The organism is Pseudomonas sp. TSO6 (assembly GCF_056098905.1).
In genome coordinates this window covers 171,110-283,631 of sequence record NZ_JBLZWV010000033.1, presented here as the reverse complement: position 1 = coordinate 283,631, position 112,522 = coordinate 171,110, and the positions used below count along the sequence as shown (strand labels likewise).

Below are 112,522 nucleotides of genomic sequence, written 5' to 3'. Positions count from 1 at the left end.
TCCGGCAGCACGGCATACAGCGTTGACGGCGCGAAGCCTATGCCAAGCCATTGGCGTTGACCTTGGCCTATGCGCCGAGTGTTTTCGCATAGCTGCTCAAGCTGTTTGAGCAAGGTGTCGCTCTGCTCATAGAAAAAGCGGCCGGCTTCGGTCAACTGCAGCGGTCGACTGCGTTCCAGCAATGTTGCGCCCAAATGCTCTTCCAACTGTTGAATCTGCCGACTCAGGGGTGGCTGGGCGATGTTCAGGCGCTCTGCAGCACGCGTGAAATTCAGTGTCTGCGCAACGGCCTGAAAATAGCGAATATGCCTGAGCTCCACAATACCTCCTGAGCATGGTTCGAGATGGAAAGGATATTGGACTCAATGAATACAACGGGTCGATCCTACGCTACACGAAACAAGATTCGATGAGTATTGATCCCTTTATGGCGAACCTTACCGCGAGTGTTTCCGCGACGTGCGCCGCAGGCATAAAGCAGGGCAAGTGAATGGCGGTACAGCCCTCATGGCTGGATACCCTGCCTCCCCCTTGGCCGATGCGAAGGATTACGCAGGTGTCGGCGTAGAAAGGATTCAGCTCCTTAATCAAAAAACAAAAATAAAAAGGCTGCACATGAAAAGCGTATCCAAGCCCTTGCTGTATTCATGCTTGCTCAGCTCAGCATCCCTGGCGTTCGCGCAGGGTAAAAACGAGCTCAAATTACCGCCTGCTGCAACGATTGCATGGGCGGACAACCCGATATACCTGGCGGACGAGGCTATCCGCAGCAAGGATTTTCTCGGTTCAATCCGATACATCCCCCTGTCCGGCGATGCCCGTGACTACCTCTCCATTGGTGGTGAAATTCGCTACCAGTACCAGGACTATCAGCACGCGCTGCTTGGGGTTGGTGGCCGTTCAAACCCGAACAGCATGCTGCAACAGCGCCTCAGGCTCAGTGCAGATCTGAATCTGAGCAATGGCTTGCGTGTGTTCACCGAGCTGGGCGACAACCGCGAATTCTTTTCCGAGCGTGTAAGCCGTTTCAATCGAGACAAGACCGATATCCAGCAGATGTTCGTCGAGTACACCGCAGGTGATGACGCCTATGGCATAGCTTCGCTGCGTGGCGGTCGGTTCGTCATGCCGATGGGCAGCGTACGCCTTGCCGGGCTGCGCGAAGGCGCCAACGTGCGCTACACCTACGACGGTATCAAACTGTCCTGGCTAACGCCGGCCAAGACCCGATGGGAGCTATTCTCGGTCAGCCCGACCCAGATCGACCCTTTGAAATTCGATGACCAGCGCGACAAGGCGCAAGATTTCTCGGGGATTTATGGCACTGGGGTATGGCATCCGCTGGACAGCAATGTCGATGTGTTCGCATACACCTACGGCCGAGATAACGCGGTGTACACCAGTGTTTCCGGCAATGAGCGGCGCAACAGCTACGGGGTTCGCCTGTACCGCCAGTCATCCTCCTGGGATTACGACATCGAGGCCGTGGCCCAGGGTGGGACCAGCGGCGGTCAAAGCATCCGCGCCTGGGGGCTGATGACGCAAGGCGGGTATACCTTCAATGATGTTGCACTGACGCCCCGCCTGGGGTTTCGAGCCAACGCATTCAGTGGCGACGATGATCCGAACGACAACACCCTCGGCGACTTCGTGGCCCCCGCATTGGCATCAGGCCTGGTTTATACGGATGCCAACTGGTTCACCGCGACCAACATGATCAACATCGCGCCGGTGGCATCGGTCAAGTTTTCCCAGGACCTCAAGCTTGAAATGAACGTCGACTACCTCATGCGTCAAAGTACGGATGATGGCATCTACTACCTCCCCACCAGTGCGCCATACGCGGCTAACCAAGGCAACGCGCGGCACGTCGCGACCAATACCAACATCATGCTCGACTGGCGTATCAACCGTTTCACCACGGTTCACGCGATGTACACGCATGTGCAGGCGGGGGAGGCCCTGGAAGATATCGGCGGCAAGGACAGCGATTACTTCGGCGTCTACACCCAATTCGTTTTCTGATCCGCCAGCTGGCGTCGTCAAACAATAACAATGGAGTTCGCGATGTTTGATATGCGTAAACCGAACCTGATCTGTGCTGCTGCCTTGGCTGCTGGCTTGAGCTGGCTGTCGCAACCTGGTGCCCACGCCGCTTCGATAGACAAGACCAGCCGCCCCAACATCGTGCTGATCGTCGCGGACGATATGGGCTACTCGGATTTGAGTGCTTTTGGCAGCGAGATTCAGACACCCAACCTCGACGCCATTGCACGGCAAGGGGTGACGTTGAGCAATTACCATACCGCCCCCACGTGTTCGCCCACCCGATCCATGCTCATGAGTGGCACTGACAATCATATCGCCGGGGTTGGAACCATGGCTGAGCTGGTGTTACCTGAGCAGGTCGGCAAGCGTGGTTACGAAGGGTATCTGACTGATCGGGTGGTCGCCTTCCCCAAGCTGCTTCAGGCCAATGGCTACCGCACCCTGATGGTTGGCAAGTGGCATCTGGGCAAAACGCCGGAGCTCAGCCCCAAGGCCCGTGGCTTCGACCAATCATTTGCCTTGATCGAAGGATCCGCTGATCACTTCACGCAAGGTGGCACCACTGACCGCAACCCCAAGGCAACCTATCGCCTCAATGGCGAAAACATTGATCTTCCGAAAGACTTCGGTTTCTCGTCAGACTATTTCACCCATACGGCTATCGAGCAGATTGGCGCCTCCACCGGCAAACCTTTCTTCGCCTATCTGGCGTATACCGCGCCTCACTGGCCGTTGCAGGTACCCACAGCCTATCTGGAGCGCTATCGCGGGTTCTACGATAAAGGCTATGTAAATGTTGCCGAGGCGCGCCTCAAGCGGATGAAAGCAATGGGGCTGGTGGCCGCGGATGTACAAATCAACCCAGGCCCTGGTGTATGGCCAACCTGGGAGCAATTGTCGCCCCGCGAGCGAGCGCTCGAGGCGCGCAGGATGGAAATATACGCGGCCATGATCACCAACCTTGACGACAATGTCGGTAAGTTGGTCAAGCATCTGAAGGCAACGGGGCAATATGACAATACCGTGTTCGTATTCTTCTCGGACAACGGCGCGGAGGGCAGCAACCCTGAGGATGTCACACCCAATAACGCCAAGTGGATCGCCGATAACTTTGACAACTCGCTCGAGAACATTGGCAAGCCAGGGTCGTTCGCCGGTTATGGACCCAACTGGGCTCGCGTGAGCTCCACACCCTTCAGGATGTATAAAGCCTTCACATACGAAGGCGGCATTCGCACTGCCGCGTTCATTGCCGGACCGGGCATGCGCCACGGTGAAATCTCTGATGCTTACGTCAGCGTGAAGGACCTGGCACCCACCTTCCTGGAGCTGGCCAAGGTGGAGCATCCCGCCGTTCGTGACAGTGCCATCGAGAAGATGCAAGGCACCTCGGCGGTGGCATTCCTCAAGGGCGCGCACCCGGCTGTCCACCCGGCCGATCAATTGCAGTGCACCGAGTTGTTCGGTCGCGTATCGCTGCTGCAAGGCGACTGGAAGATGACGTTCAGCAACACGCCTTGGGGGCCTGGTAAATGGGAGTTGTTCGATATCCGCAAGGACCCGACCGAAAGACTCGACCTGGCCGTTCAACATCCGCAGGTCACTCAAAAGATGCTGAGCCAGTGGCAGGAATGCCAAGCCCGCAACGGCATCAACTGGGATGAGCAGTTGGCCAAGAAAATCCGTTTCGGGAACGAGATAAAGCACTATGAAACTGCCGACAAACAGCCGCTTTGAACCTGAGCAGCAAGAGGCTGACTGGGTGTGGATCGAGCCTGGTCGCTTCCTCATGGGCTCGGACAGCCATTACCCCGAGGAAGCACCGGCGCATTGGGAGGAGGTGGCAGGCTTCTGGATCCAGAGTACGCCCGTCACCAATGCAATGTTCGCCAGGTTCGTCGCCCGAACAGGCTACGTCACGCAGGCCGAGCGCCCCCTTGATCCACGGGACTATCCTGGAGTGGCCCAGGCGCACCTGCGGCCCGCGTCGCTGGTATTCACACCGCCATCGGGGGCTGTGTCACTGGATGATGTGAGCCGATGGTGGGCGCTGGTGCCGGGTGCCGACTGGCGCCATCCGCTTGGGCCAGGGTCGGATCTGCAGGGGATGGCTCAGCATCCTGTCGTGCATGTGGGCCTGGAGGATGCTTTGGCCTATGCGCAATGGGCAGGTTGTGACCTGCCTGGGGAGCCTGAATGGGAGTACGCCGCCTGGGGCGGCACTCAGCAAGGCGAGTTTGTCTGGGGGCACCATCTGGCGCCAGAGGGCAAGCACATGGCCAACACCTGGCAGGGCAGTTTCCCGGCCGAAAACCTGCAAACCGATGGCTACAGCCGTACCTCACCCGTGGGCGCGTTCCCAGCGAACGGGTATGGGCTGTACGACATGATTGGCAACGTGTGGGAGTGGACCACCACCGTATTCCAGCCATCGCATGCGAGCCCGCGCAAATCTTGTTGCGCGAATGCAAGGAGCGCGGCGCAGATGAAAGTGCTTAAGGGCGGTTCGCACCTCTGCGCCCCCAATTACTGTCAGCGCTACCGACCCCCGGCACGCTCACCCCAGGCGACGGATACCACCAGTTCCCATATCGGCTTCCGCTGTGTGAAGCGGTAACCAATATTCAGGATGGAAATACTCGGTATTCGTTTTGCGGCATGTGAGACCTCTGCCGGCTTGGTCATGATGACCCCAAGCGCCTCACAGGCTGTTGGCATGCACGCCAACGGTTGAGGGGCGCAAAAAGGGTGTGCAACCCACCATAACAATTACAAGAATGAGCAATGCCATGCGAACAATCGACGTTTCGGCCCTGATCGACGGGGCACGTTTCAATGCCTTTCATGCGCGAGTTCTGGTCTGGTGCGCGCTGATCATCATCTTCGACGGCTACGACCTGGTTATCTACGGTGTAGTGTTGCCGTCACTCATGACCGAATGGGGACTCAGCTCGCTGCAGGCTGGCGCATTGGGAAGCTGTGCACTGGTCGGGATGATGCTGGGCGCCTTGTTCTTCGGGTCGATCTCGGACCGGATCGGCCGTCGCAAGACCATCATGATCTGTGTGCTGCTGTTTAGCGGCGTCACCGCGTTGAACGGTTTTGCCTCCAGCCCTGAAATCTTTGCGCTGTGCCGCTTCATCGCGGGCCTGGGAATCGGCGGCGTGATGCCGAATGTCGTCGCCCTGATGAATGAATACGCCCCGAAGAAATCACGCAGCATCCTGGTTGCAATCATGTTCAGCGGGTATTCGCTGGGCGGGATGTTATCTGCCGGGCTGGGGATGCTGTTCATTCCCCAGTGGGGCTGGCAAGCGGTGTTCTATGTGGCCTTGATCCCGCTGCTGATGCTCCCGCTGCTGCTTCGCCAGTTGCCAGAGTCGATGGACTTCCTGCTGCGCAGCGGCCAGATCGAGCAGGCCAAATCCGTATTGGCCCTAACCACGCCAAGCTATCTGCCAGAAGCTGATGATCAACTGGTCCATGCGGTTTCGCGGGGGGCCACGGCTTCGATCGGTGAGCTTTTTCGCGATGGCCGCTTGATCAGCACCTTGGCCCTGTGGGTGGCGTTCTTCTGTTGCCTGTTGATGGTTTATGCGCTGAGCTCATGGTTGCCCAAGATCATGAGCAGTGCAGGGTATGGGCTCAATTCCAGTCTGGCGTTTCTGCTGGTGCTCAATGGTGGTGCCATTTTAGGCGCCATCGCGGGTGGCTGGCTCGGCGACCGGGTGGGCATCGCCAGGGTGTTGCTGTTGTTCTTCGCCTGCGGAGCGTTGTCATTGAGCCTGCTGGCAATCAAAGCGCCATTGGCCGTGCTCTATCTGCTGATAGCTATTGCCGGCGCTTGCACCATCGGCACGCAGATCCTCGCCAATGCTTGCGCTGTGCAGTATTACCCGCCCCACGTGCGGTCCACAGGGCTGGGCTGGGCAATGGGAATAGGGCGCACTGGCGCAATTATCGGGCCGGTACTGGGCGGTGTATTGCATGGCTCCAGCTTGCCGCTACAAGCCAGCTTCCTGTTTTTTGCCATCCCCGGCGTCATAGGTGCCGCCGCGATACTGGTATTCCTGAAGCGTCGCAAGGAAATCCCGCCCGTACAGATCAGTCCACAAACTGTGTCCTGACGGCTGACGACCAATATTCATGGCTGTGATGTTGTTTATGGGTTTGACGGTATTTATCAATGGCGGTGCAACGGTAATGATCCGGTAACACCAATAACAATCAGCCCCAAGGGTACTTTGCTATGCAAAATTCTACTTCTGCTCTGAACGTTTCGATTATCGGTGGTGGTATCGCTGGCGTGGCTCTGGCACTGGACTTGTGCCGTCATGCCCATCTGAATGTGCAGCTGTTCGAAGCCGCTCCCGCTTTCGGTGAGGTAGGCGCCGGCGTGTCCTTTGGCGCCAACGCCGTGCGTGCCATCGCGGGTCTCGGCATCGCCGAACCTTACGGCAAGATCGCCGACAGCAACCCTGCCCCTTGGCAGGACATCTGGTTCGAATGGCGCAATGGGCGTGATGCAAAATACCTCGGTTGCAGCGTTGCCGAAGGTGTAGGGCAGTCGTCGGTGCACCGTGCCGACTTTCTCGACGCCCTCGCTAGCCAGTTGCCCGAAGGTATTGCCCAGTTCGGGAAACGAGCACAGCGCGTCGAGCAGGATGGCGAACAGGTTCGAGTCACCTTCACCGATGGTAGCGAGCATCGTTGCGATTTGCTGATCGGTGCCGATGGCATCAAGTCATCGATCCGCGACCATGTACTGCAAGGCTTGAACCAGCCCCTGGCTTCGCCACGATTCAGCGGCACCTGTGCCTACCGCGGGCTGATCGACAGCCAGCAGTTGCGCGAAGCCTACCGCGCACGTGGCGTCGACGAGCACCTGATCGACGTTCCTCAGATGTATCTGGGGCTCGATGGCCACATCCTGACGTTCCCCGTTAAGCAGGGCCGCTTGATCAACGTCGTTGCGTTCATCTCCGATCGTAGTCAACCCAACCCGGTATGGCCGAGCGACACCCCATGGGTGCGCAATGCTACGCAGGCCGAGATGCTGGCCGCGTTCGAAGGCTGGGACGATGCTGCTCAGGTACTCCTTGAATGCATTCCGACTCCGTCGTTGTGGGCGCTGCATGATCTTGCAGAGCTTCCGGGTTACGTTCACGGGCGTGTTGGCCTGATCGGCGATGCTGCACATGCCATGTTGCCGCACCAGGGTGCCGGTGCCGGGCAAGGGCTGGAGGATGCCTGGCTGCTGGCCCGTTTGCTGGAAGACCCGAAAGTGCTGGATAAGCGCCCACAGGCTGTACTTGACGCATACGACGCGGTCCGCCGCCCACGTGCCTGCCGTGTTCAGCGCACGTCGTTTGAAGCGGGCGAACTCTACGAATTCCGTGATCCGGCCGTACTGGCGGACGAGGAGCGGCTTGGCAAAGTGCTGGCTGAACGCTTCGACTGGTTGTGGAACCACGATATGCAGGAAGACCTGCTGCAGGCTCGCGAATTGTTGGGCCTGCGCGCGCAAGCGGCCTGATTCGACTTTATAGATTGAGCAGGGCGCCTGGCGCCTTGCCTCGCTCAGAACACATATAAGAAGGTGGCATCACCATGGCGATCACTATTTCCAACCTGCCTGAGATCCAAGCTTTTTTCCGCGAGGCCGCAGGCTTCGGTCAAGACAAAGGCGACGCTCGCTGTAAGCAGATCATCCTGCGCGTATTGCAGGACGCCGCGCGACTGATCGAAGATCTTGAAATCACTGAAAACGAATTCTGGAACGCGGTCGACTACCTGAACCGCCTGGGTGCCAAGAATGAAGCTGGCTTGCTCGTCGCCGGCCTGGGCATCGAACACTTCCTCGATCTGCTGGCCGACGCTAAAGATGAGGCCGTGGGGCGCACTGGCGGTACGCCGCGCACCATTGAGGGCCCGCTCTACGTGGCGGGAGCCCCTCTGTGCGAGGGATTCGCGCGCATGGATGATGGCACCGAGGATGACCGCGCGACTGTCATGTTCCTGGAGGGGCAGGTGGTGGACTTGCAGGGCAAGCCGATCGCAGGGGCAATCGTCGATCTTTGGCAAGCCAACACAGAAGGGAACTACTCCTACTTCGACAAGAGTCAGTCCGAATACAACCTGCGCCGCCGGATCATTACCGATGATCAAGGGCGCTATCGGGCGCGCAGCATCGTACCGTCCGGGTACGGCTGCAACCCAGCCGGCCCTACTCAGGAATGCCTGAATGCGCTTGGCCGCCACGGGCAGCGCCCGGCGCACGTGCATTTCTTCATCTCGGCGCCCGGGCACGAGCACCTGACGACTCAGATCAATCTGTCCAACGACAAGTACCTGTGGGATGACTTCGCCTACGCAACGCGTGACGGCCTGATTGGCGATATCCAGTTCGTCGACGACGCTGACCGCTCGAAAGCACGAGGGGTGGAAGGGCGCTTCGCCGAAATGACCTTCGATTTTTGCCTGCGCCCGGCCGTGAGCCAGAAAGCGACCGAGCGCAGCCAGCGACCACGTGCCCTGCAATCCGCATGATGCGCGCCGCCGGCTATTGAGAGATTCGAGGAGAAGCAAATGTCACACGATAATGTGCAGAAGATGCGTATACAGGCAGCAGTCCTGCGTGAGTCGGGTGCTGCGCTGAAGGTCGAAGATGTGTTGCTTGAAGCCCCACGCCCCACGGAAGTACGTGTGCGTGTTGTGGCATCGGGGGTCTGTCACACCGACATGGTTGTACGCGATCAATTGTTCCCCACGCCCATGCCGATCATTCTCGGCCACGAGGGGGCAGGGGTAGTGGATGCGGTGGGTTCTGCAGTAACCACCGTCAAACCGGGTGATCATGTGGTGATGACCTACATGTCATGCGGCCTGTGCCTGCCGTGCGAGACAGGGCACCCGGCGCACTGCACTCACATGCACCCACTGAACTTTGGTGGCGGTCGCCTGGATGGCAGTGCGTCAAGCTGCAGTTGCGAGTCGCACGCGCCGATACACGATCATTTCTTTGGCCAGTCATCCTTCTCGACCTATGCCATCGCCAACGAACGCAATGTGGTCAAAGTCGCTAAAGAAGCTCCTTTGGAGTTGCTGGGGCCGCTGGGGTGCGGCATCCAGACCGGTGCAGGTTCGGTACTGAACGCTCTGAAGGTCGAGGCCGGCTCCAGCTTTGTCGCCTTCGGTGCCGGCGCTGTAGGGCTGGCCGCAGTCATGGCAGCGCGGGTTGCCGGTGCAACCACCATCATCGCGGTAGATGTCACCCCAAGCCGGCTAGAGCTGGCGCTGGAGCTCGGCGCGACCCACGTGATCAACAGCCGCGATGAGAATCCCGTCAAGCGGATTCAGCAAATTACCGCAGGCGGTGCCAATTACAGCCTGGAGTGCTCCGGGCGCGCGGAGGTACTGCGCCAGGCCATCGATGCCTTGGCCACGCTAGGTACCTGCGGCATCGTGGGTGCGACCAAATTCGGCACGGAAGTCGCGTTCAACATCAACGACGTGATGATCCCTGGCAAACGCATCATGGGTATCGTCCAAGGTGATGTGGTAGCCAACGCTTTCATTCCCAAGCTCGTGGATCTCTACCTGCAAGGTCGGTTCCCGTTCGACAAGCTTTGCAAGTTCTACGAATTCGACCAGGTAAACGAAGCCATGGCTGATAGCGAGCGCGGCGTGACCATCAAGCCAATCCTGCGTATGCCGCAATAACGCCAGGCTGATTTTTATTTTTGCAACTTAGAGGTACCCATCATGACCGTACAACTGGTGATTGATAACCAGAAGCAATCGGCTTCCGACGGTAAAACGTTCGAGCGCATTGATCCCCTCAGCTCGCATGCCGTCAGCGTTGGTGCCGCGTGCAGTGTGGAAGACGCATTGCGTGCAGCCCAGTCGTCAGAGCGCGCGTTCCAGACCTGGTCTGGTACAGGGCCGACCGAGCGTCGTCGTATTCTGTTAGCAGCCGCCGATGCGCTGGAGGCCAAGATGGCAGACTTCTGCACTGCGATGGCTGAAGAAATCGGCGCTTCGCAACTGTGGGCGCAGTTCAATGTCGGCGCATCGGCAAACCTGCTGCGTGAAGCTGCGGCCATGACCACGCAGATCAAGGGTGAAACCATACCCACCGACAAGCCGGGCGCGCTGTCCATGACACTGCGCCAACCGGTCGGTACGGTGCTGTCCATCGTGCCTTGGAACGGCCCTGTGATTCTGGGCGCGCGGGCAATCGCGTATCCGCTGGCATGCGGTAACACCGTGATCTTCAAGGGGTCCGAGAGCAGTCCGCGCACTCACGCGTTGTTGGCCGAAGCATTTTACGAAGCGGGTTTGCCGGCGGGTGTTCTGAACTTCCTGATCAGTGCTCCTGAAGATGCTGCGGCGGTCACCGAAGCCCTGGTTGCCCATGGCACTGTACGGCGCGTCAATTTCACCGGCTCAACCAAGGTTGGCCGCATGATCGCGCAAACGTGCGCGAGCCATCTGAAGCGCTGCCTGCTTGAATTGGGAGGCAAGGCGCCATTCATCGTGTTGGACGACGCTGATATCGAGGGCGCTGTAAACGCAGCAGTGTTCGGTGCATTTTTGTATCAAGGGCAGATTTGCATGTCCACCGAGCGTTTCGTGGTGGACGAGGCGGTTGCCGATGCGTTCGTCGCTCGCTTTGCCGAGCGCGTCAACGCACTCGAGTCCGGGTTGCCTGCGAAATCTCCGGGTTGTGTGATCGGCCCCATGATCGGCCAAGGTTCTGTGCAGCGGATCAATCATCTGCTGGACGATGCTGTTAACAAGGGGGCAAAAATTGTCACCGGTGGGCTCGCAGAGACTGCATTGATGGGCCCGACTTTGGTCGACTGCGTGACCCGAGAGATGGCCATTTACGATGAAGAAACCTTTGGCCCGGTGACTACCATCGTCAGGGTGAAAGGCGCGGAGCAGGCTTTGGCGGTGGCCAATGACACAGCCTACGGCCTTTCCTCTTCGATCTTCAGTCGTGACGTTACCAAGGCCCTCGGCCTTGCCAGCCGACTCGATGCTGGCTGTGTTCATATCAATGGTGCGACCGTGCAAAACGAGCCGCAGGCGCCTTACGGCGGCATGAAGAAAAGCGGTTACGGCCGCTTCGATGGCAGTGCAGTGATCGAAGAGTTCACTGAAGTGAAATGGGTCACAGTGGAGCCATCCGGCCAGCCTTATCCCTTCTAAGTTTTTCTCTGACACCGTTGCTTTGGTTGTTTGAGTCGTCCATATCGTGCGGGTATGGACGGCTCTTTTTTTTGCCGGTACAAAACTTCACCGGCATGCTAGTGGCGATTTTCGCCATCCACTCGCCCTAATAGCGAAGTCTGTCCTCTGTATTGTTTAGGCGTCATCGAAAGCTTCTCTTTGAACAACCTGGTCATATGGCTTTGGTCTGAAAATCCGCACTCCATTGCGACGGCCTTGAGCGGGATGTCGGCCCATTGGCTGAGCAACCGTTCGGCCTTCTTCAGCCTTCTGGCCTGAACGAACCGATGTGGCGGTGTTCCGAATTCCGTGGTGAAAACCCGAATGAACTGCGATGCACTGAAGCCGGCCACCTTTGCCAGGTCCTTGATGGTCAGCGCAGAGGATAGATTGGCGTCGATGTAGTCTTGTAGCTGGTGACGTGTGTGGGCAGGAAGTCGTGCTCCCTGCTCACTGCGCTTTATGGCGGCGCCGCCATAGCGCCTGAGCAGGTGAATGCAAATCTGGATTTCCAGGGTTTGCGTGTAGAGTGCGTGTCCTGGCTGGTCGGACAGGCACTCGCGTTCATAGGCTTCGATCAATCCGGACAGTTCAGTATCCCGCACCACCGGGCAATGATCGATGAAGATGCCGTCTATCTCTCGCTGAAACAGTTCCTGGGCCACTTTGGCCATGACCGATTGGGAAATGTAGACATGACTCACTTCGATGTCATTTGCCCAGAACCACCGTGAAGGCTCTGCGCGGGCCAACAGCGTAATGTCCCCGGGCGCGGCCTGAGCTACTTGCCAGCAGTGCCCATCGCAGAATCCAAGGCGCGGGGTTCCCTGTTTCCAGCGCACCAATTGGTAATCGCGCATGGAGGGGATGAACACTTCGGTTTCCAGAAAGCGATAGCCACGCAGTGACATGCAATGATCGGGTACCAGGTCAACGGTGCCTTCGACCGTCACCTCGCCAGGTATGACTTCAAGCATGCGCTTGGGGGTAAGCAGGACAGGGTTCATCACAACTCCTTTTCTTATATGAATGTGGAGCGTGGGGCAGGCAGCCTCGAGTAATTGGGCAGTCCGTGGAACAAAGACTGGATCTATCATAAACGTTTCATGGCAGAAGGGCAGGGCCAAGGCAGGGGAAATGCGCTCGAAGTCATCGCCAGCTCGGCTGAGGGATTCGAGCGCAGGGGTTGGCTTATGACGTCTGAACGTCGTTATCGCCTGGCAGCGTGGGAGAGGGGCGCCAGCGACGAAGACCAGTGCGGTCTTCGTAGCGCTGGTGGGACGGGTAAGTGACTAGTTCGATCGTGCTGCCCCAGGGGGTGCGGGTATACACATAGCGATTACCTTCACCTGCGTCTCCACCTGGAAGGTTGCCAGGCTGGCTGAGTAATTTACCGCCTGCCTGCAGCAGCCGATCAGCTGCTGCATCGATATCATCCACGTAAATACAGAAGTGCTGGATGCCGAAGTCACTTGGCCGCACCGGCGGTGCTTGTTCAACACCTGCGTAAGTGAACAATTCAAGATTAGGGCCGTTGCCAAGGCGCAGCATGCGTATCGCCTGTATCACAGAGCCAGCGGGCACGCCGAGCCCTGCTTCGACCTCCGGGCCGCCCAGAGGCTGGTCCAGCATGTCGTAGATCACCTGGGCACCGAATGCCTCGCAGAAAAAGCGTGTGGCCTGCTCCATGTCGGGTACCGTGATTCCCACATGCTCGATTGCACGTACTGTCATTGCAGTTCTCCCAGTTTGGCTGCGGCCCAGAAGCCTGATTGTGTCGCCTCATACATACGGCCCCCCCGTAAACGTGTACCAATGGGCTGAACGTTCAAGTAACGTTCCAACGCAGCATGGGCCGTTGACGGTTGACGCGCAGTTGCCATTACCACAGTACCTGCTTCAGGTGGCTTGCCATTGAGCGCGATCGAAACACCGAGTTGCTTGAGCACCGACTCCAGGTGATCTCGCTGCATGTCGTTGGAATCCACCCCGACTTTATCGGAGGGTGAAACCAGCGTGACCTTCTTCTGATTCTCGGCGAGCCAGATAGCTGCATACATTGCCGTCTCAGTCTCACCGTAAACGATCAGCTCAAGGGCGGCTGGCACAGCGTTATCAGCGAGCATGTCGACCACGTCTATCGGCCCCGTTGCAGGTGCAGTGCCAGTGGCCAGTAATACATGGTCCCATTCAGCGGGCACGACCTCATCGGCAACAGCATTGAGGCGAACTTCGACACCGGCCTTGCCCAGCTCGGTTTCATAGAAGGTGATCATGTTCAGGATTTCTTGCCTGAAGGGGCTTGCCGCGGCCCATGCATGGAGTTGCCCGCCCACTCGGTTGCGGCGTTCGAGCAAGACCACCTGATGCCCGCGTTGTGCGGCCAATATTGCAGCCTCGCAGCCAGCTGGGCCAGCGCCGACCACGAGTACGCGCTGCGTGACGGCTGCCGGTCGTCGGGCCAGTTGAGCACGACGCTCCTCGCCGAGCGTGGGGTTGATCACACACTGCGTGCCCTTGCCGTTGAACATCCAGCGTGAGATGCACTCGTTGACGGCGATGCAGCGGCGCACGCTTTCGGGTTCACCACGCCTGGTCTTGATGACCGTATCAGGGTCTGCAAGGCCAGCACGGCCGAGCGCGACGAAATCGAGCTCATTGTTGTCGATGGCCGCTGCCATGTCTTCCAGCAGCCAAGTGAGACGGCCAACTCCGATTACCGGCAACGACACGCGTTGCTTCACGGCCTTGGCGTAGTTGACCAATGAACCGGGTGCACCCATCGGGAGCAGAACCATTGCGGTGTCGTAGTTGCCGGCACTGACATCCAAGGCGTCGACATACGGCTCGAGCATCTTGCAGAAGGCAAGCCCATCCTCCAGGGACAAACCGCCCTCGTAGGGTTCGGTGACACTCAGGCGATAGAGCAGGGGAAAGTCAGGCCCCACCTGTGCTCGCACTGCGCGCACGACCTCCAAGGCGAAACGCGCACGATTCTCCAGGGAACCCCCCCATTGATCGGTCCGTTTGTTGGTGAAGGGTGAAAGAAATTGGCCCAGCAGGTAACCATGTGCGCCATGAAATTCGATGGCATCGAAGCCTGCCGCCACCGCGCGCCGGGCTCCCTGCACATACTTGTCGATGAGGCCAGGTATTTCATGCGCTTCGATGGCCCGCGGAGGTGAGCCAAAGGCACTGGTTATGCCCGCAGTCGGCGCGATGGGCGGTTCATTATGTTCGGTGTTGCCCTGAGAGTTTTGCCGGCCTGTATGGTGGAGCTGGACGGCAATCTTTGCGCCTTCACCATGGACAGCATCGACCAGGTTGCTTAACCCGCCGATGAACCGATCATGATCGATGCGAATCGGATGCCCTACCGTACGCCCGACGTCCCAGTCGATGGACGTGTTCTCGGTGATTATCAACCCGACGCCACCACGAGCCCGGGCGCGGTGGTATTCGATCAGTTTGTCGTCCACTTCGCCAAATGTGCTCGCGAACTGGGTGAAAATTGGCGCTTGAACGACGCGGTTTCGCAAGTGCATCCGTCCAATACGCCCCGGCTGAAACAGCGCGGCGGCAGGTCCATCAGTTGCCAATAGGGATTGCTCGGCATTCACCACGGCTTGTCACCTCGTTATTGTTGTAATGAGGCTTGATGATGGTGCGCACACGCTCCGTACGTATTGAAAAAACATTCCACTGTGTTGAAGAAAATTCCGGTCTGCAGAGGGACCTCAAGCGCCTTGAAGCGTTATTTGAGGTAGGTGCGTACCAGCGTCACAACCTCTTCGATCGCCCCATCGTGCGCTGCGCTGCCATCTTCGCTACCACTGATGAATTGTTCACGTAGATGGCTTTCCAGCACCCCGGCCATCAAACCGTTAACCGCACCACGGATCGCCGCGATCTGCTGTAGGACGGGTCCACAATCGGCACCCTCGGTCAACGCTGTTTCCAGCGCATCCAGTTGTCCACGGACCCTTCGCACTCTGGCGAGCACGCGTTTTTTTTCGGTAGGTGAATGGGGCATATGCGCTCCTCAAAAAATGAACATCACGTCAGGCGGATAGTGGGGAGGAGTATAACGCTGCTCGAGCATGCGGCGTTAAGGCAACGCGACAAGAATGCCGCCTTGGGGGACTCGAAACAAAACGGTTCGACTGTAAAAACGTTTCCTGCATTCTGGTGCTTTCGGCCTCATCTATGCTTAACGGGTTGTGCATGAAATTGCAGCATTTTTCGTGAAATCCAATGATTTAGCTGAGATCGACGGGAAAGCGTCTGAATGAAAGGCGCGTGAGTGCCACGGCTTCGAACCCTTTATCGCTGGTACTCGGAAATATACTCCCTGGGGGTACCTGTATATACTCCCCCCTAGTAACCAGGCTCCCGCTGATGTCTGGCCCAATACCTCAAACCCAATAGGGAGATATTATGAAATCTCGCGCTGCAGTAGCATTCGCACCCGGTAAACCGCTTGAGATCGTCGAAATCGATGTTGCGCCACCTCGTGCAGGCGAGGTGCTCATCAGGATCACCGATACCGGCGTATGTCACACCGATGCCTTCACGCTGTCCGGTGATGACCCTGAAGGTCTTTTTCCAGTCGTGCTCGGGCACGAAGGTGCAGGCGTCGTTGTAGAAGTGGGTGAAGGGGTTACAAGCCTGAAGCCAGGCGACCATGTCATCCCTTTGTACACGGCCGAGTGCGGCGAGTGCCTGTTCTGCAAATCGGGTAAGACCAATCTGTGTGTCGCAGTGCGCGCCACCCAAGGCAAGGGGGTGATGCCCGATGGCACCACGCGTTTTTCCTATCGGGGGCAGCCGCTGTACCACTACATGGGATGCTCAACCTTCAGTGAATACACGGTGGTGGCCGAAGTCTCAGTAGCCAAGATCAACCCTGAAGCCAATCACGAGCATGTCTGCCTGTTGGGATGCGGCGTAACCACTGGCATTGGTGCGGTGCATAACACCGCGAAGGTTCAGCCTGGGGACACGGTTGCAGTATTTGGCCTTGGCGGAATCGGCCTGGCCGTTATCCAGGGCGCTCGTCAGGCGAAAGCCGGTCGCATCATTGCCATCGATACCAACCCCTCCAAATTCGACCTTGCGCGCTCCTTTGGTGCCACCGATTGCGTCAATCCGAAAGACCATGAGCAACCCATTCAGCAGGTCATCATCGATATGACGGGGTGGGGTGTTGATCATTCCTTCGAATGTATCGGCAATGTCAACGTCATGAGATCTGCCCTTGAATGCGCTCACCGCGGTTGGGGCCAGTCGATTGTGATTGGCGTCGCCGGTGCCGGCCAGGAAATCTCGACGCGTCCGTTCCAGCTGGTAACCGGGCGAACCTGGAAGGGCTCGGCATTCGGTGGCGTCAAGGGCCGCAGCCAATTGCCCAAGATGGTCGAAGATGCGATGAACGGAGAAATTGAGCTGGCACCCTTCGTCACCCACACGATGCCACTGGACCGCATCAATGAAGCGTTTGACCTGATGCACGAAGGCAAATCCATCCGGACCGTCATCAAATACTGATAGGGCTCGATTGCCCTGAATATACGGACAAGAGGGTCATGCTGTGAGCAATGTAAAACTTCATCCATCACTGGATAACGGTATACAGCCCGCCCTGCAAGGCTTCACTGGCGGGGTGTTGCGGTGTCACTGCGCTACTGACGCCGTCGAGGTGCGGGTCGACTCACCCACGCTGCATAACCATGCCTGTGGCTGTAGCAAATGCTGGAAGCCGGCGGGCGCAAAGTTTGCCGTCATAGCGGTCGCGCCACGTGATGCGGTAACCGTTCTGAGCAATGGTCAGAAGCTGAAAATTGTCGATGAGGCTGCGACCATTCGCCGTCATGCCTGCACCGAGTGCGGTGTTCACATGTACGGTCGAATCGAGAACAAGGGCCACCCTTTTTATGGCCTGGACTTTGTGCATACGGAGCTCTCTGAAGAACCAGGTTGGTCGGCCCCGGCATTTGCGGCGTTCGTTTCCTCGGTCATCGAGACGGGGACGCCTCCCCAGCAGATGGCAGGCATTCGCCAGCAACTGCGAGGCATAGGCCTGGAGCCCTATGACTGCTTATCCCCCGAACTGATGGATGCCATCTCGACCCATGTGGCCAAGCAGAATGGGACCTATCGCGAGGCTTGAGTTACAGCTTCAGATGCCCTCACAACGCCGCCCCAGTCCTTGGGGCGGTTTCATTTTATCCTCGTAGTCAGCTTCTACTCTGGTCAACATCACCGCTTTACGCGGTGAGAAGGGTGCACTGCTGCTTATGCAGCGGCGGGCGGGGCTCTATAATCACCGGCGTCACCACGCCAACGCATTCGTTACTATCAGTAAGGTCTTCAGTATGGACCGTTTCACGAGTATGCAGGCCTTCGTAAAGGCAGTTGAAACAGGGTCGTTCAGCGCCGCGGGGAAGGTGCTGCACATGTCTGCGCAATTGGTGGGTAAACATGTCAACGCCCTGGAGGAGCGGCTCGGCGTGCGGTTGCTCACCAGAACCACCAGGACCCACAGCCTGACGGATTTTGGCCAGTCGTTCTATGCCCGTGCCAAGTTGATTCTTCATGATGTGGAAGAGGCGGAAAACCTGGCGGCGGTCGCGCTTGCTTCGCCAAACGGGCGACTCAAGATCAATGCGCCGGTGAGTTTTGGCATGCATGCGCTGGCACCGGTCTTGCCCGAGTTCATGAAGGCTTATCCTCAAGTCAATATTGAACTCAACCTTTCAAACCGTGCAGTCGACCTTATCGACGAGGGCTACGACGTGATTTTTCGTGTCGGTCGGTTGGCCGATTCTGGGCTGATTGCGAGAGTATTGGCGCCTTACCAGTTGGTCATGTGCGCCTCACCCGACTATCTGCAAGCACACGGCGCTCCGTCCACTCCCGATGATCTTCGCCATCATGAGTGTCTTGGTTTTTCCCATACAGAGCTGCGTACTCATTGGGTTCTGGAAGGAGATGAGGGCAGGGTAGAGGTGCCCGTGCAAAGCCGATTCGTGTCTGATCATGGAGAGCCGCTGCTATGTGCCGCTTTGGCTGGGCTTGGCGTGATGCTGCAGCCTGTCGAACTGGTGAGTGACTACCTCGAATCAGGGCGCCTGGTCGAGTTGCTACCGGATTACCGTGCCCCTACGCGGCCGTTGCACGCGCTGTATGCTCCCGACAAGCATATGCCCCCGAAGCTGCGTAGCTTCCTGGATTTTGCAATATCAAAATTTGGCAGCGTGTAGCGGGTGCTTGTCTGACTGGGGCAGGCAAGCACCCGCAATGGTCAAGGCTCAATAGCCGCAGAGGTAGCCCAACCGCCGCCTAGCGCGGTGATTAGCCTGACGGTGGCGATGGTCTGCTCGCCCTGCAGTGCCGCCAATGCTTGCTTGGTTTGCAACGTCGTTCGATCTGCGTCAATCACATTCAAATAGTCGCTTGCACCTTCCTGATATTGAGCCTGGGCTATACGGCTTGTGCCTTGAGCCGCTTCGATTGCCTGGGTCTGAGCTTGGACTTGTTGATGCAGCAACCTGATGTTGGCGAGGTTATCCTCTACCTCCCGCAAGGCGTCGAGGACGGTTTGCTGATAAGTGGCTGCTTGCTCGTCGTAAGCGGCCCGCGCGTTGGCAAGGTCTGCGTCACGCTTGCCTCCATCGAACAGCGGCAGGTTCAGCACGGTCCCGGTCAACGGCCCCAACAGAAATGCTTTGCTGGACCCTTGGAACAACTCTCCCAAGGTGTTGCTTTCGTATCCTGCCGTACCAGTCAGCGTCAATGAAGGAAAATACGCAGCCTTGGCGACGCCGATCCGTGCATTGGCAGCAGCCATGGCACGTTCTGCCGCCGCGACGTCTGGGCGCCGCTCCAGCAGTGCTGATGGCACGCCGACGGGTATTTCCACCGTTAAGGGCTGCACGGGCATGAATGGGAAGTCAAAGGCTGATGGCGCCTGCCCCAGGAGCACCGCGAGGTTGTGTTCTCGTGCGGCGCGGGCTCTGACCAGCGCCAATTCGCCGGCCCGCGTGGAGGCGAGCTCGGTTTGCGCACGCATCCAGTCCATTTCGCTGACCTGCCCTGAGTCCTTGCGCTTGGTTGCAAACGCCAAGGCGTCTTCCCGTAGCTTCAAGGTATCGCGGTAGATGCTTATCTGGGCATCCAGGGTTCGAAGCTGATAGTAGTTCGCTGCTACATCGGCCTGCAGGGCTAGCAAAACAGAATGATAGAGCGCCGCACTTTGCTGTTCATCGGCGGTGGAAGCTTTGATCGCGTCACTGACGCGGCCAAACAAGTCTGCCTCGTAGGCAATGTTCAACTGTGCGCGCCAGTAGGTGTTAGCCGACTGGGCAACGTCATTCGAGGACTGCGAGGTGAGCTCACGTGACGGTCCGATGCCTGTACTCACGCTTGGCAAACGCCGCGCTTCGGTACCTTGATGATAGGCCCGGGCTTCCTGAAGCCTGGCGAATGCCTGCTTCAAACCCTGGTTGGCCGCCATCGCTCGGGCTTGCAGGTCATCCAAGGTAGAATCCGCAAAAACCTTCCACCATTGACCCCGTGGGTACTGGTCTGCGGGCTGTGCGGTTTTCCACCCAGCTTGATCGTCGACGTTCGACTCTTTGTAATGTGCCTGTGTGGGCGTGGCAGGCACCACGTATTCGGGCGCCAGCGAATGACAGGCGCTCACCATGGCAACTGCAAGGGCACCCATGGACAGCTGAGGCCACCGAATGGAAACGGCAAGATTCATGGTGTATCAAACCTCGATATGAGCGGGACGGTGATGCTCGGTCACCAGCGATTTATTGCCCGACAGTTTGCGCAGCAAGACGTAGAACAGCGGTGTGAGCAACAGGGCGAACACGGTTACGCCGAGCATGCCGAAGAACACGCTGACGCCGATGGCATGGCGCATTTCTGAACCTGGACCGGTAGCAACCACCATCGGCACGACGCCCATGATGAATGCCATCGATGTCATCAGAATCGGCCGTAGACGTAATCTGCTCGCTTGCACCGCAGCATCCACCACGCTGTGGCCCTGCATTTCGAGCTCGCGGGCGAACTCGACGATAAGGATGGCGTTTTTGGCTGACAGCCCAACCAGCACGACCAGACCTATCTGGGTGAAAATGTTGTTGTCGCCTTGCGTCAGCCAGACGCCTAACAGCGCAGACAAGATGCTCATCGGTACGATCATGATCACCGCCATCGGCAAGGCCAGGCTCTCGTATTGAGCGGCAAGCACCAGAAAAACCAACAGCACGCAGATCGGGAATACCAACAGGGCGGAGTTACCGGCCAACTGCTGCTGGTAAGCGAGATCTGTCCATTCGAACTTGATGCCTGCTGGTAAGGTTTGCTTGGCGATGCGTTCGATCGCCGCTTGAGCCTGGTTGTTGGAATACCCCGGTGCCGGTCCACCATTGAGGTCTGCGGCAGTGAAGCCGTTGTAGCGCACGACCATTTCAGGCCCATAGGTTTGCTTGACTCGAAGCAAAGCGTCGAGCGGAACCATTTCGCCAGTAGTGCTGCGGGCTTTCAACTGACCGATATCGTGGGCGAATGCTCGGAAACGCGCGTCTGCTTGCACGCGTACCTGGTAGACGCGGCCAAACAGGTTGATGTCATTCACGTAAAGCGAGCCCAGGTAGATTTGCAGAGTGTCGAACACTTCGTTGACCGGCACGCCCAACTGCTGCGCCTTGACGCGATCCACCTCAAGGTCCAGCTGCGGGATGTTGATGTCATAACTGCTGAACAGGGGGCCCAGCTCAGGTGCCTTCGCTGCTTCTGCGATGAACGCTTCCGTCGCGTCATGCAACGCCTGGTAGCCCAGCGCCCCGCGATCTTCGAGTTGCAACTTGAAGCCGCCGAGGGTGCCCAGGCCTAATACCGGCGGGGGGGTGAAGACCGATATCTTGGCTTCCTTGATATGGGCAAACTTCTCATTCAGTGACTTGGCAATTGCGCTGTCGCTTAAATGCACGCCATGACCGTAGCGGTCTTCGAAGGCGGTCAGCGGCAGGAACATCACCACCGAACTGGACGATGAGGTAAAGCCGTTGATCGATAGCCCAGCATGGGCAACGGTGAAGCCTACTCCCGGCTCCGTCAGGGCAATACGCCCCATCTCCTGAGAGACTGCATCCGAGCGCTCAAGCGTAGCGCCACTAGGCAGTTGCGCCACTGCGATCAGGTACTGCTTGTCCTGTGCGGGTACAAAACCACCCGGTACGACGTCTCCCATGAGCACGGCCAGCGTCAACAACAAAACGTAGCAACCCATCATTACGCCCTTGTGCTTGAGCGTGCTGCGTACGCCAGCGCCGTAAGCATTGGAGCCACGCTTGAAGAGCCGGTTGAATGCGTTGAAGAACGTGCCCAAGGCCCGGTCCATGATCCGCGTCAAACGGTCCTTGGGTGCATGCGGGCTTCTAAGCAGCAAAGCGGACAATGCCGGAGACAGCGTAAGAGAGTTGAATGCCGAAATGACGGTCGAAATCGCAATGGTCATCGCGAACTGCTGATAGAACTGCCCGGTCAAGCCAGACATGAATGCCAGCGGCACGAATACCGCAACCAGGGTCAGGCCAATCGCGATAATCGGGCCACTGACCTCATCCATGGCTTTGTAGGTGGCTTCTCTGGGGCTCAGTCCATGCTCCAGGTTGCGCTCGACGTTTTCCACGACGACGATGGCATCGTCCACGACAATGCCAATTGCCAAGACCATTCCGAAGAGTGAGAGCGCATTGATCGAGAAGCCAAAAGCCAGCATCAGGGAGAACGTGCCTACGATGGCAACCGGTACTGCCAGCAGAGGTATCAACGACGCTCGCCAGTTCTGAAGGAACAGAATGACGACCAGTACGACCAACGCAATGGCTTCCAGCAAGGTATGCACAACGGCTTCGATGCTGGCGGCGACGAACCGTGTAGGGTCGTAGTTGAAGCCATAGCTGACACCTTTGGGCATTTCCTTGCCGACTTCCGCCATTTCACGGCGCACATCGTCGGCAATCTGTAGCGCATTGGCACCGGGCTGCTGGAATACCCAGATCGTCATCGAAACCTTGGTATTGAGGTGCGTGCTCTGGGTGTAATCCGAAGCGCCAAGTGTTACCCGCGCCACATCGCGAAGATAGGTCACCCCACCATCGGCATTGGTTTTCAAAACAATGGCTTCAAACTCCTGGGGCGTCTGCAAGCGGCCCTTGACGTTGAGATCAAGCTGCAACGTCACGCCTGGCGCACTGGGCGTGGCACCCACCATGCCTGCCGATACTTGAGCGTTCTGCGCTTGGATCGCACTCACTACGTCGCTTGCAGACAGATTGCGCTCGGCCAGCTTTCGCGGGTCCAGCCAAACGCGCATGGAGTAATCCCCGCCGCCTTTGAGCTGAACGTCGCCTACACCCTTGATCCGGGCCAGGCGGTCACGGATATGAATGAGGCCATAATTGTGCAAGTAGTCGACGTCGTACTGATCGTTGGGTGAGAAGAGGGTCACGGCCAAGGTCATCGTGCTAGATGCCTTGATCGTAGTGACCCCCAGTTTCTGCACGGCTTCCGGTAGTCTTGGTATTGCCTGGGAGACGCGATTCTGTACTAACTGCTGGGCAAGGTTGGGGTCCATCCCCAACTCAAAGGTGACCGTGGTAGTCATCTGCCCATCACTGTTGGCCTGGGACTGCATATACAGCATCTTTTCCACGCCATTGATTTTTTCCTCAATAGGCGCAGCCACCGTTTCAGCAATGACCTTGGGGTTGGCGCCGGGGAACTCGGCGTGTACCAGCACCTGCGGAGGCACCACCTCAGGGTACTCGGCAATGGGTAATTTGAAGAGCGAGATCACACCCAGCAGCAAGATCACCACTGACAGGACAGCGGCAAAGATGGGACGATCAATGAAGAATCGAGAGAATTTCATCGCAAGGTTTTCTTAGGCAATAGGAACCCGGCAACGCGCACTTTGCGGCGCATCGCTTTGGGTTGGTGTGCGGTTGAGGTGCTTCAGCGCTGAGCCGAGACTGCTTTGGCGGTGCTGGACATTGCGACTTGACGCGGCTTGACGGTGTCATCCGCCTGCACACGTTGCAGGCCATTGACAATGATATGGTCCTGCCCAGAGAGACCGCTTTCGACAATCCGTAAGCCGTCATAAAGCCCGCCCAGGCGCACTTCGCGGTAGTGCACTTGATCCTGCTGATCTACGACCATGACAAATTTGCGATCCTGGTCGGTGCCCACCGCGTCTTCGTTGATCAGCAGGGCTTGTCGACGTTGGCCTGCGCTGACTTTGACATGTGCGTACATGCCCGGCACCAACTGGCTACGTGGATTATCAAAGCGCGCTCTCACTCGAATGGTGCCTGAGCTGCTATTGAGCTGGTTGTCGACGGAGTCCACCACGCCTCGGCGGGAAAAACCCGGTTCGTTGGCCAGGCCCATTTCTACCTTGATGGCTTGATCATGGGGCTGGGCCAGAAAACGCAGATAGGTTTGTTCATCCACTTCGAAGCTAGCGTAGATGGGCGAGATCGATACGATGCGAGTCAATACCGGTGCAGATGCTCCGTTAGCGACTACGTTACCTACCGTGAGTTCTGCGCGAGACACTTTGCCACTGACCGGTGCTTTGACTGAGCAATAGTCCAGGTTGACACGCGCGGTTTGCAGCCTTGCTTTCGCGGCTTCGACTTCGGCTGCACTGGTCTGTTGCAAGCGCAAGGCGGCGTCCGCATCGCGTTGCGCAATCGCATTCTGGCCAAGCAGGCGCTTGGCACGCTCGGCATCAGCGTGAGCGTAGGCGTAACGGGCGCTGGCGCCGGCGACTTCTGCCAAGGCTTGATCGACAGCGGCTTGGTACAGGCGCGTATCAATGGTGAACAGCAGGTCGCCCCGATTGACTTGAGCGCCATCTTTGAAGTGCACGGCAGTAATAGCACCGGGCACCAATGGGCGGACATCGACGGTTTCCACGGCTTCGAGTTTCCCCGAGTAAGTCTGGTATTCGTTGAGTTGTTCGGCAATGGGCGTGGCGATGTCGACCTCTGCATGCACGGCGTCCGGCGCTTGTTCGCTGGCTTGCGCCAGGGTGTCGTTGCCCTTGCTGAGCAACTGGTAACCGGTTCCCGCAGCGGCGGTTAGAACGAAGGCCAGGGCGAGGGGGACTTTCTTGAATGGGAGGTTCATGAGCACGGCAAATAGAGGCGATGGCTGAAAGACGCGCAATGCTAAGGTAGATCTAATGATCGATAAATACGCTTTAAATCCTTACACTGTAGCCAAAATGTCCTCAATGAGCGTTACCTATGTCTTCCAGTGATAGTTTTGCCGGCATTCATACATTCGTCACCACTGCCAAATGCGCGAGTTTCACAGAGGCGGCAGACCGCTTGGATATTTCCAAATCAGCGGTAGGCAAGGCGATTGCCCGCCTGGAGCAACGGCTGGGTGTGATGCTGTTTCACCGCACCACCAGGAGGTTGTCGTTAACGGCTGATGGGGAGGCTTATCTGGCTGCCTGCAGCGGCGCGCTGGACGAAATCCGTGATGTTGAAAATTGCCTGACTTCCAAGGCACATGAACCTTCTGGGCAACTGCGTGTGGACATGCCGGTAGCGCTGGGGCGCAAAATGATCTTGCCGATCACCTTGGAGATTGGGCAGCGCTATCCGGGGCTTACATTCACACTGACGTTCAATGACCATCTCATCGACCCTGTGGAAGAAGGGGTGGATCTGGTTATCCGCTTTGGCGACCCAGGCGACCAACAAGGCTTGATCGCCCGTCCATTGACGCGTCAACGCCTGATTATCTGCGCAGCCCCCGCTTATTTGCAGGCGCGGGGCACACCGCACTCACTGGAAGAAATTGACCAGCACGCCTGTATCGTTACATACCGTCGGGGGCAGCCCTTGGGCTGGCGGGTAATGAGGGATGGTCAGGCTGCGCGTATCGTGCCACCTGCTACACACCAGATTGGCGATGGTGCGGCAATGATCGACGTTGCCCTCGCGGGCCTGGGTTTATGCCAGATGCCGTTGTGCGTTGTGCAGGAGCACCTACAGGCGGGTAGGCTGGTGAGTGTGCTGGAAGCCTTCGAACCCGCTCCGGTGACGGTCTACGCATTGTGGCCAAAAACCGCGCACCTGCGGCCCAAGGTGCGTTGCCTGATCGATACGCTGCTTGAAATGGGGGAGAGCGGCAAACTTGAATGAGCCGTTGCAGAAGCGTTATCGGGGGCAATGTTGCAACATCTCAGTGTGCTAGCACCGAGCTGCGCACCTTGCGCACTAGCCATAGATTTGTCACCAGGCACAGTGCCAGCGCAGCCACGCACAAGAGCATTGATGTCGACATACCTTGCGTGAAGGCGGGACGCTCGGCATGAGCAATCAAAAGGCCGAAGATGGCCACACCCAATACCCCTCCCACTTGTCTTGCAGATGACATCAGGCCAGAGGCGATCCCGGCGTCTTGCTGGGTTACCGCCGCAAGCAGGGTGTTGTTCATCGAGGGTACAGTAGCTGCGCTGCCAATCCCGACGATAATCAGCGCTGAATCCAGCATCCAGCTAGCGCTGTCAGGGCTGATCCGCGACAGTATCAGGAAGCCGCATACCTGCAAGCAGGTCCCTAGGGTCATGATCCGCAACGCGCTGAAGTGGCGCCCAAGCCGGGCCGAAGCCAGCGAGGAGAGGGTCATGACAGCCGTGAGAGGGATGAACGCAAGGCCTGTTCGGACAGCGTCATAGCCCACTATCGTCTGGAAATAAATGCTCAGGACGAAGACGACCCCGTAAAACGTGAAGTTGATCACCGACCCCGTGAGCATCATCGCTATAAGCACGGTGTTGCGTGCAAGGCGAACGGGAATCATGGGGGCAGCCACTCGCTGTTCGATCAGCACAAATGCCAACAGCACCAGGCAAGAAAGGGCGAGCACCGACAGTGGTATCAGCGACCAGCCTCGTTCACTTGCCTCGGTCAGGCCGTAGGTCAGCAGCGCCAATGCCAGCGCGATGGTCACTTGACCATACACGTCTATGCGTTTTTCTACCTTGGGTGAAGCCGGCGTGTAGCGCAACGTCAATGCGATGGCCAACAGGCCCAATGGGATGTTGATCAAGAACACGCTGCGCCAGCCCAGATGCTCGATCATCAGTCCGCCCAGCACCGGCCCGGCCGCTAGGGCAATACCTCCGCTGGCTCCCCATAATGCCACTGCCGCTTTGCGCTGTTCGGGGTTGGTAAAGTTGAGTCGTAGAAGGGTGAGTGAAGTGGGAATCATCAATGCCGCACCTAACCCCTGTACGCAACGAAAGCTGATCAGCTGAACCATGCTGCCAGCGAGACCGCAACCCAGGGAGCTCAAGGTGAAAACGATGAACCCGCCGACGAACACCGGTTTGGCGCCCAGCTTGTCGCCGCAACTGCCGCCAAAAATCAGCAAGGCCGAGAAGGTCAGTGCATAGCTGTTGATTACCCACTGCAAACAAGTGAGGTTGGTGTCAAATGCTGCCTTCAAGGCGCCCAAACCCACATTGACCACGCTCACATCCAGTTGCACGACGAAGAAGCCCAGGCATGCAGCCATCTGGATGGCGGAGAGTTTTGTTGCTTTGTACATGGCAAACCAGAAGGGGGATGGAGATGGATCGAGATTAAAGCTTGCCATGCCATGCGTAAATACTAGAATCTGCGTACTTGCCATGCAGGTTTGCATAGATGATGAACTGGGAAGATTTGCGCTTTTTTTTGGCCATAGGTCAGTCCGGCACACTGTCGGGCGCAGCACGCGCCCTTCAGGTAGACCAGGCAACGGTGAGCCGACGTTTGATAGCCCTGGAAGCCAGTCTGGGGGTGCGCTTGGTCAACCGCCTGCCACGGGAAGCACAATTGACGGCTGCGGGACAGCAAGTACTCAAGCAAGCCATGGAGATAGAAAAGTATGCCTATAGCGTGAAGCGCATCACGGCTGGCTTGGGGGAGCAAGAACGTACGACCGTATCCATCTCTGCTCCACCTATACTCGCTCGCCACTTTCTGGCCCCGCATCTGCTGTCGCTGTCACAAAAACTTGAGCAGGCCAAGTTGTCCATTTTGAGCGAATCCCATTTTGCTTCATTGGCTCGTATGGAGGCCGACCTGGCTGTTCGACTCGCTACCGGCTCAACAGACACGGACATCATCAAGAAAGTGGGTCGTGTTGATTTCGCACTGTATGCAGCACGCACGTACCCATATCCGTCAGAGCCCGAACGCTGGGAGTTTGTGGGGTATACAGAGCGCCAGAAGGATTTCGATCATAAGCGTTGGTTGTACCACGTGATTGGCGAGCGGCGGGTAAGCTGTGAGGTATCTGACCTGAGCAACCAGTACGAAGCCGCCTGTTCGGGCATCGGTGTGGCGGGACTGCCATGTTTTTTAGCGGATAGAGATGAGCGCCTGGTGCGCTTGGACGCCCATGAGACACTGCTCTCACTCAATATATGGATGGCCATTCACCCGGATCGCCGGAATGATGCGCTTATTCGCCGAACGATGGTGGCCATCATCGAGTTAGTTGAAGCGGTGGGATTATCCCACTGAAAATCTAAACAGGCATGGAAGGGGTGAGGCGACAACCACTGCATACCTCCCATGTCCATCGAGGAAACCACCGCTTACCGCCTGAGCACAGCGGTCACTCAATGTGTTCGAATTCTGGCTTTTCGTTTTTGTCTGGCACTGACAGTGGCGTACCTTCAACCCCTGCGTAAGCCACTATGACAACGGCCTCCTCATCACCGGTTACGCCGCGGTGACTTGCGCCAACCGACTCCGGAAAGGCCTCGCCAGCTTTGACAACAAGCGACTTTTTGCTAAGTCTATCTTCAATGGTCAGTTGACCTGATATCACGTAGGCAATGTTGGCAACAGGGTGGTGATGCCACGGCAGCGCCGTGTGAGGCGGTATTGTAATTTTGAGTAAGGACAATTGAGGCTGGCCGGATGGGTAGGGTGCATATTTGACACCTTCCCAGGATGTTGTGCTGTTCACTACAACTTTCGCCTTTGGCGCAAGTGCCTCACTGGCCTTTACGCTGCTGAGCAGGGTAAGGCTGATCAGGGCAGCGGCGATAACTGACTTGAGCGCGATCAAAGGGGTCGACCTGTCAGGGGTAACGCAACGCGATATTTCAGTCATGGCTTGGGGACCTATCTTGTTGTTTTGAGCCTTCATCGTGTATGGAAAGTGGAAGGCGGTATTGAACTGGGCATGTTTTTCATAGAACAAAAATTGCAACGCCATAGCCGGACGCCGGTATCGAGCCCTACAGCATGCTTGTTCAGAAGTGGTAATACATGCCCACAGCCAGGTTGCGGGGATCATCACCGGATTCCTCCACTGGAATTCCGGCGTAACTCGATGACGATTTCATCTTGTTGGCAATCATGGCTACACGGCCATAAATCGCCCAATTGGGTTTGAGAAAATGATCGTAGCCAATCATCACGCCCGTGGCATTCTTGCCCCCGGTCTCCACGTCACGCTGCACCACCATCAGGCGCGCGACATCGGTTTTGCCAACCGGTGCCATGAAGCCCAGCGTCCAGGCCGTCATGCTCGGGGTGTCATGTTGATCCACATCTTGTCGTTGCCACGTCAGGCTGGAAGAGAACGGGCCGAAGTCGTAGAACGCAGAAGCGCTTTTGAAGTAGTTGTGTGTCTGGCGCTCGTGACCATTGTCATTCCAGGGATCACTGAGGTAGTCGTTGAACGAACCCAGCAGCATCATGCGGGCGTTGGCGTACTGAACCTTCACGCCTTTACCGCGTACGGTTTTGCCAGCACTTGCAGTGTCATCGAAGCCAAAGGTTACTGCCGTACCCACGCTGAAACCGGCCACCGTGGGCGTGGTATACGCCAGGGTGTGCTTGGGACGCATATCCAGGTAGTAGGCGCCTTTGCCTGACGGCGGCAGGGTCAGGAATGTGTATGGCGAACCGTACACGGCCAGGAAAGGGTCGGCGTAGCTGGGGGTGCTCATGTTGTAGGTTTTACCGAACTCTAGCTTGCCATACCGCTTCGAACGCAGCGCTGCTACCGCAAGGCGAAGCGTGCCGATTTGCTTCCAGTGTTGCTCCAAGGCCTCCCCATTGAGGTTGAAACCCTCTTCGACATCGAGTTCCAGCACCGTGTCTTCAGCAAGTGCTTTGCGCATGTAGAGGCCCAGTTTGTTGGTCCACGCGCCACCACCCTCGACACGCAGGCCTTCATGGTGCTGCGAATCATGGTATGAGGCAAAAGCGTCCACGGTCCCGTACAGTTTGAGTTTATCGTCGTAACCTTTGTCGACGTTGTAGTACCCGAATCCCGATGCAACTCTTCCCAGCGCCGGGAAACCCTCTGCGTTGGCACCCTGTGCAAGACCAAGGCCGACCATCATAAGCGCAAGTAACGGGCGTCGCTCGTGTAGACAAGTGCACATGCCTGAGACTCCTCCTGTCTCAATGAACCTGTGTGCAGCCTCCCTAAGATTTCAGTGCGCGAACATTAACTATTTGGGCGCTTCATGTTATTTGGGCAATGAGGGGGTCTAGATGAGCTGAATAGACCGGTAGCGCGTTGTTGGCTGAGCGTCGAGATGCGTTTGGAAGGCAGTGGGCAACCTGCAATGAGCAACGATTTACGCTGAAAACTGATGCACACGGCTATGGCACGCATGCCAGATGCACTTGAATCGAGCATTTTTATCGCTGACATCTGAGGGTCTTACGAAAATGGTTAAGCCCTTGCGTAAAGGGCAAGACTCGACGGCATGATTCTTACCATGCGCAGCAGCAACTGGCGGCCCACTGAGCAATCCGTGCGTTGCTGCCCACAACCGGGGCAGCCTGCGCGAACGCTTGATCCTCTATTGCCTCTGAGGGTCGAATTGTTTGTCCTTGATGAACAGTGCCGGAATGACGCCACAAATGAAGTAGGCAGCCCCCATCACCAGGAAGCCCACACCTATCGAACCTTGCGACGCCAGGAAACCAATTGCAGCGGGCGCGATCGCAGCGCCCAGGCGGCCCACATTATAGGCACCGCCCACTGCAGACCCACGCACCTTCGCCTCGAAGCTTTCAGTCATGTACGTAGCATTCACGCCATAGGGGATGCCATACAAGAAGCCAAAGACCACCAGCATCCAGAGGATATTGTCCTGACTCTGAAACAATACGATCACTGGCAGAAACACTGCGGTACCCAGTGCGCCGAAGGTAAACACCGTTCTGCGCCCTATACGATCGGCCGCCATGCCGGCGAGCACCTTGCCCAGGATCATGGCTGTGTATGTACCCACCATGTAACCGGCCATTGATTTGAGATTCAGGCCCAGCTCGCTTTCCAGGTAAGACGGCATCCAGTTATTCACGCCGTAATAGCCGAACTGCAGAAAACCGGCGGTAAGCGTCCAACAGATGAACATGCGGCAAGCCTGCGGGTCAGCGAAGATCTGTTTATACATGCTGCCTGGCTTTTGCACCGGCCCGCTCTGATGCCCTGCAATTCTTTGCCGCGCGCGCTCGGCCTGTGCTTTGATCCAGGCTTGCGGCTCGGGTACAAAGTACTGCATCAGCACCGCCAGCCCTACCGGAACGATCGCGATATAGAACAGCATCCGCCAGCCATGGCTGGGTAGAATCCAGCCAGCCAGCAATGTCGCGACAATGTAGCCCACTGACCATCCGGCCTGCAGTGTACCCAATACGGTGGTGCGGTAACGGGTGGGGACGTATTCGGACATCAACGTGTTGCAAGCAACGTACAGAGCGCCGATCCCCAGCGAGGCCAGGAACCGGACGACCGCGAATTGCCAGTAACTCTGGGTCAAGCCCAAGGCAGCGGTACCGACGGAGAACAACAGGATGCTCCAAACCACCGTTTTGACCCGGCCGAAACGGTCACAAGCCCAGCCGCCGTAAATTCCGCCGATTGCCATTCCGGCCAGGGTAAAGCTTCCCAGGCTGCCGGCTTCCACGTTTGTAAGGCCAAACTCGGCCTTCAGGCTGTTTAGGCTGTACGACAGCAGCATCAAGTCAGCGCCGTCGATCAATAATCCCAGAAAACAAAAAATGAAAACCAGGATCCAGGTACCAGACTTGGCACGCGCAACAGCGCCTGCCTGAGAAACAGCGTCCATAGCGTCAACCTTATTGTATTTATGGTGGGTTCAGCGCTGAAGCTAAACAGGCGCGACGTCAGCCTTGAGCGTCACGGATCATGTTCCGAGCAATCACGATCTGCTGGATCTGAGTGGTGCCTTCATAGATACGGAACAGCCTGACATCCCGGTAGAAACGTTCGATCGCGTATTCACTGACATAGCCGGCACCGCCATGTATCTGTACGCAGCGGTCTGCAACGCGGCCGCACATTTCTGTCGAGAACATTTTGGCGCAGGAGGCTTCGGTACTGACGTTCTGGCCATTGTCGCGTTTACGAGCCGCATCGACCACCATGCAGCGGCTGGCATAAATTTCTGCCTTGCTGTCGGCAAGCATCGCCTGGATCAACTGAAATTCGGCGATAGGTTTACCGAACTGTTTACGCTCCAACGCATAGCGCAAGGCATCATCGAGCATCCTTTCAGCCGCACCGATGCTCAACGCAGCGATATGCAGACGTCCTTTGTCGAGCACTTTCATGGCGGTCTTGAAGCCCACGCCCTCGACTCCCCCGATCAGTTGGCTCGCGGGTACTCGTGCGTTTTCGAAGATCACGTCGCAGGTGTGGGCGCCTTTATGACCCATTTTGTGATCAGGCTTACCCAAGGAAACACCCGGCGTACCGCGCTCGACGATGAATGCGCTGATCCCACCTGCACCTTTGATATCGGAGCTGGTCCGCGCCATCACGGTGTAGATTCCGGCGTGAGGGGCATTGGTGATGAACCGCTTGGTGCCGTTGAGCACATAGCTGTCGCCATCACGGACAGCGGTGGTCTTGAGTGATGCGGCATCCGAACCCGCGTCGGGCTCGGTCAGGCAGAAGGAACTGAGCAGTTCACCACTGGCCAGTGGGGGCAGGTAACGCTGTTTCTGTTCTGCAGTACCGTCAAGCAGGATGCCGATCGAGCCGATCCCGTTGTTGGTACCAATGTAGGAGCGAAAGGCTGGGGATGTGCGCCCCAGCTCGAAGGCGATGTTGACCTCTTCTTCCATCGTGACACCCAATCCGCCAAATTCTTCCGGCAGTGTCAGGCCGAACAACCCCATGGCTTGCATCTGCTCGACGATGTCCTGTGGAATCGTGTCGGTGTCAGCAACCTCATTTTCACGGGGGATGAGGACTTCGTTGACGAACTGACGAAGCGAATCCAAGAGGATGTCCAGGGTTTCGTTATCACGGATCATGTGCGCTCCTAACGCTCGCAGGCGAGCGGGTCTTTATCAGGGCGCCGTTACTCCGTTGTGTCAGCGAGCAGCGGCACCAATGTTGTTAACCATGTTGATCAGGCGAGGCCCGATATCGTCCATCAGTCGTTCACGGGGCAGCTGAAAGCTCGGCCCACCGCAGTTGAAGGTCAGCAACCCGTACTGCGGGTGTAGCAACGGCACCGCTACCGAGTTGACGTCGCGATGCCATTCACCGATCGAGAGGCAGAAGCCATAGTCGGTGTAATCCCTGAATGCCCGGTCCAGGCCTTTGCGAATCGACGGCCACTGGTCCGACTCGCGCTGGCGTATGTGATCGAGCAGAAACTCCCGTTCGGTTTCCGGCATTGCCGCCAGGCAGGCACGGCCTACCGAACTCTGTGCCAGTGGCAAGTAGCTGCCGATCTGGCGGCGCATCGTCGTGTTGCCTTGGCCCTGCACCACGTCCAGATAGACCATCTGCAGGCGATCGCGGGAAGCCATGGCGACTGCTGCCTGGGCATGGTTGGCCAATGCCTCCATCAATGGATGAGCCACCGCACGAATCGACAGGTTCGACAGCATGGCGTAGCCAAAGCCCAGTACACCGACATCCAGTTGATACTTGCCTGAATGCACTTCTCGCTTGAGGCAGCCCAGACGCATCAGCGTATTGGTGAGCCGCGTCACAGTCGGTTTGGGCAGGCCGGTCATGCGCGCCAGGTCCTGATTGCCCAGCACGTTGTCGCGCGGTGTGAAACAGCGCATCAACTCCAGACCACGCGCCAGTGCCGTCACGAACTGACCGCTGCTGTCGTCTTCGCCCATGGAGCTTGCGGGGTCGACCATGCCCATCCTGAGTAACCCGATTTCGTCTGCTCCCGTTGTGCTTTCTGTGGTCGGCTGACCTGCCTTGTTGCGAGCCATGGTAGAACCTCATTTCAGAAGAATGCAAGAAAATAAAATCCGGTTTCGCCTGACGAAATTATAGAGTGTGCGCCTTCAAATACCAAGTGCTTCCTAGCTGACTGGTAACTATCTGTAAGTAAAGGCTTTTATAACTTTAAGCGCATTTCCTGTTTACAGCCTTTTGCGCTCGTCCCTATGATTGATAGCAAATACGGTATCCAGTTCCGCCTAGCGAAACTAAAACAAGAGGTCGCTATGAACTCCCCACCAGAAGCTGTTGTACGCCTGAACATTCAGGAAAATGCCGTTGCAGTCGTCCGTATCGATCGGCCCGAAGTCAAGAACGCGCTCAATGGTGCGGTGCGTGAGCAGTTGGCAGAGATTTTTCGGGCATTGGCCGCCGATAACCGCGTTCGCTCCATTGTCCTGACTGGCGATGAGCAGTGCTTTGTGGCTGGCGCCGATATCCGCGAGTTCGCCCAGGCCAGCCCCGTGCAGATGTACCTTCGCCACACCGAATACCTTTGGGACGCCATCGCTCGCTGCCCCAAGCCAGTCATTGCGGCCGTCAACGGGTTTGCCCTGGGTGGTGGCTGTGAACTGGCGATGCACTGCGACATCATCGTCGCGGGTCAATCAGCACGCTTCGGTCAACCAGAGGTCAAGCTAGGGCTGATGCCGGGCGCTGGTGGTACTCAACGTTTGATCCGTGCTGTCGGAAAATTCCAGGCAATGCGCATCGCGCTGACCGGTTGCCTGGTGCCAGCGCCCGAGGCGCTCGCCATGGGCATGGTCAGCGAAGTCGTGAGCGACGATCGCACGCTGCCCCGTGCACTTGAACTCGCCGCGCAAATCGCCGAGCTGCCGCCCTTGGCTGTCGCCCAGATCAAGGAGGTGATGCTGCTAGGTGCGGATTTACCCCTAGACAGTGCTTTGGCCTTGGAGCGCAAGGCATTTCAATTACTGTTCGACTCCAGGGATCAGAAAGAGGGCGCCTGCGCCTTTCTTGAAAAACGCAAAGCCAGCTTTTCGGGAGAGTGACGCATGACACACGAGATCAGGCGAATGGCAGTGGTGGGGGCGGGGATCATGGGCACTGGCATCGCCCAGATTGCCGCCCAGGCCGGCATCGAGGTTGTACTGTTCGACAACCGCGAAGGCGCGGCCCAGGCTGCTCGCGACACCTTGAGCCAAACGATGGACAGGCTGGTAACGAAAGGCAAGCTGACTACCAACGATGCCCAGGCGACGCTTGAGCGTTTGAGAGTAGCAACAGCCTTGCCCGAGCTCAGTGACGTCGACCTGGTAATCGAAGCGATCATTGAGCGGCTCGATGCCAAGCAAGCGCTGCTGGCACAGCTGGAGGCCGTTGTAAGGGATGACTGCATTCTGGCAACCAATACGTCATCGCTGTCGGTGACCAGCATCGCACGGGAATGCAGGCATCCCGAGCGGGTCGCGGGCTTCCACTTCTTCAACCCGGTGCCGCTGATGAAAGTGGTCGAGGTCATCGATGGTTTGGCCAGTGATCCGAGCGTCGGGGACCGTCTGCAGGCACTGGCCGCGCGCATGGGCCATCGGGGCATCCGCGCCAAAGACACCCCAGGCTTCATCATCAATCATGCGGGGCGTGCATACAGCACCGAAGCCTTGCAAATTCTCAAGGAAGGCGTTGCGCCGCCGGCGGAAATCGACCGAATTCTGCGTGAGGGTCTCGGCTTTCGCATGGGGCCACTGGAGTTGTTCGATCTGACGGCGCTTGACGTGTCCCACCCAGTAATCGAGTCGATCTATAACCAGTTCTACCAAGAGCCCCGTTACCGTCCCGCCGCGCTGACCCGGCAAATGCTCGACGCCGGTTATGTCGGGCGCAAGGTCGGCCGTGGATTCTACCGTTATGCAAACGGCCAGATGATCGATGCGCCCCAGGCGCAAGCTGTCCCCGCAGTAGAGGCAATGCCTGCGGTGTGGCTGGGGACGGAGAACGAAACTGACCGCAACAGGCTCAGCGCACTCCTCAGGCAACTGGGCGCACAGATAGGGGAGGGCGCCGAGCCCTCAGATGCGGCACTGTGCCTGCTGGCGCCCTACGGTATTGATGCCAGTTGCGCTGCGCAGCGCTTCGGCGTCGATCCGGCGCGAACGGTGTGCATCGATCCGCTGCTCGATCAGGCGCGGTATCGCACGCTGATGCTGACGCCTGCTACTCGTGTGGATATGCGCAATGCGGCACATGCGCTGCTGGCGCGTGATGGCGTAGGTGTCAGTGTGATCAATGACAGCGTCGGCTTCGTCGCCCAGCGGGTGCTGGCAATGATCGTCAACCTGGCGGGCGATATCGTTCAGCAGGGCATCGCCAGCGTTGAAGACCTGGATGAAGGCGTGCGACGCGGGCTGGGTTACCCGCAGGGGCCGTTGGCCTGGGGTGACAGCATTGGCGCCCAACGCTTGCTCACCATCCTTGAGCGCATGACGCAATTGACCGGCGACCCGCGCTATCGCGCCGGCCCCTGGTTGCGCCGTCGCGCAACCCTGGGCCTGTCCTTGTGTCATCCAGAACCCACACTGATCTGACTTTCTACGTTTAGGATACTGCCATGCTCGATGCTTATATCTTTGCGGGGTTGCGTACGCCCTTCGGCCGCCACGGTGGTGCACTGGCTGCGGTGCGACCAGACGATCTCGCTGCCCATGTGATCCGGGAATTGCTGGCACGGCACGCCATCCCTGGTGACGCCATCGAGGACGTGATCCTCGGCAACACCAACCAGGCGGGTGAGGACAGCCGCAATATCGCGCGCCACGCAGCGCTGCTTGCCGGATTACCGGTAACGGTTCCGGGCCAGACGGTCAATCGGTTGTGCGCCAGTGGTTTGGCAGCGGTCATCGATGCCGCCCGTGCGGTCACCTGCCAGGAAGGTGAACTGTTCGTGGCCGGCGGGGTGGAAAGCATGTCGCGTGCGCCTTTCGTCATGGCAAAAGCAGAGGCGGCTTATAGCCGAGACTTTTCGGTGTATGACAGTACGATCGGCGCGCGCTTTCCGAATCCGAAGATCGTTTCGGAGTTTGGCAATGACAGCATGCCGCAGACTGGCGACAACGTAGCTCAGGAGTACGGTATTGGGCGGGAGCACGCTGACCTCTTCGCGGCCCGCTCGCAGGCCAACTACGAAGCCGCGCGCGCTAGCGGTTTCTTCGACGACGAGTTATTGAGTGTCAGCGTGCCGACTGGCCGCAAGACGCCCCCAAACCTTGTGGATCATGACGAACACCCGCGGCCACAATCTGACATTGCGGCCTTGAGTCGCCTGCGGCGTTTGCACGAAGGGGGTGTAGTCACCGCTGGCAATGCCTCAGGTGTCAACGATGGTGCCGCCGCTCTACTGATCGGCACGTCGGCTGCAGGAGAACGTCACGGTTTGGTGCCCATGGCACGCGTTCTCTCTAGCGCGGCTGCGGGCGTGGCGCCGCGCATCATGGGTGTTGGTCCGGTTGAGGCAATCAACAAAGCCTTGGCGCGTGCCGGCCTGACACTGGCGGACATGGATATCATCGAAATCAATGAAGCATTTGCCAGCCAGGTGCTGGGTTGCCTGAAAGGTTTGGGGCTCGCCTTCGATGATCCGCGGGTCAACCCCAACGGTGGCGCGATTGCGGTGGGGCATCCCTTGGGCGCTTCCGGTGCGCGCCTGGCGCTGAGCACGGCGCGGGCACTGCAGCACAGTGGCAAGCGTTACGCCGTGGTGAGCCTGTGTATCGGGGTCGGCCAAGGGCTGGCAATGGTTATCGAACGCGTGTAAAGCCGCTTCTGCAAAGGTGAAATGACATGGGTGCTTTGACTGGATACCGCGTGCTCGACTTGAGCCGTGTACTTGCCGGGCCGTGGTGTGGGCAAACGCTGGCCGACCTTGGGGCAGAAGTGATCAAGGTGGAACGACCGGGGGCAGGTGACGATACCCGTGGTTGGGGGCCACCCTGGATGAAAGGTCAGCATGACCAACTGACCTCGGAGGCCTCTTATTATCAATCGACCAACCGCGGCAAGTTATCGGTTGCGCTGAACCTGGCCAGCCCCGAAGGGCAGGCATTGGTGCGCGCCCTGGCGACCGACTGCGATGTGCTGATCGAGAACTACAAGGCCGGTTCTCTGGCCAAATATGGCCTGGACTACGCCTCGCTGTCGCAATTGAACCCCCGGTTGGTCTACTGCTCCGTCACAGGCTTCGGCCAGACGGGGCCACGTGCCGCAGAACCTGGCTACGACTTCATCGTACAGGGCATTGGTGGCCTGATGAGCATCACCGGGGAGCGCGATGACCTGCCCGGCGGTGGGCCGCAAAAGGTCGGAGTAGCCTTTTCCGACCTGATGACCGGGCTGTATTCGACGGTGGCCATTCAGGCTGCGCTGCTCAGCAGGGAAAAGACCGGTGTGGGGCAGCACATCGACATGGCGCTGCTGGACGTTCAGGTAGCGACCTTATGTAACCAGAGTCAGAACTACCTTGCCTCGGGGAAACCTCCTGGGCGCTATGGCAACGCTCACGCCAACATCGTGCCCTACCAGGTGTTCCGTGCAAGTGATCAGGACTTCATCATTGCCTGCGGCAACGACTCGCAGTTCGTTGCGCTGTGTGAGGCAATTGGGCTGCCGCTCCTACCTGAAGACCCGCGTTTCACACGCAACGCTGACCGTGTGGCGAATCGGGAGGTGATCATCGGGATCCTCTCGCGGCATTTCCTCGAGGGGCGTGCAGAGGATTGGATCAGCCGTGTGCACCCCCGCGGTGTGCCGATCGGCGCGATCAACAGTATCGCCCAAGCCCTGGACGAGCCTCAGGTCAAGGCGCGCAACATGCTGGTCACTATCCCTCATCCACTGCAGCCAGATTTCGTGACGGTTGGCAGCCCGATCAAGTTGTCGGGCACGCCGGTGGAATACCTGCGTCCTGCGCCGATGCTCGGTGAGCATACGGACGAAGTTCTCAAGCGTCAGCTAGGGCTGGATGACGAGCGCCTTGCGCAACTGAAAGCGCTAGGTGTGATCGAGCAACTGGGTGAGCGCTGATCTCTATTTTGCTGTGGAGCTATACATGAAAGTCCTTGTAGCCATCAAACGAGTGGTCGACTACAACGTCAAGGTTCGCGTCAAGGCGGACAACTCCGGCGTCGACCTTGCTAACGTCAAGATGTCCATGAACCCCTTCTGCGAAATCGCCGTGGAAGAAGCCGTACGCCTGAAAGAGAAGGGCGTGGCGAGCGAGATCGTCGTCGTCTCCGTCGGCCCGACCACTGCCCAGGAGCAGCTGCGTACTGCGCTGGCACTGGGTGCTGATCGTGCCATCCTGGTCGAAGCCGCCGATGAGCTGAATTCGCTGGCCGTGGCCAAGGCGCTGAAAGCCGTTGTCGACAAAGAGCAGCCGCAGCTGGTCATTCTCGGCAAGCAGGCCATCGACAGTGACAACAACCAGACCGGCCAGATGCTGGCCGCGCTGACCGGCTACGCCCAGGGCACCTTCGCCTCCAAGGTCGAAGTGGCTGGCGACAAGCTGAACGTCACCCGTGAAATCGATGGCGGCCTGCAGACCGTATCGCTGAACCTGCCAGCGATCGTCACCACCGACCTGCGCCTGAACGAGCCGCGCTACGCGTCGCTGCCGAACATCATGAAGGCCAAGAAGAAGCCGCTGGAGACCGTCAAGCCTGACGATCTGGGCGTTTCCCTCGCCTCCACCAACAAGACCCTGAAAGTCGAAGCGCCGGCTGCACGCAGCGCAGGCATCAAGGTTAAATCGGTGGCCGAACTGGTCGAGAAGCTGAAGAACGAAGCGAAGGTAATCTGATATGACTATCCTGGTTGTCGCTGACCTTCTAGAAGGTCCGGAAGCCGGCGCCGTAGCCCCGGCCACCCTGAACACTGTCGCTGCAGCCGCCAAGATCGGTGGTGATGTGCACGTCCTGGTCGCTGGCCAGAACGTCGGTGGCGTTGCCGAATCCGCTGCCAAGATCGCCGGCGTTGCCAAGGTGCTGGTGGCTGATAACGCCGCCTACGCCCACGTCCTGCCGGAAAACGTCGCGCCGCTGATCGTTGCTCTTGTTGAACAAGGCGGGGCCAAGGGTTACAGCCACGTGCTGGCCCCGGCCACCACCAATGGCAAGAACATCCTGCCGCGCGTTGCCGCGCTGCTGGACGTGGACCAGATCTCCGAGATCCTCTCGGTCGAGTCCGCCGACACCTTCAAGCGCCCGATCTATGCCGGTAACGCCATTGCCACCGTGCAATCGAGCGCTTCGATCAAGGTCATCACCGTGCGTACCACCGGCTTCGACCCGGTTGCTGCCGAAGGTGGCTCGGCTGCTGTTGAAGCGGTGAGTGCCGCGCACAACGCCGGTATCTCGGCCTTTGTCGGTGAAGAGCTGGCCAAGTCCGACCGCCCAGAGCTGACCGCTGCCAAGATCGTCGTTTCCGGCGGCCGCGGCATGGGCAACGGTGACAACTTCAAGCACCTGTACAGCCTGGCCGACAAGCTCGGCGCGGCCGTCGGCGCTTCGCGCGCTGCGGTCGACGCAGGCTTCGTGCCGAACGACATGCAGGTCGGCCAGACCGGCAAGATCGTTGCGCCACAGCTGTACATCGCCGTCGGTATCTCCGGCGCGATCCAGCACCTGGCCGGCATGAAAGACTCCAAAGTGATCGTTGCGATCAACAAGGACGAGGAAGCGCCGATCTTCCAGGTGGCTGACTACGGCCTGGTCGCTGACCTGTTCGAAGCCGTGCCTGCGCTACAACAGGCCCTCTAGGCCCAAAAGAACACCAGGCGTCAGTGGCAGTGACGCCGGGTGAGCGTTAGTCGTAGGAGCCCTTGCCCGGCATTTTGATGCCGTGCATATTCACCTTGCGATACAGTGTCGCGCGAGAAATCCCGAGTTCCTGTGCGGCCAGCAGCGGCTTCCAGCGGTTGCGCACCAACGTGTCGATCAGGGCCTGGCGTTCAGGGCTGCCAGAGGCGGTCTGTGCACCTTTGGCGGGGGCCGCGACACTCAGCGAGGTGGGAAGATCCTCAACACAGATGACGTGGCTTTTGCACACGGCGCAGGCGTATCGCAGCACGTGGTGCAACTGCCGCATGTTGCCTGGCCAGCTGTAATTCAGCAGCAACTCAAGTGCCGCTTCGCTCAGTTCCAGGCGCTCTCCAGAACGTTCGCATTCTTCATCCAGCAACTTGGTGATCAGCGCCAGCTTGTCTTTGCGCTCGCGCAGCGGCGGTATATCAAAACGCGCGCCACTCAAGCGGAAGAACAGGTCTTCACGAAAGGCGCCCGTTTCCACCAGCGTAGCGATATCGCGATGGCTGGCGCAGATGATTTCAATATCAATCGCCTGCGGCCGTGCGCCGCCCAGTGGCGCGACTTCGCCCTCGCTCAAGACCCTAAGCAGCCGAGTCTGCAAGGTGAGCGGCATATCTCCGATTTCATCCAGAAACAACGTACCGCCATCAGCCTGCACCAACAGCCCGCGCATACCTTTGCTTGAGGCTCCGGTGAACGCCCCCGCCGCATATCCAAACAGTTCGCTTTCGATCAGGTTCTCAGGGATGGCAGCGCAGTTGATGGCGACGAAGGCCTTGTCGCGACGTTTACTGGCTCTATGCAACTGCATGGCAAAGTGTTCTTTGCCGGCTCCGGTTTCGCCATGAAGCAAGACCGGAAGCCCCCGGTCCTTGACTCGCACTGCCAGTTCGAGTGCTTGCGCCACCTTGGGGTCGAGTGCCGACGACAGATCGCTTGCCACCGACACCGCAACCGGGCGGCGGGGGGCCTTGAGCCGCACATGTAGCCCCATCGAAGGCAGGAAATGGATGTTGTCATCACTTGCGGCGGGCAGTTGCACGGACGCAAAGGCCTCGTCGATATGTGCAGGAACCTTCCCACAACGCTGAATCAGCAGGCGTCGTGCGGCAGGGTTGAGTGCTGCGATCCGGCCATCGCGATCCCACGCGAACAGGCACAATGGCTGGCTGTCAACGTAACCGGGCAGCGGGTGCGCACGCAGTACCCACAAGTCTTGGGTGCTGTACATGAAGTAGGCATTTTCCAGGTCGCTGGCGCTCTGGATAACCATTTGCCGAATCAGATGTTGGCTGCGCCGATCATCGGGCGCCCGCACAGACGAGACATCCAGCACTGCCAGTAGCTCACCGTTGGGTGAAAAGATCGGGGCTGCGGAACAGGTGTTGCCGATGAATGCTGCTCTGAAATGATCTTGTTTGTGCACCGTGACAGGAAGTTTATCGATCAACACGGCGCATACCGCCGTGGTGCCCTCTTCATCTTCAGACCAACAGGTGCCGACATCCATGCCAGCGCGGCGGTACTCACTGCGCAGGTTCGACTCGATTCGGTAGTCAACCGTACAACCCAGCGTGTCGGTCAGCATCACGCAATAGTCGGCGTCCCGCACTCGGCTGTGAAGCCGCGAGATTTCATTCGCGGCAAGCTGCAAAAAATCTTCAACCCGTTCGCGATGCTCATTCAGTTGATGGGCTTCAAGCACCCTGGGGCCGTGCAGTCCACCCGGGTCGAGCTTGTAGTGCTGCGCCGAGCGGCGCCAGGAATCAAGGATGACATTGGGCACCGGCAGCGTCGGTGCGTGTTCGGCAGTGCGCAATACGCGATTCACATGCTCGACGTGAACCTTTGACAAGCCAGAGGACATGGAACCTCCGTAGATTGGATCTTATTTTTTTGAGAAGTCCATTAAAGGCCGGACGGCAGTGCCCTTCAAGCTGAATCGGCTGACCGGGTGATATGAGACATAACATCTCAGTGTTCGCAGGGGGAGTCGGGGCCCGAGAGACGTTATGTGTTGAATCGAACGCGTCCGTGACACGCCATGTTCGAACCTTGAGCTGTCTGGCACGGGCTTTTGGGGCCGTTTTATCAATCTTGGCACCGGGCTTGCTCTTACTGTTTCAGCGAGCCGCATGAGACGGCTCTGTCTCAACAACAATAATGAACATGAGAGGCGTCAAATGAGCCAATTCAAAGCTGTCGAGTTTTCCCTGGCTGGCAAGGTCGCATTGGTGACGGGTGCTGGACGTGGGATTGGTCAAGGTATCGCAATGAGCCTTGCCCACGCTGGCGCTGACCTGGTGCTGGCCGATTACGATATCGGTATTGCCGAAGAAGCCGCAGCCAATGTTCGTGCTTTGGGTCGTCGTGCAGTTGCCCTCCAGGTGGATGTCAGCCAGCCCGAAAGCGTGGCCGGCATGATCGAACAGGTCAGGTCGGCATTTGGCCGCCTTGATGTGGCCGTCAACAATGCTGGCGTGGTCAGCCTTGGCCGAGTCGAGGAGTTGGCCGTCGGCGAATGGGACCGCGTCATGAATATCAACGCCCGTGGCGTCTTCCTGTGCTGCCAGGCCGAACTCAAGCTGATGCGCGAGCACAATTTCGGCCGCATCATCAATCTGGCCTCGATCGCCGGCAAAGTGGGTTTTCCCGATCTTTCCCATTACAGCGCCTCGAAGTTCGCCGTGATCGGCTTCAGCAATGCATTCGCCAAGGAAGTCGCGCGCGAGGGCATTACGGTCAATGCGCTTTGCCCTGGTGTGGTGGGCACCGGGATGTGGCGCGGTGATGAAGGGCTGTCGGCCCGCTGGGCCCAACCTGGCGAAACCGAAATCCAGTCCTGGGAGCGCCATCAGTCCAGCTTGCTGCCTCAAGGGGAAGCACAAACCGTGGAGGACATGGGCCAGCTAGCGGTTTATCTGGCATGCGCGCCACACGTCACCGGCCAGGCCATTGCCGTGGACGGCGGCTTCTCGCTCTAGCCGATCCTGCGGCCCGCCTTGGGTCGCCAATCACACAGTAAGGATGAACTTTCTTGAGCGATGGCTCAGGGAGGCGGGGACTTATTGCCTGCAGGTTCGGGCCTTCGTGCCGTGATCTCTGCAGGCGCTCTGATCGAAACAGGAGAACATAATGACAAGTACAGTTCTGGCTAAACGTTCCGTTGGCACCGACGTTATTCACTACGACGCGATCGTGATTGGCGCAGGTTTCGGCGGTATCTACATGCTCAAGAAACTGCGCGATGAATTGGGTTTGAAAGTGCGCGCGTTCGACAAGGCTGGCGGTATCGGTGGCACTTGGTTCTGGAATCGCTATCCCGGTGCGCTGTCCGACAGTGAGTCGTTCGTTTATTGCTTTTCCTGGGATCGCGAGCTGTGCCAGGAGTGGGACTTCAGCTCTCGCTATTTGACCCAACCGCAAATTTTGTCCTATCTCAATCATGTAGTGGATCGCCACGACCTGCGCCGCGATATCCAGCTGGAAACAGGTATCACCCAGGCGGTGTTCGATGAAGACAGCAATCGGTGGTTGGTCACTGCTGACGACGGCCATCATTACAGTGCCAAATACCTGGTCACCGCGCTGGGCCTGCTGTCGGCCACTAATGTTCCGAAGATCAAAGGCCTGGACCAGTTCAAGGGACACATGTACCACACCGCCAACTGGCCAGAAGATGCTGCACTGGAGGGCAAGCGTGTGGGCGTGATTGGCACCGGCTCTACCGGGTGCCAAGTGATCACAGCGATCGCCCCGACGGTTGGCCACCTGACGGTGTTCCAGCGCTCCGCGCAATACACTGTACCGGTCGGAAATGGGCCGGTCAGCCGGGAATACGTTGAAGATATCAAGCGTAATTACGACGAAATCTGGAAGGAAGTTCGCAGTTCTCGGCTCGCATTCGGGTTCGCAGAAAGCGATATCCCTACCATGAGTGTCGATGCTGCTGAGCGCAAAGCGATCTTCCAGCGCGCTTGGGACTTTGGCGGTGGTTTCCGCTACATGTTCCAGACGTTCAACGACATCGCCGTGAATGAAGAAGCCAATATCGCCGCACAGGATTTTGTTCGCGAGAAGATCGCCGAAATCGTCAAAGATCCGGAAACGGCGCGCAAACTAATGCCCCGCGACCTCTACGCCAAGCGTCCGCTCTGCGACAGTGGTTATTACGCCACCTTCAACCGACCTAACGTCTCGCTGGTAGACGTCAAGGCCAACCCCATCGAAGAGATTACGGCCAAGGGCATTCGCACTGCGGATGGTGTCGAGCACGAACTGGATGTCTTGGTCTTCGCCACAGGCTTCGATGCCGTGGATGGCAACTACAAGCGCATCGATATCCGCGGGCGTGGCGATGTCTCCATGAAGGATCATTGGGCTGATGGGCCCTCGAGCTACCTCTCTGTAGCCACCGCCAATTTCCCCAACATGTTCATGATTCTGGGGCCTAACGGTCCTTTCACGAACTTGCCGCCCACCATCGAGACCGAAGTCGAGTGGGTATCGGATCTGATCGGCTTCATGGAAGAGAACGAGTTGGCCTGTGTCGAGCCCACTGCTCAAAGCGAACAAGAATGGGGGGCGACCTGCCAAGCGATTGCCGATCAGACGTTGTTCGCCAAGACCGACTCCTGGATCTTCGGCGCCAACATTCCAGGCAAAAGCAACAAGGTCTACTTCTACATGGGCGGGTTGGGGGCCTTCGGTGAGCAACTGGCCGCCGTGAAGAACGACGACTACCGCGGATTCAAATTCAAGGCTGTCAGCGTAGCGGACACGCCAGTGCAAAAAGCACTGCGCTGATCGAGCCCCCTGCATTTGATTACATCGGTTGTACTGGCTTGTCGCGACCGCGCAGGCCAGTGCAGAGCGGACGCCATGGCGCCGTATAAGGAGTTTCTGCAGTGAATTTGAATAATCCCCAACTGTTGCGTCAACTTGCCTATATCGATGGCGAGTGGCTGGCTGCTGATAATCAGGCCACTATCGACGTGCTCAACCCGTCGACCGGTGCACTCATCGGTCAGGTCCCGCGTATGGGCAAGGCCGAGACACGGCGCGCCATCGAATCCGCCGAACGTGCGCTCCCCGCCTGGCGTGAGCGCTCCGCCAAGGATCGCGCCAACGCGTTACGGCGATGGTACGACCTGATCATCGCGAACCAGCACGATCTTGCCCAGATCATGACCCTGGAGCAGGGCAAACCGCTGGGTGAAGCGCTAGGCGAAATTACCTTCGGCGCGTCGTACATCGAGTGGTACGCGGAGGAAGCCAAGCGGGTTTACGGCGATGTGATTCCAGGGGCCGCCGATAAGCGACTGTTGGTTCTCAAGCAACCGGTCGGTGTATGCGCCGCCATCACACCGTGGAATTTCCCTAGCGCGATGATCACCCGCAAAGCCGGGCCGGCGCTGGCAGCTGGCTGCACCATGGTCATCAAACCCGCTTCGCAGACACCGTTCTCGGCCCTGGCCTTGGTCTATCTGGCCGAGCAGGCCGGAATACCTCCGGGTGTGTTGTCCGTGGTGCCGGGGGCAGCCGCTGAGATCGCCGAGGAACTCACCAGCAACCCGATAGTGCGCAAGATTTCGTTCACAGGTTCGACCGAGATCGGCCGGGAAATCATGGAAAAGTGTGCCCAGGACATCAAGAAAATCTCCTTGGAATTAGGGGGTAATGCACCCTTCATCGTGTTCGATGATGCTGATCTCGACGCGGCGGTGGAGGGCGCGTTGGCATCGAAATTCCGTAACGCTGGGCAGACCTGCGTCTGTGCCAACCGCCTGTACGTGCACGACAAGGTGTATGACGCTTTCGTCGACAAGCTGGCTGCAGCGGTCGGAGCGTTGAAGGTCGGCGATGGTTTTGCCGACGGAGTGACCCTTGGGCCGTTGATCGATGGCAAGGCGGTCGCCAAGGTTCATGAGCACATCGAAGATGCCCTGGCCAAAGGCGCCAAGGTCGTCAAAGGTGGGGGCGTGCATGCGAAGGGGGGAAACTTCTTCGAACCGACCATTCTGGTGGATGTGCCTTCCAGCGCACGGGTGGCAAAGGAGGAGACTTTCGGCCCGCTGGCGCCGGTGTTCCGCTTCCATGATGACGCCGAGGTGATTGCCAGGGCCAACGATACTGAGTTTGGCCTCGCGGCTTACTTCTACACCGCCAACCTTGGCCGCGTATTCAGGCTTGGCGAAGCCTTGGAGTACGGCATCGTTGGCGTGAACACCGGCATCATCAGTTCCGAGGCCGCGCCATTCGGTGGCGTCAAGGCATCAGGCGTGGGGCGGGAGGGCTCCAAGTACGGGCTTGAGGACTATCTAGAGATCAAATACCTGTGCCTCGCAGGCATTTGACCCGTTTCCCATTCAAGTCAACGCATTGATTCAGGCCGCAGGTATAGAGACCTGCGGCCCAGGCAAGGCTGTGTCGTCACTATAAAAACAAGGACAATCGACATGAATTTCTCTAGGCAGCTGCCGTTGGGACTCGGGCTCCTTTCGTGCATCGCGTTACCTGCTTATGCCTCTGACCCTGCCTCTCAGTGGGGTACGGGTGATTGGGGAGGGTTACGTACCGAACTTCGCGAGCAGGGGGTGGACGTCATCGTCGGCTACGTGGGCGAAGCAGCCAGTAACGTACAGGGCGGTTACGACCACGACCGTACCGCGCGCTATACCGCCCAGTGGGCCCTCGGTACGCATATGGACCTGCAGAAACTGCTGGGCTGGGACGATGCCGAGTTTCAACTGCTGGTAACGGAACGTAATGGCAACAACCTGTCCAACGAACGCATCTCCGATCCACGTGCCCCGCAGCTCAGCTCGGTGCAGGAGGTTTGGGGCAGGGGGCAAACCTGGCGCCTCACGCAGATGTGGTATCGGCAGAAGTTCTTCGACCGTGCCTGGGACTTGAAAATCGGTCGGCTGGGCGTGAACGAAGACTTCGCCAGCTTTCCGTGCGATTTCCAAAGTCTCTCATTCTGCAGTGCGCCGATCGGCAACGTTGCGGGAGACGTCTGGTACAGCGGTCCGGTCAGCCAATGGGGCGCGCGCGTTCGTTACAACATCAGTGACCGATGGGCGTTGCAGGTCGGTGTCTACGAGCAAAACCGTTCCAACTTGAGCACAGGTAATGGGTTCAAGCTCAGTGGTAGCGGCACTGAGGGAGCACTGATCCCGGTAGAGGTGATCTGGATGCCGAAACTGGGCCGCGAAGGCCTACCCGGGGAGTACCGCCTAGGCTACTACCACAGCAGCGCCAAGGCAGACGACCTGGATGAGGATATCAACGGCGCACCACGAGCGCTGAGTGGCCTGCCGCCAAAAACCCGCAACAGCAAGCATGGCGCTTGGCTCATAGGCCAGCAGCAACTCACCAGCCATGCAGGTGATGCAACCCGCGGCTTGAGCGTGTTTGCCAGTTTGACCGTCCACGATAAGGCCACCAGTGGCATTGAAAGCTTTCAGAACATTGGGGTGATTTACAAAGGCCCTTTCAATGCCCGTCCCAAGGATGATATCGGCCTAGGTATCGCTCGCCTGAAAGTCAACGATGACGTTACCCGCTCCCAGCGCCTGATCAACGACAGTAGCGGTATCGACGATTACGACAACCCGCGCTACGTGCCCGTGCAACACAGCGAATACAACATAGAGCTCAACTACGGGGTGCATGTGACTGACTGGCTCACCGTGCGCCCGAACCTCCAGTACGTACGTAATCCGGGCGGTGTCTATGAAGTTGATAACGCTTGGGTAGCTGGCGTGAAAATCCAGGCGAGTTTCTAGCGTGTATGGCGCTTTTCCATACTCTCTCGTCGAATCGACGTCATGAGTACTTGCAGTACGCATTCCCACCCACACTTGAGAAGGACAATAAAAATGAGTAAATCCCAAGGGAAAGTCGCTTTTGTCACTGGCGCTGGCCAAGGTATCGGTGAAGCGATCGCTTTGCGCTTGGCCTCGGATGGTTTTTCGGTGGCCTGTGCCGATATGAACATCGAGACCGCCAACCAGGTCGCTGACAAAATCAATGCGAAAGGGGGCAGGGCACTCGCACTCAAAGTCGATGTAGCTGATCGCGATGACGTCTTCAAAGCCGTTCAAGAGGCAGTCGACGGCCTGGGCGACCTGCATGTGGTGATCAACAATGCGGGGATTGCACCCATTGCACCTATCGAATCCATCACGCCCGAGGTGTACAGAAAGACCTTCGACATCAATGTAGGCGGTGTTCTGTGGGGCATTCAGGCCGCCGTGAAAGCCTTCAAAGCCCTGGGGCACGGAGGGAAAATCATCAGTGCGTCCTCCCAGGCCGGGCATATCGGCAACCCCGATCTCGCAGTTTATGGCGGTACCAAATTCGCGGTACGCGGCATCACCCAGACGGCAGCCAGGGAGTTGGCCCCTCTGGGGATTACGGTCAACGCCTACTGCCCTGGGATCGTTGATACGCCAATGATGCGCAAAGTCGCCCAGGACGTCGCTGAAAATGCCAACCAGAGCATCGAGTGGGGAATGGAGCAATTTGCTCAGCACATCACGCTCAAGAGGCTTTCTCGGCCGGAGGACGTGGCGGGCTGCGTATCGTTCTTGTCAGGAACGGACTCCGACTACATGACTGGCCAGGCTGTCATCATCGACGGCGGAATGGTCTTCAACTGAACCGTGCTTACCGCTCATCCAGGTGAGCGGTGCCTTTAACAGCCTAGTTGAGAGGGTGTCGCATGAGTGTGATCAAGGGCATTGTATCGCCAACAAAATTTCTGATGCAAGCTGATGCGTTAGGCGATCTGGCGCAACATGGTAAGGCTTATGGAGCCCGTGCGTATCTGATTTGCGATCAGTTCATCATGACCAGGGTCGAGCAAAACGCGTTGCCAGGCTTCATTGACGAGCAGTCTGCAGCTTATGGCGTATTCGGTGGGCAGTGTTCTGACCGCGAGATAGACAGCCATGTCGAGGCAGCGGGTGATGCCGACTACATCGTTGGGATTGGCGGCGGCAAGACACTGGATACAGCCAAGGCCGTTGCACACTATCTGAAACGTGCTGTGCTCATCGTGCCGACATTGGCCTCGACCGACGCGCCGTGTACCGCCATTTCAGTCATTTATAACGATGACGGTTCATTCAATCGATATTTGTTCCTCGCCAACAACCCCGACCTTGTGCTGGCGGACACACGCATTCTTGCAGAGCAACCACCGCGGTTTTTCGCCGCCGGTGTCGGTGATGGCCTGGCTACTTATTTCGAGGCCAGGGCCTGCTTTGCCGCGCAACGCGATAACTTGGTGCTGGGTAACGATGGGAAGATGCTCAAGCCTACGCTGATGGGTTTCGCAATCGCCCGGACCTGCTATGAGACCATCAGGAAGTACGCGGCGCAGGCCATGTACGCGGTCAACAGCAAGACCATCACGGCGGCACTGGAAAACACCATTGAAGCAACCATCTACATGTCCGCCGTTGGGGCCGAGTCTGGCGGGTGCGCAGCAGCGCATGCCATTCACAACGGTATGACGTTGGTCCATGACCTTCATGGCGCGCAGCATGGTGAGAAAGTGGTGTTTGGCTTGTTCACCCAACTGGTGTTGGAGGCAGCCCCGATGGCGGAGATCGAAGAGGTTGTCGATATCGCTATATCCGTTGGGCTGCCCTTGACCCTCGAAGACCTGGGATTGAAAACATTCAGGGAGCATGAATGGAGACAAGTCGCGCAAGCTGCATGCGACGAGAACGACACCGTTCATAACATGCCGTTCGCTGTCACACCTGAGTTGGTGTACGACGCGATCATCGCCACTGACGCAATGCTGCGTGATTTCAAGACGAAGAAAGCTCAGGGCTGATCTGGTGAGCTGACTCAGCAGGCCAGGGGCTGCGAATCAAACGCAGTCCCTGGCCGCCTGCAAAAGCCCGTGGGCCAACAGGCTGCGTTGATAGACAAAAACCTTCCCGCCAGATGATGCCTTGTAGGCTTCGATCACATTGTCCGCGGCCACAGCACTGGGCATGACGATTTTGTAGTGACGGTCAGATTGCGAAAGGGTTGGCCTGAAGGCGTTTTCCTCGAGCTTTGGCACCAGGCAAGCGGTGTACGCCTCAGGGGATTTTTGTGTGTCCAGCGTGAGCGAAGGTTCGTTTGGTGTCGATGAACATCCGGCAACGGCTGAAAGGGCGAAGGCCGTGCCAACAATGATAAAAGGTCGCATGTTCCTGATTTCCCGGTTTTGCCCTGCGGTCAGTGCAATTGAAATCAGCCATTATCCATCTGCACAGACAAGACGGAACACATGAAGGATGATGATGACTATTACCTGAGGTGATAGTCTGCTCTAGAGCTGTCAGCTTCGCGATGAAACTGCATGGGCGGTTGTTACTTTCGGATTACGAGCAGCGGGAAGAGGTGCATGAACCGAAACGAGTTGAGAAAGGCTGACATCAATTTGATGGTCGTTTTTGAAGCCTTGATGCAGGAGCGCAACCTCACGCGTGCGGCAGAGAAACTGTTTCTGGCTCAGCCTACAGTAAGTGCTGCATTGGCCAGGTTAAGGACCATGTTCAATGACCCGCTGCTGATTCGGGTCGGTAATCGTATGGAACCCTCAGCCCGCGCTGAGGAAGTCATTAAACATCTCACACCTGCCTTGGATGCCATGTCCGTCGCACTGAGCCTTGCACATGACTTTGATCCGGAAACCAGCAAGATGACGTTCCGGATCGGCTTGTCGGATGATGTGGAGTCGGGTTTGCTACCTCCGCTGCTCAGAGCGCTGCGCGTGGAGGCGCCCCATATCGTGATCGTTGTTCAGCATGTCGACTATTGGCGTATTCCCGACCTGCTGGCATCTGGTGAAGTCACAGTAGGTATAAGCCAGACCAAAGGCCTTCCGGCGAACGCAAAACGCAAAGTGCTGCGCACGATGCAGGCGCGTGTGCTGAGGGCTGACCCATGCCAGACGCCGCTGTCCCTGGATGAGTTCTGCGCACGGCCACATGTGCAGATTTCTCCAACTGCCAATGTTCATGGGGTGGTAGATGACTGGCTCAAAGAAATTGATCGGACACGAAAGGTTGTTTTGTCAGTTCCGCAGTTCAGTTCATTGCCTTCCATTCTTGCCAATACCGATTTGCTTGCCTGCTGCCCTGATTACGCTGCCCAGGCACTGACAGGCTGGGGGAATCTGACAGCTGAGCCGCTGCCTTTTGAAACGGCCCCCCTGGAGCTGGCAATGGTATGGCTGAGCACAACCGATAGCGATCCGGCGGAGCGCTGGTTGAGGAGCAGGCTGGAGCAGCACATGAGCGGCGTGCGCGAGTTGGTTGAGGCAAACTGACGGGCGCGTCTGTGGAGCCCCGTGCGAGACCCCACAGGTGCGCATCGTTTCTAGCGCTGCTGCTCGTTGATATCGTTGCGATTGACGGGCAAGCGCCAGCCGAAGCGCAGCGAAGCAAGACGAAGGCCGATACACGCCGCCGCAGCCAGCCATGACCCCCACGCTGAGCTGACGTCCAGATAGCTGAGGGCAACCTCGACCCCGGCACCGGCCAATGCTGCGCAGGCGTAGATTTCACGCTGCAGGATACTCGGTACACGGGAAAGCAAGATGTCCCGAAGCACCCCTCCGCCTGTGGCGCTGACCATTCCCAGCACAAGGGCAACTTCTGCGCCGGCGTGGGCCGCCAGAGCCTTCTTCGCGCCTGCAACCGCAAACAACCCAAGCCCTATCGCATCGAACAGTTGGACCGGTGACTTCATCCGACATACGCTCGGATAGGCACAGCTAACCCAGAGCGCTGCAGCCATGGAAACTGCCAAATAGCGCCAGTTCGACAGCCCGGCAGGAGGCAGGGCACCCAGGCACAAGTCCCTCATGATGCCGCCACCGCAAGCGACCAGAAAGGTGATGGTCACGATGCCAAACAGGTCCAGACGCTGTTGCCGGGCAGCGACCGCACCGCTCACGCCGAAGGCGAACGTGCCGAGCAGGTCGAGCACACTGTAGATCAGGTGACCATCCATGGGCTGTTACTCGTTATCGCCGAACCAGGCGAAAGCCGCGCAGAGCATGCTCTCAAGACCCGTACGAAGGGTAGGGTGCAACAACGGCGCGAACTTGGGGGAGTGGTTGCTGGGGATGCTGTTGATCTGGCCTTTGGCTTTAGCCTGCGCGTAGACCTCCGGGTCTGTGCAGCCTACGAACCAGAACACGTAAGGCACCTGCCATGCCCGGCCAAATACGCTGAAGTCTTCACTGGCCGCCGCAGGTGCTGTTTCATAAGCGCGCTCGCCAAACCAGGTGCCAAATGCCTCAGCCAGACGGGAAGAGGCCTTGGCGTCGTTTACCGTCAAGGGGTAACGATTCAGTGTGGTGAATTCCGGCTCACGCGGTGCGTTGGATGCCGAGCATTCGGCGCAGCAGATACGTTTGATGGCGCCCAGCATGTGCTCGCGTACCCCCTCGTCGTAGGTGCGCATGTTCAGTTTCAGTGTGGCTTCGTCAGGGATAATGTTCTCCTTGGTGCCTGCTTGCATTGAGCCTACGGTCAGCACTGCCTGATCGAGAGGAGAAATTTCACGAGACACGATGGTTTGAAGGCGCAGGACTGTCGACGCCGCCATGATCACCGGGTCGATTGAGGTCTGGGGTTGAGAGCCATGCGAACCTTGGCCGAAAAGCTTGATCTTGAGGCTGTCACCCGCTGAAAGAATGGTGCCGCTGCGATGCCCGACGGTACCGGCAGGCCCGACCATGACGTGTTGGCCGAGAATGATATCTGGCTTTGGGAAGCGCTCGAGCATGCCGTCGTCGACCATGCTTTGTGCGCCGATGCCCACTTCTTCCCCAGGTTGGAACACCGCCATGACGGTGCCTCGCCAGGTGTCACGGTGCTCAGACAGCACCCGCGCCACGCCCATCAGCCATGTCACGTGCATGTCGTGGCCACAGGAGTGGCATACCGGCACCTCCACTCCATCCTCGTTGCGGGTGACCACATCTGCGGCATATGCCAGACCCGTGTTCTCCGCCATGGGTAGTGCGTCCATATCCGCGCGCAGCATGACCACCGGCCCGGGCCCATTGCGCAATACACCCACCACGCCGGTCACACCCATTTCACGCGTGACTTCATAGCCAAAGCGCTCGAGATAGTCGGCTGCGATCTGAGCGGTACGGAACTCGCACATCGACAATTCAGGGTGGCGGTGGAGGTCTTTGTAGACCTCTTCCAGTTCCGGTAAGAGATTGTCGAGTGATGGGATCAACTTTTTCAGGGACGACATGAGGTACTCCTTCACGTAAAAAGAGGGCAGGGTGTGGGGGGATTGAAGCGTCAGTCGGTGGGTAGCAGGCTATCCACTAGCTTTGAGAGCAGACCGTCCAGCGCCTGGCGTTCTTTGAGCGACAGAGCACGAACGAGTTGATCTTCCAACTCGGCGCCCACTACCGAAGAGTCGTCGGCAATCTGGGTGCCGGCGGGCGTCGCACGCAAGCCGACGCTGCGTCGGTCGACGGGGTGGGGGTGGCGTGAAATCAAACCGCGAGATTCCAGCAGCGCCAGTGTCTTTGACAGCAGCGTTTTTTCCAGCATTGCGAGCGTAGAGACGTCTTTGGGGGTGACATCGGGGTGGGCTTGGATGAGCCGCAGCACACGAAGGCCGCGTACATCCAGGTCCCAGTGTTGGCGGTACACGGCGTTGGCACGCTCCATGAGCAGGGCGCTGGCCATGTCCAGTTTGAAATTCAAAAAATCGGAATACATTACGAATGCTCCAGATCGATGACCAGAGCATAACCATATGGTTGAAAGTTTCAACTATATTTCGACAGGGTGTCCTGGCCCCATCTATCGATTCAAGCTGTCTACGCGTGACTCCATGCGTTGAGTTTCAACTGTCCAAACAGAACTGGCGGTAATCCAGAATCCCGCGGGAAATTAGAATCCGGTGTTTGGCGGCTGCCTGCCGTTCTCTAAACCTCGGAAGTGCATGCAAGCAGATCTATTCCTAGCGCAAGCTGAGTCTCTGAATTTATTGCCGTGCGATGGTCAGGTTCATGACTTGGGCCTGGTCATTGCCAAGCGTGAAGCCGATGAATTGCTGCGCCAGCTTCAACAGCATGTGCCATGGCAGGCAGATACTGCGCTGATCGCGGGCCAACGAATCACCAGCGGCAGGCAGGTAGCCTGGTACGCAGATCAACCCTACCGGTATTTTCATTCGGGTGTCCTGCGTGAGGCCAAGCGATGGGACCTGCCTGTGCTTGACGCCATCCGCGACAGAATGGAGCAACTGAGCGGTGCCAAGTTCAACAGTTGTGTACTCAATCGCTACCAAGATGGCAGCCAGGGAATGGGGTGGCACAGTGACCCTGAAGCCCAGGGCCCGCACAGTGTAATTGCTTCGTTGAGTTTGGGCGGCGAGCGCAAATTTGCGTTCAAGCACAAGCTCCTAGACGAGCGTCGAGCCATTTTCCTCCAGCACGGGCAGGTGATCGTGATGAAGGGGGATACCCAGCGCTACTGGTTGCATGCCGTGATGAGGACATCCAGACCTGTAGGGCCACGAATCAGTTTGACCTTTCGTGACTTTCCGGAAAGCGAAGATTGGACCTGAGGAGATCCTCTGCGCCGCGCCAGCCTATCTGCACAATAGATCATGACGCCCGAGGATCTCAGCCCGCCTTTCAGGTTTGAGTTATCTGAAGGTCTTTTGCGCGGCCGATACCCCCAGCGCCACCACTGCAACAACGATTACGAACCAGAAGTACTCCATGCTGGCAACCAGGGTCGACTGCTGATGAAGGCTTTGCGTCAGCATCGACAGTGAAATCTGATTCGCCGCAGCAGCACCCACCTGAGGTGTCAGGGCCTGCGCGAGGTGCTGCGACTGCTCAAGATACACCGGGTCACCGGCGCTGAAGTGCCCATTCAAATTGTTGTACTGGAGTGTCGTACGCCATTGCAGGAACAAGGTGGCCAATGCTGTGCCCATGGCCATGGCAATCTGCCCCAGCATGCTTTTGATCTGGTAGGCGTGGGCGAACAGCGTGTCGTGATGGGTGACATCGCGAAACGTCTGCATGGCGGCCGTGGCCAATACCAGCATCACGAAACAGCCGTTCAGGAACAACGCCGGCAGAATGTTCGACCACATGTTGGCGTCCGTTGTAATGGATGACATAAGCCAGCCAAATCCCGACAGCGCGCCGAAACCTGTAAGGAAGAATTTTTTGGGGGCAGGGAATTTGGGGATGAGCATGGCCATGACCAGCCACGTGACCAGCGCGCCACCGAGCCCAAAAGCCTGAAATGTCCCTATGGTGTCCCAGGAGTAGCCAAGGCCTGTCTGCAGAAAGTACGGCAGCATGTAGTTGTTGGCGCCCAATACCACGTAGGTGAAGCAGAAGAGCGCGACACCGAGTAGATAGCGTGGCTGCATGAGATCCCTGACCTTGAGGAAGGGAGCGTCCTTGCGGTGTTCTGCGTGGAAGAAGATATACAGCCCAAGCGCCGCCAACAGCGAGAATGCGATGAGAATGAATGTCTCGTTATAGAAGTCGTAGTAGGAGCGTTGCATCACGTACAACAAAAAGAAGCTGCTCACGGACAGCAGCAGGATGTTCGCCGGCGTCGAGGGGGTGCGATCGTCGATCGGAGCTGGGGCGCTTGGCAAAAAGCGCATTCCCAGCAAGCCTGCAACCAAAGCGCCTGTGATGAGCACCCAGAAAATCGCATGCCAAGTATCTTCAATCACCACCATGGATGAAATGAAAGGTGCAGAAGCGGTGCCGATGGCCAGCCCGGTCGCAAACACTTTTACACCGATGAAACGCCCGGGGCCTGGGGGCAGGAAATTGACCATCAGGCGGGCGGACGTCATGAACGATGCGCCCCCCAACGCCATGATGACCCTACCTACGGTAAATGTCGTCAAGTCATCGCTCATCCCACAGACCAGCGCGCCCACGATGAAGATGCTGATGGAGCCCAGCATAAAGTTGCGCCAGCCAAGCCTCTCCACCAGCCACCGTTGCTTGGAAATCACAACAACGGCAATGCACGCATAGAGTGCCGTGATCAGTGTGAACTCTTCTGGGCTGGCGTCGATTTCACCGCGTATCGGCGCAGAGGCGAAGGCAATCATTCCGGCTTGCAAATACTCCAGGGCGCACAGCAAACCAACCGTAATGAGCAGGGCAGCATTTTTTCGGTACATGATGCCCCTCGTCAAAGGTTGACGTGTTGGTTGTTACGCCCGCGATCTTCGTTGGCACTGATTACCTGCTCAACAACCTGATTGGCGTCTTTGAGTTCGTTGTCGAAAATGGAAGTACTGTAGGCGGGGCGGGTAGGGCTGGTCGTGTTCAACACAGCGCCGGTCTGGTCGCTTGTATCAACCGATACCCGCATGGACAGGCCGAGACGCAGCGGATGGCGCTCTACTTCCTTGGCATCCAGGGCTATGCGCACGGGGACGCGTTGGGTCACCTTGATCCAGTTGCCCGTTGCGTTCTGCGCAGGCATCAGGGAAAAAGCGCTACCTGTGCCGGCGTCCAACCCTACGATCGTGCCGTGAAAGACGGTGTCACGACTGTAAGCGTCGGCGCGAAGCTCGACCGGTTGGCCAATGCGCAAGTCTTCAATCTGAGACTCTTTGAAGTTGGCATTGACCCAGACCTGATCGACCGGTACCACGGACATCAATGCCACACCGGGGTTGATCCGTTGGCCTACCTGTACACTCCGTTTGGTAATGAGCCCGCTGACTGGCGAGCTGATCTGCGTGCGGTGCAGCGCGATGTAGGCATCGCGCAAATTACTCGCGGCCACAAGCACATCAGGGTGTGTGCGCAGCGTGGTGTTATCGACCATGGCCAGGCGCACCGCCAGGGCGTGCTGGGTTCCCTCAAGGCCAGCCACAGCGTTTTTCAAAACTTCCTCAGCATGGCTGATTTCTTCCCGGGATACGGCACCGCTGGACGCTAGCTGATTGCGTCGCCGCACATCGTCCTGTGCCTTACGGACGTCGTTCTTGCGTTGGCTGACCTCGGCTTCCAGTTGTTGGACCTGATAGTACTGAGTGCGCGCCTGACGTACCGCCCGCGCGAGGTTCGACTTGGCACGCTCGAACTGGATTTCGGCATCTACAGGATTCAGTGTTACCAGCGGGCTATGAGCGGCAACATAATCCGTGTTGTCGCCATTGATGACCGTCACCGTGCCACTGACTTGAGAGGTGACCTGGACGATATTGCCCTCGACGTAGGCATCATCGGTAGACTCCGCGCCCATACGGGTCACGTACCAGATACCCAGCGCTACTAACAGCAGCACGATGGCCAGCGCCAACAGCAGCTGCGGGGAACGGGAGGGTTTAGCTTGCTCTGGGGAAGCGGATGCAGGTGTTTTACTGGTCATGATTTTTTGGCTGCTGTGGAGGTGACGTCGGCATCAGGTTGAATTTCAGGGCTATATCCGCCCCCCAGTGCTCGGCTGAGGTTCGCCTGCAAGGAAAGTGCGCGAGACTGCAAAGTGACGAGTTGTCGTTTTTCGGCCAGCGTGGCGTTTTGTGTGGCGAGGACCTGCAGGTAAGTGGCCAAACCTGCCGCGTAGCGACTATTCACCAAGTCCGAGGCCGCCTGTGCCGTAGCGACAGCCTCATTTTGTTGAGCCAGGCGTTCCTTCAGCCAACGCAGGGAAGCAATTTGATCAGCAATGTCTCGCAGCGCATCGATGACGGTCTGGTTGTAGTTCTCAACAGCGAGGTCGTAAGCTGCATTCTGTGCATCGAGGTTGCCACGCAGGCGGCCCCCTTCAAAAATTGGCAGACTGATAGCAGGGGAGACCCCGAGGATGCGACTGCTGTGGTCGTTGAAGGTGTCGAATGCAAGGCTCTGCATGCCAATGAACGATGTAAGGTTCACATTGGGATAAAAACGCGCCTTGGCGACTTCGATCTCATGCCCTGACGCCTCTACTCGCCAGCGCTGGGCTACGACATCGGGTCGATGGCCGATAAGCTCCGCAGGAAGATTGCTTGGAAGGGTCACGGTGCTGCTCGCACGCATGCGTGGCCGTGTGATCGTTCGACCACGGTCCGGCCCTTTACCCAAAAGCGAAGCCAGTTTGTTCTGGTTGAGCTCGATCACCTCCCTCAGCGCAGCGATGTTCGCCCGGCTGGCAGGAAGCGCCGCTTGAGATTGCTTGATGTCGATCTGCGTACCCAGTTCCGCTTCGAACCGCTGCTGGGTCAATTTCTCGATCTGCTCCTGCTGATCCAGCAGTGCTTGAGCCAGATCGAGTTGTTCATAGTTGTCCTGCAAGGCGATGTAGGTCTGCACCACTGAAGTGGAGAGCATGAGCGCTGCAGCGCGCTCGTCGACCTCCAAGGCATGACGGCGCCCGACTGCAGCTTGCACTGCTTCGCGGTTTTTACCCCAGAAGTCCAGTTCATAGCTCAGGTTGAACGTCCCCTGATGGACGTTCTGCCAAGTTCCTTTAGCCGGCGCCGGCGTTGTGCCGTTCGAGCTAAAGCGTTCGCGAGTAACACTCACGCCCACTTCGGCATTAGGCAGCAACGATGCCCCCTGTATGTCTTCAAGCGCATTGGCCTGATGCACGCGCGCGGCCGCGGCACGCAGCGTGGGGCTACCGGACAGCGCTTGCGCGACCAACACATTCAGCTGTGCGTCGTTGTAACTCGTCCACCAGGTTTCGCTTGGCCACGCAGCAGCTGACAACGTGAGGTCACTGTCGGCGAGGGTTTGCTCCATGCCTTGTGGCTCACTCATATGGGCGCTGGTTGTCAAGTCACTGAATGCACAGCCGGAGAGGGCGCCTAACAGTAGGGCAACCGAGATGTACTTGCTGGGGTGCAAGGTGGCTGCAACCCTTGCACTAGCCTGGTGTTTTCTGGTGTTCATGACGGGATTCTCTGACGCTAAAAAGAGGCCTGCGCCTGTCGGCGTGAGTGGTGGATGAAAAACCTATAAACACTGACAGTGTCGTTATGGGCGTGAAAAAGCATCGGCACCTCCGTAAGAGGTTCAGCCGACGCGCAGGCCTCGTACAACGAGTGCAACAGACCGATCAATATCTTCAAGGTTGTCCAGGTTTGCGGTAACCAAGTGCAACCAGGATGTCCCGGTGAGCATCGCTACGGCAGCATCAATGGCTGGCCCGTCGATGATTTCACCTCTACTGACCGCTCTGGCAAAAATGTTCCGCAGCGTTCGCTCGCGGCGAGGAAGAAAGGCTGTCCGAAACTCTTCGATGGCTTCGATATCGAGTTGGATTTCGATAAACACGCTGCGTAGCGTCTCGCCAGCACTGGAAGACCGCCACCACACCCACAAGGACCGCAAGTGGTCGATCAGGTCTTGCTCAAGATCCCCGGTATCTGGGGAGGTTACGAACGTCACAGCGGCACGCTCGTACACATCGCGCAGTAATGCGCCTTTGCTACGCCACCATCGATAGATGGTGGGTTTGCTGGAACCTGCTCGTTCCACCAAAGCGTCCATGGTGAAGGCTTTGTACCCCTTTTCCTTGAGAATGGCAGCCGCCGCATCGAGGATCGCTTCGGTGCTTTGGGGGCTGCGCACAGCACCGATGGACGACCGGCTCCGAGGCTTGGCACTTTTGATCGGCTTGGCTGTATCGCTCATGTTGGCTCGCATCAGAGGTCGAGGTAGGCGTGGGTCACAATAGACACTGGCAGTATTTATAACGTAGTATTTTTTGAGGGTCAACGTGGCAGTTCGTCATGACTCACTGAATTAACAGGCATTCAAGGGTTTTTTGAGGCAGTGTCATGGATACTTTGCAGAACATGCGCACGTTCATGTGCGTAGCGCAGACGGGGAGCTTTACCGCTGCTGGCAAGCAGATGCACCTGGCAGTGCCGACGATTTCCCGCAATATCGCAAAGCTTGAAGAGCATCTGAAAACGCGCTTGATCAATCGCAATACACGGCAGTTGATCTTGACCGAGGCCGGCGCACGCTACCTCACATGGTGCCGGCGGATTCTCTCTACCGTGGATCAGGCAGAAGTCGAGGCGCGGGGTGCGATGTCATTGCCAGAAGGGCGTTTGCGCCTGCATGCGATGGTGGGGGTCGGGGCTCATTTCGTAGTCCCTGCTATCGCTGAGCTGCGCAAGCTTCATCCAGCGATTACTTTCGAGCTGACGCTTTCGAACCGTCTCCCAGACTTGCTAGGCGAAGGTATCGATATTGCGATCATTGCCTCCGATCGGCTGCCTGACTCCGGATACATCTCACGGCAACTGGGTAAGACTCAGAGTATTTTGTGCGCCTCGCCATCCTACCTGGCCGCCAATGCCGTGCCACAGACGCCTGCAGACCTTATCCGACTCGATTGCCTGCAATTGTCGGTACCGATGACAGATGCACTCGAGTGGTGCTTTATGTCAGGTGGCCAGACAGAGACGATTCAACCGCGTCCCGCGTTTCTGGAAGTCGACTCTACCGAGGCAATGGTCAGGGCCCTGGAGTCGGGAATGGGGGTAGGGATATTGCCTGCCTTTGCAGCCAGGCCGTCGTTACAGGAGAGGACGCTGGTGCATGTGCTGCCTGATCACCAGCTACAGGAACTGAACCTGTATGCCATTTATGCGGGAAGAGATTACCTTGATGCCAAGATCAAAGCCTTCATTCGTACCCTCAGACGGCTGACGCCTTGAGCAATGAAGAAGGGCGGAGCAGGAGCGCCGCCTTTCTTGATAAGAACGGGTAGGGCTGATTCGACTACTCGACCGTGGCTCTACGTTCACGTACCACCGCTTCAAATGCGTCGGAACACAGAGTGCGAACCCGACGCCGCTATATTTTGCCTATCAGGACCGATCAATCTGCTGCATATGCATGTCGGACATACGCTCACCATGCACTGTCAATTTGGAATACTGCTGTTCCATCGCGAGAAGGTCATCGCTTGTCAATTCGATGTTCAGCGCACCTAGGTTCTCGGTCAGGTGATCGACTCTGCGGGTGCCGGGGATCGGAACAATCCAAGGCTTCTGAGCAAGCAGCCAGGCAATGGCGACTTGGGCAGGCGTGCCGCCTTTAGCAGAAGCAACGCTCCTCAATATGTCCACAACCGGCATGTTCGCCTTCATGTTTTCAGGAAACATGCGAGGGAAGGTCCCTCGGAAATCGGTCTCGGAATCGAACTTGGTATGTGCGTCCATTTTTCCGGTCAGATAGCCCTCGCCGAGCGGAGCCCATGGAACGAAACCTATTCCCAGTTCCTGGCAGGCGGCGAGCACGCCGTTGTGCTCAGGATCTCGATGGAAGAATGAATACTCTGTCTGGATCGCTGACACAGGCTGCACAGCATGAGCCCGGCGTATGGTTTTCGCGCTGGCCTCCGACAGGCCGAAATGCAGAATCTTGCCTTGGGCAATGAGATCCTTGATCGCGCCGGCGACGTCCTCAATCGGCGCATTGGGATCGACACGGTGCTGGTAATACAGGTCGATACGGTCGGTCTGCAACCGTTTGAGCGATTCCTCTACGACCTTCTTGATGTGTTCTGGACGGCTGTTCAAGGCAATAGTGCCGTCGATAGCGAAGCCAAATTTGCTTGCGATCTTCACTTGGTCACGGAATGGCTTGAGCGCTTTGCCGACCAGCTCTTCATTAGTATATGGACCATATACTTCGGCGGTGTCGTAGAAGGTGACGCTTAGTGATTTTTTGATCCCCTTTGTGAGGTGTTTTTGAGTCCTGGGCATTGCCTTCCGGGGTGTATGAGCCTGCCCATGCAGAAGCACCGGCCGCCAACACAGCGCCGGCAAGCGTGGCTTTGGTCACGAACTCGCGACGACCGATTGAACCGAAGACGTCAGAGTTGGAGATCGGCTTTTTGCTGTCCATGAGAATTCCTGGATAAGTCAATAGAATGACTCGAACTGAATGTGAAACCAATCTAGCAGCGCACCCCACAAATGATTAGGGGGTATGATAGGAATGGACCTATATCAGCTTGGTATCAATTATGCGGGACACCGTTAATGACTTGGTTGCATTCCTGACTGTCGCGCGCGAGCGCAGCTTCACCAAGGCGGCGGCCCAGTTAGGTACTTCACAGCCTGCTCTGAGCCGGACGTTGAGACGCCTCGAAGAGCAGTTGGGAGTGCAACTGCTGACTCGCAGCACGCGAAGCGTGTCACCCACAGAGGCGGGCGAGCGATTGCTAGGCTCCATAGGACCCCATTTCGAGGGCATTGAGGCTGGGCTGGCCGATCTCTCTGAATTAAGCGGGAAACCCGCAGGGACATTGCGGATCACCTCGGTAGAGCATGCCTCTGCGACGATTCTGGTTCCTGCCGTCAGCAACCTCATGCTGAACTATCCCGAGATCGCGGTCGAAATCAATAACAACTACGGCTTGATCGATATTGTCGAGCAACGCTACGACGCAGGGATCCGTCTGGGCGAGCAGGTGGCCAAGGACATGATCGGCGTACGTATAGGTCCTGATTTCCGGCAGGCTGTGGTGGGTTCACCTGCTTACTTCAAGCGCAGGCCCAGGCCTGTTACGCCCCATGACCTCACCGTGCATATTGGAATCAATCTTCGCCTACCGACATCAGGGGGCCTTTGGTATTGGCCCTTTGAAAAGGGCGGACGTGAGGTGAGAGTTCGGGCGGATGGTCACATGGTCTGTAATACAGTCCCCATGATGCTGGACTTCGCGCTGGCTGGAGTCGGGCTGGCGCATCTCCCGGAGGATGTCGTCCAACAACAGGTTCACGACGGCCGTCTCATACGTGTCCTGGAAGACTGGTGTCCCGTCGTCACGGGGTATCACCTTTACTATCCGAGTCGAAGACAGCCTAAGCCTGCATTCAAACTTCTGCTCGAACTGTTGCGAGCAAATGTCTGAGATCTGTTGAGCGCGTCCGCCTAGAGCTAGGACGAGGTGGTCCGGCGCGCGTGGGCTCGTTGCTAAATATATGGCGGGGGCTGCTGGCCAAGCGCGTCCAGGGTGAAACCCGTATGCCCGGGATGCCGAGGGAAGTGACTGAGGCAGTTCTAATGATTACCGACGGAGCAGACGATGAACCGCATCACTGATGCTATACGCTATTTAACATAATATGCATTATCCGAACTTTCGTATTTTAGCGCTGCACCGTGGTTGCCCAGATGGTGAGCCTGCTCAAGGCCCTCATGCGTCGAACCCGGTTCATTCGTTGACCCAGGTTAAGGTTGGCTCTTGTTCCCTTGATTAAAATGCGGGCACCGTACCCTCACGGGGAATCTGTCATGACCATCATCGTAACCGGTGCCGCAGGATTCATCGGTAGCAATCTCGTACAGGCGCTCAACCAGCGCAACGAAACCGAGATCATCGCCGTCGACGATCTGACCGATGGCGACAAATTCCGCAACCTGGCCGACAGTGAAATTGCCGACTACCTGGACAAGGACGATTTTCTCGATCGCTTTGCTTGTGGTGAGTTTGGCAACGTGCGTGCTGTGCTGCACCAGGGTGCGTGTTCAAGCACCGTCGAAGCTGATGGTCGTTTCATGATGGATAACAACTACCGGTTCAGCCGTGAATTGCTTGCGTCGGCGCAGCAACAACGGGTCCCGCTTTTATATGCGTCATCGGCAGCTGTGTATGGCGCCGGGCAGGATTTTCGAGAACAACCTGAGTGTGAGCGCCCGCTAAACGTCTATGGCTATTCCAAGTTCCTGTTTGATCAACAGGTACGCCGGCAGTTGATGACAGCTCGGAGCCAGGTCGTCGGCTTGCGTTATTTCAACGTCTACGGGCCCCATGAACAGCATAAAGGTGCGATGGCGTCAGTGGCCCTGCACTGCTTCAACCAGTACCAGTCCCATGGAAAAGTCAGCCTGTTCGGCAGCTATGGTGACTATCCCGGCGGTGGCCATCTGCGTGATTTCGTCTCTGTGGATGATGTGGTCAAGGTCAATATGTTCTTCCTTGAGCGCCCACAGTTGAGCGGTATCTTCAATGTCGGCAGTGGTCGCGCCCAGCCGTTCAATGACGTTGCCTTGGCTGTGATCAATCGGCTGCGTGAGCAGCAAGACCAATCGCCCTTGTCACTTGAGATTGCCTTGCTTGAGGGGGTGCTTGAGTACAGCGAATTTCCTGATCATTTGCGTGGCAAATACCAGTGCCACACCTGTGCTGACCTGCAGCGCTTACGCGCTGCCGGTTACCAGGCGCCCACATTAACCGTCCAGCAAGGCGTGGCCCGCTACTGCGACTGGTTGCAGGGTATCAAAAGCCCGCCGCCTGCTCCGTTTAAGCAGACGGCGTAAGCTTGATATTGCTTGCATTAACGGAAAGCCAGTGATTTTATCTCTGTGTTTTTCGTTGTTTGGGCAAAAATTGCTGATAACTACACTAAATGTCTATTTAGTGTAGTTATTGACGTGCTGTTCTTCAAAACGCTTACGAGCCATCTGCCCTACTCTTCACGACCTCAAATTAAACAACCGCTGCGGACACTCAGCCAGTCTGGGGGAGCAAGCCCCTCGGTCAAACGTCAAGAGCACCCCGGTGCAAGGCGTTCAGCATGCGCGCGGCGTCGGCGCCCCCCTCGTCCAGCAGGCATAGCGGGATTCCGCTCAGGGCGGGTTGCGAATCGACCAGCCCCTCGCCTATCAGGGCCAGCGGGCACGCGATTTCCATCTGCAACGACCGCAGGCGCTTGGCCAAGCCGGGGCCCACCGGCACCTGGACTTTTATCACCATTGCCGCAGGCTGCATGGCCGCACACACGATGGGTAGCTCTTCAAGTGGCTGCCCGCAACCGAGCACGTCGATACGCTGTAGCTCACTGCTCAACAGTAGCCCGGCGCACAACACACTGAGTTCGGCTTGCCCCTCGCTACCGGCTAGCAAAACCTGCGGCGCATCGACCTGGTTCACCTGCAGACGCAGCAGCAAGCGGGAGCGAAGGAAAGTGTCGAGAAACAACCACTGGCTGCGCTGGCCTGGCGCAGTGCCTGAAGCCAGGTCATGCCATACTGGCATCAGCACTTCACGCAGCACGGTGGCCTTGGGCAAGAGTGTGAACAACTGACCATGGATCCCCTCCAGTGCCGTCCGATCGAATGCCTTGGTTGCGCGCACAACGGCCGCGCGCCAATCGTCAAAGGCCGAATGCTGCTGCACAGACGCCTCAGGCTGGGCTGCGAGCAGATCACCGACCTTGCTGACGGACAGGCCGCTTGCTGTCCAGCGCAAGATGTCGCATATGCGCTGTACATCCCGCGCCGTGTAGAGTCGGTGGCCACCCTCGGTGCGCTGCGGACGTATCAACCCATGGCGCCGCTCCCAGGCACGCAGGGTCACCGGATTGATGCCGGTCAAGCTGACAACATCGCGCATAGGTAGCAAATCGGGTGGGGTAGCGTCAGTCATAACGAGGGGATATCCGAGTGGTAGGCCATTCTAAACCCATATGCACCTTCTGCGGCGAGCCTCCTTGGTCCATCATGCAACAAACAGCGCCGATACCTTCTGCACAGAAGCTACGCTGCGCACATCGCATACAAAACGCCTGTAGGTGGGCCCTATGATCACCGCGAAACTCCTGCAACTGATGGTCGAGCATTCCAACGATGGCATCGTCGTCGCCGAGCAGGAAGGCACTGAAAGCATCCTGATTTACGCCAACCCCGCCTTCGAGCGCCTGACCGGCTATTGCGCCGACGATATCCTCTATCAGGACTGCCGTTTTCTTCAGGGCGAAGATCATGACCAGGCGGGCGTGGCAACCATCCGCGAGGCGATCCGTGAAGGCCGCCCCTGCTGCCAGGTGCTGCGCAACTACCGAAAGGACGGGAGCCTGTTCTGGAATGAGTTGTCCATCACGCCCGTGTACAACGAAGCGGACCAGCTGACGTACTACATCGGCATTCAGCGCGACGTCACCGCGCAGATATGCGCCGAGGAGAAAGTCCGCGCGCTGGAGGCTGAAGTGGCTGAATTGCGCTGGCAACTGGGACAGATAGAGCGTTGACAAAAAGCTATACAAGATCGTTTTTCTGTATAGATTAATGCTTGGCTTTCAGCTATACCTGTACAACAAACAACTTTTGTACAGGATTTCCTGGAGCCCAGCATGCCAGCGTACCTACAGCAATTCGTCGTGCGCTTCGCCAGGCTCGATGGGGCTAACATCGACACGCGGGAAAAACTGTACGACGAGGTAAGACCACGGCAAGGCTACCTGCGCTGGACGCTGCAGTTTTGCCACCCACGCCTGGCACGCGGTCACCCTGGTCAGCCCTGGCTTCGTCGACACGCCACTCATACGTCGCAACGATTTCCCCATGCCGCAGCTGTGGACTGCGCAGCGCGGCATATCGCCACGCGGCTGCCCTGCCCCGCCCCTGGAAATCAACTGTCCCGGTCTTTTCACATTGGTGTTGCGCCTGTCAGGGGCACTACCCGCGCGCCTGCGTTTGGCACTCAGCCAACGCCTCGCCCGTCATGAACAGGAATGATGATCCATGCGTATCGCAATCATCGGCAGTGGCATCGCGGGGCTGACCTGCGCCCATCTGCTGTCACGCAAGCATGAAGTAACAGTGTTCGAAGCCGAGCAATGGATCGGAGGGCACACGCACACCCTCGATGTGGTCTGGAAGGGCCAGCGCCATGCAATAGATACCGGCTTCATCGTTTTCAACGACTGGACCTACCCCAACTTCATACGCTTGCTCGACCAGCTCAAGGTCACCTCGCAGCCGACCGAAATGAGTTTTTCCGTGCATGATCCGGTCATTGGCCTGGAGTACAACGGTCACGATCTGAACACACTGTTTGCTCAACGCCGTAACCTGGTGTCGCCAGGTTTCTGGGGCATGATAAGGGATATTCTGCGCTTCAACCGCCAGGCGCTGGCCGACCTGGACAACCAGCGAATCGATACAGACACCACCTTGGGCGCCTACCTTCAGACACAGCGCTACGGGCAGCGCTTCATCGACCACTATATCGTGCCGATGGGGTCTGCGATCTGGTCGATGTCCCGCGCCGACATGCTCCATTTCCCCCTTGAGTTCTTCGTCCGTTTCTGTCGCAACCACGGCTTGCTGTCGGTCAACCAACGGCCACAGTGGCGGGTGATTGAAGGCGGTTCACGCAGCTATGTCGCGCCGCTGTGCAGACCGTTTGCTGAACGCATACGCCTCAACTGCAAGGTATCCCGGGTCAGCCGCGACGAGGGAGGCGTGACTCTGGTGAGCGCGGCCGGCACCGAACGCTTCGACAATGTGGTGTTCGCCTGCCACAGCGACCAGGCTCTTGCGGTATTGGAAACCCCAACCATGCTGGAGCGCGCTGTACTCAGCGCCATTGGCTACGCCAGCAACGATGTGGTGCTGCACACCGATACCCGCCTGCTGCCACGCCGCAAGAGCGCCTGGGCCAGCTGGAACTACCGCCTGGGCGGCCCCGAGCAGGCTCCCGCCGCGCTGACCTACAACATGAACATCCTGCAAGGAATCCAGGCGCCGACAACCTTCTGCGTAAGCCTCAACCAGACCGCACTGATAGACCCGGCGCAGGTGATCGCGCGCTTCCAGTATGCCCATCCTCAGTACAGCATTGCCGCTTCCGCCGCACAGGCGTGCCAGGCGCAACTGCAGGGTCAGCAGCACAGTTACTTCTGTGGCGCTTACTGGGGCAACGGCTTTCATGAGGACGGGGTGGTCAGCGCGCTGAAAGTGGCTGCGCACTTCGGAGAGCAATTGTGAACAGCAGCCTTTGTCTGGGCTGGATCAGTCACCGTCGGCTGACCCCGCGGCGCCATGCTTTCCGTTACCGGATTGGCATGTTCTTCGTGGACCTGGACGAACAAGCCTGGCTCATGGGCCTGTCACGCTGGCTGGGGCGCTGGCGCCTAGCACCGCTGTGCTGGCGCGAGACCGACTACCTGCCAGCGCAGACCCGGCACGGCAAAACCCTGGCACAGGCCGCACGCTTGCTGGTGTGTCAGGCCACTGGGCATATGCCCGAAGGCTCGGTACGGCTGCTCACGCAACTGCGTTGCTGGGGGCTGTCGTTCAATCCGGTGAGCTTCTATTTCTGCCACGACCGCGACGGCTGCCTGACGGCAATCCTGATGGAGGTGCGCAACACCCCGTGGCGTGAGCGTTTTCATTACGTACTGCCGGTGCAAGAGAACCTTGCGAAGCCGTTCACCGTGGCCAAGGCCTTCCATGTTTCACCGTTCATGCCGGTGGACATGGACTATCACCTGCGCTTTTTCCTGAGCGCAGACCATGTACGCATCCACATGCAGAACTGGCAGGACGGCCACAAGGTGTTCGAGGCCGACCTCGCCCTGCACCGTCAACCACTGGATGGAACCGCACTACGTCGATATGTCATGACCTTCCCATGGATGAGTCTGCGCACTGTCACGGCCATCTACTGGCAAGCGCTACGCCTGCTACTCAAACGCACCCCCGTGCATGACCACACCACCAGCCAGAATGACCTGGCGCTGGGCCAACCTTGCGAGGACCCTGATGATGTCAAATCCCACACTGAGCGTTAGCAAGTTCGCAGGCCTTGCGCCCTTGCTCGGCGGTCTTGCACGCAGCGCCGTGCTCGCCCAGCTGGGCAAGCTTCGCCACGGCCACCTGCGCCTGCTGTGCCACGGGCAGCAGTGGAGTTTTGGTGATGTCGACAGCCCGTTGCAGGCCGAGGTGGAGATCCTCGATGACGCCTCCTGGAGCCTGATCGCCGGCAATGGTTCGATCGGTGCTGGCGAGGCCTACATCCACGGCTATTGGCGAAGCCCCGACCTGGCGCTGGTGACCCGCCTGTTCGTCGCCAACCTTGAAGTGCTCGACGCGCTCGAGGGTGGCCTGGCCCGTTTCGGCCGCCCTGCCCTGCGCCTTCTGCACCGGCTCAACCGCAACAACAAACGCGGTGCCCGGCGCAATATTCTGGCCCATTACGATTTGGGCAACGCCCTGTTCGAGCGGCTGCTGGACCCCACCATGATGTATTCAGCGGCCCAATTCGAACATGCTGGGCAAACACTGGAGCACGCCCAGTTGCGCAAGCTGGAGCGCATCTGCCAGAAACTTGAACTGCACCCCGACGATCACCTGCTGGAAATTGGCAGCGGCTGGGGCAGCCTGGCAATCCACGCAGCCACCCGCTACGGCTGCAGGGTCACCACCACAACGCTCTCCGAGGCCCAGTACAGCCATACCCTGGCGCGTGTTCAGGCTTTGGGGCTTGAGCAGCGCGTGAAGGTGCTGCGCGAAGACTACCGCGACCTGCAAGGCACCTTCGACAAACTGGTTTCGATTGAAATGATCGAGGCAGTCGGCCATCGTTACCTGCCTGCGTATTTCCGCCAATGTGCCTCGCTGCTCAAGCCCGACGGCCTGATGCTGCTGCAGGCGATCACCATCCGCGACCAGCGCTATGCCCAGGCGCGGCGCTCTGTCGACTTCATTCAACGCTATATTTTCCCAGGTGGCGCCCTGCCTTCGCTAAGCGTGTTGCTCGACACCGCCAGCCGGCACACCGCACTCAACCTCGTGCACATGGAGGACTTCGGCCAGGACTATGCCCTCACCCTGCAGCACTGGCGTGAAAACCTGCGCCTGGCGCGCACAGCACTGACGGACCTGGGCTACGACGACATGTTCCAGCGCCTGTGGGAGTTCTACCTGTGTTACTGCCAGGGCGGTTTCGAGGAACGCACCATCGGCGTTGCACACCTGCTGTGGGCAGCGCCACTGGCGCGTCGCGCTCCATTGCCTGACGGTGCCTGATGCCTGGGCGCTGGCTCGTCGCCAATGCCGTCTGGTTACAGGCAGGCTGGTGGATCTGCGTGCTAGGCGCCGAACGCCCCTGGCTATTGCTGCTGGTGATTGCAGGTGTGGTGGTGCACCTGCGCCTGTGCCCGGATGTTAACGCCGAGGTCAAGGCGCTGTTGCGCGTCACCTTGGCCGGGTGTGTGCTCGATAGCACGCTGGGGGCGCTGGGCGTGTTCGGTTTCGACGCCTGGCCGCTGCCACTGTGGCTGGCGCTGCTGTGGCTGGTGCTGGCCAGCGGCATGCGACACAGCCTGGCATGGGCCGGCAGGCACTGGCAGATCGGTGCGCTGATCGGGGCACTCGGCGGCCCCTTGGCCTACGTAGGCGGCGCAAGGGTTACACAGGTCGCCCTGCCGTTGGGCACGCTGGAAACCGGCCTGCTACTGATGCCGATCTGGGCGTTGGCCCTGCCCCTGCTCGCGCGCCTCGCGGCGCGGCGCTGACCTACGGCATCGCTCGGAGCAGTAGCGCACCTGCTCCCAACAGCGTGCCCAGCGCTTGCGCCAGTTGAACGGCCGGCCACACACCACGCAGACCTTGCTGGGCAAAAGACTCTTTTTCATAGCGGCTGCTGCGCATCAAGCTGCGCCAACAGCGTCTGGCCACGCTGCCACACAGCGTCGCGCCGGCTAGCCGTCATGCCATCCAGGCTGCGATACACCAGGGTCAAACGCGGGTTCGTCGACAGCAGCGGACGATGGCGGATAAGAAAATGCCAGTACAGGGCATTGAACGGGCAGGCATCGTCCTCGATTACATGATCGACCTTGTAACTGCAAGCCTTGCAATGATCGGACATGCGCTGGATGTATCGACCACTGGCGCAGTACGGCTTGGACCCCAGGTAGCCGCCGTCGGCGTGCATCACCATGCCAAGCGTGTTGGGCAGCTCGACCCAGTCGAAGGCATCCATGTACACCGCCAGGTACCACTCGCAAATGGCGGTGGGCACGATACCGGCCAGCAAAGCGAAGTTGCCGGTCACCATCAGCCGCTGGATATGGTGCGCGTAGCCCAACCGCAGGGTCTGCCCGATGGCTTGCTCCATACAGCGCATGCGGGTGCGCCCGGTCCAATAGAATTCAGGTAAAGCTCGGTCGTTGCCCAGGTGATTGAGCCCGGCATACTCCGGCATGCGCAGCCAGTAGATACCGTGCACATACTCGCGCCAGCCGATCAACTGGCGAATGAAGCCTTCAGCTGCATTAAGCGGCACCCGCCCCTCGCGCCAGGCCTGGTCGACCTCCTCACACAGACATCGCACATCCAGAAGCCCGATGTTGAGCGCCGCACTGATGCGCGCATGGAACAGGTATGGCTCGCCCTCGGCCATCGCGTCCTGGTAGTCGCCGAATGCCGCCAGGCCAAAATCCAGAAAATGCTGCCACAGTTGTTGTGCCTCGGCATGGGTCACGGGGTAGTCAAAGCCGTCGATGTCCCCGTAGTGGTCGCTGAAGCGCCGACGGACCAGGGCGACCACCGCTGCCGTGATCCCGTCCTGCGCGAAATGCGCAGCGAACGGCCCACGCAACTGGCGAGGTAATGGCTTGCGGTTTTCACCATCAAAGTTCCAAGCCCCACCTGCCGGGCTGCCGTCGGGCTCCATAAGCAGCCCGGTTCGCTTGCGCATGCCACGGTAGAAGTGCTCCATACGCAGTTGACGACGCTCATGGGCCCAGCGCGCAAAAGCTTCGCGGGAGCACAGAAAGCGCGTGTCGCGATGCCACACGAGGGGCAATGCGGCATCATGCAAAGCCTGCTCCAGGCGCCACTCTCCGCACTCGGTCAGGTGAATGTGCGTGGCGCCCAAGGCGTGTTGCCAGCGGTGCAACTCGCCAACGATGCTGCCGCTATTGCCGTCAGCATCGAGCTCGACGTAATGCACCTGCCAACCCCGCTCACGCAGGGCCTGGGCAAAGTGCCGCATGGCGCTGAAGATGAGCACGATCTTGAGCGGATGATGCGGCACGTAGCGGGCTTCACCCTCCACCTCCGCCATCAGAACAGCATCGCGGGCGGGGTCAAGGGCAGCCAGGCTCGCCAGGTCGAACGACAGCTGGTCACCCAGCACAAGGCCCAGGCGCATCGTTCAGGCTACCATTGGCTGGTGAGCGTTACCGGTACGCGCAGCGGCGCAATGGGGCCGTCACGTTGCCCGCACATCTCATCATGCACCACCTGCTGTACCAGCATGCACGGCACGGTTGGCAGGTCGGCCAACAGCTGGCGTAGCTCGGTAGTGGAGCGCACGCGAACGGGCTGCCCATGGGCATCGCTCAATGTCACAGGGCCGGCGTCGGTCAAGGCACGCAGGAGGTAGAAGCCACCCTCCAGCGACAGCAGTTCAAGTTCCTTTGCTTCGCCGGTCGAGACCAGCTGGGTAAGCGCGATCAGGTTCATGGTGTGCCCTCTGGCAGGCGGCGGAAGAACAGGGTGATCTGGCCGATTTCAACGCCCAGCTTGCTCATGCTTGAACGGTTGATAAGGGTGTCGTCATCCATGAGGTACATCCAGTCGTCCAGGTCTACCTGCCAGTGCCGCCCGTCCACTGGCAGGTCCAGCTGGTACCGCCATCGCAGCGCGTTACCCGCCACTTCGCCGCGCGCCTCGCCGATCACGTCCCCCGCGGTACCGCGCCAGCGCCCCGGGCCGTCTGGCACAAGTGTCCATGTACGCTGCTGGCGAGTGCCATCACTGTAGAGAAAATGTTCGTCGAGGATCAGCCGCTCACCCTCGCGGCGGCTGTCGATATGTACGTGGAAGCGCTTGACCACTTCGCCGGAACGCTTCTGGAACATCCCCCAGGCCTGCACCGGTCGCGAGAAGAATGCGGCCAGGTCCAGTTTCGGTTGCTCCTGGGCATAGTGCTCGACACCGACATTGCCACAGCTGCCCAGAAGCAGGCACGACACCAGCAACAGCACTTTGTACATGTCATGATCCTCAGTCGTTACCAGCCAGCCCAAGCAGGCGCTGGCGCAGTTGTGTATCCCGGGCTCCGGGGTCGAGCCAGATGGCAAAAAACGCCCTGGCAAAGACCGGGTCGGCGATTTCGCGGCTAAATTTACCGTCGACGTAAAAGCGGCAGCCCTGCCCCGGCAGGTACAAGCCGGTAATGCGCATGCCGGGGTGCACATCCACGAATGCCTCTTCAATCCCATGGGTCCACGCCGTGCGTTGTTGCGGCGTTATGCTGCGACCGTTGAGGCGGCGCATTTCCTCAAGGCTGGCCTGTACCAAGGTGCCCCTGGACAAGGAGCGGTGGTAGAGCAGCTCAAGGGCGAATGGCTGGTTCCAATCATGAACTTGCCCTGCCGTCCATAATTGCGCTGTATATAGACGCAGACCAAACCAGGTGAACTCACCACTCCCAAGCCGTTGCGCCCCAGGCAGATCCGCCCTCCAGTCCGCCACCGCCGAAAAGGCAGCCAATAGCAGACAGAGGCAAGCCCAACGAGCACGGTGCGCCATACTGACCTCGATCACGCGTAAATACTGTACAACGATAGCATCTTGTATAGATATTGCGTTAATACTGCATAGATTTTTCATGCGCAGCACCAGATCAGGCCTCATGGCAGGCTGTCCCAACTACAAAAACTACAGCGTCACTAGCCCAAGGAGCCTGCCGTGTCAGAACACACTCAGTGCGGCGTGAAGCCCAGCGACTCTGCCTGGTCGGTGTTTCTGGTGTTCTTGCGCCTGGGGCTGACGTCTTTCGGTGGCCCCATCGCGCATCTGGGTTACTTTCGTGAAGCATTTGTAGCGCGCCGCCAGTGGCTCAGTGAACGCAGTTATGCCGAGCTGGTCGCCCTGTGCCAATTGCTTCCCGGCCCCGCCAGCAGCCAGGTCGGCATTGCTCTGGGCCTTTCACGGGCGGGGTTCGCGGGCGCTGTCGCCGCGTGGGCAGGGTTCACATTGCCATCAGCCCTCTTGTTGACGCTGTGTGCTCAGGGCCTGGGGGCATGGGGAGGTGGCGCCCCAAGTGGCCTGTTGCACGGCCTGAAAATCGTCGCAGTCGCCGTGGTGGCCCAGGCGGTGTGGGGCATGGCGCGTAGCCTTTGCACCGATGTTGCGCGGGTAAGCATCGCCCTGTTCGCTGCCTGTACCGCGCTGCTGTGGCCCAACGCAATCGGGCAGATAGCCGTGATCACAGGGTCGGCCATCACAGGCTTGATCCTGCTCAAGCCTCCGGGTTCCCCTGCAGGGGAAGAGCTGCCGTTTTCAGTCAGCCGAAAGGCCGGGCTGGCTGCGCTGGTAGTGTTCTTTGCCTTGTTGATCGGCTTGCCGCTATTGACCCGCATCTGGCCCTCGCAAGCACTGGCAATGGTCAACGCCTTTTATAGCGCAGGCTCACTGGTATTCGGCGGCGGGCATGTGGTTCTACCGTTGCTGGAGTCGGCCACAGTAGCCAATGGCTGGGTCGCAAATGACACCTTTCTGGCAGGTTATGGCCTGGCGCAGGCCATACCGGGCCCACTCTTCACGTTTGCAGCCTTTCTGGGCGCCTCGATGAGCGTGCAGCCATCCGGCTGGGTGGGCGCGACTGTTGGCATTCTCGCCATTTTCACCCCCTCCTTCCTGTTGGTGATCGGTGTAGTTCCCTTCTGGGAAACACTGCGGCGCAGCGCCCGCAGCCAGTGAGCGCTTGCCGGGGTAAACGCCGGCGTGGTCGGGCTTCTGCTGGCTGCCTTGTACCAACCGGTGTGGACGAGCGCCATCGCCAAGCCAGCAGACTTGGCATGGGCGCTGATTGCCTTGATGGCCCTGATGTTCTGGAAGTGGCCGGCATGGTTGGTTGTCCTGGGCTGCGGCGTGTTCGGTTGGCTGCTGAGCGGCACCTTATAGCCGCGCTCTGTTTCCTTTTTCGCGCCCCCGCTGCCGTCAATGCAGGTCGCGGCGCAGGATATCGTCGAATGCCATGTCCCGCCCTTCGAGGCAGCGTGTGCCTTGAAGTGATACGCCACGGCCGGCGCGACGAAGCACTCTGACTCAGCTGGCAGGCGCAGGCCTGACATTTGTCAACCGCGCAGCGTCTGTTCGCCGAGTTTGACCTTTATCAATCGCCACGCCCGGTGCAGGGGTAGAAACAAGGACGCAGGGCACTCCAGCCCCCACTCTCGGTCTGCAAACGGAGCCCATCATGAACGACATCGATTTGCGGGACCTTGTAATCGAAGAGCTGGAATCCAATCCCGATATCAATGGCGCCAGCATCAGCCAGCCGTGACCCTGCAACCCCGTGCCGAGTAACAACGATGTTCACTGTCACTCTGATCAACATGCTGATCGTGATCCTGGTGGTGGTAATTCACTACGAATGCCTGCTGCGCCTGAATGACTGGCTACCGCGCCTCAGGCTGTGGAGCCGGTTTCGTATCGTCGCAGGGGTGTTCGGGGCGTTGCTGGCCCACGCGGTGGAGGTCTGGTGCTTCGCCCTGGCTTATTACCTGATGGCCCACGCCGAGGGCTGGGGCACGCTCAGCGGCAATTTCGACGGTAGCTTTCTGGACTGCGTATATTTTTCCTTCACCACCTACACCACCATAGGCTTCGGCGACATCGCCCCCACCGGCCATCTCAAGTACCTCACCGGCCTGCAGGCGCTGACGGGCCTGGTGATGATCACCTGGACCGCTTCGTTCCTGTTCCTGGAAATGCAGAAGTACTGGAAAGCCAAATAGGGCTGATCAACCATTTGGGAATTGAGGACCACATCCAACAGGTCCTCGTTCAGGTTCGCGGCGATCAGAGGCCGAGGCAGCACATCGACCGCCTGCAGGTTTGACAGGTCATGAGTGAAGCATTTGACAACTGTCAAGTCAGGGCAAGGCCCGCTGCCGAAACTGACCTTCCTTGTTCATTCAACACAGAGGACATTGCCATGGCGCCCGCCGAGACTTCCCGTGTGCACACAAACCCTTCGTTTCCCAAACCTTCGGGTGAATACTGGATCGAAGCCCTTGAAAACGGCGTTCACGTGCTGATCAGGCCCCTGCAGGCCAAGGACCGAGAACGCGAAAAAGCCTTCATCGAACGGCTGTCGCCCGAGTCGCGGCATTTCCGCTTCCTGTGCCAGCTCAGAGAGCCCAGCAAAGCCATGCTCGACCAGCTGATTAAGGTCGACCAGGACCGCCAGGCGGCCTACGTCGCCCTCGCCCACGTGGATGGCGAATTGCAGGAAGTGGGCATTTCCCGCTACGCCACCGCCAGCGGCAAGGACGAATGCGAATGCGCCGTTACTGTCATGGACAGCTGGCAGCACCATGGCTTGGGTCGCCTGCTGCTCAACCACCTGATCGACCATGCACGGGCCAAGGGCTTGCGGCAGATGTATTCGGTTGACGCAGCAGCCAACCAAGCGATGCGCGAGCTGGCCAAAGCGGCGGGGTTCACCACCGTCGCTGACCCGGATGATCCCAGCCAGATCATCCACCGGCTCTCCCTGATCTGACCCAGGGCCGCCGCACCCTGACAGGTCAAGGCGCGGCGGCGCGACTACGGAGTTTTCTCCTCAACGGCCCTTCGAATAAATTGATGGAAAAACTGTACGGCAAGCAGTATCAGGTCGACACTGCCGATATTGCCCCGGTGCTTCATCAGTACGCCGAACCTTTGCCACACCTGGATACGCCGGCATTCGCAGCGCTGTTCGACCGCTACGCTGACGCGCGCGTCATCCTGCTGGGCGAGGCAAGCCACGGCCCTCCCCGCATTGCTTCAAGGCGTGTCTGCATGCCCCTCCTCGGGCAACAGATCGAACTGCGCGAGGCAGCGCTGCTCATCAGCGGGGGTCAGCGCCTTCAGGCCGCTCACTTCCTGCATCGGTGTCTCGAACAACGCCAGGCGGATCCCCCCATTACGCTGGAGGAAGGTTTGCGCCAGGCAGGTGCACACGGGCTTGCCGACCAACGCTGCAAGCTGCTCATTTTCAGGCACCTGCACCTGTGCCAGCAGGTTGGCCGAGCAGTTTTCCATGATTTGCGCCACGGAGCGCCCGGCCAGCCATACGGTGGCACCGCCCAGCACCGCCAGGAGCAACAGCATGCCCATCAGCACGTTCGATTCCCGGGTGATCGAGCGCAGGAAGGCCAGCCTGGCCTGCCAGCCCGTCTCCTGGCCGTTGAAAATGGCTTTGCCGACCGTGCGTTTCACGCCACGCTGCACGGCCCAGCCCAGCGCCACACACAAGGCCAGCAGGCTCAGGAGCACGGCCGGATCGCGCATGGGCATGCGCCAACTCGGGCTCACGGCACGGTAGACAGACGCCGCTATGAGTAACGTGGCGATGGCCACGATCCAGCCCACGCTGCCCCTGGGGCGGTGCATCCAGGCCCGTAGTTTCGCACGTGCTTGCGTATTCATGACTACCTCCCGCGCCGGGTTCAGCGCACCGGGTCGATGGCAACGGTTTCCTGATATTCCGGCACACTCACCTGCCAGCCCAGCTCCAGGCTGATGCGCCGTCGCAAGGTGTCGGCAGCGTGTGGCTCACCATGGATGACGTAGGTCTGCCGCGGTGGCCGGGTGAAACCACGCAACCACTCCATGATCTCGTCGGCGTCGGCGTGGGCGGAGAGGTTTTCCATGGCGTGCACCTGCGCCCGGATGGGCACGTCTTCGCCCTGCAGGCGTACGCTGTGGGCGCCAGCGACGATATCAGCCCCGCGCGTGCCTCCCGCCTGAAAACCGGAGAACAGGATGCTGTTGCGCGGATTGGGGGCCAGCGCCTTCAGGTGGTGCAGCACCCGACCACCGGTGGCCATGCCACTGGCGGCAATGATCACCGCCGGCTCGCGCAGCTGGTCAAGGTGGCGGGACTCATCGACCGTGCGGATGATCCGTGTGCCCTTGCACATCGCCGCACACTCCGCCGCCAGTAGCCGATGTTGATTGCGAAACTGCTGATACAGGGCCGTGGCATCGGTGGCCATCGGGCTGTTCAGGTACACCGGGATATCCGGGATCAGCCGGTCACGCTTGAGCTTGTAGAGGTAATACATCAGCAGCTGGGCGCGCCCGACAGCGAATGAAGGAACCAGGACGATGCCATGGCGCAGGAGTGTCTGGTTGATGACCTGGGCCAGAAACTGCTCGATCGATTCTGTCGGGTGCTTGCGATCACCGTAGGTGGACTCCACAAGCAGCACATCCGCCGTACGGACCAGCTCCGGTGCCCGCATGATCGGGTCTTGCGGCCTGCCCAGGTCACCCGAGAAGACCAAGGTCTGGCCCTGCGCACTGATCTGCACAGTCGCCGCGCCCAGGATATGGCCAGCCGTGCGCAGCAGCAGGTCCATGCCCTCGGCAATCGGCGTTGCCTGATGCAGCTCCACCGGGCGCAACAGTGCCAGCGCCTGTTTGGCATCCTGCTCGGTATAGAGCGGCCGCGCCGGGGTGTGCTTGGAATAACCGTGGCGATTGGCATGTTCGGCCTGCTCCTCCTGCAGCCGCGCGCTGTCCAGCAGGAGCACTTCAGCCAGGGCGCAGGTTGCCGGCGTGGCATAGATCGGTCCGCTATAGCCTTCCCTGGCCAATACTGGAAGGTAGCCACTGTGGTCGAGATGGGCGTGGGTCAGCACGACTGCATCCAGCGCCCGCAGTGCCGAAGGCAAGGGTTCCCAGTTGCGCAGGCGCAATTGCTTGTAGCCCTGGTACAGCCCGCAGTCCACCAGTATCCGCGTGCGGTCGCCGGTCAACAGGAATTTGCTGCCGGTCACCGTCCCGGTGCCGCCGAGAAAGGTCAGTTGCATGGCCAAGGCTCCTGGGTTTCGAACACATGAGGATGGACCGCGAGCACGCTGCACGGCGGATGGCCGACCATGCGTTCAGTAGTGTCCCCCAGCAGCTTGTCCAGCCCTTTGGGCTGCACCACGCCCATCACCACCGCGTCTACTTCAAGGGCCACGACCTGTTCGCGAATCACCTGCACCGAGCCGCCCTCCACGAAGTGTCGGCGTTCCGGCGCCACACCTTCTGCCTCTGCCAAGGCGTTGAAGGGTTCCTGCAGCGCCGCGCGCAGCTCGTCAATCCACGCCTCGGTGACGTTCATGTCCGCGGCGAACACACCGGCCAGGTTGTAGGCCGACAGCAGATGCAACGCAGCATCGCACTGCAGTGCCAACGCCTGGGCGACGCGAATCAGCCCTCGATTGAACCGTTCCTGAACCTCTGGCGTCTCGCTGAAACAGGTATCCACGGCGACCAGAACGCGCCGAGGCAATGAAACGGCCGCTTTGGGCACGAAGAGGGTGAGCCCCTTGAAACCTCGCATCAGCGCACTGTCCAGCGGGGTACCGAACAGCCGCGCCAGGGCCGACGCGGATTCGCTGTCCTTGATCACCAGGTCCGGCTGCAGTTCGCTGATGTAGGCGATGGCCTCGCTGCGGATATCGTAGGCGGCAAGGCTGTCGACCGTCAGTGTCACACCGCTGCCGCGGTGCCGTTCGGCCAGCGCCCGCAGTTGCACGCAGTAGTGGTCGTACTGGCGTTTGATATCAGCCTCGTTCAGGCGCTCTTCGCGCAGCAGGTGCTCCTCGCTCGGCTCGAACAACCCCAGCACATGCACGCTGGCACCGCTGACATGCGCCAGCGCCAGCCCACTGCGCAGCGCGGCTGAATGGGGATCGACTTCAGTAAGCAGCACCAGCAATTGTCGAAACTGACCCATGATGAACCTCCGTAGCTTTCGTGAGGACTGGCAGCGCAAAGGCCTGGGTGCGCGCTTGCTGCGGTCCCTGCTCGGCGCGGCCCGGCGCAGTGGCTATGAGTGGATGATTTCCAGGGACCTGGCGAACAATTACGCCATGCACCGGCTGACCAAGGGGCTGGGGTTCAGCTCACGCTACCTGGGCGGCGATGTCAGCGAGATACTCCACGAACTGGACCTGCGGGCCTTGTACCTCACCCCTGGGAATGCTCGGGGGAAATCACCAGCACACTGCTGGACAAGCGATGCAACACCCGCTCGGCAGTACTGCCGATGAACCAGCCGATGCCATGGTGGTGATAACTGCCCATGACCAGTACGTCGATATCATTGTTGTCCATGAACACGGCCAGGGCTTTGGCCGGGTCGCCGATGCGCATGTGGCGGTGCTCGGCGGCAATGCCATTGCGCTCGGCAAGGGCCTGGAAGGCGTCGCTCTGTGCTTCGTGTAGCGTCCGGGCGAGGTTGGAATCGAACAGGAACGAATGCGCCCGGCTGCCCCCCGCGTCCAGGTACATGGAACCCAGGTCGTAGGCATACAGCAATTCGATCTGCGCGCTGCACTGCAGAGCCAGTTTCAGCGCCTCACTGATGATCTGGTCGTTGAAGCCTTCGAACTGGTCCTCGGGCCTGGACAGGTCCACGGCCGCCAGGATTCTGCGCGGTAACGCATGGCTGGCGTTGTGCACCAGATGCAGCGGTATGCGGGTTTCGCGCAGCAGCTGGATATCCAGGTTGGTGAACATGGCACGCGCCCACCAGGGCTCATGCTCGAACTCCTTGATCAGCAGGGCGAACGGCTGTTCGCGCAGGTGCACCAGGATCTCGTTCAAGGGATGCTGCACCCACACCACTTCAGTCGTGACTGTGACGCCGTTGCGCCGCATCGGCTGCGCCTGGTTTTCCAACCACTCCCGGTGTTGCTGCACGTAACCTTCGCGCATCACTGCCAGCGCCTGGTCATTGACCAGGCCCGCCGTGGCAAGCCCTTCCACATAATCGAAAGCCACGATGTGCAGCGCCATGCCCTTGGCCTTGGCCAAGGCTGCGGCTCGGTCGTAGACGGGGGTTCGGCGCATCAGGGGCGATGCGATCAACAGCAGTCTTTGCGGGGTTTCCATGGCACACCTCGACGGTTGCGATACGTAACCGAAGCATCGGTTACCCGTGCTTTGCGGACTTGACGTTTGTCAACTGACGCCCCAATGGACCAACGGTATTTCCCACAGCACAAAAACTTGACGAGGATCAACGTATCGCCGATTGCCGGGCGCACGCTACGCCCATAACAACAACAATTTCCAGCCCCGGAGGCATGCCATGGCCCTAATGAAAGCAGCGGTGTTCGTCGAAAAAGTGGCGATCACCCCCTGGCCCTCGCGCACTGGATGCAGGGACGCCTTTGTTTGCATCGTTCCGCAGTTTTCTTGCCCATGCATGCTCCGGAGGAACCCATGAACGTCTACCTCGAGAACAACACCGAACAGAACCGCTGGTGGGTCCGCATGGACGACTGGCGGGTAGGTTTCAACACGGCCGCTGAAGCCGGGCAGTTTGTCCAGCGGCTCAATGCCCGCCTCAACGCCCCCCATTCGCGGGACATGCTCTTGGACTGGTCACCCCGCCCAGTTGCGCAGACTCGGGCTGATTTCCGATGCGCGAAGGAGGCCTGAACATGTCTGGCCAACTGAAAGTCACGCTGCTCGAACAGCCTGCTTCGCCTCCGGTTCACCTGAAACCGCTGGCGACGCTGTGCCGTGATTGTCGGGTCAGCGGCTTGTGCCTGCCCACCGGTTTGCCCCTGCACGACAATAGCTGCCTGGGCTCGCTGATCGGGCCACGCATGCGCATCCGCAAAGGCACGGCGCTGTTCAATGCCAATGATCCCTTGACCATGCTCTATGCCGTGCGCTGCGGCAGTTTCAAGACCAGCCTCAACAGCGTCGAGGGCCAGGGTGTCGTGATCAACTTCTGGATGCCGGGCGACGTGCTCGGGCTGGATGCCATCGCTACAGATCACCATGTCTGCGACGCGATCGCCCTGGAAGATAGCGAAGTCTGCCCGGTCCCCTATCGTCGCCTGCAAGCGCTGGCGCGCGACTTTCCGGCCTTGCAGCAAAGCCTGAACCGCTTGATGAGCCGGGAGATCGTACGTGAACACGAGCGCGTGCTGATGTTGTGCAACCTCACCGCCGAACAGCGCCTGGCCAGTTTTCTGATCGGGCTGTCCCGGCGCTTCGTCAACCGTGGCTACTCCGCCCATGGCTTCATGTTACGCATGTCGCGCGAGGACATAGCATCCTACCTGGGCCTGCGCCTGGAGACCGTATGCCGATCGGTCGCCCGCTTGCGTGCGCAAGACGTCGTCAGCCTGCACGGCAGGCTGGTGGAAATACTCGACATGCCAGCATTGATGGCGGTCGAGCAAGGCGGCCTTGACGATGAACGCAAGCACTCCCTGAAAGCACCATGCTCGACACCCTGAAGCCCTGCCGCCGCCGGGCTGAGAACATTCGCCATCACCGACCTGCAGGGTGTAGCATTTTTGTTCAGGCCAGCCCGCCAAAGCGCTGGTAGAAACCCTCGTTCACATCCGGCAAAGGCCCGTCGGCCGTCTCCAGCGCCGCATTCAGCCACTCCTCTGCCTTGGCAAACACCAGCCGATAAAGGTTACGGCACAACTGCCGCGCGGCCCTTCCCTCCCAATCCCCTGGCAGCAGCTCGTCTGGCAGTTGCGGGTCGCGCAACAGCAGGCGGCGGTACTCGTGAATCAGCAGGGTGCGCGCCAGGAAACAATCTTGCGCATCGAGCAGTTGCTGCTCTTTCAGGCTCTGCCACAGCGGCCTGAACAGCTGGATGAACTCGCTGTACTGCTGCCCCAACTCATCGATACGCCAGCTCTCCCGCACCTGGGCGCGCATGGCCTTGGACGCGAGCACTTCCTGGGTGTGGGTTTCGAAGACGATACTGTCGTCGCTGGCTTCCAGGTCACGCAAGGTTGCGGCCAGATCAGCGCGGTCTGCCCGTGGGCAGCCAAGCAGGTTCGGCGCCATCACGCCAAACCCCTGCCATTCCAGCTCTTCACGCAAGGCCTTGCGCTTGCCGGCCTCAAGCTGCGACAGCAACACCAGCGTCCAGGCGCCATCCCAGGCCGGTTGGCTCGGGCTGTAGACACGTTTGAAGGCTTTTTCGAAACGGCGGCGGCCAGTGCCCGTCAGGCTGTAGTAACTGCGTCGGCCAACTTTTTCAGCGGTGAGCCAACCCTCTTTGGTGAGGCGAAAGATCGATGTGCGGATCAGTCGTTCGTTGATGCCGATCGGCTCCAGCAGGTTGATCAGGCTACCCAGCCAGACGGTCCCCCCATGGGGCTCGATGGCATCGCCGTACAAGGTGATGATCAGTGAGCTGGCGCGGATTGGCGTCTGCTCCTGAAAGCGAGTGATCAGGTTGTTCAGTGGGGCAAGATTGCTCATGGGCGAACTGTGCGCGGATAAAGCACCGACTATACCTGTGCGGCGGGCCGCCTGACCATTGCGTGACGCTACCAGGCTCATGCCCAAGCCTGGCCTTTGGGCCGTACACCGGTATCTTCCATGCGCGGGCGCCCTGGTTCGGCTTCGGCCAATGGCGGGCATTCGACCATGCTGTTCATGCAGCGCTGCGCCAGGTGCTGATACTCCGCGGTACCGCGCTGCTTCCAGGCCAACTCCTGTTCGCTCAAGGGCCGTTTGACCTGGGCCGGCGACCCCATCACCAGGCTCTGCGCTTCACATGCGAAGCCGGCTTTGACGAACGCCGTCGCCGCGACGATGCAGCGTGGTGCGACATGGGCGCCATCCATCACCACTGCGTTCATGCCGATCAAGGCGTCCTCGCCCACTTTGCAGCCGTGCAACACCGCGCCATGACCAACATGCCCGTTTCGTTCGACCACCGTGTCGCCACCCGGAAAACCATGCATTACACAGGTGTCCTGCAAGTTGGCGCCCTCTTCCAGCACGATGCGGCCGAAATCACCCCTGAGCGATGCCAGGGGCCCTATGTAGCAACGTGGGCCGACGATGACGTCGCCAATCAGTACTGCGCTTGGGTGCACGTAGGCTGTGGGGTGAACCACAGGCGTCAAGCCGTCCAGTCGATAGCAAGGCATGAAAGCTCCAGAAATGATTTGAAATGGCCCCCGATCTTGTATCAAAAAATATTTTGTCGTCAATCGGCGTATTCGTGTATCGCTTTCTTGTGGCTAGGCTTCCCCTGCAAACCTAGCAACAAAATCAGCAATTTCGCCGTTATCAGCGCTGAATACGGCATTTGCACTGCACGACCGCAACACTATCATTGGAACGAATAGATACACGAAACGATTTTCCATGTTGCAATAACGTATCACGTAATGCATATACTGACCCCACCTGGTCGTGATCCAGCGTCACGCCCCTGCAAACAATTCCAAGAAATGCCGGCCCCACGATGTGCCGTGCGTGCAGCCAGAGGAACCCGACATGCCGCGATATCTCGATGTGCAGGCGCCGGAAAACGGCGTTCAGCTCATTACCCTGCAACGGCCTGAGGCACTGAATGCCCTGTGTACCGAGTTACTGGCAGAGCTGGCCACTGCGCTGGACGCAGCCGCCCGGGATGACCAGATAGGCGCTGTGGTGCTCACCGGCAGCCGCAAGGCGTTCGCCGCAGGCGCTGACATCCGCGAAATGGCCGAGCGCGACCTGGTCGGCATCCTCAACGACCCTCGAGTAGCCCACTGGCAACGCATCGCCGCCTTTGCCAAGCCGCTGATTGCTGCAGTCAACGGCTACGCCCTGGGTGGCGGTTGCGAATTGGTGATGTGTGCCGACATCGTCATCGCCGGTACCGACGCCCGCTTCGGCCAGCCGGAGATCAACCTCGGCATCATCCCCGGTGCCGGCGGTACCCAGCGCCTGTTGCGTGCCGTCGGCAAGCCGCTGGCCATGCAGATGGTGCTGACGGGCGAAGCCATCACTGCCCGTCACGCCCAACAGGCCGGCCTGGTCAGCGAAATAACCCAGCCCGAATTCACCGTAGAACGCGCCATGCAGATCGCCCGCAGCATCGCCGCCAAGGCGCCGCTGGCAGTGCGCCTGGCAAAAGAGGCGCTGCTCAAGGCCGGTGATACCGACCTGGCCAGTGGCCTGCGCTTCGAACGCCATGCATTCACCCTGCTGGCCGGCACGTTAGACCGTGACGAAGGCATTCGCGCCTTCCAGGAAAAGCGCCAGGCCCACTTCCAAGGCCGCTGATCACCTACCCCTCGACCGACGGAGCGAGTCTGTCATGACTTTCCAGCACATCCTGTTTTCCATCGAGGACGGCGTCGCCTTCCTCTCCTTGAACCGCCCCGAGCAGTTGAACAGCTTCAACACCGCCATGCACCTTGAAGTGCGCGAAGCACTCAAGCAGGTTCGCCAGAGCAGTGATGCACGGGTGCTGTTGCTGACGGCTGAGGGCCGCGGCTTTTGCGCCGGCCAGGACCTGTCCGACCGTAACGTCGCCCCAGACGCCGAGGTGCTAGACCTGGGCGAATCGATCGACAAGTTCTACAACCCGTTGGTGCGCACCCTGCGCGACCTGCCGCTGCCGGTGATCTGTGCGGTAAATGGTGTGGCCGCCGGCGCCGGTGCCAACATCCCACTGGCCTGCGACCTGGTGCTGGCCGCGCGATCGGCCAGCTTCATTCAGGCATTTTGCAAGATCGGCCTGGTGCCGGACTCTGGTGGTACCTGGTTGCTGCCGCGCCTGGTCGGCATGGCGCGGGCTAAGGCACTGGCCATGCTGGGCGAGCGGCTTGGTGCCGAACAGGCCCAGCAATGGGGGCTGATCCACCGCGTGGTGGACGATGCCGCACTGCGCGACGAAGCCCTCACCCTCGCCCGCCAGCTCGCCACCCAGCCCACCTACGGACTGGCCCTGATCAAGCGCAGCCTCAATGCCAGTTTCGACAACGGCTTCGATGAACAGCTGGAACTTGAGCGCGACCTGCAACGCCTGGCCGGGCGCAGCGAAGATTACCGTGAAGGCGTGAGCGCCTTCATGAACAAGCGCACACCCGCTTTCAAGGGGCGCTGAACATGGGCGCACTCGCAAGCAATGTGCAAGTAGCGGTGATCGGTGCCGGTGCCATGGGCGCCGGCATCGCCCAGGTCGCCGCCCAGGCCGGTCACCCGGTAAAGCTTTACGACAACCGCCCGGGGGCTGCCGCCCAGGCAGTTGCCGGTATTGAACGGCAACTCGCCCGGCTCGTGGAAAAAGGCAAGCTGCAGGCCGTAGAGCGCGAGATGATCAGCCTTCGGCTATGCCCGGTCGACACGCTCGAAGCATTGGCTGATGCCGGCCTGGTGATCGAAGCCATCGTCGAGAACCTGCAGGTCAAGCAGGCGCTCTTCAGTCAGCTAGAGGCCCTGTGCACGGCTGATTGCATCATTGCCAGCAACACTTCGTCGCTGTCCATTACCAGCCTGGCTGCCGGCCTTGCACGCCCGCAGCAGGTGGTGGGCATGCACTTCTTCAACCCGGCACCGCTGATGGCGCTGGTCGAGGTGGTGTCAGGCCTGGCAACCGAACCGGCCGTGGCCGCCTGTATCTACGAAACCGCCCAGGCCTGGGGCAAACAGCCGGTGCACACGCGCTCGACACCGGGCTTTATCGTCAACCGTGTGGCACGGCCTTTCTATGCCGAGAGCCTGCGCCTGCTACAGGAAGGCGCAGCGGACTGCGCCAGCCTTGATGCGCTGCTTCGCGATGCGGGTGGTTTCCGCATGGGGGCGTTCGAGCTTACCGACCTGATCGGCCACGACGTCAACTACGCCGTTACGTGCTCGGTGTTCGATGCTTTCTATGGGGACTTCCGCTTCCAGCCTTCACTGGTGCAAAAAGAGCTGGTGGATGCCGGCCGCCTCGGCCGCAAGAGTGGCCAAGGCTTCTATAGCTACGCCGAAGGCGCGCAGCGCCCAGCGCCGGCCGAACTGCACAGCCCCGCCAGCGCCGAAGCCTGTGTTATCGAGGGGCATCTGGGTGTGCTGCAGCCACTGGCCGAACGCCTGCGCCGTAACGGCGTTGCCGTCACCCAGCGCGCCGGCAGCGGCGTGATCCAGGTCGGTGATGCCACCCTGGCATTGTCCGATGGCCGCCTCGCCAGCCAGCGCGCCCGTGAAGATGGCCTGCGCAACCTGGTGCTGCTCGATCTTGCGCTGGACTACAGCACCGCCTCGCGTATTGCCATCAGCTGGTCGGCCGATACCGCCGAAACCGCTCGCGACCAGGCGGTGGCCCTGCTGCAGCGGGCTGGCCTCAAGGTGACTGCGGTCGCCGACCTGCCCGGCCTGGTGGTGCTGCGCACCGTGGCAATGCTCGCCAATGAGGCCGCCGATGCCGTGCTGCAGGGCGTCGGCAGCGCCGCCGACATCGACCTGGCCATGCGCGCCGGGGTCAATTACCCCTGTGGCCCGCTGGCCTGGGCTGCAAACATCGGCATTGCCCAGACCTTGCGCGTGCTCGACAACCTGCAGCGCAGCTATGGCGAGAGCCGCTACCGCCCTTCCCTATTGTTACGTCGCTGCGAGGCCAAAGGAGGCACCCTGCATGACTGAACTCGAACTGGCACAGGCCTGTGCCGACGCCATGTATGCCCGCGACCCGGCCACTCAGGGCCTGGGCATCAGCCTGCTGGATGCCGGCCCGGGCCGGGCAAGCCTGCGCATGCCGGTACGCGCCGACATGATCCAGGGTCATGGCACCTGCCATGGCGGCTTCCTGTTCGCCCTGGCCGATTCGGCTTTTGCCTTCGCTTGTAATAGCTACGACCAGGCCACCGTGGCACTGGGCTGTAGCATCGACTACCTGGCCCCGGCATGGCGCGATGACGTGCTCACCGCCGACGCCAGCGAGGTCAGCCGCAAAGGCCGCACCGGCCTGTACGACGTGCGCATCCACAACCAGCGCGGTGAGCTGGTGGCGATGTTCCATGGCAAATCCTACAAAGTGCGCGGCACCGTGCTGGCGCAGGAGACGCAAGATGACTGAACACACCCTCGCCGACGCCCTGATCATCGACGCCGTGCGCACCCCCATTGGCCGCTATGCCGGGGCCTTGAGCGGTGTACGTGCCGACGACCTCGCCGCCATCCCGCTGAAGGCCTTGATCCAGCGCCACCCCGAGCTTGACTGGAAAGCGGTCGACGACGTGATCCTCGGCTGTGCCAACCAGGCCGGCGAAGACAACCGCAACGTGGCACACATGGCCAGCTTGCTGGCCGGGCTGCCGATGGAAGTGCCCGGGACCACGATCAACCGACTGTGTGGTTCCGGTCTGGACGCCATCGGCAACGCGGCCCGCGCCCTGCGCTGCGGTGAAGCCGGGCTGATGCTGGCTGGCGGCGTGGAGTCGATGTCGCGAGCACCCTTCGTGATGGGTAAGTCGGAGCAGGCGTTCGGCCGCGCAGCGGAGTTGTTCGACACCACCATCGGTTGGCGCTTCGTCAACCCACTGATGAAGGCTGCCTACGGCACCGATTCGATGCCGGAAACCGCCGAGAACGTGGCTGAACAGTTTGGCATTTCCCGCGTCGATCAGGATGCCTTCGCCCTGCGCAGCCAGCATAAGGCGGCTGCAGCTCAGGCCTGCGGCCGCCTGGCGCAAGAAATCGTACCGGTCGAGATCCCGCAACGCAAAGGCCCGGCCAAACGGGTGGAGCACGACGAGCATCCGCGCGGCGACACGACGCTGGAACAACTGGCCCGCCTCGGCACGCCATTCCGTGAGGGCGGTAGCGTCACCGCTGGCAATGCCTCCGGCGTCAACGACGGCGCCTGTGCCCTGCTGCTGGCCAGCAGCGCCGCTGCCCGCCGCCATGGCCTGAAAGCCCGCGGCCGTATCGTCGGCATGGCCGTGGCCGGGGTCGAGCCGCGGCTGATGGGCATCGGCCCGGTGCCGGCAACCCGCAAGGTACTTGAACTGACGGGTTTGTCGCTGGCCGACCTGGACGTCATCGAGCTCAACGAAGCCTTCGCCGCCCAGGGCTTGGCAGTATTGCGCGAACTGGGCCTGGCCGACGACGACCCCCGGGTCAACCGCAACGGCGGGGCCATCGCCCTCGGCCATCCGCTGGGCATGAGCGGTGCACGCCTGGTGACCACCGCGCTACACGAACTGGAAGAAACCGCCGGCCGTTATGCCCTTTGCACCATGTGCATCGGGGTTGGCCAAGGCATCGCCATGGTCATCGAACGCCTCTGAGCGGATCAGACCATCAGCCTGTTACCGAACCGAACGCAGCCGTATATGCTGCGCTCATGACACTCACCGCGTGGCCCGCAACCGCTGGCGCGCGGCGTACAAGAACAATTCGAGTGAAGCCATGAACATGTACCATGATGCCGACCGTGCCCTGTTGGACCCGATGGAAACCGCCAGTGTCGACGCCCTGCGCCAGCACCAGCTGGAGCGCCTGCGCTGGAGCCTGAAGCACGCCTACGACAATGTGCCGCTGTACCGCCAGCGCTTTGCCGAATGCGGCGCCCACCCCGACGACCTCACGTGCCTGGAAGACCTGGCGAAGTTCCCCTTCACCGGCAAGAACGACCTGCGCGACAACTACCCCTACGGGATGTTCGCCGTCCCCCAGGAAGAGGTGGTGCGCCTGCATGCTTCCAGCGGCACCACCGGCAAGCCGACGGTGGTCGGGTACACCCAGAATGACATCAACACCTGGGCCAACGTCGTGGCGCGCTCGATCCGTGCGGCCGGCGGGCGCAAGGGCGACAAAGTGCATGTTTCCTACGGCTATGGGCTTTTCACTGGCGGGCTTGGCGCGCACTACGGCGCCGAGCGCCTGGGTTGTACGGTAATTCCGATGTCGGGTGGCCAGACCGAGAAGCAGGTGCAGCTGATCCGCGACTTTCAGCCCGACATCATCATGGTCACACCGTCCTACATGCTCAACCTGGCCGACGAGATCGAGCGCCAGGGCATCGACCCGCATGACCTCAAGCTGCGCCTGGGCATTTTCGGTGCCGAGCCGTGGACGGATGAACTGCGCCGGTCGATCGAGCAGCGCCTGGGTATCGATGCCCTCGATATCTACGGGCTCTCGGAAATCATGGGCCCCGGCGTGGCAATGGAGTGCATCGAGACGAAGGACGGCCCGACCATCTGGGAAGACCACTTCTACCCCGAGATCATCGACCCGGTCACCGGCCAGGTATTGCCAGACGGCCAGCTGGGCGAACTGGTGTTCACCTCGCTAAGCAAGGAGGCGCTGCCGATGGTGCGCTACCGCACCCGCGACCTCACCCGCCTTCTGCCCGGCACCGCCAGGCCTATGCGGCGGATAGGCAAGATCACCGGGCGCAGCGACGACATGCTGATCATTCGAGGCGTCAACGTGTTCCCGACCCAGATCGAGGAACAAGTATTAAAAATAAAACAGCTTTCCGAGATGTATGAGATGCATTTGTATCGCAATGGCAACCTGGACAGCGTAGAGGTGCATGTTGAGTTGCGTGCGGAGTGCCAGCACCTCGATGAAGGCCAGCGCAAGCTGGTTATCGGGGAGCTGAGCAAACAGATCAAGACCTACATCGGCATCAGCACCCAGGTGCAGCTGCAGCCTTGCGGCACGCTCAAGCGTTCCGAGGGCAAGGCGTGCCACGTGTACGACAAACGGTTGGCCAGCTGATTCATTCGGCTGCCTTTTCGGCCCCGGCATAGTCCGGGGCTTTTTTTTGCGTTTTATGCGCGCTTGCAGGTGCCGCGCAACCCCTGTGGGAGCGGGTTTACCCGCGAAGAGGCCGAAAAGCGATACATCAATCTCATTTGATACACATAAAACTGTTTGACGTTATGTTTTGTATCGCTTACAAATGACTCATGCCTTAGCAGGAGTCGCCGCACATGTACGCACAGCTAGTGGAAACCGGAGTCAAGCGCGTCAAGTCGCTGGAAGAAATGTCCCCCGAGGAACGCAACTTCCAGGAAAAGATCGACGCCGAAATCAAGATCGAAGCCAAGAACTGGATGCCCGAGGCCTACCGCCAGACCTTGATCCGGCAGATTTCCCAGCACGCCCACTCGGAAATCGTCGGCATGCTGCCCGAAGGCAACTGGGTCACCCGCGCGCCTAGCCTCAAGCGCAAGCTGCAACTGATGGCAAAGATCCAGGACGAGGCCGGCCACGGCCTGTACCTGTACAGCGCCATGGAGACCCTGGGCGCCGACCGCGACGAGGAGATCGCCAAGCTGCACAGCGGCAAGGCCAAGTACTCGAGCATCTTCAACTACCCCACCCTCAGCTGGGCCGACATGGGCGCAGTGGGCTGGCTGGTGGATGGCGCCGCAATCGTCAACCAGGTGGTGCTGCAGCGCACCTCCTATGGCCCCTACTCCCGCGCAATGGTCCGTATCTGCAAGGAAGAGAGCTTTCACCAGCGCCAGGGCTACGAAATGCTCCTGACCATGATGCGTCACGGCACCCAGGCCCAGCGCGACATGGTCCAGGACGCGATCAATCGCCTGTGGTGGCCATCGCTGATGATGTTCGGCCCCAGCGACGAACACTCCCCGAACAGCGCCCAGTCCATGGCCTGGAAGATCAAGCGCCAGACCAACGACGAACTGCGCCAGCGTTTCATCGACCAGACCGTGCCACAGCTCGAACTGCTCGGCTGCACCGCCCCCGACCCTGAACTGAAGTGGAACGCCGAGCGCGGTCACTACGACTTCGGCGAAATCCAGTGGGACGAGTTTTACGAGGTGATCAAGGGCAACGGCCCGTGCAACCAGGAACGTGTCGCCACCCGCCGCAAGGCCATCGAGGACGGCGCCTGGGTACGCGAGGCCGCCGTGGCCTACGCGCGCAAGCAACAGAACAAGAACGCCGCCTGAGCGGCGATTGATGCGGAGATCGAAAATGTCTGTCTGGACCCTCTACGAAGTGTTCGTGCGTAGCAAGCACGGCCTTAACCACAAGCATGTCGGCAGCGTGCACGCCGCCGATGCCGCCATGGCCATCGAAAATGCCCGCGAGCTGTACACCCGCCGCAGCGAGGGCGTCAGCCTGTGGGTGGTGCCTTCGGCGCTGATCACCGCCTCCTCCCCCGACGAGAAAGACCCGCTGTTCGCCCCTTCGGACGACAAGGTCTACCGCCATGCCAGCTTCTACGAGCTGCCCGATGAAGTCGGACACATGTGAGGTTGGCCATGCACAACGAAGCCCTGATCCCTTACCTGTTGCTGCTCGGCGACAGTGCCCTGGTCCAAGGCCAGCGCCTCTGCGAATGGTGTGGCCACGCCCCTGCCATCGAAGAAGAGCTGGCCCTGATGAACGTTGGCCTCGACCTGGTCGGCCAGGCCCGCAACTGGCTGGAATACGCAGCCGAACTGCTTGACGACGGTCGCGACGCCGACGCCTTGGCCTTCCGCCGAGACGAGCGCGCCTACCGCAACCTGCTGCTGGTCGAGCAACCCAACGGTGATTTCGCCGTGACCATGACCAAGCAGTTCCTCTACGACGCCTGGCACTTCGCCGTGCTACAGGGCTTGGTCGGGTCCCGCGACGAGCGTATCGCCGGTATCGCCGCCAAGGCACTCAAGGAAGTCACCTACCACCTGCGCCGTTCCAGCGAGTGGGTACAGCGTATGGGGGGCGGTACAGAAGAAAGCCGCCAACGCATGCTCGCCGCCATTCCGGCACTGTGGCGCTTCACCGTCGAACTGACGGCCGCCAGCGACAACGAGGTGCGGTTGGCCGAAGCGGGTATCGCCGCCGCCCCGGCAACTGTGGGTGCCGCGTGGCTCAAACAGGTGAGCGAGACTTTCGCTTCGGTCGAGCTGCCGCTGCCCAAGGCTGCCAGCCACTTCTACCTGGACAGTCGCAAAGGCCTGCACACCGAGCACCTGGGCCTGCTGCTGGCCGAGATGCAGTTCCTGCCAAGGGCTTACCCCGATGCAACCTGGTGAGCTGATTGCCGGCGACCGTGGCGCGCGGCCGCCACACGGCGACGACCTGGCCCGGGCCTGGGAGGTCCTTGCCCAGGTCATGGACCCGGAAGTGCCTGTGGTCAGCGTGGTCGACTTGGGAATAGTCCGCGACCTCGACTGGCGCGCCGGCCACCTGCACCTGGTGGTCACGCCGACCTACTCCGGCTGCCCGGCCACCGAGGTGATCGAGGGTGATATCCGCCAGGCGCTGGAGCAGGCGGGCTTCCCCGCACCGGATCTTGAGCGCCGGTTGACCCCGGCGTGGAGCACCGACTGGATCAGCGAGCTGGGCCGCGAGCGCCTGCGCCTCTACGGCATCGCTCCGCCGCAAGGCAGCGCCAGCAAGCGCAGCCTGCTAGGTGAAACACCCCAGGTGTGCTGCCCGCAGTGCGGCAGCGCCCATACCGAATTGCTCAGCCAGTTCGGCTCCACCGCTTGCAAGGCGCTGTACCGCTGCCGCGAGTGCCTGGAGCCGTTCGACTATTTCAAATGCATTTGAGCCGTGGAGAATACCATGAGCCAGTTTCACAGCCTGACCATCAAGCAAGTGCGCAACGAAACCCGTGATGCGGTTTCGATTGCCTTCGACGTGCCCGAGCACCTGCAGGCGCAGTTCCGCTTTACCCAGGGCCAGTACCTGGTCATGCGTACGCAACTGGACAACGAAGAGGTCCGCCGCTCTTACTCTATCTGCAGCGCCGTGCAGGACGGCGAGCTGCGCGTGGCCGTCAAGCGCGTGCCAGGCGGGCGTTTCTCGGCGTTTGCCAATGAAGTGCTCAAGGCCGGCCAGCAACTAGAGGTGATGCCGCCAGCGGGCAGCTTCTTCGTGCCGCTGGACGCTGCCCGCCAGGGCAATTACCTGGGCGTGGCCGCTGGTAGCGGCATTACCCCCATCCTGTCGATTATTGCCACCACCCTGGACAGTGAGCCGCACAGCCGCTTCACCTTGCTGTACGGCAACCGCTCCAGCTCTGGGGCGCTGTTCCGCGACAAGCTCGAAGACCTGAAAAACCGCTACCTCGACCGGCTGAACCTGATTTTCGTGTTCAGCCGCGAGCAGCAGGATGTCGACCTGTACAACGGTCGCATCGACGCCGACAAGTGCGGCCAGCTGTTTTCGCGCTGGCTGGACGTTCCAGGCCTGGACGCGGCCTTCATCTGCGGCCCCCAGGCGATGACCGAAACCGTGCGGGACAGCCTGCGGGCCAATGGCCTGGGCAAGGAGCGCATTCATTTCGAGCTGTTCGCCGCCGCCGGCAGCGAAACCCGCCGCGAAGCCCGTGAGGCCGCGCGCCAGGTAGATTCCGCGCTCAGCCACATCACCGTGATCAGCGACGGCCGTGCCCTCACCTTCGACTTGCCACGCAACACCCAGAACGTGCTGGACGCCGGCAACGCCATCGGTGCCGAGCTGCCCTACTCGTGCAAGGCCGGCGTGTGCTCGACCTGCAAATGCCGGGTGATCGAGGGGGAAGTGGAAATGGACAGCAACCATGCCCTTGAAGACTACGAAGTGGCAGCCGGGTATGTGCTGTCGTGCCAGACCTACCCGGTGAGCGACAAGGTGGTGCTCGACTTCGACCAGCTCTGAACTGTGCACGCAGCCCTTGTGGGAGCGGCCTTGTGTCGCGAAAGGGCCGCAACGCGGCCCCTGGATCTAGGCCTTGATCACAAACTGCCGGGGCTGCTGCGCAGCCCTATCGCGACGCAAGGCCGCTCCCACAAGGACCGCACTCGCAGTACCTATTGCAACACCCGCGTGACCTCAACAAAACAATTACAAAACCAAGAGATCGCTTGCCATGACACCCGAACGCATAGAAAGCATCGCCAACCACCCCGATTTCCAACACCTGGTGCGGCGTAAACGCCGCCTCAACGGCAGCCTGACCCTGGCCATGCTGGTGATCTACTACGGCTTCGTCCTGCTGGTGGCGTTCTCTCCCAGCACCCTTGGCCGGTCCCTCAGCGGCGGCGTGACTACCGTCGGCATGCTGGTGGGTGTGCTGATGGTGCTGCTGTCCTTCGCCCTGACCGGCATCTACGTACACCGCGCCAACAATGTGCTCGACCCGCTCAACGAAAAGGTCAAGCAGGAGTGCGCACAATGAACTGGACCGCCATCTCGATGTTCATGGTGTTCGTCTGCTTCACCCTGCTGGTCACCCGCTGGGCGGCCTTGCGCACCCGTTCGGCCAGCGACTTCTATACCGCCGGTGGGGGCCTGACCGGCATGCAGAACGGCCTGGCGATTGCCGGCGACATGATCAGCGCCGCCTCCTTCCTGGGCATTTCCGCGATGATGTTCATGAACGGCTATGACGGCCTGTTGTATGCCCTGGGCGTGCTGGCCGGTTGGCCGATCATTCTGTTTTTGATCGCCGAACGCCTGCGCAACCTGGGCAAGTACACCTTTGCCGATGTAGTCAGTTACCGCCTGGCACAAACCCCGGTGCGCCTGACTTCGGCGTTTGGCACCCTGGTCGTGGCACTGATGTACCTGGTGGCGCAGATGGTCGGTGCTGGCAAGCTGATCGAGCTGCTGTTCGGCATCAGCTACCTGTACGCCGTGATGCTGGTCGGCGTACTGATGGTTGCCTACGTTACCTTCGGCGGCATGCTCGCCACCACTTGGGTGCAGATCATCAAGGCGGTGATGCTGCTGTCGGGCACCAGCTTCATGGCGTTTATGGTGCTCAAGCACTTTGGTTTCAGCACCGAGGCCATGTTCGCCAGCGCCGTGGCCGTGCATGCCAAAGGCCAGGCCATCATGGCCCCGGGGGGCCTGCTGTCCAACCCGGTGGATGCCATTTCCCTTGGCTTGGGCATGATGTTCGGCACCGCCGGCCTGCCGCATATCCTGATGCGCTTCTTTACCGTCAGTGATGCCAAGGAAGCCCGCAAGAGCGTGTTCTACGCCACTGGTTTCATCGGTTACTTCTACCTGCTGCTGATCGTCATCGGCTTTGGTGCCATCGTGATGGTCGGCACCGAGCCGTCCTACCGCGACGCCACCGGTGCAATCATAGGCGGCGGCAACATGATCGCCGTGCACCTGGCCCAGGCTGTCGGTGGCAACTTGTTCCTTGGCTTCATCTCTGCCGTGGCCTTCGCCACCATCCTTGCCGTGGTCGCCGGCCTGGCGCTGTCCGGCGCATCGGCGGTCTCCCACGACCTGTATGCCTGTGTGATCCGCCAAGGCAAGGCCACCGAGCAGGAGGAAATGCGCGTATCGCGTATCGCCACCCTGCTGATCGGCCTGCTGGCGGTAATGCTCGGCCTGATGTTCGAGTCGCAGAACATCGCCTTCCTCTCGGGACTGGTGCTGGCGGTGGCTGCCTCGGTCAACTTCCCGGTACTGCTCCTTTCGATGTTCTGGAAGGGCCTGACCACTCGCGGCGCGGTGTGCGGAAGCATGGCCGGCCTGGCGTCGGCGGTGCTGCTGGTGGTACTGGGCCCGGCAGTGTGGGTCAACGTGCTGCATCACGAGAAAGCGCTGTTCCCGTACAGCAACCCGGCGTTGTTCTCCATGAGCCTGGCATTCCTCAGTGCGTGGGTGTTCTCGGTTACCGACAGCTCCGAACGTGCCAGTGAAGAACGAGGCCGCTACCTGGCCCAGTTCATCCGCTCCATGACCGGTATCGGCGCTGCCGGCGCCAGCAAGCACTGACCTCAAGGACGAACAACCATGTCGGGTAAAACAACAACAATGAACCGCACTCACTTCATGTCAGCTGCCTGCCTGGCCACCCTTGCGTTGCCAGTGCCGGCGATGGCCGATTTCATCGGCGACAGCCACGCACGCCTGGAGCTGCGCAACCACTACATCAACCGCGACTTTCGCCAGAGCAACGCCCCGCAGGCCAAGGCAGAGGAATGGGGCCAGGGCTTTACCGCCAAGCTGGAGTCCGGCTTCACCGAGGGCCCGGTCGGCTTTGGCGTTGACGCCATGGGCCAGCTGGGTATCAAGCTCGACTCCAGCCGCGACCGCCGCAATACCGGGCTGCTGCCCTTCGGCCCGAACAGCCACGAACCGGTTGATGATTACAGCGAACTGGGCCTGACCGGCAAAATCCGCGTGTCCAAAAGCACCCTGCGCCTGGGCACCTTGCAGCCAATCTTGCCGGTGGTGGTCTACAACGACACCCGCCTGCTGGCGTCCACCTTCCAAGGCGGCCTGCTGACCAGCCAGGATGTCGATGGCCTGACCTTCAACGCCGGCCGCCTGACCAAGGCCAACCTGCGCGACTCCTCGGGCCGCGACGACATCGGCTACGGCGCTGCCAGCAGTGACCACCTGGACTTTGGCGGTGGCAGCTACGCCATCACCCCGCAAACCAGCGTCAGCTACTACTACGCCAAGCTCGAGGACATCTACCGCCAGCAGTTCGTCGGCCTGATCGATACCCGCCCGTTGAGCGAAGGCGTGAGCCTGCGCAGCGACCTGCGCTACTTCGACAGCCGCAACGATGGCGCCGAACGTGCCGGCAACATCGACAACCGCAACTTCAACGCCATGTTCACCCTCGGCGTGCGGGCGCACAAGTTCACCGCCACCTGGCAACAGATGTCGGGCGACAGTGCCTTCCCGTTCGTCAACGGCGGCGACCCGTTTACCGTCAACCTGGTCACCTACAACACCTTCACCCGCGCCGGGCTGGACTCCTGGCAAGTGCGCTATGACTACGACTTTGTCGCGATGGGCATCCCCGGTCTGAGCTTCATGACCCGCTACACCGACGGCCGTCACGCCGAAACCGCCACTGTCAGCAATGGCCGCGAGCGCGAGCGCGACACCGACATCACCTACGTCATCCAGAGCGGCCCCTTCAAGGATGTCAGCCTGCGCTGGCGCAACGTCACCTTCCGTTCCGGCAATGGCCTGACCAACGCCGTGGACGAAAACCGCCTGATCATCGGCTACACCCTGGCGCTGTGGTAACAGCGCCCCCCTACATTTGAACAGCATGGAGAACAGCATGTCTGCCGCCCCTACTCTGCAAAGCTTCATCGCCGGCCGCTGGCTTGGCCAGCACGGCGCCCAGGCCCTGCGCAGCGCCCTCGACGGCCGCGTCCTGGCCTACAGCCACGAGGAGCGCCCTGACTTCGCCGAAGCCGTCGACTTCGCCCGTGCTCGCGGCCTGGCCAGCCTGATGGCAATGGACTTCCAGCAACGCGCTGCACGCCTGAAAGCGCTGGCCCTATACCTGGCCGAACGCAAGGAACAGCTGTACACCCTGTCGCACCATAGCGGCGCCACCCGTGCCGACAGCTGGATCGACATCGAAGGCGGCAACGCCACGTTGTTCGCCTATGCCGGCATCGGCAGCCGCGAGCTGCCGTCGGGCAATCTGGTGCACGAGGGCCCGGCCATCCCTCTGGGCAAGCAAGGTCACTTTGCCGGCAGCCACATCCTGGTGCCGCGCGCCGGGGTGGCGGTGCACATCAACGCCTTCAACTTCCCCATCTGGGGCATGCTGGAAAAGTTCGCCCCGACCTTCCTGGCGGGCATGCCGTGCATCGTCAAGCCGGCAACTTCCACCAGCTACCTGACCGAAGCCGTCGTACGCCTGATGAACGCCTCCGGCCTGCTGCCAGAGGGCAGCCTGCAACTGGTGATCGGCAGCACCGGCGACTTGCTCGACCGCCTGCAAGGCCAGGACGTGGTGACCTTCACCGGTTCCGCCGATACCGCCGCCAAATTGCGCGTCACCCCGAACCTGATACGTAATTCGGTACCGTTCACCGCCGAAGCCGACTCGCTCAACTGCGCCATCCTCGGCCCGGACGTAACGCCAGACAGCGAAGAGTTCGACCTGTACATCAAGGAGGTGGTGCGTGAAATGACCACCAAGGCCGGGCAGAAGTGCACCGCCATCCGCCGCGCCATCGTGCCGGCCAAGCACATCGACGCCGTTGCCACGCGCTTGCGCGAGCGTTTGAGCAAGGTGGTAGTGGGTGACCCGTCGCTGGAAGGCGTACGCATGGGCGCCCTGGCCTCTCACGACCAGCAGCACGACGTGGCCGAACGAGTGCGCAGCCTGCTGCAAAGCTGTGACCAGCTGTTCGGCGCCAGCGATGGCTTCGCCCCGCGGGGCGATGGTGTGGCCGAGGGCGCATTCTTTGCCCCGACCCTGCTGCAGGCCCGCGACCCGCATGCCGAAGGCGGCGCCCACGATATCGAAGCGTTCGGCCCGGTCAGCACGCTGATGGCCTACGACGACCTCGACGAAGCCTTGGCACTGGCCGCACGGGGCAAAGGCAGCCTGGTGGCGACCTTGGTCACCGCCGACCGCAGCATCGCCGCCAAGGCCATTCCGGTGGCGGCTGCCTGGCATGGCCGCCTGCTGGTACTCGACAGCGAAGCCGCCAAGGAATCCACCGGCCACGGCTCGCCTCTGCCGCAGCTCAAGCATGGCGGCCCGGGCAGGGCCGGTGGCGGTGAAGAGCTGGGTGGCTTGCGCGCGGTCAAGCACTACCTGCAACGCGCCGCCGTACAGGGCTCGCCAAGCATGCTTACGGCAGTCACTGGCGAATACGTACGCGGTGGTGAAGTGATCGAGACTGAAGTGCACCCGTTCCGCCGCTACTTCGAGCAGCTGCGCATCGGTGAATCCCTGCTCACTCATCGCCGCACCGTCACCGAAGCGGACCTGGTCAACTTCGGCTGCCTGTCGGGTGACCACTTCTACATGCACTTCGACGAAATCGCCGCCAAGGAATCGCAGTTCGGTAAACGCATTGCTCACGGCTATTTCGTTCTGTCGGCGGCTGCCGGCCTGTTCGTCTCGCCTGGCGCCGGACCAGTACTGGCCAACTATGGCCTGGACACCCTGCGTTTCATCAACCCGGTGGGCATCGGCGATACCATTCAGGCGCGCCTGACCTGCAAGCGCAAGATCGACCAGGGCAAGACCAGCCCGCTGGGCCAGCCGCAGGGTGTGGTGGCATGGGATGTAGAGGTGACCAACCAGCTGGGTGAGCTGGTGGCCAGCTATGACATCCTGACCTTGGTGCTGAAAAAGCCTGAGTGATTTGTTGGCCTCGCGTGCCTCTTCGCGGGTAAATCGGACCGCGAACAGGCACGCACAGGTTACATAAAGGCCAAGGGCCACCTCGTACATCTGCCCTAATCGCCCACCTCGCCCCTCGGCGTTATAGTCCAGCGATAACAACGCCAAGGAAGCTCCCATCATGCACGCCCTCAAGCTCCTCCTCAGTGCCGCCCTCCTGGCCGGCGTCGCCGGCTGCCAGACCATCAAACCCTCCGAAGACACGCTCAAGCAGCGCACCGAGTTCATTCTGAACACCAAGGTTTCCAACGTCGCCGACGTACGCAGTGACAGCACCATCACCTACTACACCGCCACCACCGCCAAAGGCCGGTACGAGTGCCAGATGCCCAGCGGTGGCATCGTCGCGGTGGCCGGCATGGGCCTGTACGAGCCCACGCCGTCCTGCATGAAGGAAGGCCAGGCGGTCATCCTGCAATAACCCACGCACAGCCCCTGCGCCCTTGCGCCGGTCTAAAGGGCCGGCGCCGCAGGCTCCTCGCGCAATGCGCGCAGGGCCGCACGCAGTTCAGCTGGGCGTACCGGCTTGGAAAGCACGGCGATATTGCGCTCATGCACCGCTGCCTGAATCTTCTCCGGGTCGTGCCCGGTCATGATCAACGCGGGTACGTCCCAGCCGCGCTGGGCCCGCAACCGGTCGATGCAGTCGACTCCGGTTGCCTCCTGCCCCAGGTCATAATCGGCAACAATCACTTCACAATCACTGCTCAAACCAGCAGGCGAACTGTGCGCCTCTACTTCGCACCCCCAGCGCTGCAGCAGCGCCGAGGTCGCCCGCAGCACATTGTGGTCGTCTTCCACCAGGCATACCCGCAAGCCGCCAAGCAGGCCGGCCGCTGCCGGCGAGCGCTCGCCCACAACCAGGGCTGGCTGAGCGCTGAGGCGCGGCAAGCCTTGCAGGCTGACCGCCGTGCCGTGGCCTGGCCGCGAACGCAGCTTTACTTTCAGGCCCATCAGATGCCCCAGCCGCCGCACAATCGACAAACCCAGGCCCACACCCTCGACATCGTTGTCGCGTACCTGGCGTACCCGGTAGAACTCTTCGAACACCAACCGCTGATGCGCTTCGTCTATGCCTCGCCCCTGGTCATAAACGACGATGGCAAGGCCTTCGCCGCAGCGTCGTACCGCCAGCAGCAGCGGGCGATGCGCCGCATATTTGAAGCAGTTGGACAGTACGTTCTGCACCATGGTCGTCAGCATGCCACGGTCGGTGCACGTCCAGTACGCGCAGGGCCGCAAGCGTATCTCCACCCCGGCCCAGCGGGCGGGCTCGGTGTTCTGACGTACCAGCTCCGCCAGAAATCCGGCCAGGGCGAATGTCTCGCTGCGCGGTTGCACGCGCCCGTTGTCCAGGGTGTAAAGGTCGAGAATCGAGCGAAAAAGCTGCGATACATTGAGCAGCGAGCGGTCGATGCTGTCCACCAGTCGCCGCTCCTCGTCGCCCAGCTGCGCCTCGCGCAGGCATGCCGTGAACAGGCCGATAGAGTGAATCGGTTGACGCAGGTCGTGGCTGGCCTGCGCCAGGAAGCGGGATTTCTCGCGGTTGGCCGCCGCAGCCTGTTCAGAGGCCTTGCGCGTGCGCTCCAGCAGCAGGTGCGCATACACCGGGATGACCGTGCTGGTGGTAAGCAACATCAACACCATGAACGGGTTGGCCTGCCAGTAAGGCGTGATCTGGTACACCACCAGCAACGCCGCCAGCGCCAGCACCGTGGCAATCGCCAGGTAGCGCGAGCCGAAGCGCATGCCGTTGCCCAGGTTCACCCACACCATCACCGCATAGATCGGCAACGCCGCCTCGCCACCTACCACCAGGCCGAAGCAGGTACCGGTGTAGTCATGCACCATCCCCAGTACCCGTCGCCAAGGGTAATTCCCGGGCCAACGGGCAATGGCCTGGCGCAAACCGATGGACACCAGCACAAAGGTGACGATGTAGTAGATGACCGGCAGATAAGGCGCAGGCGAGCTGCCCGGCAGAAAGCCCAGCACGGTCATGTAGACCAGCGCACAGCAGGCGACGATCACGCGCAAGTTGGCTTGATCGAGTTCGTTGTTCTTGTCCAGGTCCATGGCCAGCCTCCCTGTGCACGGGGTCGCATTGCTGCCATCCGTAGGCAGCACCCTTTCTCCGAGGCTGCTAAATTAGCATGGCCTTCTACACTTGCGGCTACAGGGAGTTGCCAAGCGTGACGTGTCGCATCATCGTGGCGGATGACCATCCGCTGTTCAGGGAAGCCCTGGCGCGCACCGTAAAGCGCGTGGTTGCGGGTGCCTGCATAGAAGAGGCCGGCAACCTGGATGAAGTAATGGCCTTGGCTGATGGCGGGGAGGTACCTGATACCCTGATCCTCGACCTGCGTTTCCCCGGGCTGGTGGACATCCAGTGCCTTGCGCGTTTACGCCAACAGTTTCGACGCACCACGCTGATCATCGTGTCGATGGTCGACGACCCCGCTATCGTCGAGCAGGTGATGGCTACGGGAGTCGAGGGGTTCATCGGCAAAAGCATCGCCGCAGATGAGATAGGGGCGGCAATCCTCGCCATACGCAATGGCGAGGTGCTGGTCAGGTATGCGCCCTCAGGCTTGCTGCCCAACCTCGGTGGCGAATGTGCAGTGGAGCAACTTACCCACCGTCAGCAAGAAGTACTCCGGCTGATTGCCCAGGGCAAGACCAACAAGGAAATTGCCAAGGCCCTGAATATCTCCCCGTTTACCGTGCGCATACATGTTTCGTCGCTGCTCAAGCTGCTTGGGGTCAGCTCGCGTACCGCTGCTGCGGTGAAGTACACCGGCAGCTGACACCCTTGGTCAGGGGCTGCCGGCGCTCGGATGGCGGGTTAGACCGTCGCCGCCGGGTCCCCCACCGACTGGTTCGGCTTGCTCCCCGAAATTCGCCAGCTCACCGCGGTAATCCCGTAGCGCTCGGCCATCGGCCGGCTGATCTTCCTGATCTTCTCACGCCCGAACTTGGGAATGATGCCGATACCCGCATCGCAACTTGCCCAATGCCAGGCCTCGGCATTGTCCAGGCGTTCCAGGCGAATGATGAAACTGCGCGGTTGGCCATGCAGTTGGTAATCGATGATGTAAAGCTGTGGGCTAGGCATCGCAGGGGGCCTCCTCTTCTCCATGGATGACTCCCTGATTGATCAGGCCATCGCCAGAAAATTCAAAATTTTGTCGAGCAATTGGCACAAGCGGACGTTACGGGTGCTAGAGCAGGCCAGGTCATGGGGCGATTCCGGGTCGGCAAACCCGGAATCGCTGCGTGTCAGCAAGGGTTTTCACTGCTGACTGCGACCGCTGCCGTGGCTATTCTGGCCACCTTTGCGCCCGGCGTCCGAAGCCCGCTGGCGGTCGTTGGCGAAGTTGCCGCCAGAAGCCTGCCCGCCCTTGTGACCCGCGCGCGAAGCCCGTTCCCGGTCGTTGGCAAAGTTGCCCGGGTTGGTTTCCTTGGTGCCGCCGCGCCGGCTTGTTCGCTCTTGGTCCTGCGCCATTTGGTTTCTCCTTGCGATGGATTGGCTGGTCGCATGAGCATGTGCCCTGCCTTTGTTCCGAGCGGCCGATTGCCGGGTCTGCTCAAAGCTTTTGACTGCAGCTGACCAGTGGCACGAAAAGGACGCCAACAAAATGTTTGCGTGGGGTGCGCGATTAAAGGACAAATCCCTGTCTTGACCGTTCGTCGGGTTAAACGCAACGTTTGTTTCTGCCAAGGGCCGAATCCTCATAAAACAAGCGCATCGCTCCGGAGGCCTGATGAAGTTGAACAAGGACCGCGCCACCATCATCTGCCGACATGGCAAGCAAACCCATAAATGGTTATGGGTGAGAAAGTCCAAAGGCGCCTGGACCCTTCCCGGTGGCAAGATTGAACCTGGCGAAACGCCCATGCAGGCAGCAGAGCGTGAATTGCTGGAAGAGACCGGGTTGCAGGCCGACTCCCTGACCTTGTTGATGCGCCACGAAACCTCCGAACGAATGCACTACGTATTCGAAGCAGAGTTTGCCGATGCACCGCAGCCCAAGGCACGGCATGAAATTGCCGATTACCGCTTCGCCCACCTGGACCAGGCACCCGGGCTCAAGGGTGAGATCAAGTCGCTTATCCGCTCGCTACTGGCTTGCGACAGAACCACTGCGGCGTCAGTCCGGTAAGGCTGCGCGGGATGTTTTCGCCGAACCTTCGGGAGCGGGTTTACCTGCCAAGAGGCCCGCAAAGGCAAACGCTAGGCATGCACACTCCACTGAACTGACTCCGGCTCGATCGGCAGCTCGTCGATGGCATGAATCATCCCGTTCTCCAGGGCCTCGCGTGGGCTCAGAATCCGCGGGTGGGCCATCAGGTATCGCGGCACATCCAGCACCTGCGCCGCACCCTCGGTCCGTTCGGCAACGATCTGCGCATACAACTCCAGATCGTAATCGAGGCTCATTGCATATTCGGCCATCCGCGCATGGTCAACCGAACCATGCAAGGTCCAGTGAAACGGATGGAACAGGAACTTGCTGAAGCTGCACGCCGTGCGCCGCTCCCCCGCCAGGAACAGGATATTACCCATGGATTCCACCGTGCCCAGGTTGTGGGTATGCACCGCTACCGGCAATGCCCGCAAGAAGTTGTACAGGGTAAACCCGTAACTGCATTCGCCGCCCATGGTGGCGATGTTCAATTGCAGGATCCCGGCGCCCTGTTGCAACGCCCGCGAGCAGGTATTGATCAGGTTGCCACAGGTCGACGAATTGATCGGCCCGGTAAAATGAATGATATGTCTGGCCATGCTTTCCTCCAGGGTTGGCAGCCATCCCTTGCTCTGCTGGGCATCGTCACCCTGCCCGGCCACCTGCCAAGGCTGACCTTCCAAAAGCCTGATATGCGGTGGAAACGCCAGGGGCTGCAAAGTTCAACCCGGCATCGGTCTCTCCGTTGGTCAAGCGCGTTGAACCCCCGCCACTCATCACGCGTCGACCGATTCAGGACCGCAATGAGGGACTGACGAGGGCCCTGTGCCCTGGAGGTGGAAAATGCGCTTTTCTGTGCTGATGGTGATGGTTGCCAGCCTGGCCAGTGGCCAAGCCCTGGCCGAAGCTTGCAATGTGCTGACCCGCTCATCCAGCGATGCGGTAACGCCGGTGGACCGGCACACCTGCTACAGCTACAGCAATCTGCCTGCCGAAGCGATCAACTGGTCGTGCAGCAACGAGAGCAAGGACATGCTGAACAGCCAGAAGCGCAAGGTAGAACGCTGTGAGGATGGCAGCGTTGGCAGCTGCATCGCGCCCTTGACTCAGGAGGCGCTGGCCAATCCCAAAGCCGTCGGTGGCGACAAGCCGGCTTTGCCCAAGGATGCCCGCGTGATCACCTACTACTACGATACTCCCAGCCTTGGCCAGGCACGAACCGACTGCGAGCGTAACAACGGGGTCTGGCAGACTCATTAAATCTTCTAACCCATGCCTGTCCCACTCGCAGCAACTACCGTGCTCAGCAACTACACGTCAGGGGGTGCGCTGTGGGACCGGTTCTAGCCGCGAACACCGCCAACGCCGGTGCCATCCACCGCGTTTTCGATCAGCGCTCAAACCTGGCTGAACAGCACCCGCTTGAATGCCTCGGCCGCCAGGTGCACCTGCACGGCCCAATCCCCTGCGGCATTGCTGCCGGCATCATCGGATATGTATTTCAGGCACACAAACGGAATGCCTTCGCCGCGCGCGATCAACGCCAGCACATAGGCTTCCATGTCGACCACGTCATAAGGCGCGTCGCCATGGTTGATTTCGAAGCTGTCACCGCTGCCACAGGTTTCCAGCGGCAGGCCGGGGATTGCTGCGCCATGTTCCAGCACTACCGGGATATCCGACAAGGGCGTTTCGTAACGGGCAAAGCCCAGCGGTGTCACGTCCATGTCGCGTTGTACGAAACGGTTACAGCACACCACCTGGCCCTTGCCATGGCGCTGGCTGCCCGCCGAGCCAAGGTTGACGATAAGTCTGGGCCTGCGGGTTGCAATTGCCTTGGTCAGTGCGATCGCCGCATTGACTTTGCCAATGCCGGTGAACACGGTGTTCACCTCGGTGAAGACATCGCCAGCCTCGGCCTCGAGGGCGAAGACGAACAGCGTGTCATCCAGGGAAATGTCGGGGAATTGCTTGATCAGCATCATGGAGCAGGTGTTTCCGCGTGGCTGCAAGGGGCGCGGCCATTGTCGGCCAACCCCGGCTAATTGCAAGTCCCGGCCGCCACCACGGCCTGCAGCGCCTGTGCCTTGCCGAGCCCGCCCTCGATGGCCTGTGCCAGGCAGTGCAACTGCTGGTCGGCATGGGTGCCGTCGCGCAGCAGGTGCCGGGCATGCTGGCAGGCACGCTCGGCATCCACGCTGTCGACCGGCACCTGCTCCTGCAACTGGCCAAGCCAGCCTTCGGCCGTGACTGGCTGTTGCTCGTGCATACCAATGAATTGTGCATGGCGCCCATAGCGCATGGCGCGCCAATAGTTCTCCTGGGCGATCCAGCGCAGTTCGCGGTTGCTGGGCAACAGGTCATGGCGACCAGTAATGGCGTGCTCCACCAAATGGCGAAACAGCGCGGCGATGCACAGGGCATCCTCCAGCTGCGGGCAGCCATCGCAGATACGCAATTCCACGGTCGGGAAGCGCCGCGAAGGTCGAATCGCCCACCAGAAGTCGCCATCCACCGCCAGCGCACCGGTTCGCTGCAACAGGGCGCGATAGCGTTCATAGGCAGCCCAGTCCGGCAAGGCCTCGGGCAAACCCATGTGCGGCCATTCCCCGCAAATCACCCGGCGGTAGCTCATGTAGCCGGTACGCTCGCCAGCCCACATGGGCGATGAGGTGCTCAGCACCAGCAACAGCGGCAGCCAGACCAGCAAGCGGTTGATCAGCTGCATGCGGTCACAACCAGGCGGAACCCCAACGTGCACATGCAAGCCGTTGAGCAGGCTTCGCTGGGCTACATGCCGGTAGTCATCGAACAGTTGCTGGTAATGTGCCGCGGCAGCGGCCTTCTGCCGCAGCCAGGCGGCGCTAGGGTGGCTGGCTGCGCCGTAAATTCCCATCCCCTCCTCTGCCAGCGCCATGCTCAGCCGCTGCCGCCTGTGCTGGAAGAACTCACGCGCTTCGTGAAGATGGGTAAACACCGGCGAGGCCAGCTCGATCTGGCTGCGGAACATTTCCTGGGCAAAATATTGGCCCAGCGCTTCGCGACAACGCCCTATCACCGCAGGTGGCGGTGTTGCCGGGACCTGCCCCGAGCCCAGCCTCACAAGCAGGTATTCCTCCTCGATGCCGAACGTGCAGGCCCGGGCCATGTTGCCTCAGCGATGACGGGTTACAGTGAGCGCCACGGCGGCGATGCGTTCGACCTGCTCGTAGCCGGGTTCGGCCAGTTGCTCGCCAAACACGTCAGGGTCGATCTCCCGGTACGCCCAGGCCCATTGTGGCCCCGCCAGGCGCAAGCGGATAGCCTCGAGCAAGGCGTCGCGGCCATCGACAATGGCCACGCCGGTGTAGAGCAGCAAGGTGCCGTGGCGGGTCAGGCGTTCGCATGCCTGCTCAACGATGCGCAGCGACAGTTCGGCGCCCAGCGCGCCACCGCCGTGGCGATAGGTGCGGGCGCTGCGGTCGAGCATGTAAGGCGGGTTGGCGACAATCAGGTCGAACGTACCGCTGATGCCGTCCAGCACGTCGCTGGGCGCTACCGATACGTTGCTCACCCCCGCCAACGCTGCGTTGATCGTGGCGTAGCGCAACGCCAACGGGTTGATGTCCACGGCGCTGACCTGCGCATGCTGGGCGGCGCGAGCGATCAGCAACGCACCCACCCCGCTGCCGCAGCCAATATCGACTGCATGCTCGACCGGCCTGGGGTTGTGCTGCAGATGCTCGTGGATGACCTGGGCAAAGCGGTAGCTGTCCGGGCCGAAGAACACCGCATCACTGGCCTCGGTGGGGAACGCTGAATGCACCAGCAGCAGGTCGTCCAGGCTTGACCAGCGCACCGAACTGCCCAGCAGTTCGCCCCTTGGGACCAGCACCTGCGCGCGTTCGAGCAACTCAAGTTCATCATTTGATACGAGGCCTGGGGCGAAAGGTCGGCTCCAGCCGAACACGTCGCGCAAGCTGCTGGCCTGTCCGGAACCGTCGCGGGCATTGACGCGGCTGTGGGTCGCGGGTGTCACGCAGGTAAATCGGTATCCGTCGGCACGTAACCGCTGGCCCAGTTGCAGCAACGCCTGGTCGGCCTCGACTGTTCTGGCATCTAGCATCATCAGCGGGGTTCCTCCTGGAGCAGCCCGGTGGTGCGAATGTATGCCCGGGTTGCCGCCAGGCCCTCAGGTGTGGCATGGCGGTTGCCGGCCATTTGCCCTATGAACGCGGCGGGTGCTTCACTGGGCACTTCGCCTTGTGATTCCCTATGGGATTCGGGCAGGCCCCAGCTACCGGGCGCTACACGGCGGATCGTGGGCCGCCAGGTGTCGGCTATCCAGTCGTGCCACAGTTGTTTCTCGTAACTGTTGAACACACCGAACATAACCGCCGCAGGCCCTTCGATCAGCTTCCACCAGCGGCTGTGGGCCGGGTCCTGGCCCCGCACAATCCAGCCTTGGGCCTGCAACGCGGCAACGAACTCGGGCATGGCGCCAGGTGTGGCCAACCACTGATTGACAGTGCGCTGCTGCAGGCGGCAGCGGTCAGCATGCATGAACTGGCCGTAAATACGCTTGCGTTCCAGGGCTGCGAACAGTTCGTCCTGCAGGTTGAACTGGCGGATCAGGTCAGCTGCCGCAATACCCAGCTCGTTCAGGCGATAACCGTTGCGCGCCCTGTCGTAGAACGCTTGCTGGTCGTGCTGGGGGCTGAGCTGGCGCAGGGCCTGAAGCGATAGCTGAGCGTGGCCGCTGGCCGCATTGTCGATCGTCACATGCAACTGGAAGTAGTGGCCGTCGATGCCCAGCTCTGCCAGCTCGTAAGTGGTGATCAGCAGGTGCAGCGGTGGTTGTTCATAGCCGAGGTTATAGCCAATGACCTCAGGCAGGTGCGTGTTGCAATGCTGCCCCAGGGCCAGCTGCAGGCTGCCTTGGAGATACCGTGCATCGTCCAGTGGCATCGCCTCTACACACCCCAGGCGACCCAGCAGACGCTGGTAGATCAGCACATGATTGCAACGCGGGTCACCATTGCCGAGCTCTTCCAGGTAAGTCCGGATCAAACCGTGGAAACGTGGGTCGCCCCAGTGCTGCAGCGTGCCGTGCAGCCAGGCTCCATCCACCGCCTTGGTCGGTGCAACCTGTTGCAGAAACCACAGCGCATGTGCGCGGCAGGTAAAGAAGCGGCGTGGTGCGCCTTGCCGGCGTTGCTCAAGGTACTCGGCGTAGCCGGCGGCGACATCGCCAGCGCACCTCGCGCTCCAGGCTGGCAAATCCGAAGGTGAGTCAGGCAGGTCATCCGGCAGGCGTGCAGCACGTGAAAGTTGTTCGTCGAGCCATGCGGCGCTGCCGTCATAGTGGCCTGTCAGCATTGCCTGATAGCGCTGTTGCACGCTGGACCGCTCGGCGGCCATTGGCAAAACTGGAGCGGTGTCGCGGTTCATCACCCTCATGCCGTGCTCCTTGTGGGCCTATTGGCTCGGTTTCTGCCCCGGCATCGGTTCCGGGTCGGGCGCAGGCTGCGGTGCCGGCTTGGTATCGGGTTGCTGCATCTGCAGTGATGGCTTGCTGGGGTCGGCATCCTTGCCCGGGTGGTCATTGTCGCGGTCAAAGCAGCCGCCGACCAAGGTCAGCGAGCCCATGAGGATGATCAGTGGAGTCAGTCGCATGGGTATTCCCCCTTTGGCTGATTGCAGTGCCAGGTCGCCCCGGCACTGCGCGTCGGTCAATTACGAGCGGCCGCCCTTGCGGCCCGACTCGTGCGGCATGTCCTTGCCAGAGGACTGGCCGCCCTTGCGTCCGGCTTCGGAAGCCTTGTCACGATCGTTGGCAAAGTTGCCTGGGTTCTTGTTACCGCCTTGGCTGCCTTGTTGGTTGCCGGTACGGCTGTTGTCTTTAGTGGCCATGGTGTTCAAACCTCGTATGACTTCGGAATGCACGGCAAGCTGCCGTACACAGGTTGGGAGTTCGGCGATATCGCGGGATTCGTTTTATTGCGAAGGGTTCGGACCGGTGGCGTTAAATAAGCGGCAACACCATATTTGGTGCGCCTGTCAGTCGTGCGGCGGGTTATCCAGATGGGCCTGGCGGCGGCCCAGCCAGCTACCGGTCGCAGCCCAGCCCAGGGCAATCACGGCGCCGATCAGCATCGCCAGTTGCGGGTGCTCACCCATTACGTCCAGCGCACGCTTGACCCAGCCGCTGAGGGCATCGCCGCCTCGGTAGACCACCGTGTCGATGAAGTTCTTGGCCTTGTACTTGTCCTCGGCGGGCAGCACGGTGAACAGCATCTCCCGCCCTGGCCGCACCAACGCGTACTCGCCGGCCCGGCGCACCACCATCACCACGACGAATACCGCGAACACCGGGGCCAGTGCCAGCCACAGGAAACCCGCAGCCATTACCATCGGCACCGCCACCAGCAACACCCCCACACCCAAGCGCCGGGCCAGGCGCCCGGTGAGGAATACCTGAGTGAGGATGGCCAGGGCCTGCACCACCGTATCGATCAGGCCGAAGACCTGGGTTTGCCGGGTGCGATCGGTGAAGGTTTCACTGACGATGCGCGCCTGCTCGAAATACAGGAAGGTGCTGACGCTGGCCAGCAACACCACGAACAGGGCGATGCCCAGCAGATACGGGGAACGCAACACGGCGGTAGCGCCGGCAAACGGGTTGCCACCCAAGGGCCGCGAGCCCGCCCGCTCGGCCTGTTCTGGTAGTGGGTGGCGCAGTCGCCAGCGTTGCAGGAACAGCGCGGCACCGATACTGCCCAGCAGAAACACTGCGGCTAGCACCAGCAGCCCGGAATGGCCCAGCGGGGCCACCAGTAAGGTGCCAAGGATTGGGCCACTGAGCCCGCCCAAGCTGGCCCCGGCGGCCAGTAGGCCGAACAGGCGCTTGCCCTGCGCAGTGGAAAACAGGTCGGCGAGCACGCTCCAGGCCAGTGAAATGGTCAGCAGGTTGAAAACCGATAGCCAGATGTAGAAGGCTCTGGCGGTCCAGAGATCGTCCGGGTTGTCGGCAAACAGCGCCGCGAACAGCAACAGGTTGCTGGCAAAGAAACCGTAGGTCCAAGGCAGGATATACCTGCGCTGCACCCTGGACGCCAGCCAGCCAAATAGCGGCAGGCAGGCCAGTGTGGCGATGAAGGTGCCGGTGAATAGCCATTGCAGGTTGTCTACACCACCGGCGACGCCCATGGTTTCTCGCACCGGGCGCAGCATGAAGTAGCCGGTGAACAGCAGGTAGAACAGCAGCAGGCCGGCGATTACTGCTGGCCCCTCGCCGGGCTGAATGTTCAGCCCTTGGTCCAGGCGCCGCCGCCAGCCTTGCATGATCTCAGGCAAACTGCTTGATCAGCGCCTGTTGCTGCGCCTGGGTGAGCATGGGTGCTTGTCCGGCCTTGAGCTGGTCGAGCTGGCGATCGGGTCGGCCGGTGGCGGGGATTACCGTGGTCACCGCCGGGTGGCTGATGGCGAACTTGAGAAACAGCTGCGCCCAGCTGCCAATGCCTGCCTCTGCGGCCCAGCCGGGTAACGCCAGGTCCTTGACCTTGGCGAACAGGCGGCCATCGTCGAAGGCCCGGTTGATGAGCACCGCAACGCCCTTGTCCTGGCACAGCGGCAGCAGCTCGCGGGCAGCGTCGGGGGCATTGACCGAGTAATTGATCTGGATGAAGTCCAGCGGCTCGCTGCGCACGATACGGGCGACTTCGTCTTGCCCGCTGTTCAGGTAATGGGTTATGCCGACATAGCGGGTCTTGCCCTGCCGCTTCAGCTCGCGGGCATAGGGCAGCTGGGTCTGCCAGTCACGCAAGTTGTGGATCTGCAGCAAGTCGACCTTGTCGGTGCGCAGGCTCTTCAGGCTGCCGGCCCATTGCGCTTCGGCGTCGGCACGGCTGTCGGCGGCGATTTTGGTGGCAATGAAGCACTGTCGGTGCCAGCCGCCCTCTTCCAGCAACTGCCCGAGGATGCTGTCGGCACCGCCGTAGTTGGGCGAGGTGTCGATCACCCGGCCGCCCCCTTCGAAAAATGCCTTGAGCACCGCTTTGAGCTGCTGATACTGGGCCGAGTCGGCGTCTACCTCAAAACTGCCGGAAGTACCGGCACCGATCACGGGCAACGCCTCACCGGTGGACGGTACTTTGCGGGTCAGCAAACCCGCCGGGGTGGCGGCGTACAGCCAGGGGCTGACGGCGGCCAGCACCCCCAGCGTGGCACCCGCGCGTAGGAC

Annotated in this window: 106 protein-coding genes and 6 pseudogenes (2 of these 112 cut by a window edge); 64 read left to right on the top strand and 48 right to left on the bottom strand. The window is 59.9% G+C overall.

The annotated features are described in order from the left end of the window. Window positions 1-320 carry the start of a LysR family transcriptional regulator gene (locus tag ACN6NG_RS14235; RefSeq protein ID WP_430757507.1) on the bottom strand. 553 nt of this gene lie to the left of the window's left edge, so only the first 320 of its 873 coding nucleotides appear in the window; the start codon lies at window positions 318-320; the stop codon falls past the left edge of the window. 187 nt (window positions 321-507) lie between these two features. Between ACN6NG_RS14235 and ACN6NG_RS14230 the strand changes: the two genes are divergently transcribed. From ACN6NG_RS14230 to ACN6NG_RS14195, 8 genes are all read left to right on the top strand, one after another. Further along, window positions 508-2,025: an alginate export family protein gene (locus ACN6NG_RS14230; protein WP_474314591.1), complete on the top strand. Its 1,518-nt coding sequence runs from the start codon at window positions 508-510 to the stop codon at window positions 2,023-2,025. Window positions 2,026-2,067: 42 nt separating this feature from the next. Further along, on the top strand, window positions 2,068-3,786 hold the full coding sequence (locus ACN6NG_RS14225; RefSeq protein ID WP_474314589.1) for an arylsulfatase: 1,719 nt from the start codon (window positions 2,068-2,070) through the stop codon (window positions 3,784-3,786). Beyond that, window positions 3,758-4,666, top strand: a complete 909-nt coding sequence (locus ACN6NG_RS14220) for a formylglycine-generating enzyme family protein (protein WP_474314586.1) — start codon at window positions 3,758-3,760, stop codon at window positions 4,664-4,666. The genes ACN6NG_RS14225 and ACN6NG_RS14220 overlap by 29 nt, the downstream gene beginning before the upstream one ends. Window positions 4,667-4,838: 172 nt before the next feature. Beyond that, the gene (locus ACN6NG_RS14215) at window positions 4,839-6,176 is read left to right on the top strand and encodes an MFS transporter (protein WP_474314809.1); all 1,338 of its coding nucleotides are present in this window, start codon (window positions 4,839-4,841) and stop codon (window positions 6,174-6,176) included. Between the two features lie 122 nt (window positions 6,177-6,298). After that, on the top strand, window positions 6,299-7,585 hold the full coding sequence (gene salA, locus ACN6NG_RS14210) for a salicylate 1-monooxygenase (protein WP_047602750.1): 1,287 nt from the start codon (window positions 6,299-6,301) through the stop codon (window positions 7,583-7,585). 74 nt (window positions 7,586-7,659) lie between these two features. After that, window positions 7,660-8,598 (top strand): catechol 1,2-dioxygenase, encoded by a 939-nt coding sequence (gene catA / locus ACN6NG_RS14205; RefSeq protein WP_011154379.1) that lies wholly within the window; start codon window positions 7,660-7,662, stop codon window positions 8,596-8,598. Between the two features lie 39 nt (window positions 8,599-8,637). Further along, on the top strand, window positions 8,638-9,771 hold the full coding sequence (locus tag ACN6NG_RS14200) for an NAD(P)-dependent alcohol dehydrogenase (protein WP_474314583.1): 1,134 nt from the start codon (window positions 8,638-8,640) through the stop codon (window positions 9,769-9,771). Between the two features lie 42 nt (window positions 9,772-9,813). Continuing rightward, entirely contained in the window at window positions 9,814-11,265 is a 1,452-nt protein-coding gene (locus ACN6NG_RS14195; protein WP_474314580.1) for an aldehyde dehydrogenase, read from the top strand. 98 nt (window positions 11,266-11,363) lie between these two features. On the opposite strand, the gene ACN6NG_RS14190 is transcribed toward ACN6NG_RS14195, so the two are convergent. The 4 genes from ACN6NG_RS14190 to frmR form a co-directional block, all read right to left on the bottom strand. Next, on the bottom strand, window positions 11,364-12,293 hold the full coding sequence (locus ACN6NG_RS14190) for a helix-turn-helix domain-containing protein (RefSeq protein ID WP_119713615.1): 930 nt from the start codon (window positions 12,291-12,293) through the stop codon (window positions 11,364-11,366). A 184-nt stretch (window positions 12,294-12,477) separates the two neighbouring features. Next, on the bottom strand, window positions 12,478-13,020 hold the full coding sequence (locus tag ACN6NG_RS14185) for a VOC family protein (protein WP_474314578.1): 543 nt from the start codon (window positions 13,018-13,020) through the stop codon (window positions 12,478-12,480). Next, window positions 13,017-14,909, bottom strand: coding sequence for an FAD-dependent oxidoreductase (locus ACN6NG_RS14180; RefSeq protein WP_474314575.1), 1,893 nt, complete (start codon window positions 14,907-14,909; stop codon window positions 13,017-13,019). The genes ACN6NG_RS14185 and ACN6NG_RS14180 overlap by 4 nt, the downstream gene beginning before the upstream one ends. Before the next feature lie 131 nt (window positions 14,910-15,040). Then, on the bottom strand, window positions 15,041-15,319 hold the full coding sequence (gene frmR / locus ACN6NG_RS14175) for a formaldehyde-responsive transcriptional repressor FrmR (protein WP_047602753.1): 279 nt from the start codon (window positions 15,317-15,319) through the stop codon (window positions 15,041-15,043). 404 nt (window positions 15,320-15,723) lie between these two features. Between frmR and ACN6NG_RS14170 the strand changes: the two genes are divergently transcribed. The 3 genes from ACN6NG_RS14170 to ACN6NG_RS14160 all read left to right on the top strand — a co-directional run bounded on the left by ACN6NG_RS14170 (window position 15,724) and on the right by ACN6NG_RS14160 (window position 18,548). Beyond that, entirely contained in the window at window positions 15,724-16,833 is a 1,110-nt protein-coding gene (locus ACN6NG_RS14170; protein ID WP_474314573.1) for an S-(hydroxymethyl)glutathione dehydrogenase/class III alcohol dehydrogenase, read from the top strand. A gap of 43 nt (window positions 16,834-16,876) precedes the next feature. Beyond that, window positions 16,877-17,455, top strand: coding sequence for an S-(hydroxymethyl)glutathione synthase (gfa, locus tag ACN6NG_RS14165; protein ID WP_014861939.1), 579 nt, complete (start codon window positions 16,877-16,879; stop codon window positions 17,453-17,455). Between the two features lie 205 nt (window positions 17,456-17,660). After that, the gene (locus ACN6NG_RS14160; protein ID WP_404601663.1) at window positions 17,661-18,548 is read left to right on the top strand and encodes a LysR substrate-binding domain-containing protein; all 888 of its coding nucleotides are present in this window, start codon (window positions 17,661-17,663) and stop codon (window positions 18,546-18,548) included. 41 nt (window positions 18,549-18,589) lie between these two features. Here ACN6NG_RS14160 and ACN6NG_RS14155 read toward each other — a convergent pair whose 3' ends face one another. From ACN6NG_RS14155 to ACN6NG_RS14145, 3 genes are all read right to left on the bottom strand, one after another. Further along, entirely contained in the window at window positions 18,590-20,053 is a 1,464-nt protein-coding gene (locus ACN6NG_RS14155; protein WP_474314570.1) for an efflux transporter outer membrane subunit, read from the bottom strand. A gap of 6 nt (window positions 20,054-20,059) precedes the next feature. Further along, window positions 20,060-23,239 (bottom strand): efflux RND transporter permease subunit, encoded by a 3,180-nt coding sequence (locus tag ACN6NG_RS14150; RefSeq protein ID WP_474314568.1) that lies wholly within the window; start codon window positions 23,237-23,239, stop codon window positions 20,060-20,062. An 83-nt stretch (window positions 23,240-23,322) separates the two neighbouring features. Next, window positions 23,323-24,543 carry an efflux RND transporter periplasmic adaptor subunit gene (locus ACN6NG_RS14145; protein WP_474314566.1) on the bottom strand — a complete coding sequence of 407 codons (1,221 nt, stop codon included), beginning with the start codon at window positions 24,541-24,543 and terminating at the stop codon, window positions 23,323-23,325. A gap of 80 nt (window positions 24,544-24,623) precedes the next feature. Between ACN6NG_RS14145 and ACN6NG_RS14140 the strand changes: the two genes are divergently transcribed. After that, window positions 24,624-25,532: a LysR family transcriptional regulator gene (locus ACN6NG_RS14140; RefSeq protein WP_474314564.1), complete on the top strand. Its 909-nt coding sequence runs from the start codon at window positions 24,624-24,626 to the stop codon at window positions 25,530-25,532. A 40-nt stretch (window positions 25,533-25,572) separates the two neighbouring features. Here the strand turns inward: ACN6NG_RS14140 and ACN6NG_RS14135 are convergent, their stop codons facing one another. Continuing rightward, on the bottom strand, window positions 25,573-27,027 hold the full coding sequence (locus ACN6NG_RS14135) for an MFS transporter (RefSeq protein ID WP_474314561.1): 1,455 nt from the start codon (window positions 27,025-27,027) through the stop codon (window positions 25,573-25,575). A 14-nt stretch (window positions 27,028-27,041) separates the two neighbouring features. Between ACN6NG_RS14135 and ACN6NG_RS14130 the strand changes: the two genes are divergently transcribed. Then, window positions 27,042-27,905: a LysR family transcriptional regulator gene (locus ACN6NG_RS14130; RefSeq protein WP_257645085.1), complete on the top strand. Its 864-nt coding sequence runs from the start codon at window positions 27,042-27,044 to the stop codon at window positions 27,903-27,905. 94 nt (window positions 27,906-27,999) lie between these two features. Here the strand turns inward: ACN6NG_RS14130 and ACN6NG_RS14125 are convergent, their stop codons facing one another. From ACN6NG_RS14125 to ACN6NG_RS14105, 5 genes are all read right to left on the bottom strand, one after another. Continuing rightward, entirely contained in the window at window positions 28,000-28,608 is a 609-nt protein-coding gene (locus ACN6NG_RS14125) for a cupin domain-containing protein (RefSeq protein ID WP_240459582.1), read from the bottom strand. A 37-nt stretch (window positions 28,609-28,645) separates the two neighbouring features. Continuing rightward, complete coding sequence (locus tag ACN6NG_RS14120; protein WP_474314559.1) at window positions 28,646-29,746, bottom strand: porin; 1,101 nt, start codon at window positions 29,744-29,746, stop codon at window positions 28,646-28,648. 468 nt (window positions 29,747-30,214) lie between these two features. Beyond that, complete coding sequence (locus tag ACN6NG_RS14115; protein ID WP_014861950.1) at window positions 30,215-31,489, bottom strand: MFS transporter; 1,275 nt, start codon at window positions 31,487-31,489, stop codon at window positions 30,215-30,217. Between the two features lie 58 nt (window positions 31,490-31,547). Next, window positions 31,548-32,702 carry an acyl-CoA dehydrogenase family protein gene (locus ACN6NG_RS14110; protein WP_014861951.1) on the bottom strand — a complete coding sequence of 385 codons (1,155 nt, stop codon included), beginning with the start codon at window positions 32,700-32,702 and terminating at the stop codon, window positions 31,548-31,550. Between the two features lie 60 nt (window positions 32,703-32,762). Next, complete coding sequence (locus ACN6NG_RS14105) at window positions 32,763-33,629, bottom strand: IclR family transcriptional regulator (protein WP_474314557.1); 867 nt, start codon at window positions 33,627-33,629, stop codon at window positions 32,763-32,765. Window positions 33,630-33,866: 237 nt separating this feature from the next. On the opposite strand from ACN6NG_RS14105, the gene ACN6NG_RS14100 reads away from it, so the two are divergent. Genes ACN6NG_RS14100 through ACN6NG_RS14075 form a run of 6 tightly spaced genes read left to right on the top strand, consistent with a single transcriptional unit; the run spans window position 33,867 to window position 40,409 of the window. Continuing rightward, on the top strand, window positions 33,867-34,652 hold the full coding sequence (locus tag ACN6NG_RS14100; RefSeq protein ID WP_180688073.1) for an enoyl-CoA hydratase: 786 nt from the start codon (window positions 33,867-33,869) through the stop codon (window positions 34,650-34,652). Window positions 34,653-34,655: 3 nt separating this feature from the next. Further along, entirely contained in the window at window positions 34,656-36,185 is a 1,530-nt protein-coding gene (locus ACN6NG_RS14095) for a 3-hydroxyacyl-CoA dehydrogenase (protein WP_474314554.1), read from the top strand. Between the two features lie 23 nt (window positions 36,186-36,208). Beyond that, window positions 36,209-37,411: a 3-oxoadipyl-CoA thiolase gene (locus ACN6NG_RS14090; protein ID WP_474314551.1), complete on the top strand. Its 1,203-nt coding sequence runs from the start codon at window positions 36,209-36,211 to the stop codon at window positions 37,409-37,411. A gap of 26 nt (window positions 37,412-37,437) precedes the next feature. Continuing rightward, window positions 37,438-38,676 carry a CaiB/BaiF CoA transferase family protein gene (locus tag ACN6NG_RS14085; protein WP_474314549.1) on the top strand — a complete coding sequence of 413 codons (1,239 nt, stop codon included), beginning with the start codon at window positions 37,438-37,440 and terminating at the stop codon, window positions 38,674-38,676. 25 nt (window positions 38,677-38,701) lie between these two features. Continuing rightward, window positions 38,702-39,451, top strand: coding sequence for an electron transfer flavoprotein subunit beta/FixA family protein (locus ACN6NG_RS14080; RefSeq protein ID WP_474314547.1), 750 nt, complete (start codon window positions 38,702-38,704; stop codon window positions 39,449-39,451). Between the two features lies 1 nt (window position 39,452). Then, window positions 39,453-40,409, top strand: coding sequence for an electron transfer flavoprotein subunit alpha/FixB family protein (locus ACN6NG_RS14075; RefSeq protein WP_474314545.1), 957 nt, complete (start codon window positions 39,453-39,455; stop codon window positions 40,407-40,409). 46 nt (window positions 40,410-40,455) lie between these two features. On the opposite strand, the gene ACN6NG_RS14070 is transcribed toward ACN6NG_RS14075, so the two are convergent. Continuing rightward, complete coding sequence (locus ACN6NG_RS14070) at window positions 40,456-42,324, bottom strand: sigma-54-dependent Fis family transcriptional regulator (protein ID WP_061203294.1); 1,869 nt, start codon at window positions 42,322-42,324, stop codon at window positions 40,456-40,458. Between the two features lie 316 nt (window positions 42,325-42,640). Here ACN6NG_RS14070 and ACN6NG_RS14065 point away from each other — a divergent pair, with 316 nt between their 5' ends. From ACN6NG_RS14065 to ACN6NG_RS14040, 6 genes are all read left to right on the top strand, one after another. Continuing rightward, window positions 42,641-43,441, top strand: coding sequence for an SDR family NAD(P)-dependent oxidoreductase (locus tag ACN6NG_RS14065; RefSeq protein ID WP_014861960.1), 801 nt, complete (start codon window positions 42,641-42,643; stop codon window positions 43,439-43,441). A 151-nt stretch (window positions 43,442-43,592) separates the two neighbouring features. Next, window positions 43,593-45,263 carry a flavin-containing monooxygenase gene (locus tag ACN6NG_RS14060; protein ID WP_474314542.1) on the top strand — a complete coding sequence of 557 codons (1,671 nt, stop codon included), beginning with the start codon at window positions 43,593-43,595 and terminating at the stop codon, window positions 45,261-45,263. A gap of 101 nt (window positions 45,264-45,364) precedes the next feature. After that, window positions 45,365-46,813: an NADP-dependent succinate-semialdehyde dehydrogenase gene (gene gabD, locus ACN6NG_RS14055; RefSeq protein WP_014861962.1), complete on the top strand. Its 1,449-nt coding sequence runs from the start codon at window positions 45,365-45,367 to the stop codon at window positions 46,811-46,813. 102 nt (window positions 46,814-46,915) lie between these two features. Next, complete coding sequence (locus ACN6NG_RS14050) at window positions 46,916-48,247, top strand: carbohydrate porin (protein ID WP_474314540.1); 1,332 nt, start codon at window positions 46,916-46,918, stop codon at window positions 48,245-48,247. Between the two features lie 93 nt (window positions 48,248-48,340). Continuing rightward, on the top strand, window positions 48,341-49,123 hold the full coding sequence (locus ACN6NG_RS14045) for a (S)-acetoin forming diacetyl reductase (protein ID WP_474314538.1): 783 nt from the start codon (window positions 48,341-48,343) through the stop codon (window positions 49,121-49,123). 62 nt (window positions 49,124-49,185) lie between these two features. Further along, window positions 49,186-50,310, top strand: a complete 1,125-nt coding sequence (locus tag ACN6NG_RS14040) for a glycerol dehydrogenase (protein WP_474314537.1) — start codon at window positions 49,186-49,188, stop codon at window positions 50,308-50,310. 36 nt (window positions 50,311-50,346) lie between these two features. Here the strand turns inward: ACN6NG_RS14040 and ACN6NG_RS14035 are convergent, their stop codons facing one another. Then, a complete protein-coding gene (locus tag ACN6NG_RS14035; protein ID WP_121783472.1) occupies window positions 50,347-50,673 on the bottom strand; it encodes a hypothetical protein in 327 nt (108 codons plus the stop codon). Window positions 50,674-50,871: 198 nt separating this feature from the next. Here ACN6NG_RS14035 and ACN6NG_RS14030 point away from each other — a divergent pair, with 198 nt between their 5' ends. Then, complete coding sequence (locus ACN6NG_RS14030; protein ID WP_047602779.1) at window positions 50,872-51,798, top strand: LysR family transcriptional regulator; 927 nt, start codon at window positions 50,872-50,874, stop codon at window positions 51,796-51,798. Between the two features lie 50 nt (window positions 51,799-51,848). On the opposite strand, the gene ACN6NG_RS14025 is transcribed toward ACN6NG_RS14030, so the two are convergent. From ACN6NG_RS14025 to ACN6NG_RS14015, 3 genes are read right to left on the bottom strand one after another with little or no spacing between them, the layout of a single operon-like run. Beyond that, window positions 51,849-52,484 carry a trimeric intracellular cation channel family protein gene (locus ACN6NG_RS14025; protein ID WP_047602780.1) on the bottom strand — a complete coding sequence of 212 codons (636 nt, stop codon included), beginning with the start codon at window positions 52,482-52,484 and terminating at the stop codon, window positions 51,849-51,851. A 6-nt stretch (window positions 52,485-52,490) separates the two neighbouring features. Further along, complete coding sequence (locus ACN6NG_RS14020) at window positions 52,491-53,747, bottom strand: M20 family metallopeptidase (RefSeq protein WP_119713645.1); 1,257 nt, start codon at window positions 53,745-53,747, stop codon at window positions 52,491-52,493. Between the two features lie 50 nt (window positions 53,748-53,797). Beyond that, complete coding sequence (locus tag ACN6NG_RS14015; protein WP_474314533.1) at window positions 53,798-54,226, bottom strand: MarR family winged helix-turn-helix transcriptional regulator; 429 nt, start codon at window positions 54,224-54,226, stop codon at window positions 53,798-53,800. A 226-nt stretch (window positions 54,227-54,452) separates the two neighbouring features. Here ACN6NG_RS14015 and ACN6NG_RS14010 point away from each other — a divergent pair, with 226 nt between their 5' ends. After that, on the top strand, window positions 54,453-55,079 hold the full coding sequence (locus ACN6NG_RS14010; RefSeq protein ID WP_180688060.1) for an alpha-ketoglutarate-dependent dioxygenase AlkB family protein: 627 nt from the start codon (window positions 54,453-54,455) through the stop codon (window positions 55,077-55,079). Window positions 55,080-55,160: 81 nt separating this feature from the next. On the opposite strand, the gene ACN6NG_RS14005 is transcribed toward ACN6NG_RS14010, so the two are convergent. The 4 genes from ACN6NG_RS14005 to ACN6NG_RS13990 all read right to left on the bottom strand — a co-directional run bounded on the left by ACN6NG_RS14005 (window position 55,161) and on the right by ACN6NG_RS13990 (window position 60,132). Then, complete coding sequence (locus tag ACN6NG_RS14005; RefSeq protein WP_474314530.1) at window positions 55,161-56,681, bottom strand: MFS transporter; 1,521 nt, start codon at window positions 56,679-56,681, stop codon at window positions 55,161-55,163. Between the two features lie 11 nt (window positions 56,682-56,692). Next, window positions 56,693-57,883 (bottom strand): EmrA/EmrK family multidrug efflux transporter periplasmic adaptor subunit, encoded by a 1,191-nt coding sequence (locus ACN6NG_RS14000; protein WP_474314527.1) that lies wholly within the window; start codon window positions 57,881-57,883, stop codon window positions 56,693-56,695. After that, complete coding sequence (locus ACN6NG_RS13995) at window positions 57,880-59,388, bottom strand: efflux transporter outer membrane subunit (protein WP_197863993.1); 1,509 nt, start codon at window positions 59,386-59,388, stop codon at window positions 57,880-57,882. The genes ACN6NG_RS14000 and ACN6NG_RS13995 overlap by 4 nt, the downstream gene beginning before the upstream one ends. A gap of 123 nt (window positions 59,389-59,511) precedes the next feature. Then, on the bottom strand, window positions 59,512-60,132 hold the full coding sequence (locus ACN6NG_RS13990; RefSeq protein WP_047602784.1) for a TetR/AcrR family transcriptional regulator: 621 nt from the start codon (window positions 60,130-60,132) through the stop codon (window positions 59,512-59,514). Between the two features lie 146 nt (window positions 60,133-60,278). Here ACN6NG_RS13990 and ACN6NG_RS13985 point away from each other — a divergent pair, with 146 nt between their 5' ends. Beyond that, entirely contained in the window at window positions 60,279-61,169 is an 891-nt protein-coding gene (locus ACN6NG_RS13985) for a LysR family transcriptional regulator (protein ID WP_474314525.1), read from the top strand. A 153-nt stretch (window positions 61,170-61,322) separates the two neighbouring features. Here ACN6NG_RS13985 and ACN6NG_RS13980 read toward each other — a convergent pair whose 3' ends face one another. Continuing rightward, on the bottom strand, window positions 61,323-62,222 hold the full coding sequence (locus tag ACN6NG_RS13980; RefSeq protein ID WP_197863995.1) for an aldo/keto reductase: 900 nt from the start codon (window positions 62,220-62,222) through the stop codon (window positions 61,323-61,325). A 260-nt stretch (window positions 62,223-62,482) separates the two neighbouring features. Between ACN6NG_RS13980 and ACN6NG_RS13975 the strand changes: the two genes are divergently transcribed. From ACN6NG_RS13975 to rfaD, 3 genes are all read left to right on the top strand, one after another. Continuing rightward, window positions 62,483-63,376 carry a LysR family transcriptional regulator gene (locus ACN6NG_RS13975; RefSeq protein WP_197864033.1) on the top strand — a complete coding sequence of 298 codons (894 nt, stop codon included), beginning with the start codon at window positions 62,483-62,485 and terminating at the stop codon, window positions 63,374-63,376. Continuing rightward, window positions 63,337-63,567, top strand: coding sequence for a DNA-binding protein (locus tag ACN6NG_RS13970; protein WP_474314806.1), 231 nt, complete (start codon window positions 63,337-63,339; stop codon window positions 63,565-63,567). Before ACN6NG_RS13975 ends, ACN6NG_RS13970 begins: the two co-directional genes overlap by 40 nt. 192 nt (window positions 63,568-63,759) lie before the next feature. Next, window positions 63,760-64,785: an ADP-glyceromanno-heptose 6-epimerase gene (gene rfaD / locus ACN6NG_RS13965; RefSeq protein ID WP_474314523.1), complete on the top strand. Its 1,026-nt coding sequence runs from the start codon at window positions 63,760-63,762 to the stop codon at window positions 64,783-64,785. Window positions 64,786-65,005: 220 nt separating this feature from the next. Here rfaD and ACN6NG_RS13960 read toward each other — a convergent pair whose 3' ends face one another. Further along, on the bottom strand, window positions 65,006-65,893 hold the full coding sequence (locus ACN6NG_RS13960; RefSeq protein ID WP_474314520.1) for a MerR family transcriptional regulator: 888 nt from the start codon (window positions 65,891-65,893) through the stop codon (window positions 65,006-65,008). A 154-nt stretch (window positions 65,894-66,047) separates the two neighbouring features. Between ACN6NG_RS13960 and ACN6NG_RS13955 the strand changes: the two genes are divergently transcribed. From ACN6NG_RS13955 to ACN6NG_RS13930, 6 genes and pseudogenes are all read left to right on the top strand, one after another. Then, a complete protein-coding gene (locus ACN6NG_RS13955; RefSeq protein WP_474314518.1) occupies window positions 66,048-66,494 on the top strand; it encodes a PAS domain S-box protein in 447 nt (148 codons plus the stop codon). 250 nt (window positions 66,495-66,744) lie between these two features. Next, window positions 66,745-66,981 (top strand): annotated as a pseudogene (locus ACN6NG_RS13950) (SDR family NAD(P)-dependent oxidoreductase); the annotation flags it as partial. A gap of 6 nt (window positions 66,982-66,987) precedes the next feature. After that, window positions 66,988-68,235, top strand: coding sequence for an NAD(P)/FAD-dependent oxidoreductase (locus ACN6NG_RS13945; RefSeq protein ID WP_197897502.1), 1,248 nt, complete (start codon window positions 66,988-66,990; stop codon window positions 68,233-68,235). Continuing rightward, entirely contained in the window at window positions 68,232-69,041 is an 810-nt protein-coding gene (locus ACN6NG_RS13940; RefSeq protein ID WP_197897501.1) for a DUF1365 domain-containing protein, read from the top strand. The genes ACN6NG_RS13945 and ACN6NG_RS13940 overlap by 4 nt, the downstream gene beginning before the upstream one ends. Next, the gene (locus ACN6NG_RS13935) at window positions 69,016-70,278 is read left to right on the top strand and encodes an SAM-dependent methyltransferase (RefSeq protein ID WP_063424247.1); all 1,263 of its coding nucleotides are present in this window, start codon (window positions 69,016-69,018) and stop codon (window positions 70,276-70,278) included. The genes ACN6NG_RS13940 and ACN6NG_RS13935 overlap by 26 nt, the downstream gene beginning before the upstream one ends. Beyond that, window positions 70,278-70,766: a DUF2878 domain-containing protein gene (locus ACN6NG_RS13930; protein WP_197897498.1), complete on the top strand. Its 489-nt coding sequence runs from the start codon at window positions 70,278-70,280 to the stop codon at window positions 70,764-70,766. Before ACN6NG_RS13935 ends, ACN6NG_RS13930 begins: the two co-directional genes overlap by 1 nt. Here the strand turns inward: ACN6NG_RS13930 and ACN6NG_RS13925 are convergent. From ACN6NG_RS13925 to ACN6NG_RS13905, 5 genes are read right to left on the bottom strand one after another with little or no spacing between them, the layout of a single operon-like run. Then, the gene (locus tag ACN6NG_RS13925) at window positions 70,704-70,886 is read right to left on the bottom strand and encodes a DUF2256 domain-containing protein (protein ID WP_080642791.1); all 183 of its coding nucleotides are present in this window, start codon (window positions 70,884-70,886) and stop codon (window positions 70,704-70,706) included. The genes ACN6NG_RS13930 and ACN6NG_RS13925 overlap by 63 nt on opposite strands. Then, the gene (locus ACN6NG_RS13920; RefSeq protein WP_474314513.1) at window positions 70,883-72,409 is read right to left on the bottom strand and encodes a cryptochrome/photolyase family protein; all 1,527 of its coding nucleotides are present in this window, start codon (window positions 72,407-72,409) and stop codon (window positions 70,883-70,885) included. Before ACN6NG_RS13920 ends, ACN6NG_RS13925 begins: the two co-directional genes overlap by 4 nt. 8 nt (window positions 72,410-72,417) lie before the next feature. After that, the gene (locus ACN6NG_RS13915; protein WP_016499695.1) at window positions 72,418-72,723 is read right to left on the bottom strand and encodes a DUF6482 family protein; all 306 of its coding nucleotides are present in this window, start codon (window positions 72,721-72,723) and stop codon (window positions 72,418-72,420) included. Continuing rightward, a complete protein-coding gene (locus ACN6NG_RS13910; RefSeq protein ID WP_474314509.1) occupies window positions 72,720-73,256 on the bottom strand; it encodes a DUF3833 domain-containing protein in 537 nt (178 codons plus the stop codon). The genes ACN6NG_RS13915 and ACN6NG_RS13910 overlap by 4 nt, the downstream gene beginning before the upstream one ends. A gap of 10 nt (window positions 73,257-73,266) precedes the next feature. Further along, window positions 73,267-73,794, bottom strand: coding sequence for a chalcone isomerase family protein (locus tag ACN6NG_RS13905; RefSeq protein ID WP_474314804.1), 528 nt, complete (start codon window positions 73,792-73,794; stop codon window positions 73,267-73,269). 159 nt (window positions 73,795-73,953) lie between these two features. On the opposite strand from ACN6NG_RS13905, the pseudogene chrA reads away from it, so the two are divergent. From chrA to ACN6NG_RS13880, 5 genes and pseudogenes are all read left to right on the top strand, one after another. Continuing rightward, window positions 73,954-75,171, top strand: a pseudogene (gene chrA / locus ACN6NG_RS13900) (chromate efflux transporter). 39 nt (window positions 75,172-75,210) lie between these two features. After that, window positions 75,211-75,314 (top strand): annotated as a pseudogene (locus tag ACN6NG_RS13895) (phosphoribosyltransferase); the annotation flags it as partial. A 267-nt stretch (window positions 75,315-75,581) separates the two neighbouring features. Then, entirely contained in the window at window positions 75,582-76,007 is a 426-nt protein-coding gene (locus ACN6NG_RS13890) for a potassium channel family protein (protein ID WP_229608938.1), read from the top strand. Between the two features lie 200 nt (window positions 76,008-76,207). Then, entirely contained in the window at window positions 76,208-76,777 is a 570-nt protein-coding gene (locus tag ACN6NG_RS13885) for a GNAT family N-acetyltransferase (protein WP_353455429.1), read from the top strand. 83 nt (window positions 76,778-76,860) lie between these two features. After that, a pseudogene (locus ACN6NG_RS13880) lies at window positions 76,861-77,028 on the top strand (erythromycin esterase family protein); the annotation flags it as partial. A gap of 15 nt (window positions 77,029-77,043) precedes the next feature. Here ACN6NG_RS13880 and ACN6NG_RS13875 read toward each other — a convergent pair. From ACN6NG_RS13875 to ACN6NG_RS13865, 3 genes are read right to left on the bottom strand one after another with little or no spacing between them, the layout of a single operon-like run. Continuing rightward, window positions 77,044-77,652, bottom strand: a complete 609-nt coding sequence (locus ACN6NG_RS13875) for a hypothetical protein (RefSeq protein ID WP_474314802.1) — start codon at window positions 77,650-77,652, stop codon at window positions 77,044-77,046. Window positions 77,653-77,708: 56 nt separating this feature from the next. After that, window positions 77,709-79,076 carry an MBL fold metallo-hydrolase gene (locus ACN6NG_RS13870; protein WP_353455428.1) on the bottom strand — a complete coding sequence of 456 codons (1,368 nt, stop codon included), beginning with the start codon at window positions 79,074-79,076 and terminating at the stop codon, window positions 77,709-77,711. After that, on the bottom strand, window positions 79,067-79,993 hold the full coding sequence (locus ACN6NG_RS13865) for a universal stress protein (RefSeq protein ID WP_474314505.1): 927 nt from the start codon (window positions 79,991-79,993) through the stop codon (window positions 79,067-79,069). Before ACN6NG_RS13865 ends, ACN6NG_RS13870 begins: the two co-directional genes overlap by 10 nt. Before the next feature lie 22 nt (window positions 79,994-80,015). Between ACN6NG_RS13865 and ACN6NG_RS13860 the strand changes: the two are divergent. Beyond that, window positions 80,016-80,216: pseudogene (locus ACN6NG_RS13860) on the top strand (N-acetyltransferase family protein); the annotation flags it as partial. Window positions 80,217-80,226: 10 nt separating this feature from the next. On the opposite strand, the gene ACN6NG_RS13855 reads toward ACN6NG_RS13860, so the two are convergent. Beyond that, window positions 80,227-81,153 (bottom strand): universal stress protein, encoded by a 927-nt coding sequence (locus tag ACN6NG_RS13855; protein ID WP_063424238.1) that lies wholly within the window; start codon window positions 81,151-81,153, stop codon window positions 80,227-80,229. A 333-nt stretch (window positions 81,154-81,486) separates the two neighbouring features. Here ACN6NG_RS13855 and ACN6NG_RS13850 point away from each other — a divergent pair, with 333 nt between their 5' ends. Together ACN6NG_RS13850 and ACN6NG_RS13845 are read left to right on the top strand one after the other, a co-directional pair. Further along, window positions 81,487-81,705 carry a hypothetical protein gene (locus ACN6NG_RS13850; protein ID WP_063424237.1) on the top strand — a complete coding sequence of 73 codons (219 nt, stop codon included), beginning with the start codon at window positions 81,487-81,489 and terminating at the stop codon, window positions 81,703-81,705. Window positions 81,706-81,707: 2 nt separating this feature from the next. Further along, on the top strand, window positions 81,708-82,517 hold the full coding sequence (locus ACN6NG_RS13845) for a helix-turn-helix domain-containing protein (protein WP_474314502.1): 810 nt from the start codon (window positions 81,708-81,710) through the stop codon (window positions 82,515-82,517). A gap of 64 nt (window positions 82,518-82,581) precedes the next feature. Here ACN6NG_RS13845 and paaX read toward each other — a convergent pair whose 3' ends face one another. Together paaX and paaY are read right to left on the bottom strand one after the other, a co-directional pair. Beyond that, the gene (gene paaX / locus ACN6NG_RS13840) at window positions 82,582-83,505 is read right to left on the bottom strand and encodes a phenylacetic acid degradation operon negative regulatory protein PaaX (protein WP_197897491.1); all 924 of its coding nucleotides are present in this window, start codon (window positions 83,503-83,505) and stop codon (window positions 82,582-82,584) included. Window positions 83,506-83,582: 77 nt separating this feature from the next. Beyond that, the gene (gene paaY, locus ACN6NG_RS13835) at window positions 83,583-84,182 is read right to left on the bottom strand and encodes a phenylacetic acid degradation protein PaaY (protein WP_063424234.1); all 600 of its coding nucleotides are present in this window, start codon (window positions 84,180-84,182) and stop codon (window positions 83,583-83,585) included. Between the two features lie 352 nt (window positions 84,183-84,534). On the opposite strand from paaY, the gene paaF reads away from it, so the two are divergent. The 16 genes and pseudogenes from paaF to ACN6NG_RS13755 all read left to right on the top strand — a co-directional run bounded on the left by paaF (window position 84,535) and on the right by ACN6NG_RS13755 (window position 100,535). Next, on the top strand, window positions 84,535-85,308 hold the full coding sequence (gene paaF, locus ACN6NG_RS13830; RefSeq protein ID WP_063424233.1) for a 2,3-dehydroadipyl-CoA hydratase PaaF: 774 nt from the start codon (window positions 84,535-84,537) through the stop codon (window positions 85,306-85,308). Window positions 85,309-85,342: 34 nt separating this feature from the next. After that, entirely contained in the window at window positions 85,343-86,134 is a 792-nt protein-coding gene (paaG, locus tag ACN6NG_RS13825; RefSeq protein WP_474314496.1) for a 2-(1,2-epoxy-1,2-dihydrophenyl)acetyl-CoA isomerase PaaG, read from the top strand. 2 nt (window positions 86,135-86,136) lie between these two features. Beyond that, the gene (gene paaH, locus ACN6NG_RS13820; protein WP_474314493.1) at window positions 86,137-87,654 is read left to right on the top strand and encodes a 3-hydroxyacyl-CoA dehydrogenase PaaH; all 1,518 of its coding nucleotides are present in this window, start codon (window positions 86,137-86,139) and stop codon (window positions 87,652-87,654) included. Continuing rightward, window positions 87,647-88,087 (top strand): hydroxyphenylacetyl-CoA thioesterase PaaI, encoded by a 441-nt coding sequence (gene paaI, locus ACN6NG_RS13815; RefSeq protein ID WP_353455421.1) that lies wholly within the window; start codon window positions 87,647-87,649, stop codon window positions 88,085-88,087. The genes paaH and paaI overlap by 8 nt, the downstream gene beginning before the upstream one ends. Next, complete coding sequence (gene pcaF / locus ACN6NG_RS13810; protein WP_063424229.1) at window positions 88,080-89,300, top strand: 3-oxoadipyl-CoA thiolase; 1,221 nt, start codon at window positions 88,080-88,082, stop codon at window positions 89,298-89,300. Before paaI ends, pcaF begins: the two co-directional genes overlap by 8 nt. 121 nt (window positions 89,301-89,421) lie before the next feature. Beyond that, entirely contained in the window at window positions 89,422-90,741 is a 1,320-nt protein-coding gene (paaK, locus tag ACN6NG_RS13805; protein ID WP_063424369.1) for a phenylacetate--CoA ligase PaaK, read from the top strand. 215 nt (window positions 90,742-90,956) lie between these two features. Beyond that, window positions 90,957-91,946, top strand: a complete 990-nt coding sequence (gene paaA, locus ACN6NG_RS13800; RefSeq protein ID WP_474314490.1) for a 1,2-phenylacetyl-CoA epoxidase subunit PaaA — start codon at window positions 90,957-90,959, stop codon at window positions 91,944-91,946. A 25-nt stretch (window positions 91,947-91,971) separates the two neighbouring features. Further along, window positions 91,972-92,253 (top strand): 1,2-phenylacetyl-CoA epoxidase subunit PaaB, encoded by a 282-nt coding sequence (paaB, locus tag ACN6NG_RS13795; RefSeq protein ID WP_004374528.1) that lies wholly within the window; start codon window positions 91,972-91,974, stop codon window positions 92,251-92,253. 8 nt (window positions 92,254-92,261) lie between these two features. Next, entirely contained in the window at window positions 92,262-93,020 is a 759-nt protein-coding gene (gene paaC, locus ACN6NG_RS13790) for a 1,2-phenylacetyl-CoA epoxidase subunit PaaC (RefSeq protein ID WP_016499674.1), read from the top strand. Further along, a complete protein-coding gene (gene paaD / locus ACN6NG_RS13785; RefSeq protein WP_474314487.1) occupies window positions 93,007-93,540 on the top strand; it encodes a 1,2-phenylacetyl-CoA epoxidase subunit PaaD in 534 nt (177 codons plus the stop codon). The genes paaC and paaD overlap by 14 nt, the downstream gene beginning before the upstream one ends. Before the next feature lie 15 nt (window positions 93,541-93,555). Continuing rightward, a complete protein-coding gene (gene paaE, locus ACN6NG_RS13780; RefSeq protein WP_474314483.1) occupies window positions 93,556-94,632 on the top strand; it encodes a 1,2-phenylacetyl-CoA epoxidase subunit PaaE in 1,077 nt (358 codons plus the stop codon). 211 nt (window positions 94,633-94,843) lie between these two features. Then, the gene (locus ACN6NG_RS13775) at window positions 94,844-95,152 is read left to right on the top strand and encodes a DUF485 domain-containing protein (RefSeq protein WP_474314480.1); all 309 of its coding nucleotides are present in this window, start codon (window positions 94,844-94,846) and stop codon (window positions 95,150-95,152) included. After that, window positions 95,143-96,711: pseudogene (locus ACN6NG_RS13770) on the top strand (cation acetate symporter); the annotation flags it as partial. The gene ACN6NG_RS13775 and the pseudogene ACN6NG_RS13770, both read left to right, overlap by 10 nt. Window positions 96,712-96,750: 39 nt before the next feature. Further along, the gene (locus tag ACN6NG_RS13765) at window positions 96,751-97,983 is read left to right on the top strand and encodes an OprD family porin (protein ID WP_049276234.1); all 1,233 of its coding nucleotides are present in this window, start codon (window positions 96,751-96,753) and stop codon (window positions 97,981-97,983) included. Window positions 97,984-98,020: 37 nt separating this feature from the next. Then, a complete protein-coding gene (paaZ, locus tag ACN6NG_RS13760; RefSeq protein WP_474314478.1) occupies window positions 98,021-100,075 on the top strand; it encodes a phenylacetic acid degradation bifunctional protein PaaZ in 2,055 nt (684 codons plus the stop codon). A gap of 160 nt (window positions 100,076-100,235) precedes the next feature. Then, entirely contained in the window at window positions 100,236-100,535 is a 300-nt protein-coding gene (locus ACN6NG_RS13755) for a hypothetical protein (RefSeq protein WP_353455408.1), read from the top strand. A gap of 32 nt (window positions 100,536-100,567) precedes the next feature. On the opposite strand, the gene ACN6NG_RS13750 is transcribed toward ACN6NG_RS13755, so the two are convergent. Then, a complete protein-coding gene (locus tag ACN6NG_RS13750) occupies window positions 100,568-102,190 on the bottom strand; it encodes an ATP-binding response regulator (RefSeq protein ID WP_474314475.1) in 1,623 nt (540 codons plus the stop codon). A gap of 116 nt (window positions 102,191-102,306) precedes the next feature. Between ACN6NG_RS13750 and ACN6NG_RS13745 the strand changes: the two genes are divergently transcribed. Then, on the top strand, window positions 102,307-102,921 hold the full coding sequence (locus tag ACN6NG_RS13745) for a LuxR C-terminal-related transcriptional regulator (protein ID WP_041167722.1): 615 nt from the start codon (window positions 102,307-102,309) through the stop codon (window positions 102,919-102,921). Between the two features lie 38 nt (window positions 102,922-102,959). Here ACN6NG_RS13745 and ACN6NG_RS13740 read toward each other — a convergent pair whose 3' ends face one another. After that, the gene (locus tag ACN6NG_RS13740; RefSeq protein ID WP_016499664.1) at window positions 102,960-103,229 is read right to left on the bottom strand and encodes a DUF6555 family protein; all 270 of its coding nucleotides are present in this window, start codon (window positions 103,227-103,229) and stop codon (window positions 102,960-102,962) included. Window positions 103,230-103,406: 177 nt separating this feature from the next. Next, window positions 103,407-103,619, bottom strand: coding sequence for a con-10 family general stress protein (locus tag ACN6NG_RS13735; protein WP_049276239.1), 213 nt, complete (start codon window positions 103,617-103,619; stop codon window positions 103,407-103,409). A 259-nt stretch (window positions 103,620-103,878) separates the two neighbouring features. Between ACN6NG_RS13735 and ACN6NG_RS13730 the strand changes: the two genes are divergently transcribed. Then, on the top strand, window positions 103,879-104,277 hold the full coding sequence (locus tag ACN6NG_RS13730) for an NUDIX hydrolase (RefSeq protein ID WP_016499662.1): 399 nt from the start codon (window positions 103,879-103,881) through the stop codon (window positions 104,275-104,277). Window positions 104,278-104,348: 71 nt separating this feature from the next. Here the strand turns inward: ACN6NG_RS13730 and ACN6NG_RS13725 are convergent, their stop codons facing one another. Beyond that, window positions 104,349-104,900, bottom strand: coding sequence for an ATP-dependent Clp protease proteolytic subunit (locus ACN6NG_RS13725; RefSeq protein WP_063424368.1), 552 nt, complete (start codon window positions 104,898-104,900; stop codon window positions 104,349-104,351). A 244-nt stretch (window positions 104,901-105,144) separates the two neighbouring features. Between ACN6NG_RS13725 and ACN6NG_RS13720 the strand changes: the two genes are divergently transcribed. Then, window positions 105,145-105,561: a hypothetical protein gene (locus tag ACN6NG_RS13720; protein WP_474314470.1), complete on the top strand. Its 417-nt coding sequence runs from the start codon at window positions 105,145-105,147 to the stop codon at window positions 105,559-105,561. A gap of 137 nt (window positions 105,562-105,698) precedes the next feature. Here ACN6NG_RS13720 and ACN6NG_RS13715 read toward each other — a convergent pair whose 3' ends face one another. From ACN6NG_RS13715 to ACN6NG_RS13680, 8 genes are all read right to left on the bottom strand, one after another. After that, window positions 105,699-106,286, bottom strand: a complete 588-nt coding sequence (locus ACN6NG_RS13715; protein ID WP_474314468.1) for a phosphorylase family protein — start codon at window positions 106,284-106,286, stop codon at window positions 105,699-105,701. A 56-nt stretch (window positions 106,287-106,342) separates the two neighbouring features. Beyond that, window positions 106,343-107,449: a carboxylate-amine ligase gene (locus ACN6NG_RS13710; RefSeq protein ID WP_474314466.1), complete on the bottom strand. Its 1,107-nt coding sequence runs from the start codon at window positions 107,447-107,449 to the stop codon at window positions 106,343-106,345. 6 nt (window positions 107,450-107,455) lie between these two features. Next, window positions 107,456-108,409 (bottom strand): methyltransferase, encoded by a 954-nt coding sequence (locus tag ACN6NG_RS13705; RefSeq protein ID WP_474314464.1) that lies wholly within the window; start codon window positions 108,407-108,409, stop codon window positions 107,456-107,458. Then, window positions 108,409-109,740: an iron-containing redox enzyme family protein gene (locus tag ACN6NG_RS13700; RefSeq protein WP_474314462.1), complete on the bottom strand. Its 1,332-nt coding sequence runs from the start codon at window positions 109,738-109,740 to the stop codon at window positions 108,409-108,411. The genes ACN6NG_RS13705 and ACN6NG_RS13700 overlap by 1 nt, the downstream gene beginning before the upstream one ends. Window positions 109,741-109,758: 18 nt before the next feature. Further along, complete coding sequence (locus ACN6NG_RS13695; protein ID WP_016499655.1) at window positions 109,759-109,956, bottom strand: hypothetical protein; 198 nt, start codon at window positions 109,954-109,956, stop codon at window positions 109,759-109,761. A gap of 60 nt (window positions 109,957-110,016) precedes the next feature. Next, complete coding sequence (locus tag ACN6NG_RS13690; protein ID WP_016499654.1) at window positions 110,017-110,193, bottom strand: con-10 family general stress protein; 177 nt, start codon at window positions 110,191-110,193, stop codon at window positions 110,017-110,019. Window positions 110,194-110,340: 147 nt separating this feature from the next. Continuing rightward, complete coding sequence (locus ACN6NG_RS13685; protein WP_063424219.1) at window positions 110,341-111,624, bottom strand: NTP/NDP exchange transporter; 1,284 nt, start codon at window positions 111,622-111,624, stop codon at window positions 110,341-110,343. A 4-nt stretch (window positions 111,625-111,628) separates the two neighbouring features. Beyond that, window positions 111,629-112,522, bottom strand: partial view of an aldo/keto reductase gene (locus ACN6NG_RS13680; protein ID WP_063424218.1) — the 3' portion only. Its footprint extends 18 nt past the window's final position; the window shows 894 of its 912 coding nt (coding positions 19-912); its start codon lies beyond the right edge, outside the window; it ends in the stop codon at window positions 111,629-111,631.

Excerpts from the sequence above, each read along its gene's own strand:
- ACN6NG_RS13740 (WP_016499664.1), bottom strand. The coding sequence starts at position 103,229 with ATGCCTAGCCCACAGCTTTACATCATCGATTACCAACTGCATGGCCAA.
- ACN6NG_RS14010 (WP_180688060.1), top strand. The coding sequence starts at position 54,453 with ATGCAAGCAGATCTATTCCTAGCGCAAGCTGAGTCTCTGAATTTATTG.
- ACN6NG_RS13915 (WP_016499695.1), bottom strand. The coding sequence starts at position 72,723 with ATGAACCTGATCGCGCTTACCCAGCTGGTCTCGACCGGCGAAGCAAAG.
- paaH (WP_474314493.1), top strand. The coding sequence starts at position 86,137 with ATGGGCGCACTCGCAAGCAATGTGCAAGTAGCGGTGATCGGTGCCGGT.
- ACN6NG_RS13720 (WP_474314470.1), top strand. The coding sequence starts at position 105,145 with ATGCGCTTTTCTGTGCTGATGGTGATGGTTGCCAGCCTGGCCAGTGGC.
- ACN6NG_RS14090 (WP_474314551.1), top strand. The coding sequence starts at position 36,209 with ATGCTCGATGCTTATATCTTTGCGGGGTTGCGTACGCCCTTCGGCCGC.
- ACN6NG_RS13725 (WP_063424368.1), bottom strand. The coding sequence starts at position 104,900 with ATGGCCAGACATATCATTCATTTTACCGGGCCGATCAATTCGTCGACC.
- ACN6NG_RS13865 (WP_474314505.1), bottom strand. The coding sequence starts at position 79,993 with ATGGGTCAGTTTCGACAATTGCTGGTGCTGCTTACTGAAGTCGATCCC.
- paaF (WP_063424233.1), top strand. The coding sequence starts at position 84,535 with ATGCCGCGATATCTCGATGTGCAGGCGCCGGAAAACGGCGTTCAGCTC.
- ACN6NG_RS14060 (WP_474314542.1), top strand. The coding sequence starts at position 43,593 with ATGACAAGTACAGTTCTGGCTAAACGTTCCGTTGGCACCGACGTTATT.
- ACN6NG_RS14170 (WP_474314573.1), top strand. The coding sequence starts at position 15,724 with ATGAAATCTCGCGCTGCAGTAGCATTCGCACCCGGTAAACCGCTTGAG.
- ACN6NG_RS14025 (WP_047602780.1), bottom strand. The coding sequence starts at position 52,484 with ATGGATGGTCACCTGATCTACAGTGTGCTCGACCTGCTCGGCACGTTC.
- ACN6NG_RS14150 (WP_474314568.1), bottom strand. The coding sequence starts at position 23,239 with ATGAAATTCTCTCGATTCTTCATTGATCGTCCCATCTTTGCCGCTGTC.
- ACN6NG_RS14070 (WP_061203294.1), bottom strand. The coding sequence starts at position 42,324 with ATGTCCTCTGGCTTGTCAAAGGTTCACGTCGAGCATGTGAATCGCGTA.
- rfaD (WP_474314523.1), top strand. The coding sequence starts at position 63,760 with ATGACCATCATCGTAACCGGTGCCGCAGGATTCATCGGTAGCAATCTC.
- ACN6NG_RS14135 (WP_474314561.1), bottom strand. The coding sequence starts at position 27,027 with ATGGCAAGTACGCAGATTCTAGTATTTACGCATGGCATGGCAAGCTTT.
- ACN6NG_RS13850 (WP_063424237.1), top strand. The coding sequence starts at position 81,487 with ATGAACGTCTACCTCGAGAACAACACCGAACAGAACCGCTGGTGGGTC.
- ACN6NG_RS13765 (WP_049276234.1), top strand. The coding sequence starts at position 96,751 with ATGAACCGCACTCACTTCATGTCAGCTGCCTGCCTGGCCACCCTTGCG.
- ACN6NG_RS13905 (WP_474314804.1), bottom strand. The coding sequence starts at position 73,794 with ATGGCGCACCGTGCTCGTTGGGCTTGCCTCTGTCTGCTATTGGCTGCC.
- ACN6NG_RS14015 (WP_474314533.1), bottom strand. The coding sequence starts at position 54,226 with ATGTATTCCGATTTTTTGAATTTCAAACTGGACATGGCCAGCGCCCTG.
- ACN6NG_RS14200 (WP_474314583.1), top strand. The coding sequence starts at position 8,638 with ATGTCACACGATAATGTGCAGAAGATGCGTATACAGGCAGCAGTCCTG.
- ACN6NG_RS14195 (WP_474314580.1), top strand. The coding sequence starts at position 9,814 with ATGACCGTACAACTGGTGATTGATAACCAGAAGCAATCGGCTTCCGAC.
- paaY (WP_063424234.1), bottom strand. The coding sequence starts at position 84,182 with ATGCCTTGCTATCGACTGGACGGCTTGACGCCTGTGGTTCACCCCACA.
- ACN6NG_RS13730 (WP_016499662.1), top strand. The coding sequence starts at position 103,879 with ATGAAGTTGAACAAGGACCGCGCCACCATCATCTGCCGACATGGCAAG.
- ACN6NG_RS13710 (WP_474314466.1), bottom strand. The coding sequence starts at position 107,449 with ATGGCCCGGGCCTGCACGTTCGGCATCGAGGAGGAATACCTGCTTGTG.
- ACN6NG_RS14035 (WP_121783472.1), bottom strand. The coding sequence starts at position 50,673 with ATGCGACCTTTTATCATTGTTGGCACGGCCTTCGCCCTTTCAGCCGTT.
- ACN6NG_RS14005 (WP_474314530.1), bottom strand. The coding sequence starts at position 56,681 with ATGTACCGAAAAAATGCTGCCCTGCTCATTACGGTTGGTTTGCTGTGC.
- paaI (WP_353455421.1), top strand. The coding sequence starts at position 87,647 with ATGACTGAACTCGAACTGGCACAGGCCTGTGCCGACGCCATGTATGCC.
- ACN6NG_RS13945 (WP_197897502.1), top strand. The coding sequence starts at position 66,988 with ATGCGTATCGCAATCATCGGCAGTGGCATCGCGGGGCTGACCTGCGCC.
- ACN6NG_RS13925 (WP_080642791.1), bottom strand. The coding sequence starts at position 70,886 with ATGAAAAAGAGTCTTTTGCCCAGCAAGGTCTGCGTGGTGTGTGGCCGG.
- ACN6NG_RS14120 (WP_474314559.1), bottom strand. The coding sequence starts at position 29,746 with ATGATGGTCGGCCTTGGTCTTGCACAGGGTGCCAACGCAGAGGGTTTC.
- ACN6NG_RS14045 (WP_474314538.1), top strand. The coding sequence starts at position 48,341 with ATGAGTAAATCCCAAGGGAAAGTCGCTTTTGTCACTGGCGCTGGCCAA.
- ACN6NG_RS14080 (WP_474314547.1), top strand. The coding sequence starts at position 38,702 with ATGAAAGTCCTTGTAGCCATCAAACGAGTGGTCGACTACAACGTCAAG.
- ACN6NG_RS14230 (WP_474314591.1), top strand. The coding sequence starts at position 508 with ATGGCTGGATACCCTGCCTCCCCCTTGGCCGATGCGAAGGATTACGCA.
- ACN6NG_RS13935 (WP_063424247.1), top strand. The coding sequence starts at position 69,016 with ATGTCAAATCCCACACTGAGCGTTAGCAAGTTCGCAGGCCTTGCGCCC.
- ACN6NG_RS13690 (WP_016499654.1), bottom strand. The coding sequence starts at position 110,193 with ATGGCCACTAAAGACAACAGCCGTACCGGCAACCAACAAGGCAGCCAA.
- ACN6NG_RS14000 (WP_474314527.1), bottom strand. The coding sequence starts at position 57,883 with ATGACCAGTAAAACACCTGCATCCGCTTCCCCAGAGCAAGCTAAACCC.
- ACN6NG_RS14125 (WP_240459582.1), bottom strand. The coding sequence starts at position 28,608 with ATGGCGTTGCAATTTTTGTTCTATGAAAAACATGCCCAGTTCAATACC.
- ACN6NG_RS13875 (WP_474314802.1), bottom strand. The coding sequence starts at position 77,652 with ATGCACCGCCCCAGGGGCAGCGTGGGCTGGATCGTGGCCATCGCCACG.
- ACN6NG_RS13700 (WP_474314462.1), bottom strand. The coding sequence starts at position 109,740 with ATGAGGGTGATGAACCGCGACACCGCTCCAGTTTTGCCAATGGCCGCC.
- ACN6NG_RS14085 (WP_474314549.1), top strand. The coding sequence starts at position 37,438 with ATGGGTGCTTTGACTGGATACCGCGTGCTCGACTTGAGCCGTGTACTT.
- ACN6NG_RS13685 (WP_063424219.1), bottom strand. The coding sequence starts at position 111,624 with ATGCAAGGCTGGCGGCGGCGCCTGGACCAAGGGCTGAACATTCAGCCC.
- ACN6NG_RS13735 (WP_049276239.1), bottom strand. The coding sequence starts at position 103,619 with ATGGCGCAGGACCAAGAGCGAACAAGCCGGCGCGGCGGCACCAAGGAA.
- pcaF (WP_063424229.1), top strand. The coding sequence starts at position 88,080 with ATGACTGAACACACCCTCGCCGACGCCCTGATCATCGACGCCGTGCGC.
- ACN6NG_RS14225 (WP_474314589.1), top strand. The coding sequence starts at position 2,068 with ATGTTTGATATGCGTAAACCGAACCTGATCTGTGCTGCTGCCTTGGCT.
- ACN6NG_RS13695 (WP_016499655.1), bottom strand. The coding sequence starts at position 109,956 with ATGCGACTGACTCCACTGATCATCCTCATGGGCTCGCTGACCTTGGTC.
- ACN6NG_RS13705 (WP_474314464.1), bottom strand. The coding sequence starts at position 108,409 with ATGATGCTAGATGCCAGAACAGTCGAGGCCGACCAGGCGTTGCTGCAA.
- paaA (WP_474314490.1), top strand. The coding sequence starts at position 90,957 with ATGTACGCACAGCTAGTGGAAACCGGAGTCAAGCGCGTCAAGTCGCTG.
- ACN6NG_RS14185 (WP_474314578.1), bottom strand. The coding sequence starts at position 13,020 with ATGACAGTACGTGCAATCGAGCATGTGGGAATCACGGTACCCGACATG.
- ACN6NG_RS14190 (WP_119713615.1), bottom strand. The coding sequence starts at position 12,293 with ATGAACCCTGTCCTGCTTACCCCCAAGCGCATGCTTGAAGTCATACCT.
- ACN6NG_RS13910 (WP_474314509.1), bottom strand. The coding sequence starts at position 73,256 with ATGTACAAAGTGCTGTTGCTGGTGTCGTGCCTGCTTCTGGGCAGCTGT.
- ACN6NG_RS14115 (WP_014861950.1), bottom strand. The coding sequence starts at position 31,489 with ATGGACGCTGTTTCTCAGGCAGGCGCTGTTGCGCGTGCCAAGTCTGGT.
- paaB (WP_004374528.1), top strand. The coding sequence starts at position 91,972 with ATGTCTGTCTGGACCCTCTACGAAGTGTTCGTGCGTAGCAAGCACGGC.
- ACN6NG_RS13995 (WP_197863993.1), bottom strand. The coding sequence starts at position 59,388 with ATGAACACCAGAAAACACCAGGCTAGTGCAAGGGTTGCAGCCACCTTG.
- ACN6NG_RS14040 (WP_474314537.1), top strand. The coding sequence starts at position 49,186 with ATGAGTGTGATCAAGGGCATTGTATCGCCAACAAAATTTCTGATGCAA.
- ACN6NG_RS14020 (WP_119713645.1), bottom strand. The coding sequence starts at position 53,747 with ATGTCGTCCCTGAAAAAGTTGATCCCATCACTCGACAATCTCTTACCG.
- ACN6NG_RS14075 (WP_474314545.1), top strand. The coding sequence starts at position 39,453 with ATGACTATCCTGGTTGTCGCTGACCTTCTAGAAGGTCCGGAAGCCGGC.
- ACN6NG_RS13960 (WP_474314520.1), bottom strand. The coding sequence starts at position 65,893 with ATGACTGACGCTACCCCACCCGATTTGCTACCTATGCGCGATGTTGTC.
- ACN6NG_RS13870 (WP_353455428.1), bottom strand. The coding sequence starts at position 79,076 with ATGCAACTGACCTTTCTCGGCGGCACCGGGACGGTGACCGGCAGCAAA.
- ACN6NG_RS13845 (WP_474314502.1), top strand. The coding sequence starts at position 81,708 with ATGTCTGGCCAACTGAAAGTCACGCTGCTCGAACAGCCTGCTTCGCCT.
- ACN6NG_RS14155 (WP_474314570.1), bottom strand. The coding sequence starts at position 20,053 with ATGAATCTTGCCGTTTCCATTCGGTGGCCTCAGCTGTCCATGGGTGCC.
- ACN6NG_RS14095 (WP_474314554.1), top strand. The coding sequence starts at position 34,656 with ATGACACACGAGATCAGGCGAATGGCAGTGGTGGGGGCGGGGATCATG.
- ACN6NG_RS13985 (WP_474314525.1), top strand. The coding sequence starts at position 60,279 with ATGGATACTTTGCAGAACATGCGCACGTTCATGTGCGTAGCGCAGACG.
- ACN6NG_RS13775 (WP_474314480.1), top strand. The coding sequence starts at position 94,844 with ATGACACCCGAACGCATAGAAAGCATCGCCAACCACCCCGATTTCCAA.
- ACN6NG_RS14140 (WP_474314564.1), top strand. The coding sequence starts at position 24,624 with ATGTCTTCCAGTGATAGTTTTGCCGGCATTCATACATTCGTCACCACT.
- salA (WP_047602750.1), top strand. The coding sequence starts at position 6,299 with ATGCAAAATTCTACTTCTGCTCTGAACGTTTCGATTATCGGTGGTGGT.
- ACN6NG_RS13755 (WP_353455408.1), top strand. The coding sequence starts at position 100,236 with ATGCACGCCCTCAAGCTCCTCCTCAGTGCCGCCCTCCTGGCCGGCGTC.
- ACN6NG_RS14100 (WP_180688073.1), top strand. The coding sequence starts at position 33,867 with ATGAACTCCCCACCAGAAGCTGTTGTACGCCTGAACATTCAGGAAAAT.
- ACN6NG_RS13855 (WP_063424238.1), bottom strand. The coding sequence starts at position 81,153 with ATGGAAACCCCGCAAAGACTGCTGTTGATCGCATCGCCCCTGATGCGC.
- ACN6NG_RS13980 (WP_197863995.1), bottom strand. The coding sequence starts at position 62,222 with ATGCCCAGGACTCAAAAACACCTCACAAAGGGGATCAAAAAATCACTA.
- ACN6NG_RS14105 (WP_474314557.1), bottom strand. The coding sequence starts at position 33,629 with ATGGCTCGCAACAAGGCAGGTCAGCCGACCACAGAAAGCACAACGGGA.
- ACN6NG_RS14220 (WP_474314586.1), top strand. The coding sequence starts at position 3,758 with ATGAAACTGCCGACAAACAGCCGCTTTGAACCTGAGCAGCAAGAGGCT.
- ACN6NG_RS14050 (WP_474314540.1), top strand. The coding sequence starts at position 46,916 with ATGAATTTCTCTAGGCAGCTGCCGTTGGGACTCGGGCTCCTTTCGTGC.
- paaE (WP_474314483.1), top strand. The coding sequence starts at position 93,556 with ATGAGCCAGTTTCACAGCCTGACCATCAAGCAAGTGCGCAACGAAACC.
- ACN6NG_RS13990 (WP_047602784.1), bottom strand. The coding sequence starts at position 60,132 with ATGAGCGATACAGCCAAGCCGATCAAAAGTGCCAAGCCTCGGAGCCGG.
- frmR (WP_047602753.1), bottom strand. The coding sequence starts at position 15,319 with ATGCCCCATTCACCTACCGAAAAAAAACGCGTGCTCGCCAGAGTGCGA.
- ACN6NG_RS13885 (WP_353455429.1), top strand. The coding sequence starts at position 76,208 with ATGGCGCCCGCCGAGACTTCCCGTGTGCACACAAACCCTTCGTTTCCC.
- paaC (WP_016499674.1), top strand. The coding sequence starts at position 92,262 with ATGCACAACGAAGCCCTGATCCCTTACCTGTTGCTGCTCGGCGACAGT.
- ACN6NG_RS13715 (WP_474314468.1), bottom strand. The coding sequence starts at position 106,286 with ATGATGCTGATCAAGCAATTCCCCGACATTTCCCTGGATGACACGCTG.
- paaD (WP_474314487.1), top strand. The coding sequence starts at position 93,007 with ATGCAACCTGGTGAGCTGATTGCCGGCGACCGTGGCGCGCGGCCGCCA.
- ACN6NG_RS13750 (WP_474314475.1), bottom strand. The coding sequence starts at position 102,190 with ATGGACCTGGACAAGAACAACGAACTCGATCAAGCCAACTTGCGCGTG.
- paaZ (WP_474314478.1), top strand. The coding sequence starts at position 98,021 with ATGTCTGCCGCCCCTACTCTGCAAAGCTTCATCGCCGGCCGCTGGCTT.
- ACN6NG_RS13955 (WP_474314518.1), top strand. The coding sequence starts at position 66,048 with ATGATCACCGCGAAACTCCTGCAACTGATGGTCGAGCATTCCAACGAT.
- ACN6NG_RS14110 (WP_014861951.1), bottom strand. The coding sequence starts at position 32,702 with ATGATCCGTGATAACGAAACCCTGGACATCCTCTTGGATTCGCTTCGT.
- ACN6NG_RS13920 (WP_474314513.1), bottom strand. The coding sequence starts at position 72,409 with ATGCGCCTGGGCCTTGTGCTGGGTGACCAGCTGTCGTTCGACCTGGCG.
- ACN6NG_RS14030 (WP_047602779.1), top strand. The coding sequence starts at position 50,872 with ATGAACCGAAACGAGTTGAGAAAGGCTGACATCAATTTGATGGTCGTT.
- ACN6NG_RS13930 (WP_197897498.1), top strand. The coding sequence starts at position 70,278 with ATGCCTGGGCGCTGGCTCGTCGCCAATGCCGTCTGGTTACAGGCAGGC.
- catA (WP_011154379.1), top strand. The coding sequence starts at position 7,660 with ATGGCGATCACTATTTCCAACCTGCCTGAGATCCAAGCTTTTTTCCGC.
- ACN6NG_RS14065 (WP_014861960.1), top strand. The coding sequence starts at position 42,641 with ATGAGCCAATTCAAAGCTGTCGAGTTTTCCCTGGCTGGCAAGGTCGCA.
- ACN6NG_RS14160 (WP_404601663.1), top strand. The coding sequence starts at position 17,661 with ATGGACCGTTTCACGAGTATGCAGGCCTTCGTAAAGGCAGTTGAAACA.
- paaG (WP_474314496.1), top strand. The coding sequence starts at position 85,343 with ATGACTTTCCAGCACATCCTGTTTTCCATCGAGGACGGCGTCGCCTTC.
- ACN6NG_RS14130 (WP_257645085.1), top strand. The coding sequence starts at position 27,042 with ATGATGAACTGGGAAGATTTGCGCTTTTTTTTGGCCATAGGTCAGTCC.
- paaK (WP_063424369.1), top strand. The coding sequence starts at position 89,422 with ATGAACATGTACCATGATGCCGACCGTGCCCTGTTGGACCCGATGGAA.
- ACN6NG_RS13890 (WP_229608938.1), top strand. The coding sequence starts at position 75,582 with ATGTTCACTGTCACTCTGATCAACATGCTGATCGTGATCCTGGTGGTG.
- ACN6NG_RS14215 (WP_474314809.1), top strand. The coding sequence starts at position 4,839 with ATGCGAACAATCGACGTTTCGGCCCTGATCGACGGGGCACGTTTCAAT.
- paaX (WP_197897491.1), bottom strand. The coding sequence starts at position 83,505 with ATGAGCAATCTTGCCCCACTGAACAACCTGATCACTCGCTTTCAGGAG.